Source organism: Blastomonas sp. RAC04 (genome assembly GCF_001713435.1).
Taxonomy (GTDB): domain Bacteria; phylum Pseudomonadota; class Alphaproteobacteria; order Sphingomonadales; family Sphingomonadaceae; genus Blastomonas; species Blastomonas fulva.
In genome coordinates this window covers 1-112,056 of sequence record NZ_CP016458.1, presented here as the reverse complement: position 1 = coordinate 112,056, position 112,056 = coordinate 1, and the positions used below count along the sequence as shown (strand labels likewise).

General features: G+C 59.3%; 115 protein-coding genes and 1 pseudogene. 70 read left to right on the top strand and 46 right to left on the bottom strand.

Features of this window, described 5'->3' with window-relative positions:
* Positions 1-84: 84 nt before the first annotated feature.
* Together BSY18_RS20505 and BSY18_RS00525 are read right to left on the bottom strand one after the other, a co-directional pair.
* Positions 85-1,078: pseudogene (locus tag BSY18_RS20505) on the bottom strand (type II toxin-antitoxin system HipA family toxin); the annotation flags it as partial.
* Positions 1,071-1,409: a helix-turn-helix domain-containing protein gene (locus BSY18_RS00525; RefSeq protein ID WP_069049270.1), complete on the bottom strand. Its 339-nt coding sequence runs from the start codon at positions 1,407-1,409 to the stop codon at positions 1,071-1,073. The pseudogene BSY18_RS20505 and the gene BSY18_RS00525, both read right to left, overlap by 8 nt.
* Positions 1,410-2,294: 885 nt before the next feature.
* On the opposite strand from BSY18_RS00525, the gene BSY18_RS21190 reads away from it, so the two are divergent.
* Positions 2,295-2,444 carry a hypothetical protein gene (locus BSY18_RS21190; RefSeq protein ID WP_171900143.1) on the top strand — a complete coding sequence of 50 codons (150 nt, stop codon included), beginning with the start codon at positions 2,295-2,297 and terminating at the stop codon, positions 2,442-2,444.
* A gap of 255 nt (positions 2,445-2,699) precedes the next feature.
* Here BSY18_RS21190 and BSY18_RS00520 read toward each other — a convergent pair whose 3' ends face one another.
* The 8 genes from BSY18_RS00520 to BSY18_RS00485 all read right to left on the bottom strand — a co-directional run bounded on the left by BSY18_RS00520 (position 2,700) and on the right by BSY18_RS00485 (position 10,862).
* Entirely contained in the window at positions 2,700-3,419 is a 720-nt protein-coding gene (locus BSY18_RS00520; RefSeq protein WP_069049269.1) for a superoxide dismutase, read from the bottom strand.
* Between the two features lie 16 nt (positions 3,420-3,435).
* Positions 3,436-3,783 carry a DUF3147 family protein gene (locus BSY18_RS00515; RefSeq protein WP_069049268.1) on the bottom strand — a complete coding sequence of 116 codons (348 nt, stop codon included), beginning with the start codon at positions 3,781-3,783 and terminating at the stop codon, positions 3,436-3,438.
* Between the two features lies 1 nt (position 3,784).
* Entirely contained in the window at positions 3,785-6,937 is a 3,153-nt protein-coding gene (locus BSY18_RS00510; protein WP_069049267.1) for an efflux RND transporter permease subunit, read from the bottom strand.
* An 11-nt stretch (positions 6,938-6,948) separates the two neighbouring features.
* Positions 6,949-8,154, bottom strand: coding sequence for an efflux RND transporter periplasmic adaptor subunit (locus BSY18_RS00505; RefSeq protein ID WP_236823328.1), 1,206 nt, complete (start codon positions 8,152-8,154; stop codon positions 6,949-6,951).
* 35 nt (positions 8,155-8,189) lie between these two features.
* The gene (locus BSY18_RS00500; RefSeq protein WP_069049265.1) at positions 8,190-9,422 is read right to left on the bottom strand and encodes a TolC family protein; all 1,233 of its coding nucleotides are present in this window, start codon (positions 9,420-9,422) and stop codon (positions 8,190-8,192) included.
* 65 nt (positions 9,423-9,487) lie between these two features.
* Complete coding sequence (locus BSY18_RS00495; protein WP_150126167.1) at positions 9,488-9,811, bottom strand: hypothetical protein; 324 nt, start codon at positions 9,809-9,811, stop codon at positions 9,488-9,490.
* Between the two features lie 209 nt (positions 9,812-10,020).
* Positions 10,021-10,542 carry a DUF411 domain-containing protein gene (locus BSY18_RS00490; protein ID WP_335617658.1) on the bottom strand — a complete coding sequence of 174 codons (522 nt, stop codon included), beginning with the start codon at positions 10,540-10,542 and terminating at the stop codon, positions 10,021-10,023.
* 47 nt (positions 10,543-10,589) lie between these two features.
* Positions 10,590-10,862, bottom strand: a complete 273-nt coding sequence (locus BSY18_RS00485) for a metal-sensitive transcriptional regulator (RefSeq protein WP_069049263.1) — start codon at positions 10,860-10,862, stop codon at positions 10,590-10,592.
* A gap of 74 nt (positions 10,863-10,936) precedes the next feature.
* Here BSY18_RS00485 and BSY18_RS00480 point away from each other — a divergent pair, with 74 nt between their 5' ends.
* From BSY18_RS00480 to BSY18_RS00460, 5 genes are all read left to right on the top strand, one after another.
* Entirely contained in the window at positions 10,937-12,790 is a 1,854-nt protein-coding gene (locus tag BSY18_RS00480) for a copper resistance system multicopper oxidase (RefSeq protein WP_083231227.1), read from the top strand.
* Positions 12,787-13,794 carry a copper resistance protein B gene (locus tag BSY18_RS00475; protein ID WP_069049261.1) on the top strand — a complete coding sequence of 336 codons (1,008 nt, stop codon included), beginning with the start codon at positions 12,787-12,789 and terminating at the stop codon, positions 13,792-13,794. Before BSY18_RS00480 ends, BSY18_RS00475 begins: the two co-directional genes overlap by 4 nt.
* Positions 13,795-13,811: 17 nt before the next feature.
* Entirely contained in the window at positions 13,812-14,201 is a 390-nt protein-coding gene (gene copC, locus BSY18_RS00470; protein ID WP_069049316.1) for a copper homeostasis periplasmic binding protein CopC, read from the top strand.
* 3 nt (positions 14,202-14,204) lie between these two features.
* Complete coding sequence (gene copD / locus BSY18_RS00465; RefSeq protein WP_069049260.1) at positions 14,205-15,128, top strand: copper homeostasis membrane protein CopD; 924 nt, start codon at positions 14,205-14,207, stop codon at positions 15,126-15,128.
* A gap of 92 nt (positions 15,129-15,220) precedes the next feature.
* The gene (locus tag BSY18_RS00460) at positions 15,221-15,940 is read left to right on the top strand and encodes a PepSY domain-containing protein (RefSeq protein ID WP_083231226.1); all 720 of its coding nucleotides are present in this window, start codon (positions 15,221-15,223) and stop codon (positions 15,938-15,940) included.
* Positions 15,941-16,057: 117 nt separating this feature from the next.
* On the opposite strand, the gene BSY18_RS00455 is transcribed toward BSY18_RS00460, so the two are convergent.
* The gene (locus BSY18_RS00455; protein ID WP_069049259.1) at positions 16,058-16,855 is read right to left on the bottom strand and encodes a glutaredoxin family protein; all 798 of its coding nucleotides are present in this window, start codon (positions 16,853-16,855) and stop codon (positions 16,058-16,060) included.
* A 79-nt stretch (positions 16,856-16,934) separates the two neighbouring features.
* On the opposite strand from BSY18_RS00455, the gene BSY18_RS20500 reads away from it, so the two are divergent.
* Positions 16,935-17,369, top strand: coding sequence for a MerR family transcriptional regulator (locus BSY18_RS20500; RefSeq protein ID WP_083231225.1), 435 nt, complete (start codon positions 16,935-16,937; stop codon positions 17,367-17,369).
* A 754-nt stretch (positions 17,370-18,123) separates the two neighbouring features.
* Here the strand turns inward: BSY18_RS20500 and BSY18_RS00450 are convergent.
* Positions 18,124-18,381, bottom strand: a complete 258-nt coding sequence (locus tag BSY18_RS00450; RefSeq protein WP_150126166.1) for a hypothetical protein — start codon at positions 18,379-18,381, stop codon at positions 18,124-18,126.
* Here BSY18_RS00450 and BSY18_RS00445 point away from each other — a divergent pair.
* From BSY18_RS00445 to BSY18_RS00375, 17 genes are all read left to right on the top strand, one after another.
* Complete coding sequence (locus tag BSY18_RS00445) at positions 18,365-18,946, top strand: ANTAR domain-containing response regulator (protein WP_069049257.1); 582 nt, start codon at positions 18,365-18,367, stop codon at positions 18,944-18,946. The genes BSY18_RS00450 and BSY18_RS00445 overlap by 17 nt on opposite strands.
* Entirely contained in the window at positions 18,943-20,169 is a 1,227-nt protein-coding gene (locus tag BSY18_RS00440) for a CmpA/NrtA family ABC transporter substrate-binding protein (protein WP_069049256.1), read from the top strand. The genes BSY18_RS00445 and BSY18_RS00440 overlap by 4 nt, the downstream gene beginning before the upstream one ends.
* A 461-nt stretch (positions 20,170-20,630) precedes the next feature.
* Complete coding sequence (locus BSY18_RS00435) at positions 20,631-21,839, top strand: nitrate/nitrite transporter (protein ID WP_069049255.1); 1,209 nt, start codon at positions 20,631-20,633, stop codon at positions 21,837-21,839.
* Positions 21,836-23,041, top strand: coding sequence for a porin (locus BSY18_RS00430; RefSeq protein WP_069049254.1), 1,206 nt, complete (start codon positions 21,836-21,838; stop codon positions 23,039-23,041). The genes BSY18_RS00435 and BSY18_RS00430 overlap by 4 nt, the downstream gene beginning before the upstream one ends.
* A 14-nt stretch (positions 23,042-23,055) precedes the next feature.
* Positions 23,056-25,521, top strand: a complete 2,466-nt coding sequence (nirB, locus tag BSY18_RS00425) for a nitrite reductase large subunit NirB (protein ID WP_150126165.1) — start codon at positions 23,056-23,058, stop codon at positions 25,519-25,521.
* Positions 25,518-25,856 carry a nitrite reductase small subunit NirD gene (gene nirD, locus BSY18_RS00420; protein WP_171900142.1) on the top strand — a complete coding sequence of 113 codons (339 nt, stop codon included), beginning with the start codon at positions 25,518-25,520 and terminating at the stop codon, positions 25,854-25,856. Before nirB ends, nirD begins: the two co-directional genes overlap by 4 nt.
* On the top strand, positions 25,853-28,456 hold the full coding sequence (locus BSY18_RS00415; RefSeq protein WP_069049252.1) for a nitrate reductase: 2,604 nt from the start codon (positions 25,853-25,855) through the stop codon (positions 28,454-28,456). The genes nirD and BSY18_RS00415 overlap by 4 nt, the downstream gene beginning before the upstream one ends.
* Positions 28,449-29,267, top strand: coding sequence for a uroporphyrinogen-III C-methyltransferase (gene cobA / locus BSY18_RS00410; protein ID WP_069049251.1), 819 nt, complete (start codon positions 28,449-28,451; stop codon positions 29,265-29,267). Before BSY18_RS00415 ends, cobA begins: the two co-directional genes overlap by 8 nt.
* A 481-nt stretch (positions 29,268-29,748) precedes the next feature.
* Positions 29,749-29,913 (top strand): hypothetical protein, encoded by a 165-nt coding sequence (locus BSY18_RS21185; RefSeq protein ID WP_162892398.1) that lies wholly within the window; start codon positions 29,749-29,751, stop codon positions 29,911-29,913.
* 854 nt (positions 29,914-30,767) lie between these two features.
* Positions 30,768-31,085 carry a DUF736 domain-containing protein gene (locus BSY18_RS00405; protein ID WP_069049250.1) on the top strand — a complete coding sequence of 106 codons (318 nt, stop codon included), beginning with the start codon at positions 30,768-30,770 and terminating at the stop codon, positions 31,083-31,085.
* 146 nt (positions 31,086-31,231) lie between these two features.
* Positions 31,232-31,408, top strand: a complete 177-nt coding sequence (locus BSY18_RS21180; RefSeq protein ID WP_171900141.1) for a transcriptional regulator domain-containing protein — start codon at positions 31,232-31,234, stop codon at positions 31,406-31,408.
* Between the two features lie 181 nt (positions 31,409-31,589).
* Positions 31,590-32,051, top strand: a complete 462-nt coding sequence (locus tag BSY18_RS20495) for a DNA -binding domain-containing protein (RefSeq protein WP_335617657.1) — start codon at positions 31,590-31,592, stop codon at positions 32,049-32,051.
* A 57-nt stretch (positions 32,052-32,108) separates the two neighbouring features.
* Positions 32,109-32,351: a helix-turn-helix transcriptional regulator gene (locus BSY18_RS00395; RefSeq protein ID WP_069049248.1), complete on the top strand. Its 243-nt coding sequence runs from the start codon at positions 32,109-32,111 to the stop codon at positions 32,349-32,351.
* A gap of 121 nt (positions 32,352-32,472) precedes the next feature.
* Positions 32,473-32,976 (top strand): DUF2840 domain-containing protein, encoded by a 504-nt coding sequence (locus BSY18_RS00390; protein ID WP_335617656.1) that lies wholly within the window; start codon positions 32,473-32,475, stop codon positions 32,974-32,976.
* Positions 32,973-33,560 (top strand): S26 family signal peptidase, encoded by a 588-nt coding sequence (locus BSY18_RS00385; RefSeq protein ID WP_069049247.1) that lies wholly within the window; start codon positions 32,973-32,975, stop codon positions 33,558-33,560. The genes BSY18_RS00390 and BSY18_RS00385 overlap by 4 nt, the downstream gene beginning before the upstream one ends.
* On the top strand, positions 33,560-33,892 hold the full coding sequence (locus tag BSY18_RS00380; protein WP_069049246.1) for a DUF736 domain-containing protein: 333 nt from the start codon (positions 33,560-33,562) through the stop codon (positions 33,890-33,892). Before BSY18_RS00385 ends, BSY18_RS00380 begins: the two co-directional genes overlap by 1 nt.
* Before the next feature lie 117 nt (positions 33,893-34,009).
* Positions 34,010-34,666 (top strand): lytic transglycosylase domain-containing protein, encoded by a 657-nt coding sequence (locus BSY18_RS00375; protein ID WP_236823337.1) that lies wholly within the window; start codon positions 34,010-34,012, stop codon positions 34,664-34,666.
* 65 nt (positions 34,667-34,731) lie between these two features.
* Here BSY18_RS00375 and BSY18_RS21175 read toward each other — a convergent pair whose 3' ends face one another.
* Positions 34,732-34,893 carry a hypothetical protein gene (locus BSY18_RS21175; RefSeq protein WP_171900139.1) on the bottom strand — a complete coding sequence of 54 codons (162 nt, stop codon included), beginning with the start codon at positions 34,891-34,893 and terminating at the stop codon, positions 34,732-34,734.
* 269 nt (positions 34,894-35,162) lie between these two features.
* Here BSY18_RS21175 and BSY18_RS00370 point away from each other — a divergent pair, with 269 nt between their 5' ends.
* Genes BSY18_RS00370 through mobF form a run of 3 tightly spaced genes read left to right on the top strand, consistent with a single transcriptional unit; the run spans position 35,163 to position 40,203 of the window.
* Positions 35,163-35,531, top strand: coding sequence for a hypothetical protein (locus tag BSY18_RS00370; RefSeq protein ID WP_069049244.1), 369 nt, complete (start codon positions 35,163-35,165; stop codon positions 35,529-35,531).
* The gene (locus BSY18_RS00365) at positions 35,528-37,420 is read left to right on the top strand and encodes a type IV secretion system DNA-binding domain-containing protein (protein ID WP_069049243.1); all 1,893 of its coding nucleotides are present in this window, start codon (positions 35,528-35,530) and stop codon (positions 37,418-37,420) included. The genes BSY18_RS00370 and BSY18_RS00365 overlap by 4 nt, the downstream gene beginning before the upstream one ends.
* Positions 37,420-40,203, top strand: a complete 2,784-nt coding sequence (gene mobF / locus BSY18_RS00360) for a MobF family relaxase (protein WP_069049242.1) — start codon at positions 37,420-37,422, stop codon at positions 40,201-40,203. Before BSY18_RS00365 ends, mobF begins: the two co-directional genes overlap by 1 nt.
* A gap of 190 nt (positions 40,204-40,393) precedes the next feature.
* Here the strand turns inward: mobF and BSY18_RS20490 are convergent, their stop codons facing one another.
* From BSY18_RS20490 to BSY18_RS00335, 4 genes are read right to left on the bottom strand one after another with little or no spacing between them, the layout of a single operon-like run.
* Positions 40,394-41,239, bottom strand: coding sequence for a JAB domain-containing protein (locus BSY18_RS20490; protein ID WP_083231224.1), 846 nt, complete (start codon positions 41,237-41,239; stop codon positions 40,394-40,396).
* Between the two features lie 58 nt (positions 41,240-41,297).
* Positions 41,298-41,744: a hypothetical protein gene (locus BSY18_RS00345; RefSeq protein ID WP_069049239.1), complete on the bottom strand. Its 447-nt coding sequence runs from the start codon at positions 41,742-41,744 to the stop codon at positions 41,298-41,300.
* Between the two features lie 41 nt (positions 41,745-41,785).
* Positions 41,786-42,163, bottom strand: coding sequence for a hypothetical protein (locus BSY18_RS00340; protein WP_236823336.1), 378 nt, complete (start codon positions 42,161-42,163; stop codon positions 41,786-41,788).
* A 15-nt stretch (positions 42,164-42,178) separates the two neighbouring features.
* Positions 42,179-42,682: a helix-turn-helix domain-containing protein gene (locus BSY18_RS00335; protein ID WP_069049237.1), complete on the bottom strand. Its 504-nt coding sequence runs from the start codon at positions 42,680-42,682 to the stop codon at positions 42,179-42,181.
* Positions 42,683-42,900: 218 nt separating this feature from the next.
* On the opposite strand from BSY18_RS00335, the gene trbB reads away from it, so the two are divergent.
* From trbB to BSY18_RS00285, 11 genes are read left to right on the top strand one after another with little or no spacing between them, the layout of a single operon-like run.
* Complete coding sequence (gene trbB / locus BSY18_RS00330) at positions 42,901-43,887, top strand: P-type conjugative transfer ATPase TrbB (RefSeq protein ID WP_069049236.1); 987 nt, start codon at positions 42,901-42,903, stop codon at positions 43,885-43,887.
* Positions 43,884-44,231: a TrbC/VirB2 family protein gene (locus BSY18_RS00325; protein ID WP_150126164.1), complete on the top strand. Its 348-nt coding sequence runs from the start codon at positions 43,884-43,886 to the stop codon at positions 44,229-44,231. The genes trbB and BSY18_RS00325 overlap by 4 nt, the downstream gene beginning before the upstream one ends.
* Positions 44,231-44,515 (top strand): VirB3 family type IV secretion system protein, encoded by a 285-nt coding sequence (locus BSY18_RS00320; protein ID WP_069049235.1) that lies wholly within the window; start codon positions 44,231-44,233, stop codon positions 44,513-44,515. The genes BSY18_RS00325 and BSY18_RS00320 overlap by 1 nt, the downstream gene beginning before the upstream one ends.
* A complete protein-coding gene (trbE, locus tag BSY18_RS00315) occupies positions 44,512-46,968 on the top strand; it encodes a conjugal transfer protein TrbE (RefSeq protein WP_069049234.1) in 2,457 nt (818 codons plus the stop codon). Before BSY18_RS00320 ends, trbE begins: the two co-directional genes overlap by 4 nt.
* Positions 46,965-47,681: a P-type conjugative transfer protein TrbJ gene (gene trbJ, locus BSY18_RS00310; protein WP_069049233.1), complete on the top strand. Its 717-nt coding sequence runs from the start codon at positions 46,965-46,967 to the stop codon at positions 47,679-47,681. The genes trbE and trbJ overlap by 4 nt, the downstream gene beginning before the upstream one ends.
* Complete coding sequence (trbK-alt, locus tag BSY18_RS20485) at positions 47,623-47,937, top strand: putative entry exclusion protein TrbK-alt (RefSeq protein WP_335617662.1); 315 nt, start codon at positions 47,623-47,625, stop codon at positions 47,935-47,937. Before trbJ ends, trbK-alt begins: the two co-directional genes overlap by 59 nt.
* A complete protein-coding gene (gene trbL, locus BSY18_RS00305) occupies positions 47,934-49,214 on the top strand; it encodes a P-type conjugative transfer protein TrbL (protein ID WP_069049232.1) in 1,281 nt (426 codons plus the stop codon). Before trbK-alt ends, trbL begins: the two co-directional genes overlap by 4 nt.
* A 22-nt stretch (positions 49,215-49,236) precedes the next feature.
* Positions 49,237-49,920, top strand: a complete 684-nt coding sequence (trbF, locus tag BSY18_RS00300) for a conjugal transfer protein TrbF (protein WP_069049231.1) — start codon at positions 49,237-49,239, stop codon at positions 49,918-49,920.
* Positions 49,917-50,828, top strand: a complete 912-nt coding sequence (gene trbG, locus BSY18_RS00295) for a P-type conjugative transfer protein TrbG (protein WP_069049230.1) — start codon at positions 49,917-49,919, stop codon at positions 50,826-50,828. The genes trbF and trbG overlap by 4 nt, the downstream gene beginning before the upstream one ends.
* Positions 50,825-52,105, top strand: coding sequence for a TrbI/VirB10 family protein (locus tag BSY18_RS00290; RefSeq protein ID WP_069049229.1), 1,281 nt, complete (start codon positions 50,825-50,827; stop codon positions 52,103-52,105). The genes trbG and BSY18_RS00290 overlap by 4 nt, the downstream gene beginning before the upstream one ends.
* Positions 52,102-52,329, top strand: coding sequence for a DUF2274 domain-containing protein (locus BSY18_RS00285; protein WP_069049228.1), 228 nt, complete (start codon positions 52,102-52,104; stop codon positions 52,327-52,329). Before BSY18_RS00290 ends, BSY18_RS00285 begins: the two co-directional genes overlap by 4 nt.
* Positions 52,330-52,705: 376 nt before the next feature.
* On the opposite strand, the gene BSY18_RS00280 is transcribed toward BSY18_RS00285, so the two are convergent.
* Entirely contained in the window at positions 52,706-53,638 is a 933-nt protein-coding gene (locus BSY18_RS00280; RefSeq protein ID WP_069049311.1) for a LysR family transcriptional regulator, read from the bottom strand.
* 104 nt (positions 53,639-53,742) lie between these two features.
* On the opposite strand from BSY18_RS00280, the gene BSY18_RS00275 reads away from it, so the two are divergent.
* From BSY18_RS00275 to BSY18_RS00220, 12 genes are all read left to right on the top strand, one after another.
* Positions 53,743-54,891 carry a muconate/chloromuconate family cycloisomerase gene (locus BSY18_RS00275; protein ID WP_069049227.1) on the top strand — a complete coding sequence of 383 codons (1,149 nt, stop codon included), beginning with the start codon at positions 53,743-53,745 and terminating at the stop codon, positions 54,889-54,891.
* Between the two features lie 12 nt (positions 54,892-54,903).
* On the top strand, positions 54,904-55,194 hold the full coding sequence (gene catC / locus BSY18_RS00270) for a muconolactone Delta-isomerase (RefSeq protein WP_069049226.1): 291 nt from the start codon (positions 54,904-54,906) through the stop codon (positions 55,192-55,194).
* Between the two features lie 44 nt (positions 55,195-55,238).
* Positions 55,239-56,132, top strand: a complete 894-nt coding sequence (locus tag BSY18_RS00265) for a dioxygenase family protein (RefSeq protein ID WP_069049225.1) — start codon at positions 55,239-55,241, stop codon at positions 56,130-56,132.
* A gap of 27 nt (positions 56,133-56,159) precedes the next feature.
* On the top strand, positions 56,160-57,506 hold the full coding sequence (locus BSY18_RS00260) for a Rieske 2Fe-2S domain-containing protein (protein ID WP_069049224.1): 1,347 nt from the start codon (positions 56,160-56,162) through the stop codon (positions 57,504-57,506).
* On the top strand, positions 57,503-57,988 hold the full coding sequence (benB, locus tag BSY18_RS00255; protein ID WP_069049223.1) for a benzoate 1,2-dioxygenase small subunit: 486 nt from the start codon (positions 57,503-57,505) through the stop codon (positions 57,986-57,988). Before BSY18_RS00260 ends, benB begins: the two co-directional genes overlap by 4 nt.
* Positions 57,981-58,772, top strand: coding sequence for a benzoate diol dehydrogenase BenD (gene benD, locus BSY18_RS00250; RefSeq protein WP_069049222.1), 792 nt, complete (start codon positions 57,981-57,983; stop codon positions 58,770-58,772). Before benB ends, benD begins: the two co-directional genes overlap by 8 nt.
* A gap of 17 nt (positions 58,773-58,789) precedes the next feature.
* A complete protein-coding gene (locus BSY18_RS00245) occupies positions 58,790-59,497 on the top strand; it encodes a CoA transferase subunit A (protein WP_069049221.1) in 708 nt (235 codons plus the stop codon).
* Positions 59,497-60,159 carry a 3-oxoacid CoA-transferase subunit B gene (locus BSY18_RS00240; protein WP_069049310.1) on the top strand — a complete coding sequence of 221 codons (663 nt, stop codon included), beginning with the start codon at positions 59,497-59,499 and terminating at the stop codon, positions 60,157-60,159. The genes BSY18_RS00245 and BSY18_RS00240 overlap by 1 nt, the downstream gene beginning before the upstream one ends.
* Entirely contained in the window at positions 60,159-60,950 is a 792-nt protein-coding gene (locus BSY18_RS00235) for an alpha/beta fold hydrolase (RefSeq protein ID WP_069049220.1), read from the top strand. Before BSY18_RS00240 ends, BSY18_RS00235 begins: the two co-directional genes overlap by 1 nt.
* The gene (gene pcaF, locus BSY18_RS00230; protein ID WP_069049219.1) at positions 60,947-62,152 is read left to right on the top strand and encodes a 3-oxoadipyl-CoA thiolase; all 1,206 of its coding nucleotides are present in this window, start codon (positions 60,947-60,949) and stop codon (positions 62,150-62,152) included. The genes BSY18_RS00235 and pcaF overlap by 4 nt, the downstream gene beginning before the upstream one ends.
* A 370-nt stretch (positions 62,153-62,522) precedes the next feature.
* Positions 62,523-64,853, top strand: coding sequence for a TonB-dependent receptor (locus BSY18_RS00225; protein ID WP_069049218.1), 2,331 nt, complete (start codon positions 62,523-62,525; stop codon positions 64,851-64,853).
* An 85-nt stretch (positions 64,854-64,938) separates the two neighbouring features.
* Positions 64,939-65,967 carry an aromatic ring-hydroxylating dioxygenase subunit alpha gene (locus tag BSY18_RS00220; RefSeq protein WP_083231222.1) on the top strand — a complete coding sequence of 343 codons (1,029 nt, stop codon included), beginning with the start codon at positions 64,939-64,941 and terminating at the stop codon, positions 65,965-65,967.
* Positions 65,968-65,985: 18 nt separating this feature from the next.
* Here BSY18_RS00220 and BSY18_RS00215 read toward each other — a convergent pair whose 3' ends face one another.
* The 3 genes from BSY18_RS00215 to BSY18_RS00205 form a co-directional block, all read right to left on the bottom strand.
* A complete protein-coding gene (locus BSY18_RS00215) occupies positions 65,986-67,074 on the bottom strand; it encodes a VOC family protein (protein ID WP_083231221.1) in 1,089 nt (362 codons plus the stop codon).
* 125 nt (positions 67,075-67,199) lie between these two features.
* Positions 67,200-68,207, bottom strand: coding sequence for a LysR family transcriptional regulator (locus BSY18_RS00210; protein WP_236823335.1), 1,008 nt, complete (start codon positions 68,205-68,207; stop codon positions 67,200-67,202).
* 12 nt (positions 68,208-68,219) lie between these two features.
* A complete protein-coding gene (locus BSY18_RS00205; RefSeq protein ID WP_069049215.1) occupies positions 68,220-69,137 on the bottom strand; it encodes an NAD-dependent epimerase/dehydratase family protein in 918 nt (305 codons plus the stop codon).
* A gap of 124 nt (positions 69,138-69,261) precedes the next feature.
* Here BSY18_RS00205 and BSY18_RS00200 point away from each other — a divergent pair, with 124 nt between their 5' ends.
* Complete coding sequence (locus tag BSY18_RS00200) at positions 69,262-70,401, top strand: FAD-dependent monooxygenase (RefSeq protein ID WP_069049214.1); 1,140 nt, start codon at positions 69,262-69,264, stop codon at positions 70,399-70,401.
* A gap of 141 nt (positions 70,402-70,542) precedes the next feature.
* On the opposite strand, the gene BSY18_RS00195 is transcribed toward BSY18_RS00200, so the two are convergent.
* The 6 genes from BSY18_RS00195 to hisD are packed head-to-tail and all read right to left on the bottom strand — an operon-like array spanning position 70,543 to position 75,434.
* Positions 70,543-70,833, bottom strand: coding sequence for an antibiotic biosynthesis monooxygenase family protein (locus BSY18_RS00195; protein WP_069049213.1), 291 nt, complete (start codon positions 70,831-70,833; stop codon positions 70,543-70,545).
* Positions 70,830-71,237, bottom strand: coding sequence for a VOC family protein (locus BSY18_RS00190; protein ID WP_069049212.1), 408 nt, complete (start codon positions 71,235-71,237; stop codon positions 70,830-70,832). Before BSY18_RS00190 ends, BSY18_RS00195 begins: the two co-directional genes overlap by 4 nt.
* 11 nt (positions 71,238-71,248) lie before the next feature.
* Positions 71,249-72,400: an alpha/beta hydrolase family protein gene (locus tag BSY18_RS00185; protein WP_069049211.1), complete on the bottom strand. Its 1,152-nt coding sequence runs from the start codon at positions 72,398-72,400 to the stop codon at positions 71,249-71,251.
* Between the two features lie 9 nt (positions 72,401-72,409).
* On the bottom strand, positions 72,410-73,177 hold the full coding sequence (locus BSY18_RS00180) for an SDR family NAD(P)-dependent oxidoreductase (protein ID WP_069049210.1): 768 nt from the start codon (positions 73,175-73,177) through the stop codon (positions 72,410-72,412).
* On the bottom strand, positions 73,174-74,106 hold the full coding sequence (locus tag BSY18_RS20480) for an alpha/beta hydrolase (protein WP_083231220.1): 933 nt from the start codon (positions 74,104-74,106) through the stop codon (positions 73,174-73,176). Before BSY18_RS20480 ends, BSY18_RS00180 begins: the two co-directional genes overlap by 4 nt.
* Entirely contained in the window at positions 74,103-75,434 is a 1,332-nt protein-coding gene (gene hisD / locus BSY18_RS00175; protein ID WP_069049209.1) for a histidinol dehydrogenase, read from the bottom strand. The genes BSY18_RS20480 and hisD overlap by 4 nt, the downstream gene beginning before the upstream one ends.
* A gap of 164 nt (positions 75,435-75,598) precedes the next feature.
* Between hisD and BSY18_RS00170 the strand changes: the two genes are divergently transcribed.
* From BSY18_RS00170 to BSY18_RS00135, 8 genes are all read left to right on the top strand, one after another.
* The gene (locus BSY18_RS00170) at positions 75,599-76,543 is read left to right on the top strand and encodes a fumarylacetoacetate hydrolase family protein (protein WP_069049208.1); all 945 of its coding nucleotides are present in this window, start codon (positions 75,599-75,601) and stop codon (positions 76,541-76,543) included.
* Positions 76,536-77,207 carry an EthD domain-containing protein gene (locus tag BSY18_RS00165; RefSeq protein WP_069049207.1) on the top strand — a complete coding sequence of 224 codons (672 nt, stop codon included), beginning with the start codon at positions 76,536-76,538 and terminating at the stop codon, positions 77,205-77,207. The genes BSY18_RS00170 and BSY18_RS00165 overlap by 8 nt, the downstream gene beginning before the upstream one ends.
* A gap of 13 nt (positions 77,208-77,220) precedes the next feature.
* Positions 77,221-77,742, top strand: a complete 522-nt coding sequence (locus BSY18_RS00160; protein ID WP_069049206.1) for a cupin domain-containing protein — start codon at positions 77,221-77,223, stop codon at positions 77,740-77,742.
* Between the two features lie 5 nt (positions 77,743-77,747).
* Positions 77,748-78,509 (top strand): SDR family NAD(P)-dependent oxidoreductase, encoded by a 762-nt coding sequence (locus tag BSY18_RS00155; RefSeq protein ID WP_069049308.1) that lies wholly within the window; start codon positions 77,748-77,750, stop codon positions 78,507-78,509.
* Positions 78,510-79,103: 594 nt separating this feature from the next.
* Positions 79,104-81,953, top strand: a complete 2,850-nt coding sequence (locus BSY18_RS00150) for a TonB-dependent receptor plug domain-containing protein (RefSeq protein WP_069049205.1) — start codon at positions 79,104-79,106, stop codon at positions 81,951-81,953.
* A 104-nt stretch (positions 81,954-82,057) separates the two neighbouring features.
* A complete protein-coding gene (locus BSY18_RS00145) occupies positions 82,058-82,984 on the top strand; it encodes an alpha/beta hydrolase (protein ID WP_069049307.1) in 927 nt (308 codons plus the stop codon).
* 26 nt (positions 82,985-83,010) lie between these two features.
* Complete coding sequence (bglX, locus tag BSY18_RS00140; RefSeq protein ID WP_335617661.1) at positions 83,011-85,221, top strand: beta-glucosidase BglX; 2,211 nt, start codon at positions 83,011-83,013, stop codon at positions 85,219-85,221.
* Positions 85,222-85,281: 60 nt separating this feature from the next.
* A complete protein-coding gene (locus tag BSY18_RS00135; RefSeq protein ID WP_171900138.1) occupies positions 85,282-86,481 on the top strand; it encodes an MFS transporter in 1,200 nt (399 codons plus the stop codon).
* A gap of 107 nt (positions 86,482-86,588) precedes the next feature.
* On the opposite strand, the gene BSY18_RS00130 is transcribed toward BSY18_RS00135, so the two are convergent.
* The 3 genes from BSY18_RS00130 to BSY18_RS00120 are packed head-to-tail and all read right to left on the bottom strand — an operon-like array spanning position 86,589 to position 89,470.
* Complete coding sequence (locus tag BSY18_RS00130) at positions 86,589-87,065, bottom strand: aromatic-ring-hydroxylating dioxygenase subunit beta (RefSeq protein WP_069049202.1); 477 nt, start codon at positions 87,063-87,065, stop codon at positions 86,589-86,591.
* Positions 87,062-88,315, bottom strand: a complete 1,254-nt coding sequence (locus BSY18_RS00125; protein WP_069049201.1) for an aromatic ring-hydroxylating dioxygenase subunit alpha — start codon at positions 88,313-88,315, stop codon at positions 87,062-87,064. The genes BSY18_RS00130 and BSY18_RS00125 overlap by 4 nt, the downstream gene beginning before the upstream one ends.
* A gap of 27 nt (positions 88,316-88,342) precedes the next feature.
* Positions 88,343-89,470 carry an NAD(P)-dependent alcohol dehydrogenase gene (locus tag BSY18_RS00120; protein ID WP_069049200.1) on the bottom strand — a complete coding sequence of 376 codons (1,128 nt, stop codon included), beginning with the start codon at positions 89,468-89,470 and terminating at the stop codon, positions 88,343-88,345.
* A gap of 219 nt (positions 89,471-89,689) precedes the next feature.
* On the opposite strand from BSY18_RS00120, the gene BSY18_RS00115 reads away from it, so the two are divergent.
* Positions 89,690-91,141, top strand: coding sequence for an aldehyde dehydrogenase (locus BSY18_RS00115; protein WP_069049199.1), 1,452 nt, complete (start codon positions 89,690-89,692; stop codon positions 91,139-91,141).
* 45 nt (positions 91,142-91,186) lie between these two features.
* Here the strand turns inward: BSY18_RS00115 and maiA are convergent, their stop codons facing one another.
* The 7 genes from maiA to BSY18_RS00085 all read right to left on the bottom strand — a co-directional run bounded on the left by maiA (position 91,187) and on the right by BSY18_RS00085 (position 96,662).
* Positions 91,187-91,807 carry a maleylacetoacetate isomerase gene (gene maiA, locus BSY18_RS20475; RefSeq protein WP_083231218.1) on the bottom strand — a complete coding sequence of 207 codons (621 nt, stop codon included), beginning with the start codon at positions 91,805-91,807 and terminating at the stop codon, positions 91,187-91,189.
* Positions 91,800-92,498 carry a fumarylacetoacetate hydrolase family protein gene (locus tag BSY18_RS00110; protein WP_069049198.1) on the bottom strand — a complete coding sequence of 233 codons (699 nt, stop codon included), beginning with the start codon at positions 92,496-92,498 and terminating at the stop codon, positions 91,800-91,802. Before BSY18_RS00110 ends, maiA begins: the two co-directional genes overlap by 8 nt.
* Positions 92,495-93,547, bottom strand: a complete 1,053-nt coding sequence (gene gtdA, locus BSY18_RS00105; protein ID WP_069049197.1) for a gentisate 1,2-dioxygenase — start codon at positions 93,545-93,547, stop codon at positions 92,495-92,497. Before gtdA ends, BSY18_RS00110 begins: the two co-directional genes overlap by 4 nt.
* 113 nt (positions 93,548-93,660) lie before the next feature.
* Complete coding sequence (locus tag BSY18_RS00100; protein ID WP_069049306.1) at positions 93,661-94,434, bottom strand: IclR family transcriptional regulator; 774 nt, start codon at positions 94,432-94,434, stop codon at positions 93,661-93,663.
* A 151-nt stretch (positions 94,435-94,585) separates the two neighbouring features.
* Positions 94,586-95,278, bottom strand: coding sequence for an alpha/beta fold hydrolase (locus tag BSY18_RS00095; protein ID WP_069049196.1), 693 nt, complete (start codon positions 95,276-95,278; stop codon positions 94,586-94,588).
* Between the two features lie 70 nt (positions 95,279-95,348).
* Positions 95,349-96,137, bottom strand: coding sequence for an IclR family transcriptional regulator (locus BSY18_RS00090; RefSeq protein ID WP_069049195.1), 789 nt, complete (start codon positions 96,135-96,137; stop codon positions 95,349-95,351).
* Between the two features lie 99 nt (positions 96,138-96,236).
* Positions 96,237-96,662, bottom strand: a complete 426-nt coding sequence (locus tag BSY18_RS00085; protein WP_069049194.1) for a VOC family protein — start codon at positions 96,660-96,662, stop codon at positions 96,237-96,239.
* Positions 96,663-96,791: 129 nt separating this feature from the next.
* Here BSY18_RS00085 and BSY18_RS00080 point away from each other — a divergent pair, with 129 nt between their 5' ends.
* The 3 genes from BSY18_RS00080 to BSY18_RS00070 are packed head-to-tail and all read left to right on the top strand — an operon-like array spanning position 96,792 to position 99,617.
* Positions 96,792-97,643, top strand: a complete 852-nt coding sequence (locus BSY18_RS00080) for a hypothetical protein (RefSeq protein ID WP_150126163.1) — start codon at positions 96,792-96,794, stop codon at positions 97,641-97,643.
* Positions 97,633-98,850, top strand: a complete 1,218-nt coding sequence (locus BSY18_RS00075; protein WP_069049192.1) for a CaiB/BaiF CoA transferase family protein — start codon at positions 97,633-97,635, stop codon at positions 98,848-98,850. Before BSY18_RS00080 ends, BSY18_RS00075 begins: the two co-directional genes overlap by 11 nt.
* Positions 98,847-99,617, top strand: a complete 771-nt coding sequence (locus tag BSY18_RS00070; protein ID WP_069049191.1) for an SDR family NAD(P)-dependent oxidoreductase — start codon at positions 98,847-98,849, stop codon at positions 99,615-99,617. Before BSY18_RS00075 ends, BSY18_RS00070 begins: the two co-directional genes overlap by 4 nt.
* A 35-nt stretch (positions 99,618-99,652) precedes the next feature.
* On the opposite strand, the gene BSY18_RS20470 is transcribed toward BSY18_RS00070, so the two are convergent.
* A complete protein-coding gene (locus BSY18_RS20470; protein ID WP_083231216.1) occupies positions 99,653-100,561 on the bottom strand; it encodes a LysR family transcriptional regulator in 909 nt (302 codons plus the stop codon).
* 112 nt (positions 100,562-100,673) lie between these two features.
* Here BSY18_RS20470 and BSY18_RS00060 point away from each other — a divergent pair, with 112 nt between their 5' ends.
* Both BSY18_RS00060 and BSY18_RS21170 read left to right on the top strand, forming a co-directional pair.
* Positions 100,674-101,027 carry a putative quinol monooxygenase gene (locus BSY18_RS00060; protein WP_069049189.1) on the top strand — a complete coding sequence of 118 codons (354 nt, stop codon included), beginning with the start codon at positions 100,674-100,676 and terminating at the stop codon, positions 101,025-101,027.
* 13 nt (positions 101,028-101,040) lie between these two features.
* Positions 101,041-101,205: a hypothetical protein gene (locus tag BSY18_RS21170; RefSeq protein ID WP_442856553.1), complete on the top strand. Its 165-nt coding sequence runs from the start codon at positions 101,041-101,043 to the stop codon at positions 101,203-101,205.
* Here the strand turns inward: BSY18_RS21170 and BSY18_RS21635 are convergent.
* The 7 genes from BSY18_RS21635 to BSY18_RS00030 all read right to left on the bottom strand — a co-directional run bounded on the left by BSY18_RS21635 (position 101,187) and on the right by BSY18_RS00030 (position 106,422).
* Positions 101,187-101,297 carry an NAD(P)H-dependent oxidoreductase gene (locus tag BSY18_RS21635; RefSeq protein ID WP_442856552.1) on the bottom strand — a complete coding sequence of 37 codons (111 nt, stop codon included), beginning with the start codon at positions 101,295-101,297 and terminating at the stop codon, positions 101,187-101,189. The genes BSY18_RS21170 and BSY18_RS21635 overlap by 19 nt on opposite strands.
* Before the next feature lie 40 nt (positions 101,298-101,337).
* Positions 101,338-101,520, bottom strand: coding sequence for a hypothetical protein (locus BSY18_RS00055; protein ID WP_069049188.1), 183 nt, complete (start codon positions 101,518-101,520; stop codon positions 101,338-101,340).
* Entirely contained in the window at positions 101,517-102,464 is a 948-nt protein-coding gene (locus BSY18_RS00050; RefSeq protein WP_069049187.1) for a LysR family transcriptional regulator, read from the bottom strand. Before BSY18_RS00050 ends, BSY18_RS00055 begins: the two co-directional genes overlap by 4 nt.
* The gene (locus BSY18_RS00045) at positions 102,464-102,865 is read right to left on the bottom strand and encodes a DoxX family protein (RefSeq protein ID WP_069049186.1); all 402 of its coding nucleotides are present in this window, start codon (positions 102,863-102,865) and stop codon (positions 102,464-102,466) included. Before BSY18_RS00045 ends, BSY18_RS00050 begins: the two co-directional genes overlap by 1 nt.
* Complete coding sequence (locus BSY18_RS00040) at positions 102,858-103,487, bottom strand: alpha/beta hydrolase (protein WP_171900136.1); 630 nt, start codon at positions 103,485-103,487, stop codon at positions 102,858-102,860. The genes BSY18_RS00045 and BSY18_RS00040 overlap by 8 nt, the downstream gene beginning before the upstream one ends.
* A complete protein-coding gene (locus BSY18_RS00035) occupies positions 103,484-104,233 on the bottom strand; it encodes a DODA-type extradiol aromatic ring-opening family dioxygenase (RefSeq protein WP_335617660.1) in 750 nt (249 codons plus the stop codon). The genes BSY18_RS00040 and BSY18_RS00035 overlap by 4 nt, the downstream gene beginning before the upstream one ends.
* 239 nt (positions 104,234-104,472) lie before the next feature.
* The gene (locus BSY18_RS00030) at positions 104,473-106,422 is read right to left on the bottom strand and encodes an FUSC family protein (protein WP_236823332.1); all 1,950 of its coding nucleotides are present in this window, start codon (positions 106,420-106,422) and stop codon (positions 104,473-104,475) included.
* 171 nt (positions 106,423-106,593) lie between these two features.
* Here BSY18_RS00030 and BSY18_RS20460 point away from each other — a divergent pair, with 171 nt between their 5' ends.
* From BSY18_RS20460 to BSY18_RS00015, 4 genes are all read left to right on the top strand, one after another.
* On the top strand, positions 106,594-107,061 hold the full coding sequence (locus BSY18_RS20460) for an enoyl-CoA hydratase/isomerase family protein (RefSeq protein ID WP_083231213.1): 468 nt from the start codon (positions 106,594-106,596) through the stop codon (positions 107,059-107,061).
* Positions 107,062-107,384: 323 nt separating this feature from the next.
* Positions 107,385-107,741: a helix-turn-helix domain-containing protein gene (locus tag BSY18_RS20455; RefSeq protein ID WP_335617663.1), complete on the top strand. Its 357-nt coding sequence runs from the start codon at positions 107,385-107,387 to the stop codon at positions 107,739-107,741.
* Positions 107,742-107,961: 220 nt separating this feature from the next.
* Entirely contained in the window at positions 107,962-108,351 is a 390-nt protein-coding gene (locus tag BSY18_RS00020; RefSeq protein ID WP_069049182.1) for a response regulator, read from the top strand.
* Positions 108,318-108,713 carry a response regulator gene (locus BSY18_RS00015; RefSeq protein WP_069049181.1) on the top strand — a complete coding sequence of 132 codons (396 nt, stop codon included), beginning with the start codon at positions 108,318-108,320 and terminating at the stop codon, positions 108,711-108,713. Before BSY18_RS00020 ends, BSY18_RS00015 begins: the two co-directional genes overlap by 34 nt.
* A gap of 85 nt (positions 108,714-108,798) precedes the next feature.
* On the opposite strand, the gene BSY18_RS00010 is transcribed toward BSY18_RS00015, so the two are convergent.
* Positions 108,799-109,944, bottom strand: a complete 1,146-nt coding sequence (locus BSY18_RS00010; RefSeq protein WP_069049180.1) for a sensor histidine kinase — start codon at positions 109,942-109,944, stop codon at positions 108,799-108,801.
* A gap of 649 nt (positions 109,945-110,593) precedes the next feature.
* On the opposite strand from BSY18_RS00010, the gene BSY18_RS00005 reads away from it, so the two are divergent.
* Positions 110,594-111,745: a tyrosine-type recombinase/integrase gene (locus BSY18_RS00005; RefSeq protein ID WP_069049305.1), complete on the top strand. Its 1,152-nt coding sequence runs from the start codon at positions 110,594-110,596 to the stop codon at positions 111,743-111,745.
* Positions 111,746-112,056: the final 311 nt, after the last annotated feature.

Below are 112,056 nucleotides of genomic sequence, written 5' to 3'. Positions count from 1 at the left end.
TCTCCGGAGAGGGATCCCCATCTTTAAAACTCGGGACAGCAATTCAGGCTTCAATCCGCAGTTTAAACATTGGCTTTGAATTCCGAGCGCCAGCGCTTTGGCCAGATCATCATGCTCGAATGCACTGGCCATGCGCTTGATCTCCGGTGGCCGCGCGCCATTCTGCTCCGCGACTCTTGGCCCAGTTGCGCACTACCAGTGCGACCTGGCCGACAATTTCTTTCGCCTGAGCGGCTTTCAGCTCGAAATATTCCGCGACCGAGAGGGCAAGCCCCAGATCGCAAGTTGCCTCATCGAGCGAGATGTTGGTCGACAAAACCCGCGCCTTCAGGTCGGTCGGCACAGGATTGAGATCATAGGCTGGCGACAGGACCCAGCCAGCGCGGTCGTGCCATAGAAATCCATGATTGCGGCCATGATCGTCGACATTGGAAACCAGGATATTGAAGATCATTCGCCGATAGAGCTCGGCAGCGTTTGCTGCTGCATTGGCACCATACAGGGTCAGCACATCGACGAGTTCGGGATAGCTGGCGCGTTAGCCATCCCTGATGCCCAACATCGACAACGCCGACAGAAACGGAATGCGCCGGTTCCCGTCGCGATCGAACCGCCGAGAGATGAGAACAGGCTTTCCGGCGACCTCCAGAAATTCGTGGTCTGCCACCGTGATGCCCGCTTGCCGGGCAAGGTAGACAATCGCTTCCCACAGATCGATGCAACAACCATCGGTTTTCTTGGCGAACTTGGCGATTAACAACGCGCCGAGTTCACTCGAAATCTGCGGATTTCGTCCGTCATGCTCGGCCCGCTCGCGCTCAGCACGCTGCATGAGCCGCCGTCCTCAGGTGTCTGGCGCAGAACCGCCGATCGAGCCATAAAGGCCGGCGGACGGGGCATAGGCACCGCGGCCAAGCTGACGTGCCGGTTCGAGTGAGAACGCCTCTTCAACGCCGAGCCAGTCGGGGTGGTATTCAAACACGACGGGTGCGCGGTCGCCGCCGTGCCCGGGTGCGTAAAGCGTACCGACGCGACGGATGGATTGGACAAGTGCGATATGGACTTCAACATCAGCCATTGTCCGGGGCGCGCGCCTTGCGACGCTTGATCCGCGCACGCTCGGACAGGGCCTCTGCCGACAGCCGCTGGCCAGTCTTGTCGCTGGCCGGGTCGGCGAGTGCGCCGAGACCGTCGAGCATGCCCATAGCCTGCAGGACGGCAGCGTAAATGCCCATGCCGACACCGGGATCGCCAGCTTCAATGCGCCGAAGCGTCGGACGCGTGGTAAACGCACGGCTTGCAACCACATCAGCGGGAAAGCTGCGGCGCAGCCTGGCATCACGCAGGTCAGACCCCAGTTTGGCGAGCGCGCGGCGTACCGCAATCGAGGGGATGTGGGGGCTTGGCATTGGAAACATCGCTTTCCGTTACACGTGGATTATGTAATACGACGTTGCCATTAATGTGAGAATAAGGTTGTATTTCAAATTCTGGTGGATTCTTTGCAGAACCTGTGAGTGCCCGCAGCAAATACATCCTTGCGCTGTTTAAAGATGGAATTCCATTGCTTGGCTGAAGCGCCTTACTACAGGCAGCGTTCAAGTAGCAACCAGCAGTAAGCTCGGGATCTGCCGACAGATCGATGGATAGCCCTGAATGTCAGATTTGCCACTTCCGGCGCGATAAACGAAACAGGCGAACGAGCATTTGGTTGTGGAGCCACAGCTGCAGAAAATGCACCCCTTGATGAATCGCCCCGATCCCGGTCCTACAATGTAACCAGAATCTGCCGTCTGCCGAGTCAGCGCCCCGTCTTCATGAAGGTGCGAGTCTGATGGGAACCTCAAGAAAGAGCATTTAGATCCAGCGCATCTCGACGCGTTGCCAGTAACTATCACTTGGGAATGCCCGAATAGGCAGCTAATCAGATGAGCATGCCGCACCGCCTTTTTCGCCTTCTCGCCTTTGCGTTGATCGCGCTGCTGCCGTCGCAGGCGAGCTATGCTACGGTCAGTTGTGCTCCAATGCAGATGGAGATGGAGGCGGCGCCAGCGACCGACGAGTGTGGCGGCTGCCCCGAGAACTTTGCCGACTCCTGCCGCTTGTTTTGCGGGATGATGTGCCAATCACTTCTGGTTTCGCGGCTAGCAGCTTTGGGCGAATCCCGTTCGCCGGACCAAGAGCATATCGCGCCCACGGCATCTTTCTTGGTCATCGGAATACGAGGGCCTGATCCACCTCCACCCCGATTGGACGATTGATGACGACTTTCAATCATTCCACGGAGATATCAGATGAAGAAGTACCTCATTATCGCAGCAGGGCTGCTCGGCTTCAGTTCGGCTGCTTATGCTGCCGAACCGGAACAGGTGGCAAATCTTGCCATGGCCTGTTGTGACCTTGTGCTCACATGCTGCGAGGAAGCTATGGACTGTTGCCCGTAACGGCTAACAGTTGGTCTATGGAGGGTGTCCGGTCGACCGACCGGGCACCCTTTCTTTTGCGCGGTGACTGAACGGTACTTGGCAAGGTCAGTTCCTACGGCGCGCCGATCCGTGCGTTTCCTGACCGACTCTGGATGAGGCGAGGCCGGGCCAACTCTGCACTGAGTAGCCCATTCCATTTGTTCAGGAATAGCGATGAATGCCAAAGTGCTCATGACCGTTGCGCAGTGCTTTCAACCACTCGGCATTCATCGATCAGCTCGCCCTTGCATCAGCGACACGCCGAAACCGCCGGTCGATCTCCTCCCAGTTGAGGTTGGCCATGAACGCATCGACATATTTGGCCGCCGCCGAGCCGTAGTCCATATGATATGCGTGCTCATACATGTCGAGCGCGATCAGCGGCACGCTGGCGACGGGCTGGTGCATGTGATCCCATGCCCAATAATTGTGCAGGCTGCTGGTGTGGAAATTCCAGGCCAGCACGCACCAGCCTGACCCACCGGCCAGCGACATGGCGGTACGTCTGAACTCCGCATCCCAGTTCGCGAATGAGCCGAAGCTGGCCGCGATCGCTTTCTGGACCTCGCCGGCCGCCGCGCCATCGCCGCCGAGCGCACCAAAATACAGCTCGTGCAGGATAACCGAACCGGTGCGGTGCAGCTCCTCACGCTTCAGCCCGCCATAGACCACAGGTGGGAAATCCTTGTCCGCCAGCGATGTTGCGAGCCGGGTCTCGATCATGTTCAGTGTGCGCACCGACCCGATGTAGTTGTTGTCGTAGTGCGAGCGGATCAGCTTTTCGGACAGGCCGGTGAGCTTGGCGGGATCGAAGGCCAGCGGCACAGGCTTGTGATTGCCCGCAAAGGCTGGCGATAATGGCGGCGTTTGCGCAGACGCGGGTGCTCCCGCAGCCGCTGCGGCGAGGCCCAGCCCGACGATCCCAATGGCGCCTCGACGATCGATTTCGGTCATCTATCGAACTCCCGTTTCACACGATCTGAAAATGCATCAAAACCCGGTTCATGACCACATAAAGCAGGACGGTTACCACACTGCCTGCCGCAAGGGCGGGCCAGAAACCTAGCCCCTTGTTGATCAGCAACGGGACCAGCAGGAACATCGGTAGGCTTGGGAGCACATACCAGAATGTCGCGGTGGCATGCTGCGCGATCGCGACCGGATCGCCGGTATCGCGATAGAGCCAGATCATCGCGAGGATGGAAACCAGAGGCAGCGATGCGATCATCCCGCCGAACCCTGGATAACGCCGCGCGACCTCGGACGCGAGGGCTACGAGGATACCGGAGATCCCGGCCTTTATCGCCAGATACAGCATATCACTCTCCCTTGGTCGCCAGCATGGGCGGGGTGCGATCGTCTGATGGCCGCCCTCCGTGCACAAGCCGGTAAAGCACAGGCAGCACGAGAAGCGTCAGCAGCGTCGATGAGATGATCCCACCGATGACTACGGTGGCCAATGGCCGCTGCACTTCCGATCCTAGGCCCACGTTGAGCGCCATCGGGACGAAGCCAAGGCTCGCGACCAACGCTGTCATCAGTACCGGACGCAGCCGGGTCAGTGCGCCGGTGCGGATTGCTTCATCCAGTGGTGTCCCTGTTGCACGCAGCTGGTTGATGAAGGTCAGCATCACCACCCCATTGAGCACCGCAACGCCCGACAGGGCGATGAACCCAACCCCGGCGGAGATCGAGAATGGAATGCCGCGCAGCAGCAGCGCCGCGATCCCCCCTGTCAACGCCAGCGGAACGCCCGAGAAAACGATCGCTGCGTCCTTGGCCGACCGGAACAGCGCGACGAGCAGGCCGAAGATCAGCGCCAGTACCATCGGAACGACGATCTGCAACCGCGTGCTGGCCGACTGCAACTGCTCGAATGTGCCGCCATAGTCGATCCAGTAGCCTGCAGGCAGATCGACCTCGGCACCGACCCGCTGTTGCAGTTCGGCGATGAACGACCCGAGGTCGCGTCCGCGCACATTGGTGGTTACGACCGCGCGTCGCTTGCCGTCCTCACGGCTAATCTGATTGGGGCCGGTGGTGCGTTCGATCACCGCGACCTCGGACAAGGGCACCGATCCTGCGCCGCCCGGCAACTTGATCGGCAGGCGGGCGAGCACATCAGGGTTCTGCCGCAAGGTCTCAGGCAGACGGACGACGATGTTGAACCGCCGGTCGCCATCGAAGATTTGCCCTGCCGGGGTTCCCCCGGTGGCCGCCGAGACCACCGCCTGCACGTCCGCGACGTTCAGGCCAAGCCGGGCCAGTGCGGCGCGGTCGGGCAGCACCTGCAGGAAGGGCAGCCCGGTGACCTGCTCGGCCTGCGCGTCCTCACACCCTTCGATCGTCCCCACCACGCCCAGCACGGCATCGGCGGCGGACGCGAGTTCCTCCAGATCATCGCCGTAAATGCGGATTGCGACATCCGACCGCACGCCTGCGATCAGCTCGTTGAAGCGCATCTGGATCGGCTGGATGAACTCGTAGCGCGATCCGGGTATCTGTTCGACCGCAGCGTTCATCTCTGCGACCAGCTGCATCTTGGGCTTGCGCGGATCGGGCCATTGGTCGCGCGGCTTCATGATGATGAAGGTGTCGGCGACCGAAGGCGGCACGGCATCGGTGGCGACATCGGCAGTGCCGATCTTGGCGAACACCTGCTGCACCTCAGGAAACTGCTTGATCCGCTTTTCGAGCGCCGATTGCATCGCCACCGCCTGGGTCAGGCTGGTGCCTGGAATGCGCAATGCGTGCATCGCGATGTCCCCCTCGTCGAGATTGGGGATGAACTCGGAGCCAAGCCGCGTTGCCGCCAGACCGCTGACGACGACCAGCGCGATCGCGCCTGCAATCACCACGCCCCGCATCCGCAGCGCCCAATCGAGCAGCGGCGCATAGGCATTGGCCGCCGCGCGCATCACCCGGTTCTCCTTCTCCTCGATCCGCCCGCGCACGAACAGCGCAACGGCGGCAGGAACGAAGGTGAGCGACAGGATGGCCGCAGCCGTCAGGGCCAGCACCACGGTGAGCGCCATCGGGTGGAACGTCTTGCCCTCCACCCCTTCGAGCGCGAAGATGGGCACGTAGACGATGGTGATGATCGCGATGCCGAACAGGCTGGGCCGAATGACTTCTGCACTGGCCGAGGCCGCAATGTCGAAGCGCTCTTCGCGTTCGAGCAAGCGCCCCAACCGATGCTGCGCCTCGCCGAACCGGCGCAGGCAGTTCTCGACGATGATCACAGCGCCATCGACGATGAGGCCGAAATCGAGCGCGCCAAGGCTCATCAGGTTACCCGATGTCCGCGTGCCGACCATGCCGGTGATCGTCATCAGGAATGCCAGCGGGATCACCGCAGCGGTTATCAGCGCCGCACGGATATTGCCGAGCAGCAGGAACAGCACCACGATGACCAACAGCGCGCCTTCGGCAAGGTTCTTCTCGACCGTGCCCACCGTCGCGTCGACCAGCTTCGAGCGGTCATACACGGTGTTGACCACCACCCCGCCGGGCAGCGACTGGTTCACTTCAGCCAGCCTTTCGGCCACGGCATTCGACACGTCGCGCGCGTTCTCGCCGACCAGCATGAAGATGGTGCCCAGCACCACCTCCTGCCCGTCCTTGGTGGCCGCCCCGTTGCGCAGTTCGGAACCGATCTCGACATCGGCGACATCGGCAACCCGGATCGCCAGCCCCTGGCGGTAGGCGACCGTGATGCCCGAAAGATCGCGTTCATTCTGAGCCTGCCCAGGCACGCGGATCAGATATTGCGAGCCGGACTGTTCGATATACCCAGCGCCGACATTGGCGTTGTTCTTCTCCAGCGCCGCGACGAGGTCACCAACCGTCAGGCCAAAGCCGGACAGGCGTTCAGGTGATGGCGCAACGACATATTCCCGCCGGTATCCCCCAACCGAATTGACCTCGGTTACGCCGGGGACAGTGCGCAGCTGCGGCCTCACGACCCAGTCATGCAATGTCCGCAGATCCTGCGCGGTATAGAGCTTGCCGTCTTCATTGACCGCCCCGCGCCGGGCCTCGACCGTATACATGAAAATCTCGCCCAGCCCGGTGGCGATTGGTCCCAATGCGGGCTCAACGCCATCGGGCAGTGATCCGGCGACCGTTTGCAGCCGCTCGTTGACCAGCTGACGGGCAAAGTAGATGTCGGTGCCGTCCTCGAACACGACCGTGACCTGCGAGAGGCCATAGCGCGATACCGACCGTGTATAGGATAGGCCCGGTAGCCCCGCGATGGCGGTCTCGACCGGGAAGGTCACGCGCTGCTCGGCTTCGAGCGGCGAGAAACCGGGGGCGGCGGTGTTGATCTGCACCTGCACATTGGTGATGTCGGGCACCGCGTCGATCTTGAGGCGGCCGAAAGCCCATAGCCCGATCCCGGCGAGGATCAGGGCGAGGCCCATGATGATATAGCGCTGCCGGATCGACAGCCGAATGATGCGTTCAAGCATGGCGTTGATCCTTAGTGGTCGTGGCTGGCGCCGGATTTTTCGATGTCGGCCTTGATCACGAAGCTGTTCTTCGTGGCATAGGTCGAGCCCGGCTTCAGGCCGCCCAGCACCTCAGTCCATTCCGGCCCTTCACGGCCAAGCTCCAGCATCCGCACCTCATAGGTCTCGCCGATCTTGGCAAACACCACGCGGAAGTCACGGAACTGGTGGATCGCCTCAGTGCGAACGGCCAGAGGCACGCTGCGGCGTTCGACCGTGACGATACCGCGCACCGCCATGCCGGGACGCCATAACCCACCGGGGTTGGGCAGCGCCGCGCGCGCCGTGACCGTCTGGGTCTGCACTTCAGCGAGCGGCAGAAAGTCACGGATCGTCGATCCCTGGCTTCGCTCGCCTTCGATCGCCTTGATCTCGACCGCCTGGCCTGCCCGCACCTTCTCGATGTCACGCGGGAAGACCGGGAAGGTCGCAACGGTTCTGGCAGGGTCAGCGATCACGAAAATCGGGTCATCGCCGGTCACGTCGCCGACATTGGTGTTGCGCTGCGTGATGACGCCGCCCGAAGGCGCGTAAACCGCATAGGTCTGGAGCGAATAGCTGCTCTCCACCCTTGCCAGCAAAGCACCGCGTGCGACCCGGTCGCCGACATTCTTGTGAACCGACACCACCCGTCCGGGGAATTTGGCCCCGACATCGGATGTTGCGGATGGATCAAGCTCGACCCTGCCGATGATCTCAAGCGTGTCGCCTACCTCGGCAGGTCCTGCAATGGCGGTTTCGATGCCCGCAGCCTTGCCCGCAGCATTGCTGATCTTCGTCCGCCCCTCATAGGATGCGAATGTCCATGTGTGTGTCTCGCCGCTTTCGGTCGCTCGAACGCTGACATCGAAGCTGTGTGGCTCGACCAGCACGGATGATCCGCGCAGATAGTCTTCCGCTGAGCGGAAGGTGAATGTCGTCACATCGCCATCAAGCCGCTTGATCGTGACCTGAGCCTTCACCGAGCCGGGCGGCAAAGGCTTGTCATCGCGATAGGCATAGAGCCGGTATTCGGGGGGGACGCCGTCCTCGAACACGGTCATCTCCAGAGCGAAATCTCCCTCACGCAGCATCCGTCCATTGTGCGGCCCGCGTTCGTACTCTCCCGCCGCAAGCTCGGTGCCCTCAGTCCTCTCGGTTTTGGTGCTGTCGCCACAGGCCGCAAGAGGCAACAGCATGGCCGTGCAGATCAATGTCAGTGTCGCTGAGCGCATCATTCGGCTCCCTGAAGTAGCGGCGCAAAGCGCCCGGTCAGCCGGTCGAGTTCGACCCGCGCCTGGTGATGAAGGATGGCGACGCGCACCATGCGGGCGCGCGCGTCGTGCAGCGCGACCTGCGCCATCGACACATCGAGGAAGGTAAAACCGCCACGGTTGTAACCTGCGCGCACCTCGGCCAGCGTTTTCAGCGCGCCGGGCACCACTTGGTCCCGGATCGCCTCGACCTCGTGCGCGGTCTCCTCGACCTTTTCAGCGGCGAGCATGATCGCCTGTCTGCGTTGATAGCGCTCGACGGCAAGGTCCGCTTGCGCCTGCCTGGTTGCTGCCTCCGCGCGTGCAATGTTCGCCTGGTTGAGCGCACGGTTCGCGAGCGGGAGAGAGACGCCAGCGACCAATGCGACATCTCCCGTCCCGATATAGCGTGGTCCTGCCGAAACGGTGGGGTCAGTTCGCGCGCCTGCCTGTTGCAGCGTAATGTCGGCAGAGGCCCGGCGCTGGCGCGCCTCATACACGGCAAGGTCGGCCGCAGACTGGGGGACACCCGCATCGACGGGTGCGAAGCGGAGGAAGTCCTCCCGCGACACCGACAGCCCCGTCATGTCGCCGTCCCAGAGCGCCACGAGGCGTTTCATCGCAGCATCGCGGGCATGCTCGGCCAGTTCCAGATCGACGCGCGCTTCGGCAAGCTGAGTCCTCGCGCGCGTTCCAGCAAACAGCGGGTCGCGTGCCTCGCTGACCCGGCGCCCCACCTCGCGCGAGAGTTGCTCTGCAATCTCGACACGCGCTTTGGCGATGTCGATCGTCGCCTCGGTGGCCTGCACCTCGACATACAAACGCTGTACGGTCGAAGCGATGTCGAGCCGCCGGACGAACGCCTCGGCGGCTGCGACCTCAAGTTCGGCATCGGCCAAAGCCACCCGCGCAGCCCGCTTGTCGCCCCGCTCGATCCGCTGGCTATACATCGCTCCGATCTGGAACTGACGATACAGATCGCTGTCCCCGATGCCGAAGTTCTCAGCCAGGACATCAATGGAGGCTGCGGGCCGGGTATCAGCGGCAGCACGGCTGGCGATCAGCGCATCGGCGCGGGCGGCGGCTGCCTCACCCATAGGCGAAGCCGAAATCGCGCGCGCAATGGCGTCATCAAGGGTCAGCGTCTGCGCGTGCGCAGGTGCGCTCGAAACAAGCACCGTCGCGCACATCGCAGCGCGCAGGAAATAGGGCATCGGGGATCACTCCTGATCGAAACGTCAATGCGCCGCCCACAGGGACGGCGCGGTTGCGCGCAGGATCAGGCTGAGGGTGGTTCCAGCAAAGGCGGCGTTCGCAGCGAGCCGGGCGGCGCATCGGAGGTGATCTGCATGATCAGCGTGTGCCTCATGAGGCGTGTGACTGCCGCGGTACTGGCAGAGGAAACGTCGCCGATGAGGTGGATATGATGCCCAGTAGCTTCGGGGGCAGAGGTGCGCTCGTCATCGGCACTGTCGCCATCATCGGCGGTGTCATGATGGTGACCGGAATCATGGGGTGCATGGGCAGACTGGTCGTTATGCGCATGCGGCACGGCTACACCCATGCTGCCATGGGAGAGCATCAGGCAAAGGAGCAGAATCATGTACGACAACCGAAGCATTCTCTGGGCGTAGCAGAGGGAGAGCAGCGGAACAACGTCGCAGCAGTAAGTGCCCGGCGCGGCCGAGTGCCGTACCAATGCTCTGGCTTTGCCGGAGGCGCCGTCTATCCGCGTCGAACCACCTATGCTCAGTCACGCAAGACCGCGCGTAATATTTGCAACCGGATTATTCCGGTTTAGAAAATTTTGGCTCAGGGATAGCGCGCGAACACCTTTTGCCCTGCTGGGCCGAAGGCGACAACGGAATACGGCTGAACGCGCCCTCCAGCTTCCATTCCGGGCGACCCCATCGGCATACCGGCAACGGCCAGGCCAGTGACACCCTTTGGTTTGTCGCGTAACAATCTTGCAATTGCGTCAGAAGGGACGTGGCCTTCAATCACATACCCATCAACGATCATGGTATGACATGCCTGCAGCTCAGGCGGGACACCGTTTTGCGCTTTGACCTTGGTCATATCCACGCTGTCGACCGTGGTCACAGTCGTCTTCAAATTGCCTTCGATGTGACCAGCCCAACTCATGCAGCAACCACAATTGGGGTCGCGAAACATTGTGTAGGTCGTAGCCTGAGCGACATTCGAGCACGCAGCGAGCAAGGCAAGCGCTAGGACCGCAGAGGCCCTGTTTGACCCTGCTTTGGCGATTTTTGCTTTCATCCGACACTCCCGAGGGTTGATCAATTGCTTTGCGGCATTGTGCTGGAACGCCATTCTCAAGTCCATTAACCGTTCAGGCAGTGGCGGCCAGCCTACCTTACTCATCGTTTCACCTTTTCGAACAGGTCGATGAGTTCGTTGAACTTGGTCCGCTGTTCGGCGACATCACCCGAGGCGATCGCCTCTGATACGCAGCAGGCGGCATGATCCTTGAGGATTGCACTTTCAGCCTTGGCCAACGCTGCCTTTATCGCCTGAACCTGATGCAGGATATCGATGCAATATCGGTCGTCGCTTACCATTTGCGAAACACCGCGTACCTGCCCCTCTATCCGGCGCAGCCGATTGAGGATGGCGGTTTTGTCCTTGGCCATGATTACGCGGTCCTTTGGGCTTGCAATACCGTAGGGGGGTATACTATCTGCTGATAGAAGGATATGCAACGGCTATGCACGACAAGTTTTCCAGACGATCGGTTTTGAGTGGCCTTGGCCTTGGCGCATCCATGCTGGCGGTGCCGGCCTGGGCGCAGGGACACAATATGCACGGCGGCGGGCACAGCCGTGGCGGCCCGCTGATTCCCGCCGGCTTTGACGAAGTGCGCGGGCCGGTGATCAACTTGTCGATCGGCAGCGGCCATCGCATTGTGCAGGGCAAGCGCGGCCCGGGCATTGCGGTCAACGGCAGCGTGCCCGGTCCGCTGATCCGGCTGACCGAGGGGCAGGACGTCCGTCTCAACGTCACCAACACCCTTTCCGTCGACAGTTCGGTGCACTGGCATGGGCTGCTGCTGCCTTTCCAGTATGACGGCGTTCCCGGGATCAGCTTTCCCGGAATCAAGCCCGGCGAGACCTTTGTCTACGAGTTCCCGATCCGTCAGGCGGGCACCTATTGGTATCACAGCCATTCGGGGTTGCAGGAGCAATCGGGCCATTACGGGCCAATGATCATCGAACCGCGCGGCGGCGAACCGATTCCGGTCGACCGCGACTATATCCTGCTGGTCAGCGATTTCACCACGCTCGACCCGCATTTCATCATGAACCGGCTGCGCACCGGCGAGGGTTTTTTCAACCGCCAGCAGAACACCTGGACCGACGACTATCCGATGTCCGCCGAAGAACGCCGGATGTGGGCGCAAATGCGGATGATGCCGACCGACATCGCCGATATCGGCGGCAAGACTTATACGTTCCTCGCCAACGGACGCGGGCCAAACGAGGGGATGGAATATCTGTTCAAGCCCGGTGAGAGGATCCGTCTGAGGATCATCAACGGCGCTGCGCAGAGCTTCTTCAATGTGCGCATTCCCGGGCTCGCAATGAGCGTGATTGCCACCGATGGCCAGCCGGTGCGCCCGGTTGAGGTGGACGAGCTGCAGATCGGCGCTGCAGAAACCTATGACGTGATCATCGAGCCGGGGTCTGCTGCGGCTTACAGCATTGTGGCGGAATCGATGGACCGGTCCGGCATGGCGCTGGCAACGCTGGCGAGCGCACCGGGCCTGCGCGCCGCTGTTCCCGCGCTACGCGATCCGCCGCTTCTGACGATGGGCGACATGGGCATGAATCATGGCGACGGGAGCATGAAACATGGCGGGATGGACCATGCGGGAATGGATCACGGGAGCATGGGCCATGGAACCATGGACCAAGGGAGCATGGATCACGGATCGATGAACCACGGTGCTGCGTCCGAAGCTGGCAGCGATGCCTCTACCAGCATGAGCATGGACGGAATGAAGATGCGCGACACCTCGCTGCTGCCGCCCGATGTCGCGATCGGCCCGGGGATCGACATGGTCTCGATGGCGCCGGTCGACAAGATGGGCGACCCCGGGCTCGGCCTGCGCAATGTCGATCACCGCGTGCTCAACTACCGGATGCTGGTCGCGCGTGATGCCAACACGGATGCCCGTGAGCCCACCAGGTTGCTTGAACTGCACCTCACCGGCAATATGGAACGCTATATGTGGTCGTTCGACGGGCGCATGTATTCGGCGGTCAGCGATGTCCCGATCCGCTTTGCCTGGAACGAGCGGGTGCGGGTGAAGCTGATCAACAACACGATGATGGCGCATCCGATCCACTTGCACGGCATGTTCTTCGAGATGGTCAACGGCCAGTCGGCGGCGCTGCAGCCGCGCAAGAACACGATGATCGTGCAGCCGGGCGCCAGCGCGCAGTTCGACCTTACCGCCAACGAGCCGGGCGACTGGGCCTTCCATTGCCATCTGCTGTATCACATGCACGGCGGCATGATGCAGACCGTCACCGTCGTCGGGCCGGAGGCGGCGTCTTGATCCGCGTCGGTCTAACCACGCTGGCATTGATCGCGCTGACCACACCTGCATTGGCGCAGGATCATAGCGCGCATCAGGCCGAGCCGGATCCTCACGCCGGGCATGACATGTCCGCGCCGCAAACTGCCGATCCGCACGCCGGCCATATTATGCCAGACGAGGAGCAGCCAACCGCTGAGCCGGAAGCGATGGACGGCATGGACCACAGCATGATGGATCATGACGCCGATGCGAATGCGCCGTCGTCCCCCGGCCCGGAGATGGAAACACCACCACCGTCCGAAGCCGGCAGCGGCCCGCCACGCGCTGCCGATGCCATCTGGGGTGCGGACGCGATGCGTGCCTCGCGGCTTGATCTCCAGCAGACCCATGGCGACTACAACCTGCTGTGGTTTCAGGCGGATCGCGCCGAACTGCAGATGCGCGATGGTGCCGACGGGTATCTGTGGGATCTGCAGGGCTATTACGGCGGCACGACCAGTCGCTTCTGGTTCAAGAGCGAGGGTGAAGGCAGCTTTGGTCAGCGAATCGAGGATCTGGAAATCCAGGGACTGTATTCGCGCGCGATTGCCCCGTTCTTCGATCTGCAGGCGGGCATCCGTCAGGATTTTGGTGGCGCTGATACTACCTATGCGGTCGTGGGCATTCAGGGTCTGGTGCCTTATATGTTCGAAGTCGATGGCGCAGTGTTCCTGTCGCATCGGGGCGACATTACCGCGCGGCTGGAGGCCGAGCTGGACCAGCGCATCACCCAACGCCTGATCGTGCAGCCACGTGCCGAACTGAATCTCGCCGCGCAGGACATACCGCAGTTGGGCATCGGCTCGGGCATCGACAGTTTCGAGATCGGGGTGCGGCTGCGTTACGAAATCATCCGCGAGATTGCGCCTTACATCGGTATCGAGCAGAACTGGCGTGTGGGTGGCAGTGCTGATTTCGCGCGGGCAGCAGGCGAAGACGCCAGCGTCACCAACTATGTCGTCGGCATCCGTTTCTGGTTTTGAACATGAAGGAAAACAAAATGCGAATCCGCTCGATCCTGGCTTTCGCAGCCGCCAGCATTGCAACCCTTGCCATGCCTTCGATGGTTATGGCGCACACGAAGGTGGTCGCCTCCACGCCCGCGCAAGGCACGAAGGTAGCCAAACCGAAACAGGTCACACTGACCTTCAGCGAAGCCCTGCTGCCACCTACCGTCGCTACCAGCATCGTCATGACCGCCATGCCCGGGATGAAGAATCATGGCGAAATGGTGATCCGCAACTTCACCACCAGTTGGTCCAATGGCAACAAGACGCTCACCCTTGCCCTGAAGCAGCCGCTGCGCGCTGGCGACTATGACGTGCGCTGGCAGGCAGCCGGCGCAGACGGACACCGCATGACGGGCAAGGTCAGCTTTACCGTCAGCTGATCGATGAACGTCGACTGGCTGCACCCGGCGCTGCGTTTCGCACAATATGTAGTGTTGCTGGGCCTTTTCGGGATGGTTGCGATTCGCGTGGTTCGTCTGCGTCAGGTGGTTCCTGAAACCAGCATGACCAGCTTTCGAGCAATTGCCGTTGCTGCGATGGCGGCACCAGTCCTGTCGCTGGCCGTCATGCTGGTGGGCGTTGCCGCAATGATGGGGCAACCCATTCAGGATCTCGAACTGGCGACCGTCCAGGCCATGGTGCTGATGACAGACACGGGCAGGGCCTTTTTGGCTCGCATGGTGCTGCTGACGCTCGGCCTTGCAGCGATGCTGTTTATCAGGCCGATTACGCCACGGCACATCCTTGCGGCGATTTTCTATGGACTGGCTTTGTCGACCCTCGCCTGGAGCGGCCATGCAGCGGCGACAGATGGGGCATTTGGGCTGGTCCATCGCCTGAATGATGGGCTGCACCTTATGGCGGCAGGGCTCTGGATTGGTGCCATCAGCTGGTTCACGATCCTGGTATTGGCTGCCCATAAAAACCCTGATCAAATCAAACTTGCGGATTTGCGAGATGCGATGGAGAGCTTCGCGCCACTCGGAATCACCCTGGTCATCGTGGTTGCCGTTACCGGGGTTCTCAATTCGCAGCTCGTTTTCGGGCTGGAAAACAGCATGGATGTGCTGGGAACGACTTATGGCTGGCTGTTGGCGGCAAAGGTTCTCGCGGTGGCGCTGATGGTGATGTGCGCTGCACGGAACGCGCGCCTTGTCAGGCGTCGCTTTATTGTCCAATCGGGAAGTCGGGCTGACACCGACGTAGCACTTGTTGCGCTCAGATCGAGCCTTGCTTTTGAGCTGCTGCTGGCGATCTTCGTTGTGATGCTGGTTGCGTTCACGGGGCTCGCATCGCCCGTGGGATGAAGGCGACGTTGAATGGCGCCGCGCTTTGCCGGAACAGTACAAGAGGATCCCGGTGTGATCAGGATAAACGCAAGAAATCGGTTCCTACGCTGATGGGCAACCGTACGCGCGTGCATCTGCTCGCCAGCCGAGTGCACAAATGGCTGGCGCTGATCATCGGCGCGCAACTGCTGATATGGTTTGCAAGCGGCGTGATCATGAGCTTCCTGCCAATCGAAAAGGTGCGCGGTGAACATCTGGTCGATCGGGATAGGATCGTCGCGATTCCTGCCGACGTGGAACTTCTTTCCGCCAGCGCGCTGGCAGGGCGGGTGGCGGCACCGGTAACGTCCATGACGGTGCACATGCTGGACAACCGCCCGGTGGCCGAACTGGTCACAAACAAGGGCATCAAACTGTTCGATGCTGCGACGGGAGCGGCGCTGCCGCCGGTCGACGCAGCGCTTGCGACCAAGATTGCGCGGGCCGCGTGGACATCGCCGCAACCGCCGCGTGCGACTGCAACCATGGTCAGGGTCGCAAGCACGGAATACCGCGCTGCATTGCCAGCCTGGCGCATCGCCTTTGCCGATGCCGACAACACCAGCATCTTCGTCGCGGTCGACACTGGCAAGATCACTGCCGTGCGCAACGGCACGTGGCGGCTTTATGATTTTTTCTGGGGTCTCCACATCATGGACTGGAAGAGCCACGAGGATTTCAACAGTTGGTGGCTGCTAGGGTTTGCAATCGGCGGTCTTGTGCTCGGCATAGCAGGCACAGTCCTGCTGATCATGCGCTGGCCGTTCCGTCGCAAGCGACGGCTAGCCTAGGGGACTTTGATGCCGCTTGCTGCATCATCCCGCTCCCTAGACGAGCTGGCTCGGCGGGCACCACGATCAATTAGACTGTGCTAGCTGGGTGTGGCGCCCCCCTTTCTAGCACGTGGATCACATCGCAGCGCCCATTGCGCCCAAACCGGACAGCATCCAAAGCGCCATCGCGACCATCATCACATTTTCGGTCAGCGAAACAAAGCCGAGAGGAACGTTGCTGTCGCCGCCGACGCAAGCGCACTTGATTTCGCGTTTGTCGATATAGACCGCCTTGAGCACCGACGCCGCGCCAATGCCGCCGATGAACAGCGCAACCGGGATAGACAACCAATTGAGTGCGCCTGCCACCATCAGCACTCCAGCCAGCCCCTCTGCAAACGGATAGATGCGGCTGTAGGGAACCCACCTCTGCGCCAGCAGATCGTAATTCAAGAACATCGTTGCGAACTTGTCGACATTCTGGAGCTTCAGCATTGCCAAGATGCACATACTGAAAGCAATGAACCATTCGCCTGCCCGTACGGTAAACGGTGAACCATAGACAGAAAAACTTGCAGCAAGTGCCATCAGTGCTGTCATAGCAAAGAGTGCAATCACCGGCTGGTAGGTGGTCGCCTTAGGATCGGCGACTGCAAGACCCAAATAGCGTCGAAGGTCGTCATGCCCACCGATGCGCTCACCACCAATGAAGATTTGCGGTGTTGTCTGAACGTGATGCTGCGCCTTAAACGCATCTGTGTCCTCGCGCGTCGTCAGCAAATGGTCGTCGACGGCAAAGCCCTTGCGCTTGAGCAGGTCGAGCGCCTTTAGCCCATAGGGACATGTGTGTTTTGGCATGACCATGCGATAGATGGTGGCGGTTTTCGCGGCCGCCGCCTGGCGACCGGATGCTGAAAATGCGGCTTGCGTCATGGGTGTTCCTTCTTGGTGGATTACGTCACCCGGCCTATATACGTTCCGTAGTGTGGTACGGAGTCAAGCCTTGAATGCAATGACCATCGGAAAGCTGGCGACAGCAGGCGGAGTGGGCGTGGAGACCGTACGCTATTATCAGCGACGCGGTCTGTTGGCAGAGCCAGACCGAGCTGGCCGTGTACGGCGATATGACGGCGATCATCTCAGCCGTTTGCGCTTCATCCGTTCAGCGCAGACGGCAGGGTTTACACTTGAAGAGATCCGTGAACTGCTAGCGCTCGATGCGGCCAAAGACAGGGAACGGGCACTTGATCTGGCCAATGAGCGGATTGCAGCACTAGACCGCAAGCTGGCTGCGCTGCAGGCCGCTCGCGCAGCGCTGGCTCGTCTTGCCAGCGCCTGCGCAAACACATCCTCAGAGCCATGCCCGATCATTACTGCATTCGAGCCACAGACGTGCGCGTCAGTCCGACCTGATCAGGACCAGGACCGTGGCCAAAACGTGGATTGATATTTCTGCCATATCTCAAGGATCGGGGCGAACGCTCTATCTGGTCGGGCTACGTCGGTACCGGACAGGTGATGGCATTTCCATGGCATGCCCACGAATGCAATGTTCAGCGCACTCAGTCCGATAACACCCTGTGCAGAAAACCAGTACCATTCCACCCTGCACCAGCGGCTGAGGGCGCTAAGCGACTTACAGGATGCGCATTGGGATAGTGGCCGATTTCGGCAGAAGCAGCCATCGGAGCCGTTACCGCTGAACGTTGCATTCTGGGTTGGGTGCGGCCTCAAATCACGAATGCCGGATCATGGGACATGGCCGCCGATGGCCAGCGCTAATGTCAATGTCTAGTATTACCGAAACCGGCCATATGCGAAGCGGACTGGTTTATACTGCCATTGATCATATTCTAACTGGCACCAGCCTGATGACATTGCAGTGCAAGCATTGCAGCGAACGCTTGGCATCGTCTGCTGGCCATGAGCCTCCAATCGGTGCCAGAGAAGAGGGCCGGTTTTGGCAACCCTGCTGTTCCGGCCCTCCTTTTTGTTCACCATTTCAAATTGGGATGACCATCAGCCGTAAATATCGCCGCTGTGCGCTGCATCACATCTCTGCGCGAGCCCTGAAAGCATCCTTGAAAGGCACACAAAGTGCCAGCTCGCATTTTGCGACCCGGTGCGGGCTGCGGCCGAGGGGCTTGGAACTTATAGCGCTGAGCCTCTCGGTTGCCCAACATCTGTCGGCAGTCACTTGCCTAAAGTTCTTCGCGCAGTCCATGGGCGAGATCGTCGAGCCGGCTCGTTGAAAAGCCATTTATCAAATTTAATGAACGACTGTCATTACGCCAGTCTGCCAATAGCGCCTCGCCCTGGTGGGTGCCTTCGAAGCACTCTGCCGCCACCTCAATCGGTATTGGTTTGATAATCTGGCGAAAAACCTCACAGCGCATAGGGAGAGCTTGCTGCAAGAGGATTTGGAACGCTAATAGCCGGATCATGCGGATCGCGATCATCGACACCAGCACCACGCGTGCAGCGATCATCTCTGACGGCCTGCGCGAGGCTGGCCTCACCGATCTGGTGATCATCGACCATGCTGCAGGGCTGGCCGCTCAGATCGAACGCGCCGCCCCCGAAGTGGTCCTAATCAACCTTGAGAACCCGAGCCGCGACATGCTCGAGGACTTTTTCGCGATGTCGCGCGTCCTGGCACGTCCGATCGCGATGTTCGTCGATCAGAGCGATGCCGAGTCGACCAGCGCGGCGGTGGATGCGGGCGTATCGGCCTATGTTGTCGATGGCCTGGCCAAGCAGCGCATCAAGCCTGTGCTAGACCTTGCCATCCGCCGGTTCCAGGCGTTTTCGCGGCTCCAGGCCGAGCTCGCGGAAGCCCGAACCGCACTTGCCGACCGGCAGGCAATCGATCGCGCCAAGGCGATCCTGATGAAGCGCAAGGGGCTGGACGAGCCTGCTGCCTATGCCCTGCTGCGCAATCATGCGATGCGATCGAACCGCCGCATTGCCGAGGTCGCCGAGGCCATCGTGACCAGCGAAGCCCTGATGGGAGATATGCCATGAGCAACACCCTCATGCGGATCGGATTTCTGCCGCTGGTCGATGCGGCGCTACCGATCCTGGCGCATGAACTTGGCTTTGCCGAGGATGAAGGGTTGGACCTGCAACTGGTCCGCGACATCACCTGGGCGGCAGTGCGCGACCGTTTGATGTATGGGCAGACGGATGCTGCACACATGGTCGCACCGCTCGCGATCGCCACCGCATTGGGATGCGACCGGCCGGCTGTGCCGCTTGCGGTGCCGTTCGTGCTCGGTCTCAACGGCAACGCACTCACCGTCTCTACGGCGCTGGCAGAAGCCTTGATGCTGGACAACACGCTGGGTGATCCATTCGAGGTCGGCGCAAGGCTGAAGCTGGAGGCGAAACGCCGGGTCGCCATCGGCAAGCCGCTCCGGTTCGGGGTGGTCCATCGCTATTCCAGCCACAACTATATGCTGCGCTACTGGCTAGCTGGCGTAGGGATTCAGCCTGACCGCGATGTCGAGATCACTGTCACCAGCCCGCCCTTTGCCGCCGATGCACTGGCCTGCGGCGATGTTGACGGCATTTGCGTAGGTGAGCCATGGAACAGCATCGCGGTGGATCGCGGCGTCGGCCGGATCATGCTGGCAACTGCGCAGATCTGGCGGCGCGGTGTTGAAAAGGTGCTTGCAGTGCGGCTTGATGGTCTCAGCGCCGACGCCGATGCACTCGAGCGACTGGTGCGTGCGCTGCACAGGGCGGCGGCGCATTTTGTCAAGCCAGGCAACGCCGAGGCGAATGCGCGCATCCTGTCGCGACCCGAATATCTGGACGCGCCCAGCGATACGATCTTGCGGGCAACCACGGACCGGATCCGGCTGACGCAGGGGGCAGATGCCATTCATTACCCCGATTTCATGTTTCAGCATCGCGAGGCCGCCAATTTCCCGTGGCGCAGCCAGGCCATGTGGCTGTATTCGCAAATGGCGCGCTGGGGTCATGCCGAAGCGAGCGAAGCGGGCTTCGCCAAGGCAGCAAAGGTGTTCCGGCCTGATATCTACAGGTCCGCGCTGGCCGGAACCGATGCGATCCTGCCCGGCGCCAGTGCGAAGGTGGAAGGCGCCAATAGCGTGCCGCGCGGCGCCTCCAGCCAGACCGGCAGACTGATTCTCGGTGAAGACCAGTTTTTCGACCACGTGCAGTTCGACCCCGACCGGGCGATGGACTATCTGGAGCATCAGCGCACAAAGCCTCTGATTTGAGGGCTTTAGGCTATACAGTTGCAAATGCTGCAATGCACAAAAATTTGCTTGCGCAAAAGCTCATTCACTGACAACTTAAGAACAGATCAGGCAATGATGCTTGGTCGATCATAACCAGCTTAGTCCAACGAAGGGCTAAACTGGCCGCTCCGGTCCGCCGGAGCATGGCAATGACGCCGCCCGAACCGGTCCTGATGACCGCGCTTCGAGGCGGCTTTTTTCGTGTCTGAAAGGAGCATGGCTTTGACGGTTCATTCCGGCAGATTGACAGACGGAATTGTCCAGCTCTCGGGCGCGGCCATCGTCAGCTGCCCTGTCGCTGCCTTCGCGAGGGTTGTCTCGCTGCTTCTCCTTCATCACCGCGTGCTCCCCCCTGCGCCTCGGCCAAATAGCCCCGGCGTATGCGCTCGGTTCCACCAGCCGCACGGATCTTCCGCGCGGCACCATCCACGGGGTTTATCATGAACAAAGGTTTCTGGTCGGCGGGACACCGCCCGACGCTGTTTGCGGCATTTTTATATTTCGATCTGGCGTTCATGGTATGGGTGCTGCTCGGGCCGCTCGCGCCGATGATCGCCACCGATCTGGGATTGAACGACGCCCAGAAGGGCCTGATGGTCGCCATCCCGACGCTGGCAGGCGCGGTGCTGCGGTTGGTCAACGGCGTGCTGGTCGACAAGATCGGCCCCAAGTCCACCGGCGCCATCGGCCAGCTGATCGTCATCGGCGGACTCGCGACGGCCTGGATGCTGGGGGTCAACAGCTTCGGCGGCACCGTGGCGCTGGGCGTGATCCTGGGTTTTGCGGGCGCGAGCTTTGCCGTTGCGCTGCCGCTGGCGAGCCGCTGGTACCCTGCCGAGCATCAGGGGACTGCGCTGGGCATTGCAGGCATGGGCAATTCGGGCACGGTGCTCGCCGCATTGTTTGCACCGCTTCTGGCGAAGGCCTTCGGCTGGAACGCGGTGCTGGGCCTTGCCTGCATCCCGCTGGCGATCACCTTCGTCTTCTACATGGTGCTGGCCAAGGATGCGCCCAACCCACCCGCGCCCAAGTCGATCTTCGCCTATCTTGCGCCGCTGAAAAAGGCCGATGCATGGTGGTTCATGCTGTTCTACGGCGTGACCTTCGGCGGTTTCGTGGGCTTGGCCGCATCGCTTTCTATCTACTTCGTCGATGAGTTCGCACTGACCCCGGTGGTGGCAGGCTATTGCACGGCAGCGTGCGTGTTTGCCGGATCGCTCGTCCGTCCGATGGGTGGCGCGCTGGCGGATCGCATCGGCGGCACCAAGACCCTGATGGCGGTGTATCTGATCGCTGCTGCGGTGCTGACGGCGATCAGCTTCGGCCCATCGACCGTCGGATTGGCACTTGCCCTGTTCGTCTGCGCGATGCTGGCGCTGGGTGCGGGCAATGGCGCGGTGTTCCAGCTGGTGCCGCAGCGGTTCAAGGACGAAATCGGCGTGATGACCGGTTTGGTCGGCTTTGCAGGGGGCGTCGGCGGCTTCTACCTCGCCTCGTCGCTGGGGCTGGCAAAGCAGCTCACCGGCAGTCCGCAATGGGGCTTCCTGATCTTTGCAGGGCTTGCACTGGTTGCCTTTGCCAGCCTGGTCAGCGTCAAGACCCGCTGGCGTGCGACCTGGTCCACCGACCTTGAAGGCGCGCGGATATGAAAGCGCGCGCCTGCATGATCCTGGCCGGGGCGGTTATCGCCGCCTCGGCTGCCAGTCCCGCGCTGGCTGACCCGCTCAAGCTCACGCCGCTGATCGATGCCCGGCTGCGCTATGAGGGTGTCGAGCAGCAGGGCAAGGCCGAACAGGCCGATACGCTGACGTTCCGGATGCGCAACGGCCTTGAGGCGAAGAGCGGGCCATGGTCGCTATTGGCCGAGGCCGAAGCGACGCTGGCGATCAACGGCGACTATAACAGCACGGTCAATGGCCGCACCGCGTTTCCGGTGGTGGCCGATCCTGAGACGATCGAGCTGAACCGTTTGCAGCTCCAGTATCGCGGTCTGCCCAAGACGGTGGTCACCTTGGGCCGCCAGCGCATCAACCTCGACGATCAAAGGTTTGTCGGCACGGTGCTGTGGCGACAGAACGAGCAGACCTATGATGCGGTGCGACTGGAAAGTTCGGCAATCGGCCCGCTCACCGCCGACATCACCTATAGCTGGTCGGTGCGCAGCATCTTTGGCATCGACAGCCCGTTGCAATCCATCGGCGGTGACAACCTGCTGGCCCAGTTGGGCGGCAAGGCGGGGCCGGTCGCGATCAAGGGCTTTGCCTATCTGGTCGATCAGGATCAGGCGGGACGACGGCAGTTCTCCAGTCAGACCTATGGGGCACGCGCCAACGGATCGTTTGCGCTCTCGCCCAAGCTGAAGCTCGGCATCATCGCCAGCTACGCCCGGCAAAGCGACTACAAGGGCAACGCCAACACCTACTCGGCTGACTATTGGCTGGGCGAAGCGCAATTGGCCGCGCATGGCTTTACGCTGACAGGCGGATACGAGGTGCTCGGCGCATCGACGGGCCAGCCCTTCACCAGCTTCCAGACGCCATTGGCCACCGCGCACAAGTTCAACGGCTGGGCCGATCTGTTCCTCACGACGCCCGCCAACGGCTTGCGCGATGCCTATGCCGGGCTCGGCTACGCGCTGCCGACAGCACGTGGACCGGTGAACCTCTCGGTTATCTACCACCGTTTCGACAGTGACCGGCTGGATCAGAATTATGGCGATGAATGGAACGCGCAAGCGACCTTCAAGCTGAGCAAGAACATCGGCCTGCTCGTGAAATACGCCGATTATCGCGCCCAGCAGTTTGGCACCGACACCCGCAGGCTGTGGCTGCAAATGGATTATCTGCTGTGACAGGAGAGACACGCATGGACCGCGAACATCTGGTCGTTATCGGCAACGGCATGGCCGGTTGCCGCGCGGTGGAAGAGGTGCTGGCGCGCGATCCGCACCGCTTCCGCATCACCATTTTCGGTGCCGAGCCGCATGTGAACTACAACCGCATCATGCTCTCGCCGCTGCTGGCAGGCGAGAAAACTTTCGACGAGATCGTGATCAACGACCGCAGCTGGTATGCCGACCATGGCATCGATCTGGTGGTGAGCGATCCTGTCATCGCCATCGACCGCGCCGCCAAGACGGTCACCGCGCAATCGGGCCGGGTCGCGCAATATGACCGGCTGCTGATCGCCACCGGATCGGACCCGTTCATCATCCCGGTGCCCGGCAAGGATCTGCCCGGCGTCGTCTCGTTCCGCGACATGGCGGATGTCGGCATGATGGTTCACACGGCCGCCCTGGGGGGGGATGCCGTGGTGATCGGCGGTGGCCTGCTTGGCCTGGAGGCAGCTCATGGGCTCGCCTTGCGGGGTATGCAGGTCACCGTCATTCACCTGATGGATACGCTGATGGAGCGTCAGCTGGACGAAGCGGCGGGCTGGCTGCTGAAAGCCGCGCTGGAGGGTCGTGGTCAGACCATATTGACAGGCGCGAACACAGCGGAAATCTTTGGAGAGGGCAAGGTCGAGGGCGTACGTCTGACCGACGGGCGCACCATTCCGGCCAGCCTGGTGGTGATGGCGGCGGGCATCCGTCCGAACGTGAAGCTTGCAAAAGAGGCAGGGCTCGCCGTCCATCGCGCGATATTGGTCGATGACCAGATGGTGACGAGCGACCCGGCGATCCTTGCGGTCGGCGAATGCGTCGAGCATCGCGGACAGGTTTACGGCCTGGTCGCGCCGATATGGGAGATGTGCCGCGCGCTTGCCGATGGACTGACCGGAAAGGCGAACAGCTACGAAGGATCGGTCACCGCGACCAAGCTCAAGGTCTCCGGCATCGACGTGTTTTCTGCCGGCGATTTTGCCGGCGGCGATGGCGCGGAAGACATCGTGCTGCGTGACGCCTCGCGCGGAGTGTACAAGCGTGTCGTGGTGAAAGACGACCGCGTGGTAGGCGCGGTGCTCTATGGCGATACCGCCGACGGCAACTGGTATTTCGATCTGCTCAAGCGATCCGAAGATGTGACCGAGATCCGCGATGCGCTGATCTTCGGTCAGGCGTTCGCCTCTGGAGGGGGGCAAGCGGACCCTAAGGCCGCCGTTGCGGCGCTTCCCGATGATGCGGAGGTGTGCGGCTGCAACGGCGTCAGCAAGGGTCAGGTCGCAGCATGCATAGAAAACGGTGCAGGCACGCTTGATGCGGTGCGCGCCACCTGCAAGGCATCGGCCAGTTGCGGTTCTTGCACCGGGCTGGTCGAGACGCTGCTCGCAATCAGGCTGGGTGACGAATACGCAGGCGAACGTACCGCCAAGCCGATGTGCAAATGCACCAGCTTCACCCATGACGAGATGCGCCCGCTGATCGTCGAGCGCGGCTTTCGCCACATCCCGCAGGTGATGCAGGAACTGCATTGGTCCACGCCCGATGGCTGTGCGTCCTGCCGCCCCGCGCTCAATTACTACCTGCTGTGCGCCTGGCCCGGCGAATATGTCGATGACCAGCAAAGCCGCTTCGTCAACGAACGGATGCACGCCAATATCCAGAAAGACGGTACCTATTCGGTGGTGCCGCGGATGTGGGGCGGGCTCACCAACCCGAAAGAATTGCGTGCCATCGCCGATGTCGTCGAGAAATATGATGCGCCGATGGTCAAGGTCACCGGCGGACAGCGGCTGGATATTTTCGGCATCAAGAAGGAGGATTTGCCTGCAGTCTGGGCCGATCTGGGCGCCGCCGGGATGGTTTCGGGCCATGCTTACGGCAAGGCGCTGCGCACCGTGAAAACCTGCGTCGGCAGCGAGTGGTGCAGGTTCGGCACGCAGGATTCGACCGGGCTGGGCGTGAAGCTGGAACGCAAGTTCTGGGGCAGCTGGATGCCGCACAAGTTCAAGATGGCGGTCAGCGGCTGCCCGCGCAATTGCGCTGAGGCGACGATCAAGGACTTCGGCGTGATCTGCGTCGACAGCGGTTACGAACTGCATGTCGGCGGCAATGGCGGCATCCACCTGCGCGGCACCGACCTGCTGTGCAAGGTAACGACCGAGGAAGAGGCGATCCATATGGCTGCCGCTTTCGTCCAGCTGTACCGCGAACATGCCCGCTATCTGGAACGCACCGCGCCATGGATCGAGCGGATGGGCATGGACTGGCTGCGCGCACTGTTGATCGACGATGGTGATGGGCGTGATGCGCTGGCCGCGCGCTTCTGGATCGCGCAATCGTTCAGCCAGGATGACCCTTGGGCAGAGCGCGCCGCCGGGCAGGACCGCAATTTGCACCGCCCGATGGCTGAGTTCCGACCGATCAAGCAGATGGAAGGGGTTGCACCATGATGCCGCAATGGATTGATGTTGGCGCCGTAGAAGAGGTGCCATTGCGCGGTTCGCGCGCCGTCAAGGTGGCGGGCGGCGAGGAAATTGCAGTCTTCCGCACCGGATTGGGGCACATCTATGCACTGGTCAACCGCTGTCCGCACAAGCACGGCCCGCTGAGCCAGGGCATCGTGCATGGCGACAGCGTAACATGCCCGCTGCACAGCTGGGTGATCAGTCTGGCGACGGGTGAGGCTCAAGGGACGGACAAAGGCTGCACGCCGACCATTCCGGTTGAAGTTCACAGCGGGCGCATCATGATCGAGCGGGCCGCTGCGCTGCGGTTGGCGGCGTGAACGCAACGCGCACCACCTGTGCCTATTGCGGCGTCGGTTGCGGCGTCCTCGCGACGCCTGCTGCCGATTGCCAAAGCGCAGCGATTGTTGGTGATCCAGAGCACCCCGCAAACGCCGGACGGCTATGCTCCAAAGGCACGCATCTGGGCGAGACGCTCAGCCATGAAGGCCGTCTGCTGCACCCGGAAATCGGCGGCAAACGCGCGAGTTGGGACAAGGCCATAGCGCATGTGGCGCGCCAGTTTCGCCGTACGATCGAGCAATATGGCCCGGATAGCGTCGCATTCTACGTATCGGGCCAGCTGCTGACCGAGGACTATTACGTCGCCAACAAGCTGATGAAGGGCTTCATCGGATCAGCCAATATCGACACCAATTCGCGGCTGTGCATGTCGAGCGCGGTCGCCGGGCACATGCGCGCCTTTGGCGAAGATGTCGTGCCTGCCAGTTATGACGATCTTGATACTGCGGACCTGATCGTGCTGGTTGGATCGAACACCGCCTGGTGTCATCCGGTCATCTATCAGCGGATCATGGCAGCGCGGGCGGTGCGCGGCACAAAGCTGGTGGTGATCGATCCGCGCCGCACCGAAACCTGCGCCGATGCTGACCTGCACCTGGCATTGAGGCCCGGAAGTGATGTGGCGCTGTTCAACGGACTGCTGGCCTTTGCAATGCGCGAAGGACGTATCGACTGCGATTACGTCGAACGCAGCGTCGCCGTGCCCGATGGCTTCTGGGAAAGCCTTGAGCACGACCACGACCTCTGGTCGGTCGCCCGCGCCTGCGACCTGCCGCCTGCTGATGTACAGGCGTTCTTCGATCTGTTCGCGGCGCACCCGCGCACGGTTACGATGTTCAGCCAGGGCACCAACCAGTCGATCCGGGGCACCGATCAGGTGAATGCTATCCTCAACCTGCATCTGGCCACGGGCCGCATCGGCAAGCCCGGCGCAGCCCCGTTCTCGATCACAGGCCAGCCCAATGCGATGGGCGGCCGCGAAGTCGGCGGCCTGGCCACGACACTGGCTGCGCATATGGATTTTGCGCCCGAAAACCGCGATCTCGTCCGCCGCTTCTGGGCCTCGCCAACGATCGCGGCCAAACCGGGCCTCAAAGCAGTCGACCTGTTTCGCTCGATCGGTGAGGGGCGGGTCAAGGCGGTCTGGATCATGGCCACCAACCCGGCGGTGTCGCTCCCCGATGCAGGCACGGTGCGCGAAGCATTGGCCGCATGCCCGTTCGTGGTCGTCTCCGACTGCATCGCCAATACCGACACCAGCGCCTTTGCACATGTGAAGCTACCCGCCACCGGTTGGGGCGAAAAGGATGGCACGGTCACCAACTCCGAACGGATGATCAGTCGCCAGCGCGCATTCCTACCGCCTGCGGGTGGGGCAAGGCCAGACTGGTGGATCATCAAGGAGGTCGCGCGCGCGATGGGCTGGCGCGAGGCGTTCAGCTATGACAGTCCGGCCGACATCTACCGCGAGCATGCCCGGCTCTCCACCTATCGCAACACCGGCAAGCGGGTATTCGACATCGGCTGTCATGCCGCGATTTCGAACCGCGCCTATAACGCGATGCAACCCTGGCGCTGGGGCGGCGATGCCTTTGCCAATGGCCAGTTCTCAACGCCGAATGGCAAGGCGCGGTTGGTGCCTGTCACTCAGATGGAGCTTGGCAAGCCGCTCAAGGCCTGGCCATTGACGCTCAACACCGGGCGGTACCGCGACCAGTGGCACACCATGACCCGCACAGGCTTGAGTGCCCGGCTTGGCCAGCACCGGCAGGAACCGCTGGTTGAAATCCATGCCGAAGATGCTCTGGCGCAAGGGCTGTCCGATGGCGGATTGGCGCTCGTGGCGACACCGCAGGGCAACAGCGTCTATCGGGTGAGCATCAGCGATGGGCAACGGCGCGGCGAGCTGTTCGTGCCGATCCACTGGACCGACCAGCAATCAACCGGTGGCCGCACCGGCGTGCTCGCCCGCGCACTGACCGATCCGCATTCGGGGCAGCCTGGCTTCAAGAACGCACCGGCGCGGATTTCTCCATTCGCCGCCGAATGGCACGGATTTCTCATCGCGTCGGTGCTGCCTGATCCTTTGCCATCCAGCTATGCCACCAAGGTGCGTACCAAGGCCGGATGGCTGGTCGAGCTGGCAGGCGATGGCGATCCGCTGACGTTCGCCAAGCGGGTTCTGCCGCCCGGCGAGCGCATCGAAAGCCATGACAGCGCGCACGGTCAGCACCGGTTTGCCATCCTGCGCGACGGCGTGGTCGTGGCGGCTCTGTATATAGGACCGCCCAGCCGGCTTCCCAGGCGCGAATGGTTGATCGCCCAGCTCGAGGTCACTGAAGCCAGTGCGACCGAACTGCTGGCCGGACGCTCTGCCACGCCCGCGCCCGACCGCGGCGCGATTGTCTGCAGCTGCTTCGACATCGGCACCATCACGCTGACCAATGCAATTGCGAACCAGCGGCTGATGACCACCGAGGCCGTCGGAGCCGCGCTGTCCGCCGGCACAAACTGCGGCTCATGCAAACCCGCAATCCAGCGGCTGATCATGCAACACAAGGAGGCAGCCCATGGCTGACATCAGTTTTGGCTCCGGCGATGTCTGGCTGGTGGGTGCTGGCCCAGGCGATCCCGATTTGCTGACCCGCAAGGCGGAACGGTTGCTGGCCATGGCCTCAATCGTGTTCCACGATGCACTGGTAAGTCAGGAGATACTCGATCTTATTCCCAAACAGGTGATGCAAGTGCCTGTGGGCAAGCGGGCGGGGCGGCATTCGATGGCCCAGCCTGCAATCAACGGCCTGCTGGTGAAATCCGCGAAAAACGGTCACCGCGTCGTTCGGCTGAAGGGCGGCGATCCTGCGGTGTTCGGACGGATGACCGAAGAGGTCGACGCACTGCAAGCCAAAGGCATTCGCGTGCAAGTGTGCCCAGGAATCACGGCCGCCAGTGCAGCGGCAGCTTCCGGCGTGTTCTCGCTGACCAGACGTGGCAGCACGAGGGCGCTCACGTTCGTCACGGCTCAGGGCTGCGGGAATGGACAAAATGACATAGACTGGTCAGCGATCGCCGGTGCGCAGACGACACTTGCAATCTATATGGGCAGAGCCGCTGCACCGCATATCGCAGAGCAGCTGATCACCAACGGGTTGCGGCCGAGCACACCGATCCTGATCGCGGTCAACGTCTCATCGCCCCACGAGCGCCTGATCCGTGGTCGTCTTGATAGCCTGGCTGTGCTAATGGCAGCGGTCGGTGACAGGGACCCCGCATTGCTGCTGGTGGGCGACGTGACCCATGCCAATGCTGAAACGGCTGGTTTGAGTTCAGAATGGCTCGATCTGCAGACGGATATTGCGCCGACCCCCAAAGTGCGCATCCGCGCATAAATTTGGAACAACGCGTCTGCCACACCCTCACTGGACAATCGGTGAACTAGATAGATGGCGAGGGTGTCGACCAAATCTAATCACCAGGCAGCTGTCACATGTTCAAGTGACGAGTTAGGACGTCAGCCGACATTCCTGCGGCCACATCGGAACGACCGGGTGTGGGGCGCCAACTGACACTGCCCTGATTGGCTTATCAATGGCAGCGTTCCAAGAACCGTACTTAAATCAGGCTACTCAGCCTCCGGCGCATTTTCGGCAGAATGCGGAAAAAAATCGCCTCTGCCGGATCGAACCAATGCCTGCTCTAAAGGCCGCCAATCCCTGGGCACGAGGTCTGGCCTCCTTCAATCAACCCGTAAAGGGTCCACTACGCATTGCGTGTGGCCGCAGCTTTGCCGCGGTGATTGCAGCCTGACCCCGACCGGCGGGGCGACTGTCGAGCGGGAATTGCCCCGCTCCGAAGACAGGAGCTTTACCGATGCCGCTTTCTACCGCCCAATCGCTTGCCTGGAACCTGGCCCGCACGATGATGACCGTCATCGTCCTCATCGAAACCAGCGCGGGATATTCGGTTATGCCGCTTGCAGAATTCGACGGTGATCCCAGCATGATCATCTGCGAATATGATCCATTCAATCGGTGATTCCGTTAGTCTCATCAGGGCCGGTGTCCTCTTGGATAGCGGCCCTGAATATTGTGCTTGCTCGATCAAACGCGCGCAATTTTCGGCATGGAGCAATTCGTTGGGGTCGAAAATGGTTTGCAGGGTGAAGGCTGGACGGTCAGATGGGGGCAGGGTGGTTTTCCTGGACGACATGCTCCCATGTGCGGGCACTTTGCTGTCTGTCAGATCGAAGACTCGGCCTAGCTGTTGCGTACGATTTTTCCATCAAGAGCGCCGCCTGTACTGTGTCCCGAGAAGCAGAGTGATCATCCTGCGTGTGGGGCCGTTCACCGGGCAATGCGCGCCATCAGCATGGACCGGGCCTGCTCGCTACAAAATGGTCGTCAGAAAAGCAATCTGCGCTGAAAGGCAGAAGGTGCGTCACGACTAGTAGCGATCCCTGCATTGCGTCAATTCTGCCAGGGCAATTGTCGGTATTCCCCAGCGTCGTGCTGCAGCGATCCGGGGTGTTGCGAAAGCGCAAATCCGATTTTCCCAAAGGGAACGTGGGAGATAGCTCGCCTTAGCCAGCTTGTGTTTTCGACGAGCTTGCCTGATCCCGCCTGTCCATCATCGTAGCCGCACCTGCACGGTCTCGTTAGATGCGCGATCTGCCAGCAAGACGCTTGCGCTGGCTGAGCTTGCCGCAACGGCGCTCCTGACAACTTTCTTCCCCCGGCGTGCCGCCGTTCCTCGCGAACCAAGAAAGTCGCAGTCCCGGCGTCCTGCGCATCCGCTCCGGGCCGTTTGGCTGCAGCGCTCATCCCTTGCTGGCGGACGATGCGCATCGAGACCGCGCTGGTGCGGCTCGACCATCAGGAAAGGAAATCATCATGGCAAGAATTGGTTCGTTCAAAAAGGTCGCTGGCGAATATCGCGGCCAGATCATCACGCTTTCGGTCCAGGCCAAGTCGGTTCGTATCACTCCGGAAGAAAACCCTGGCAGCAACGCTCCCAGCCACCGCGTGTTCATTGGTGAGGCCGAAGTTGGCGCAGCCTGGGAAAAGACCTCGCAAGACAAGCGCCCCTATCTGTCGGTCAAGCTCGATGACCCCAGCCTTGCGGCACCGATCTTTGCCCAGCTCTTTGAGGGCGAAGGCGGCGCGCATGACCTGGTCTGGACCCGCCAGACCCGCCGGGCAGGCGACTGACTGGCCGGGGCCCGCCCGGCCTCGCGCCGGGCGGGATACCAGATTGTAGGGACCACCATCCTGCAAGCTCGGAATGGCCGAACCTCGCCCGATCGTGATGCTGGTCGACTCTTTCGGAGTCAGCCAAAGCAGGCGGGGCCAGGACAATGCAGAATGTGCAGATCGCGATGGACTTCCCCGGGTTCGCCCAGGAATTCTTGCGCCGCAATCCTGTCTATCGCAAGGAATACCGCGAGGTGATGACCGGCAAGCGCACAGTCCACCGTGATGAGCAGGAGGAAATGGCCCGGCGCTGGGGTCTGAGCTTTCCCGTGTTCGCCTGATCTCCGGGCAAATGAAGCACCTGCTTTGTGGGCAGCGCGTGCCTGCGGCTTCGTCGTCATTCTTGACGCAGCGCCCCCGGGCTTCTCGGACTGCTTACCGCTGAACCTCGCATCACGGCCACATGTCCTGACCCAGCAAAAGCTCGCCTCTGGACATCATTTGGTCCTGAGCGATGTCCGAATGATGCACCGGATCTGCCTGCTGGCCGGCGATCCCGGATTGCCGCTGGCCTGTGTCGTTCCACGGGATCGTCTGGCTGCGCTTCGTTGTCGGGCATCTGCGTGCTACGATGGACTGAACGTCGACGGCACGGACGCAAACACGACTTGCGTGCCGCGTCCGACCGAGTTTCAACGTCACCGGCTCCAGCTCCTTTTGGACATCCTTGATCTTGCGGTGACCCCGGGAGTCAAATCCCTGACCACGCATGAGCTTGCCTTGCGGCGTATCTATCCCGGCATGACCGTAGGCCGGGGGGCAGAATGGAAATCCTCCTCGCACAGACGCAGGACACAGCGCCTTATCGCCGAGGCCAGGGCGATGATGAACGGCGGATACCGGATGCTTCTGGCAGGAGCGGAGGGGCGACAAAAGCAGCCTCTGCTTTCAGCCGCTCCTGCCCCCTCCAGCTTCCCGCCATAACGCTCCAGGCAGCGCGGCAAAGACATTGCCCGCTGACATGACTGGAAGGAGCCGCAAGTGAACGCCTATTCTGGCCCCCATTTTCTTAAGACCCCCGACGCCGCCCTGCGTCTGGGGCTTTCTGCACGCACTCTAGAAAAGCATCGCTGTTACGGCACCGGTCCGATGTATCGGAAGCTGGGTGGACGGATCGTCTATGCGATCGAGGATCTGGATGCATGGGCCGAGGTTGGCCGGCGACGCTCGACGTCGGATCCCGGCAACGGCACTGTTCATCCAGCGCGCCCGGTGCGCCGCTGATGCGCCGCAATCTCTTCATCGGCTCCAGCGCCAGGATTTGGGGCTTTCGCAGTCCTTCCGCGGTTTGCAGTCCACCAGCAGGCTCGCTGCCGCGCGGACACTCAGATGCTGGAGTCCGATCGTGAGCGTGCTTTCGTCGGGCAATCGCCTCAGGCGGGACTGCACTGCGCTCACTGAGGTCGAAATGACCTGGATCGAGGGGCGCTATGAACAGTCACTACGCTTTGGGCGTGCTGCAGTCCGAAAGGTTCTGACCCGGCACAAATCCATAGCGGGGTTTCGTCCCGGCACAGTCTTCGCGCTTGCTTGCAGGATATCCAGCGACTTTGGAGCGACCCATGCGAGCATCCAGATCGTCAAAACCGTTGCTTCCAGCGCGTCATCCGTGGCGCTGCCATCCGTGCATCCTGGAGGCGACGTTCTGCTCCATGCAGAGACATTGCCCAATGTGGCACGGGTTCTTGAATCAATCGCCATGGTGGAGGCGGCTGGCATCGATCCGTGCGATGCGTCACCCGATCACTGGCGCCATGTCGGCAGCCGGCTGGATGCGGGACTGTCAATTCGGCCGTATACGGCTGCGCGTCATGCGCAATGGCTGCGACGCAAGGCGCTCGAGGCATGAACCGCAAGTATTTCAGCGCAACGTGGCTCTGGGCAGGCCTGTTCAGTTGTGCGTTTGCCGGCGTCGAGCTCCTGGGTCCCCATCCGCGCGTTTTGTGGAATGCGAGCGCCAGCGCACCCATTGGGCTCTACCGTGTCGAGGCCGACGCCGTCCCCGCGCTCGGTGACCTTGTTGTGCTAATGCCGCCACCGGACATCGCTCGCTTCATTGCAGAGCGCCGCTATCTGCCCGGCGGTGTCCCGCTTTTGAAGCGGGTTGCAGCATTGCCGGGGCAGCGCGTCTGCCGCACCGGCGCAATCGTGTCGATTGACGCAGTGGCTGTGGCAACGGCCAGAGCGCACGACCGCGTCGGCCGCAAAATGCCTGACTGGCAAGGATGCCAGCGCATCTTGCACGGCCAACTGTTCCTGCTCAACCCGGCTGCCGACAGTCTCGACGGTCGTTATTTCGGTCCCGTACCCGCCTCCGGCGTCGTCGGCATCGCGCGTCCGGTGCTGACCCGCAATGGACCTGGCGAGCCGCTCCGCTGGCAGCGCGATACCAAGCCAATGCCCTCGAAACCTATAGCTAAGGAGCATTACTGATGATCATCGGCAGCTTGGAATTTACACAGGATCGCTATTCGGGGCGTCTGCGCACGCTTGCGCTCGATACACAGATCACGCTCGTACCCGCAGAGCTGAACGAGAGCGAAAATGCTCCGGAATGGCGCGTGCTTCGTGGCGATGCAGACACTGGCGTTGAGATCGGTGCCGGATGGAACCGTACTGGAAAGCGTGTCGGCAACTACGTCGCGCTGCAGGTGGATGACCCGGGCTTTGTGCAACCATTGCGTGCCATCCTGGTCCGGGCAGGTACAGGCGACGATGTCTGGAACCTGCTCTGGTCGCGTTCCAAGACTCGCGATCCGAGATGAATCATGATGCCACAACGACGTAACGTTTACAGGCGCATGCAGCAGCCTTCGCTATGCCTGCGAGGTCTATCACTTTTTTGCAGCATTGCTTTTTCAGCTGAAGTGTCTGCGGTGGCCATGCCGGCCGCAATGTCACCGCCTGTGGCGGGCTCGATGAAGTCACATCCATACGCGCAGCCTGTTGCTGAAGCCTCACAGCGCTTTGGCATCCCGGAGCATTGGATATGGGCGGTCATGCGCGCAGAAAGCGGAGGCAGATCGCATGCGGTTTCAAGTGCAGGTGCGATGGGGCTGATGCAGATCATGCCCCGTACCTGGACCACGCTCAGTGCGCGCTTTGGTCTCGGTCCTGACCCGTTCGATGTTCGCGCCAACATCCTTGGTGGTGCAGCATATCTGCGCTTGATGTGGGACCGCTATGGCGACATCGCGCTCATGCTCGCCGCCTATAATGCGGGGCCGGGGCGGGTGGATGAGTATCGCATGGGCCGCCGCCGGTTGCCCGTTGAGACCCGCAAGTACGTGGCCAGGATCGCACCTTCGCTTGTCATGCCAGCAGCGGCTAGGATCGCCAGTGGTCCACCCGTGAGGGTGCAATCCTGGCGTCAGGCTCCGGTCTTCGCTTCGCGACACCAAAGCGCCAATGTGACCTATGAAGCTGCTGTAGAGGCGCAATCAACGCCGGCAGACGCTGGGCTTCCTGATGCACTCCCATTGCAACTGAAGGCGAACACCGATCGGCTGTTCGTGCCGCTTGCGCCGCGAAAGCCATGACAGATGACCTGCGCCCAACAGGTGCAACGGGCTCTGACTGGCAGCGGTTTCCATCAGACCTTTTGTCAGGAGGACACCACATGACCGTTCTTCAATATCGTCGCGCCGGTTCCTTTCGTTCGAGCGGAATCGCCATCATTCAGCACGTTGCGGATGTTCCGTCCCAGGGCGCGCGATGTCAGACAATCGGAAAGTCGTTCTCTGCCGTAAACCTTGAAGACACCCATCGAGCATCGATTGGTTCGAACGCAATCTCAAGCAATCGTTGTAGAGAGTGGGCCAAGTTCGAACCGGCACTTTGTCGGGGTAGGTTGCAGGGCCGCGATGCTTCGCATCGGACCCGTAATTTGGATACACACCTCACGCACATGTGCATGCAGCTTTTCCGCCACTTTTCGAGGCAGCGATCAGGCAGCGCTCTGTCGGGTTACCCCAAGAACGGCGCGTTTCTGACAATTTCTGAGGCAGCGGATCGGCAGCGCGTTGGGGGAAAGCCATGACTCTGGCCCGTCACAATGTCCGGCTTCCAGCTGCGCTTGAAAAAGCCCTTCGTAAGCTCGCGCACGAGCAAGGTGTCACGCCTTACGCCATGCTTCAGCGTAGTGTTCAGGCGGGCATCGCCGCACAGACCATGTCCAACACAGGTGACAGTTTGAGCCGGGAACTCGTTGCCGAGGTTGCATCCATGAGCGCGCGACTTGCCGATCTTGAGCGCATCGTGGACCGGACATTGTTCACGGCCTGTGCCGCGTACTGTTACGCCCGCAATGCAGCGGCAGGCGGCGGCAAAACCGATGACATCATCCTTGGAGAAATCAACCGGGCCTATGACCGGCAAAGGGCACTGGCGGAAGGCCGGTCATGATCGAAAGCCATGACCGCCGCCTTCACGCCGAGACGATGCGCCGCCACTACCGCCATAGCCAGGCCCGGCGCGTCAAACGGCACCTGCTGATCCTGCTTTCGTCAGTCGCGCTAGGCGGTGTTGCAGCGCCCTACCTGTTGCTCGATCCTGCCATCCTGCGAGCGACCGGCACCTATGTTCATGCGCAAGTCCTCAGCTGGTTCGCAGGTGATGGTGCCAACGCTCCTGTGGTCACAGTCCACTATCAGGGGGCTGATTATCTGGTTCCCGCATTTACGGTTGCGACAGATCCTTACTTTGAGCGGCGTGCGAGCATGACTTGGTCCTATCTCGTGAGTGGGAGCGTGCTGGGATTTGTCGCCTGGCTGATAGGTGCGATGCTCTTCCGCCGGACTGCGGCAATGCGCCGCGAGCGGGCCCTCCAGGACCGGTACATGAGCGGCACCTTGGTGGCCGACGAAACAACGCTTGTGAAGCTGGCACAGGCTGAGTCCGGTGCGACCCCGCTTGCGATCGGGCCGGTTCCGTTTCCCACCCGGCTCGAGACCCGCCATCTCGCAATGGTCGGTACGACCGGCAGCGGCAAGACCACGGTGTTGCGCCAGTTGCTCGACGGCATTGAAACGCGTGGTGAGGCGGCTCTGGTCTACGATACCAGCGGTGAGTTCATCGCCCACTACTACAATCCCACGCGCGGCGACATCATCCTCAATCCCTTCGACAGCCGCTGCGCCTTCTGGTCTCCCTTTGCCGAAATAGGACACCCCGCAGATGCCGATCGCATTGCGCAGCAGCTGATTACCGAAACCGGACAGCATGATCGCGATGTGTGGCTGGAAACCAGCCGCATCCTCGTGGCCAACATGCTTCGTGCACTCTGGCGCGAGGGCAAGGGGAATTTGCCCGACCTGCTCCACGCGCTTCAGGTGCGGAGCAAGGACGATCTGAAAGCCTGGCTGGGCGAAACCTCCTCTGCACGCACATTCGCCGACGATGCCGACCGGGCAACGGGCAGCGTCCTGTTCATGCTCGCCAAGGCTGCCAATCTTATCCAGTTCCTGCGCGTCCAGAATGGTGACGAGCAGGCATTTTCCTTCCGGCAGTTCATCACCGGTCTTGACGGAAGAGGCGCAAACAAACCCTGGATCTTCGTGCCGCGAAAAGAGGACTATTTCGAAGCCTCGAAGCCGCTGCTTGCCTGTTGGCTGGAATGTGCGGCCAGCGCGATGCTGGGGTTGTCACCATCACCCGACCGGCGTGTCTGGTTCCTGCTCGACGAGCTCGCCGATCTTCCCCGCGTCGACAATCTTTCTCGGCTGCTGCCCGAGGGACGCAAGTTCGGGGCAGCCGTCGTGCTGACGTTCCAGGCGATCGGTCAGATGCGCAACCGCTACGGCAACGATCTGTCCCAATCGATGCTCGGCTGCTGCAATACCAAGCTGTTCCTTCAGCTCACGGACAGCGAGTCCCGTCGCTGGGCGAGTGACACCATCGGGACCTGCGAAGTCGAGGTGCACACGATGACAGGTGCTCTTGGTGAAGGTGACGACCAGCCACGCATAACGCTCGGACGGCAGCGCAAGATCAGGCCGGCCGTGTTCGAAAGCGAACTTCGTCTCCCCCGCTATGAAGCGTATCTGTTGTTCCCGGACGGGCTTCCCGTTGCCCGTATATCGCTGACTGCCGATCACATCGCGCGAAGGGGCGCGCCCCGGCACCGCGCCTTCATCGAGGCGGATCCCGAGACCACCCTGTGGCATCGGTCAGGGGATAGGCCGTCTTCAGAGCAATCCCAAACTCAAACGACAGCAGACGTGCAGCCGATGGAACCCAAGCCCAGATCAACTCCGCAACCGCCCCGCTCCACAGTGGATGATGGTCCGGTCTGATGGTCGCTTCGGTATCCGTCCTGACCAGTTCGGCCCAAGCCAGCAGCTATTATGAGGCTGACGATTATTATGCGGATGATGGCCTGTCGCCTTCCCGATGGCTTGGAAAAGGGGCCGAGCATCTTGGCCTTTCCGGCGATGTTGACCGAGACGTTTTTCGCGAACTGCTCGAAGGTAAAGTCGGCGGCCAGCAGCTTGGCACTATGAAAGATGGCCAGCTTGAGCATCGGCCCGGCTGGGATGTCACCTTGAGTGCGCCAAAGTCGGTGTCGATCATGGCGGAAGTGGCCGGCGACAGGCGGCTGATCGACGCCCATGGGCAAGCCGTGCAGACCGCGCTCGCCCATGTGGAAGCTCATATGGCCGCGACTCGTGTCCGGCACGGCGGCACAACCCACCGCGAGGCGACCGGTAACCTCATTGTTGCGAGCTTTCAGCATGGCACAAGCCGCAACCAGGACCCGCAACTTCACACCCACAATGTGATCATGAATGCGACCCAGAGCGAGGACGGATCGTGGCGCAGCCTTGAACCGCGGGCAATCTATCAGCTCCAGAAGCAGATCGGCGCGATCTACCGGCAGGAACTGGCATTGAAGGTCAGCGGGCTCGGCTATGAAATCGAGGTCGGCAAGGACTCGATGTTCGAGATCAGGGGAGTCTCTGCAGACGTCATCGCGGCATTCAGTACCCGTAGTGCGCAGATCGAAGCAGCGCTCGCGCAGCGCGGTACTTCGCGCGAGGATGCCAGCGCAGCCGAAAAACAGGTGGCAGCGCTCGATACCCGGCAGGCGAAGATTGCTATAAATCAGGCTTCGCTGGTCGCCGACTGGCGCGAGACCGCTGACAAGGCAGGCTTTGATGAAGCTGCACGAACTGCGCTGGTACGCGACGCCAAGGCCAATGCAGGCATTGCAGAAGGGACGTCCGACCGATCAAGCTTCGCCGATCGCGCGGTCGCTCATGCCGCAGACAAGCTTGGCGAGCGGCAATCGGTCTTTTCGGTTGCAGCGCTGCACGAGGAAGCCGGACGTGTCGGATTGGGGAAGGTTGGCTACGCCCAGATCGCAGAAGCGATCGATGCGGCGACCGGAAAGGGCGAATTGATCGACCGCACCTTCATCGACCGTCGAGGTGCCGAGTTCACTGGGTTTACCACCCGCCAGAACGTCGAGGCTGAAACCAGATTGCTCCGCATCGAGGCCGAAGGCAGGGGTGCATTAGCCCCGATTGCATCGCCCTTGGCGGCAGCAAAGGCGGTTGCCGTGGCCGCAAGGCGGGCGGAGTGTTCAGGCTTTGCCTGGAATGCGGACCAGCGTGTGGCAACCGAGCAGCTTTTGACCAGCCGCAACCGGATTACTGCCGTGCAGGGCTATGCGGGGACCGCCAAGACCACCACGGTGCTCGCGACGTTTGCGCAAGAGGCCGAGGCACGCGGCGTATCGGTTGTCGCGCTCGCTCCGACGGCATCGGCAGCGATGGTGCTCGGTGAGGCACTCGGTGCGCGCGGCGATACAGTTGCAAGGCACATGCTCACTCCCGCACAATCGGTAACAACAAAGCCGGCAGTCTGGATCGTGGATGAAGCATCCCTGATTTCCGCTCGCGATACGGCGCGCCTCTTTGACCTTGCAGAAAAACACAATGCGCGCGTTGTCCTGGTCGGCGACACAAAGCAGCTTGGATCGGTTGAGGCTGGCGCGGCATTCGCGCAGTTGCAGAATGCCGGCATGGAAACGGCCAGCCTGAATGTGATCGTCCGGCAGACAAATGCCGCGACCAGGGCAGCCGTGCAGGCTTCCATCGAAGGAGACGCGCGAAAGGCACTGGAAGCGCTGGATCGCGGTGGGGGCATGATCATCGAACAGATCGACCGAGCGCAGCGCTTCTCTGCAATCGCTGGACGCTATGCCGGACTTGATGAACCCACGCGTGCCCGCACGATGGTAATCGAACCCTCGCGTGAGGGCCGGGATGCTTTGACGGCAGACATTCGTTCGGCGCTTGTTCGATCGGGGGCACTGACAGGTCCTGCGGTAACTGTGGAAAGTCTGGTCAACAAGGGCCTCACCCGGGCCGAGGCCCGAGATCCGCTGAGCTATGACAAAGGCGACGTCGTGCGCTTCTCCCGCGACTATTCAGACAAGGGCGTTGGGCGGGGCGAGGCTTTCCGTGTTGAAAATGTCGATCCGGCCAGGGCAGCGATCACGCTTCGATCCGAAGAGGGGCGCGAGGTCGACTGGCGGCTGAGGCAATGGGGCGCTGGCAAGGCGCAGGTGTACGAACAACAACGGCTCGAACTCAGAGCGGGCGACAGTATCCGGTTCACGCGCAACGATCGGGACGCCGGGCGCGTCAATGGTGCCCGTGTTCAGGTTGTGGCGATCGACGCAGAAGCCCGAACGGCCAGTGTCCGGGCATCGCGAGGCCAGGTCCAGACACTGCAACTCGATGTCGCCCGCGACCGGCACATATCCCATGGATATGTCGACACAGCCTTTGCAGCTCAGGGTCGGACCGCCGATCACGTCATTGTCCATGCCGACAGCCGCGCAACCAACCTGGTCGATCAGAAAAGCTTCTACGTTGGCATCTCGCGCGCCAAACAGTCGGCGACGATCTATACCAATGATCGCGCCGGGCTGGTTTCTGCGATCAACGAACGGGCAGGCACAGTCCAGACGGCTCTGGTGCAGACTGCCATCGCGCAACCAGCCGCCTCCAAGACGAGCGCGCCAGCGTTGAGCAAGGCCTTGGCTTCAGGTTCTGGTGCCGGACTATGATCTTGGTGATGGTTTTCCTGGACAAGGCGATCATTGTTGGCACCCAGGTATAAGTCAGCTGCACATCAAGCTCGCATGGAAGCATTCCCTCTGGTCCTTAGACAGGCTTGATAGCAGCGCTCCGGGATCGGGCCGGAACCTTCAGACGACACTTCTCACGGTGAGCTTTCAGACTGATCCGGGCTTGCAGTCAGTCTGGCCCAACACAGAAATGCCGGTTCAACCCCTCCCATGTTCGCGGCGTGAGCCGGATGAATTTGCGGCGCCCATCGGCGGGGTCGGGCTCACGCAGGACCAAATTTGCATCGCACAGCTTCCGGACGAGGCGCAGAGCACTGCTCATCGGCAAACCTGAGCCGATGCACAGCGCGCTGGTCGATACGGGTTTGTCCGCATGGGTATGGAGGAACAGATCGATCAGCATGTCCCATGCCGGATTTGCCAGCAACGATGGGTTTCCCAGTAGCTCACGGCGCTGCAAGCGGCGCATTGCGGTCGTTTGCGCATTGGCCGCAGCCCCCGCGCATGTACTGGTTGCGTGGCCTAGGCGACCTACCCCGCTGTCCCTGAGATCGAAGAATGCAGCTAGGCGTGCGGGTTTGCACAGTCTTGGGCCTTGCAGGATTGCATGGCAGCTGTCGCGAGCCACAATGATATGCTCGATGATCTCGACGCCCAGTGTTTGCCCCAGGCTAACGAGGGCATCTGTTGCGCGGATATCTTCAACGCTGGGGCTGGCATCGCCGCTGGGATGGTTGTGTGCAAGGATCATGGCGCTGGCATCGAGCGCGAATGCGCGCCGGAAGATGGCCTTGGGGCTCAAGAGCAGATGGACTGCCGAACCCTGCTGCGCGTACTCTTGAGCAATCAGTATCCGGCTGTTGTCCAGATACAGGACCTGAAGAGCCTCGTGTGGCAAGCTACCCATGCATGCCTGCAGATAGCTGAGCAGGACAGGACTGTTTGGGTCGACCTTCGAACCGACCAAACTTGGGAAGGCTGACGCAGGCTGCGGATCTGTGCCGCTTACCGACATGGCATGATCTGCCAGCCACGCATGGGCAAGGTAGACGGAATGCCGTGCCTCTGCCTGATCACACTGGTGACGAATGCCACGACGGGTCTGTGCCGGAAGCTTTCAGCCTTCTGCGGTGATGCCATGTGGCACCGATCAGGACCGGCGCGACTAGCCAGGACGGTGCGACCTGCATTACGAGATAGGCAGCCGGATGCATGGCCAGATCGAGTGCGCGGCTGGAGTGCGCCAGCAGTGGCAGGATATGCAGGACCGCCATTCCCATGGGCCAGAAGCGGTGCGCGGCCAAGGCAAGCGCAATGGTCGTCATTGCCCCGAACAGGTCGATGATGAGATGGCCGGTATCGAGCGATGCGAATTGAGCGGGAACGATGCGATGGAGAAGTGGGTCGAGAACGACCATAAGGGCAGCAATGACTGCCATCACGCGTTCCGGACCGCCGCCACGCCAGGCGGCATAACCGAGAGCAACGACGAGCAAGGCCAGAAACACCGCTATGCGCATGCAGACAGCTTTTCACTGAGGTTGCTCCCGGTCAATCTATGTCAGGCAACTGCCTGCAACGGGGCGACATGTCCTGCGACACGGGGGCACTCGTGCAGGTCATAGCCTGCAACTTCCCGCCATATGGACAGCAGATCGCCATGCACCCGCAGGACATCGCCGCTTGCATCGATCAGCGCAGCCTGGGCTTTTGCCAGTCTGCGGATTGTTGCCTGACCCCTTGCCGCCGGGACATCAGGCGTGTCGCGTTTTGCAGTGACGACGCTCGTCATCAGGATGGATATGGCGACGAGAGCATCATCGATCTTGAATTCTGCGGTTGGGACCTCCCGGCTCAGGCGGGTGGTTGTGTCTTCAATGGAATTGGGCATGACTTTTCCTTTCCCCGAACGCGAGGGGTTTCGGGATTGGGTTTTCAAAAACGGGCCTAAGGACTAACCGGAGACCAGCCGCGTGAGCGCCTGTGCGATGCCGAGACCTGCAAGGATAAGGATAACTGCGACAACCAGCATGGCCGTCATGATCCAGATTCTTGCTTTGAGATCGTGGTCATGTCTCCAGAAATTCCTGGACGGTGATCCGACCGATGCTGCTCCACTATCTTGCAGAACCATTGCTTCGGCTGGCTTTGCGTCCGAAATGATGGATGGCTTGTCACCGGGGTCGGAGGGAACCTGCACCGGATCATATGTGATCCGGTCATATGTCTGCTTGAGTTGCCCATATAGGATAGCGGCTTCGTCCCGGTTGGCCGCGCCCAGTATTTGCCGTGCAGCGGTCAGCCGCTGATCCACCGTGGGTTTGGATATGTCGAGGCGGCGTGCGATCTGCTTTGACGTCTGCCGGTCGAGCAGCAGATCGAGGCAGGCACGTTGTTTTTCCGTCAGCCGGGTCCAGCGGACATCGTCTGTGGAGGGTTGCGACACCGAATCACCCATGGTCACAGTCTTGTCATAAACCGGTGCGGGGCAAGATTATTTGCGAACTATTTGCATTCGGTGGCCTTGCCTTCCAACCCGCCGCTTACGCCAACGCCTGTCTTTCTTCGCCACAGTTTCCGTTACTCAAAAGCCTGTTGAAACCACGCGGCGCATGCGTCTCTTAATCCGTCCGGCGCTCCGGACACTGTTGTCCGAAGCATTCACGGGGACGACACATGAGCGCAGAACCGATCCGGCAGGAAGCACACAGGCGCAGCGCAAACATGCTGCGTACCGCCTTTGGCAGCGCGATCGGCCAGTGGCTTGATGATCCCGAAATCATCGAGATCATGCTCAATCCTGATGGGCGGCTCTGGGTTGATCGGCTCGGCCAAGGTATCGCTGCCAGCCCTCATTTTCTCAGTCCCGCCGATAGCGAACGCATTATCCGGCTGGTCGCCCATCATGTCGGTGCAGAGGTGCATGCAAGGATGCCGCGCGTTTCCGCCGAGCTTCCGGGCGGCGGTGAACGGTTCGAAGGACTGCTTCCTCCTGTCGTTGCAGCTCCCGCCTTTGCGATCCGCAAGCCTGCTACTGCCGTCTTCACGCTTGCCGACTATGTCGCCGCCGGGATCATGTCGCGTGCCCAGGCAGCCAGCTTGCATCTCGCCGTTGCCGATCGCCGCAACATCCTGATCGCAGGCGGTACGGGGACCGGCAAGACGACATTGGCCAATGCCCTGCTCGCCGAGATGGCAGACACCGGCGACCGTATTGTCCTTATCGAGGACACACGCGAACTGCAGTGTACCGCGCCCAATTTTGTCGCCATGCGGACCTTCGACGGAGTCATGTCGCTGGCCGACTTAGTGCGCTCATCGCTCCGCCTCAGACCGGACCGCATCCCTATCGGGGAGGTGCGCGGGCGCGAGGCTCTCGATCTGCTCAAGGCCTGGGGCACCGGTCATCCCGGCGGCATCGGCACCATCCATGCCAGCAGCGCCGTCGGTGCCATGCTCCGGATGGAGCAGCTGATCCAGGAAGCCGTCGTCACGGTGCCGCGCGCTCTGCTTGCCCAGACCATCAACGTCGTGGCGGTACTCGTTCGTGACGGGGCGGGGCGGCGGCTCGCGGAGATTGCCGAGGTCGAAGGCCTCGATCCTGTCAGCGGAGACTATCGGATGACAACCGAGTTTTACCCCCAAATCGGAGACAACACATGATCAGCCAGGTTCCTGTTCTTCCCGCTCGTCGCAATCTGCCCAGGACGCTCGCATGCGGCTGCGCACTTGCAGCCGCTCTGCTCTTCGCGGTCCCGGTAGAGGCAGGCGGCTCTTCCATGCCCTGGGAAGCGCCGCTGCAGTCGATCCTCGAGAGCATCGAAGGACCGGTCGCCAAGGTCATTGCGGTCATCGTCATCATCGTCACCGGCCTCAGCCTGGCGTTCGGCGATACCTCGGGTGGTTTTCGACGGCTGATCCAGATTGTGTTCGGCCTTTCGATCGCCTTTGCAGCATCGAGCTTCTTTCTCAGCTTCTTCAGCTTCGGTGGCGGAGCGCTAATCTGATGGGGCAGGGTATTCCCTTCGGCTCGGATGACCTCCCGGGCTTTTATGCGCCGGTGCACCGTGCGCTGGCAGAGCCCATATTGCTGGGCGGCGCGCCGCGGGCTCTTGCCATCGTCAACGGCACATTGGCAGGTGCCGTAGGGCTCGGACTGAGACTGTGGCTCGTGGGCCTTGCGATCTGGGCGATCGGCCATGCCCTTTCAGTCTGGGCCGCCCGGCGCGACCCGCAATTCGTCGACGTTGCACGCCGCCACCTCAGATATCCGACCTGGATCCGGCCATGATGTCGCTCAGGGAATATCGGAGCAGATCCGCAAGGCTGGCAGACTTCCTCCCCTGGGTCGCACTGGTGGGGCCGGGCGTGGTGCTCAACAAGGACGGATCGTTCCAGCGCACTGCGCGCTTTCGCGGCCCCGATCTCGACAGCGCGACCTCCGCCGAACTGGTGGCCATCACCTCGCGCCTCAATAACGCCCTGCGCCGTCTGGGGTCGGGCTGGGCCGTATTCGTCGAAGCGCAGCGCGTTCCCGCACAGGCCTATCCTTTAAGCAGCTTTCCCGATCCTGTCTCGGCGCTCGTCGACATGGAGCGGCGCGAGCAGTTCCGGGAAAAGGGCACACATTTCGAGAGCTGCTACTATCTGACCCTGCTCTGGTTGCCGCCGCCGGAGGATGCCGCGCGCGCCGAAGGCTGGCTCTATGAGGGCAAGGCAGCAAAGGGTGTCGATCCCAAAGAGCTGGTCAAATCCTTTGTCGATAGAACGGATCGCGTGCTGCACCTCCTCGAGGGTTTCATGCCCGAGACGGGCTGGCTCGATGACGGTGCGACGCTGACCTATCTGCACAGCACGGTTTCCACCAAGGCCCAGCGCGTCCGGGTACCCGAGACGCCGGTCTATCTCGACGCCCTGCTGACCGATGAGCCGCTGACCGGCGGCCTCGAGCCCAGGCTGGGGCAGGCACATCTGCGCACACTCACGATCACGGGTTTGCCCACAGCAACCTTCCCAGGCCTGCTTGACGAGCTGAATGCCCAGGCCTTCCCCTACCGCTGGTCGACCCGCGCGATCATGCTCGACAAGACCGATGCGACCAGGCTTTTGACAAAGATTCGCCGTCAATGGTTCGCCAAGAGAAAATCGGTCGCAGCCATCCTCAAGGAAGTGATGACCAACGAGCAGTCGGTGCTCATGGACTCGGACGCATCGAACAAGGCCGCCGACGCCGACATGGCCCTGCAGGAACTGGGCGCCGACCACGCCGGTATTGCCTATGTCACTGCGACTGTGACCGTCTGGGACCATGATCCTGCACTCGCTGCGGAGAAGCTGCGCCTGGTCGAAAAAGTCATCCAGGGCCGCGACTTCACCTGCACCATCGAGGGCATGAATGCGATCGAAGCCTGGCTCGGATCGCTCCCCGGCCATGTCTACGGCAATGTCCGCCAACCCCCAATCTCTACCCTCAATCTCGCCCACCTGATCCCCCTGTCAGCGGTATGGGCGGGAGCGGAACGGGACGAGCATTTCGGTGACGCCCCCTTGCTTTACGGCAAGACCGAAGGCTCGACCCCGTTCCGCCTTTCCCTTCATATGGGCGATGTCGGCCACACGCTCATCGTCGGGCCGACAGGGGCGGGCAAGTCGGTGTTGCTGGCGCTGATGGCGCTGCAGTTCCGTCGTTATGCCGACGCGCAAATCTTCGCCTTCGATTTCGGCGGGTCGATCCGGGCAGCAGCGCTCGGGATGGGAGGCGACTGGCAGGATCTTGGGCACGCGCTCAGCGCCGATGGCGAGGACGAAAAGGTGGTTGCCCTGCAACCACTTGCCCGCATTGACAATCCGGGCGAACGCGCTTGGGCTGCCGAATGGCTGGCCGCCTTGCTCGCCAGCGAAGGCGTGGCCGTCGATCCTGCGGCCAAGGAGCACCTCTGGTCGGCGCTGACCTCGCTGGCGTCTGCCCCTCCGCCCGAACGCACCCTGACTGGGCTTGCCGTATTGCTGCAGTCGCAGGAACTGAAGCAGGCGCTCGCGCCCTATCTTGTAGGCGGCCCATGGGGCCGTTTGCTCGACGCCGAAGATGAGCAGCTTGGCGATGCGTCAGTTCAGGCGTTCGAGACCGAAGGGCTGATCGGCGCGTCATCAGCGGCCGCCGTGCTCGCCTATCTCTTTCACCGGATCGAGGGGCGGCTTGATGGCTCCCCCGCTATGATCATCATCGATGAGGGATGGCTGGTGCTCGACAGCCCGGCCTTTGCCGCGCAGCTGCGCGAATGGCTGAAAACGCTGCGCAAGAAGAACGCCAGTGTCATCTTCGCAACGCAGAGCCTCGCTGACATCGAAACCTCGTCAATCGCGCCCGCCATTATCGAGAGCTGTCCGACACGCATATTCTTGCCCAACGAGCGCGCAGCCGAACTCCAGATCGCGCGCGTGTATGAACGGTTCGGTCTCAATGCCCGGCAGATCGAGATCTTGAGCCGGGCAACGCCAAAGCGTGATTACTACTGCCAGTCACGACGCGGCAACCGGCTGTTCGAGCTTGGTCTTGGCGAGGTCGCACTCGCCTTCACCGCCGCATCTTCCACATCCGACCAGACCTGCATCGACGAACTTTTTGCTGCCCATGGCCGCGATTGCTTTGCTCCAGCTTGGCTCCGGCACCGCGGCCTCGACTGGGCGGCCGAGTTGCTGCCTCCCATTCCACCCGCTTTGCAAGAGAAGGAACCCGACCAATGAAAATGCCCATCTTTCGCCGTGCCTTCGCTGCAGCGAGCCTCGCCACGCTGGCTGCCGGCACATTGCTGGCAAGCCCGGTCCACGCACAGTTCGGCGGGATCGTCTATGATCCGTCCAATTACGCGCAGAATGTCATGACCGCAGCCCGGTCGCTTGAGCAGATCAACAACCAGATCCAGCAGCTTCAGAACCAGGCAACCAGCCTGATCAACGAAGCGCGCAACCTTGCCAGTCTGCCCGTCTCGACGATCGAGACGCTGCAGAGTCAAGTCGACCAGACCCGGCAATTGCTGAATGAGGCCCAGCGGATCGCTTATGATGTGACTGACGTCCAGCAGGTGTTCAACGGCCGCTACCGGGGCGCGGCACTGTCTGCGGGTCAGGCCCAGATGGTCGCCAACGCCAATGCGCGCTGGCAGGACAGCGTCGGCGCGTTCGAAGATGCGATGAAGTTGCAGGCCGGTATTGTCGGAAACCTTGGTGCGACCCGCAGCTCGGTCACGACCCTGGTCTCAGCCAGCCAGTCGGCAACCGGGGCGCTCCAGGCTGCACAAGCCGGCAATCAGTTGCTCGCAGTCCAGACCCAGCAACTTGCTGACCTGACGGCCGCACTCGCTGCCCAGGGGCGCGCGCAATCGATCGAAGCTGCACGCAATGCGGCTACAGAAGCGGAAGGCCGCGAGCGCTTCCGTCGTTTTCGGACCCGCAACTGACATGAGCCGGCTGGTCAGACTGGCAGCGGCGGCAGCCCTTGGTGGACTTTTGACGGTGATCGCGGTCGTCTCTTCGATGCGGCCGCCTTCACCACCGAGGACCACACAGATTATCGCTGGCGACACACCAGCGGCTAATCCCAACGCTGTCGATCTCAGGCGCTGCCGGGCAATCACCACAACGGACCCAGATTGTGACGCTGCGTGGGAGTCAGAGCGCCAGCGGTTCTTCCATGGACGGGAGCGTCAGCCATGAATGATACCGGCGTGATCGACGAGTTCCTGGCTGTCTTTACCCAATACATCGACAGTGGCTTCGGTTTGCTCGGTGGTGAAGTGGGCTTCCTGTCGTCCACCCTGATCGTGATCGACGTGACCATCGCTGCTTTGTTCTGGGCCTGGGGCACGGACGAAGATGTCCTGCAGCGGCTGATCAAGAAGACGCTCTATATTGGCACGTTCGCGTTCATCATCGGCAATTTTTCGAACCTTGCAGAAATCCTGTTCCAGAGCTTTGCCGGGCTCGGCCTTCAGGCCAGCGGCAGCGGCATGGCCATCGCAGAATTCATGCGCCCCGGCGTTGTCGCAGCCACTGGCCTCGACGCCGGACAGCCGTTGCTCGATGCAACGGCGGATCTGGTGGGGCCAGTAGGCCTTTTCACCAACTTCGTGCAGATCATGATCCTGCTGATTGCCTGGCTGATCGTTGTGATCGCGTTCTTCGTCCTCGCAATCCAGATCTTCGTCACAATCGTCGAGTTCAAGCTGGTCACAATGGCAGGCTTTGTCTTGCTGCCATTCGCCTTCTTCGGACGCACCGCCTTCATGGCTGAGCGCGTGCTCGGCCACATCATTTCGTCTGGAATCAAGGTGCTGGTGCTGGCCGTCATCACCGGCATCGGTACGACGCTATTTGCGCAGTTCATTGACGCAGGGTTGGGTGCCGAACCCGACATCCAGCAGGTCATGGCCATTGCCCTTGCAGCTTTGACACTTCTTGGCCTTGGCATCTTCGGTCCCGGTATCGCCAATGGAATTGTTGCAGGCGGTCCGCAGCTCGGCGCGGGCGGGGCTGCCGGAACTGCGATCGCTGCTGGTGCCACGCTCGCCGGAGGAGCCGCAGGCGGAAAACTTGCCGCCGGTGCCGCAGGATCGGCTTTTGCCGGAATGGCGGGCGGTGGTGCTCGCGCAGCCGGTGCGGTTTCGGGAGCCTATTCTGCAGGCGCCGCTGGAAGTTCCGGCAAAGCGGCAGTCGCATCAGGCCTGGCCAATGTTGCAAAGTCGGCTGCGGGAACCGCAACATCCCCGCTCCGACGCGCAGCCGACAGCCTCAAGGCCAGCTACGCTGCCGGGAAGGGCGGTGCGCCGAAAGACGCTGACGCAAGCGGGCACTCCGATGGTCCGCCAGCCTGGGCCACCGCACTGCGGCGACGGCAGACCATCGGTCAGGGCGCCTCGATCACTGCGCACACGCTGAAGGGCGGCGATAGCCATGGCAGCGGCTCAGGCCCCGACATCACCGACAAGAGCTGAACCCAAGAAAGAGGTCCTTCCCATGTTTCGACGCTCCTCCATCCGCTACGGCACCAGTCACGAACCCGTCACGCCCTACCAGCGCGCAGCCCAGGTGTGGGATGACCGAATTGGTTCGGCCCGTGTGCAGGCAAAGAACTGGCGCCTCGCCTTCTTTGGCTGTCTCGTTATCTCAGGTGGCCTGGCAGCAGGCCTGGTCTGGCAGTCTGCGCGTGGCACGATCACACCCTGGGTCGTCGAAGTCGACAAGCTTGGACAAGCCCAGGCCATCGCTCCGGCAGACGCCGATTTTCGTCCCACCGACCCGCAAATGGCATTTCACCTGGCCCGGTTCATCGAGCAGGTCCGTTCGGTTCCGGCTGATCCCATCGTCCTGCGGCGGGAATGGCTCAGAGCCTATGACTTCACTACCGATCGCGGCGCGCAGACGCTCAATGATTATGCGCGCAACAACGATCCTTTCGCGCAAGTCGGCAAGGTCCAGATTGCGGTCGATGTCTCGAGTGTCATCCGTGCGTCGAAGGACAGCTTCCGGGTCGCCTGGACCGAGCGGCGCTATCAGGACGGCATGCTTATCGAGACGTCGCGCTGGTCCGCCATTCTGACCACAGTCGTGCAGCCGCCGCGCACCCCCGATGCCCTGCGCAAGAATCCGCTCGGCCTGTTCATCAACGCCATCAACTGGTCAAAGGAGCTAAGCCAATGATTTCCCATTCGTATGCACGGCGGCTGACGCTAATGCTGTCGGCAGTTGCGGTCGCCAGCCTTCCGGTGTCGGCAATGGCACGGGCACCCCGCAATCCAGCCCTCGTGCAGCCCATACCGCCGACGCCCGAACCTGCAGACCCGCGTACGCGCATCAGGGGAGCAAATGCTGCTGCACGCGTCGAGCCTGAACGGACCAGTTATTTCAACGCGATCCAGCAATATGCCTATGCCGAAGGCGCGCTGTTCCAGATCTACACCTCGCCGGGGCATGTCACCAACATCATGCTCCAGCAAGGCGAAGAGCTGGTGGGTCCGGGGCCGGTCGCATCGGGCGATACAGTCCGCTGGATCATCGGAGATACGGTGAGCGGTAGCGGCCTTGCGCGCCGTGTCCATATTCTGATCAAGCCGACCCGGGCCGACATCAGTACCAATCTGGTCATCAACACCAACAGGCGCACCTATCATCTGGAACTCAGCGCCACGACGTCCACCTACATGGCAGCGGTATCGTGGACATATCCGCAAGATGCGCTGATTGCTCTGCGCAGCACTGAGGTTGAGGCCGAACGCACCGCGCCTGTGGCAGCAGGGATCGACTTTTCCACCCTGAACTTTGACTACCGCCTGGCTGGCGATCGGCCGACATGGCGGCCGGTACGGGTGTTTGATGACGGACGGCAGGTCTTCGTCGAATTTCCCCCAACTGTCGCAACCGGGGACATGCCGCCTCTCTTTGTAATCGGCGCGGACAGATCAGCAGAGCTCGTGAATTATCGGGTCCAAGGGCGCTTCATGGTCGTCGACAGGCTGTTCGATATGGCTGAGCTGCGGCTCGGTTCTGGCCGCAGCGCTCGCCATGTTCGCATTTTACGCGAATCGCAGCGGGGCGGAGGGCGCTCATGACTAAGCAGGCCCAGACGCAAGAAACTGCGTGTGACGACAAACTCACGGGTCATCCCGATGAACTGGTCGAGGAAACATCTGTGGCACCATCCGGCGCCGAAGATTTACGCATCATTGCAGAGCCGCCGCGGGTCATGCGCCTGTCGCGCAAGACCCTCGCCGCACTGGGATTTGTGGCCAGCCTTGGAATTGGTGGTTCACTGATCTACGCACTTCAACCCAAAGATGACGCGCCGCCAGAGAACCTCATCGACACCAACAGCCGCAATCGCGCGGATCAGGTAACGGGCGCACCTGCCAGCTACAGCGACGTCCCGAAGCTGGGACCACCGCTTGCGGATGGCGGCGGGGACCTCATAGGCCTTGGGCAGCAGGACGGCCAGAATGTTCCGATCTCGCCGATCGAACCGCCTGCCAACGATACGCCACCACCCGACCCAGGGATTGCAGCTGCCGAGCAAGCGCGCGAACGAGCTGCGGAAGAACGCGACAGCGCCAGAACCAGCCAGCTGTTTCTGGCAGGAAGCAGCAAAGGCGGGGAAGTCCCACCTTTGGCCTCGTCCAATCCAGCACCTGCAGCTGTCAACGCTGCCGGTGACACAACGCAGGCCCCTGCGGCCACCGCAACGTCAAGCCGCCAGGCGTTTCTCGGGCAAAGCAGCAATCGGGGCATGGAAAGTTCCGAGCGCATCATGCGTCTTGGTTCGCCCAATGTCGTGCAGGCCGGAAGCGTGATCCCAGCCGCGCTGATCACCGGTATCCGCTCGGATCTGCCTGGGCAAATCACGGCGCAGGTCACTCAGAATGTCTATGACAGTCCAACCGGGCGCATCCTGCTGATCCCGCAGGGTGCGCGACTGATAGGCGAGTATGACAGCGATGTCGCAGGCGGGCAGAACCGCGTGCTACTTGCCTGGGACCGTCTGATCTTTCCCGGAGGTCATTCTATTCTGCTCGACCGGCTGCCGGGTGGCGATGCCAGCGGTATGGCAGGCCTTGAAGACCGCACGGATTATCACTGGGGGAGCATGCTTAAGGCTGCCCTGATTTCAGCGCTTCTGGGTGTAGGAACTGACCTTGTCGCCAGTGACGACAGCGATCTTGTGCGCGCGCTGCGCTTCGGAACCCAGGATACCGTCAGCCAGACCGGGCGGCAGGTGGTGCAGCGACAATTGAATGTGCCGCCAACCCTGACCGTCCGCCCGGGCTTTGCTCTCAGGATCATCGTCACGCGCGATTTGATCCTTGAGCCATTCAAGACAGGAGCAACGCGATGACCCGCCTCAAGTTGGCAGACCTTACCGATGAAAAGCCCGTGCGCATGACGCTGGAAATCCCTGCGCGGTTGCATCGGACTTTGGCCGCTTATGCCGTTGCGGTAAATGGGGGTGACCCCAAAGGTGCCCCGACCGTCGAACTGCTTGTTCCGCCTATGCTGGAGAGGTTCATTGCCGCCGACCGGGCCTTTGCAAAGTCCCGCAAAACACGCAGCGGTGTCTGAAACCCACTGGAAACCGGCCGCCCTCTTTCGACTGCGTTGTGAAATGCAAGGCAGTCACACCAGCCTGCGTGCGAAAATGTGTCTAATTCTAATAACTTCCAGTTTCTGAAAGTTTCAATAAATTTGGATATGAGTGACCCGCTCCGGGATGCTGCAGGACGTTGTTCAACTGGCCAGCAGAATCAAAATCGCCAGAAAGGCGCGGTTCGGTTAGAAAGGTTATGTGTCGAGGCCGGTCAGTTGCGAAACAATTAGGCGGTCAGAACGACTGATTTGGCCGATTTCGAGTGCTGATTGCCCGCACGCATACCGGCTTATGTCTGCGTAAACCTCTCACCGCGAGCTGGACGTCGGAAACGATGTCCAGGCGGCCGGGTCACGGTTCTGCAGCAGCCTGGATTAAAGCAGGCGGAACAGGATACCCCCAGCCTTCATATTCGCCGGCTATGACAGCTGACATCGTCGCCAGTTCTATGGAGCTGTCGTTTATTCGGTGGCTCATGATAATTGGCGATGTGGCCGGTTCCAGCAGGTCGCGATAGACCACATCATGACTGCGGGATCGACTTACCGACTCAGGAATTATTGCCAGCCCTTCTTCAGCTGCAACAAGGCCAATGGCGATCTGCAATTCACGTACTTCGTGAGCAATCACAGGCTCAAGACCATGATCCCGAAACAGGGAGATCACCTGGTCGGCGTAGCTTGGACGCGGAGCACGCGGGTAGATGATCTGGGGTTCGCCCGCCACCTGCTTTATCGACAAGGGGCTGATTTGCGCGGCGAGCGGATGATCGCGAGGTAGCGCTACAGCAAGCCGTTCGTTGCGCAAAACTGTCCGCCTGATCGCCGGATCTTCAAATCGTACCCGCCCGAACCCGACATCTATTCGGCCTTCCTTGAGCGCAGTGATTTGATCCAAGGTTGTACTTTCGACAAGCACCAGGTCAACCTCGGGAGAAGACCTGCGAAATGCCCTGATCAGTTCGGGCAGCCGAGCATAAATTGTCGAGGCCACAAACCCGATGGTGAACCGCCGACGTTCTGCGAAGGCGGCGGCCTTCATCATCACGTGCATGTCGTCCATCCGGTCGATAACCTGCCGAGCCTGTTCGTGCAGCAGCAGTCCAAGCGGTGTCATTGCCAGCGGCTTTGCGCTGCGATCGAACAATGGACCTCCCACCTCGTCTTCCAATGCGCGGATAGTCCGGCTCAGCGGAGGCTGCGCCATGTTCAGTTGATCGGCCGCGCGCGAAAAGCTGCGCGCATTGGCTACGGCGAGGAACTGGCGAAGCTGTCGGAAATCCATGTCCATACCTTTAAGGTATAACGTAGGAACCGCAATGATCTTTGAACTGCTCCAGACAGATCGATACTCCGAACAAAACAAGCATGTCCTGGAGAGTCGACATTATGGCAGCATTTGGAACGATCGAGACGTTCATCGTCGATGTTCCGACCATCCGGCCCCATGTGCTGGCAATGGCGACCATGCATGCGCAATCGATGGTCATTGTGCGGATCATCGACGCAGATGGCGTGGAGGGTATCGGCGAAGGCACGACGATCGGCGGGTTGAGCTATGGCGAGGAAAGCCCCGAAAGCATCAAGTCAGCCATCGACACCTATATCGAACCGTTGCTGAGCGTGTGTGACCTGTCTCGGGTCAGGGAAACTATGGCTCGGATATCGCGCAGCGTGCGTGGTAACCATTTTGCGAAATGTGCGATTGAGACGGCCCTTCTCGATATGGCCGGCAAACGGCTTGGTCTGCCGGTTTCCGAGCTGATCGGCGGTGGGCGCGTCCGGTCTTCCCTTCCAGTCGCTTGGACACTCGCCAGCGGCGATACCTTGACTGACATAGAGGAAGGCGAGGCGATGCTGGACCAGCGCCGCCATCGGATTTTCAAACTCAAGATAGGCAAGCGCGATGTGGCTGCCGACGTCGCACACGTCGCTGCGATCTGCAAGGCGTTTGCCGGTCGCGCAAGCATTCGGGTCGACGTCAACCAGAACTGGACCGAAGTGCAGGCGGTGCGAGGAATGGCGATGCTGCATGATGCCGGGGTCGACTTGGTTGAACAGCCCGTAGCGCGAGACTCCCTCGATGCGATGGCACGCCTTTCGCAGCACCAAACGGTACCGCTCATGGCGGATGAGGCTCTCAACGGACCCCGATCGGCCTTCCGGATTGCTGCGGCGGCAGGAGCGGGGGTCTTTGCAGTCAAGATCGCGCAGTCTGGCGGTCTGCATGCAGCAAGCGAGGTTGCAGCAATTGCCGTGTCGGCCGGGATTGGCCTTTACGGGGGTACGATGTTGGAAGGCGGTGTTGGTACGGCTGCATCGGCACAGCTGTTTGCGACATTTCCGGAGCTTGAGTGGGGCACGGAACTGTTTGGACCGCTTTTGCTGACCGAGGAAATTCTGGCGACGCCGCTGGTCTATTCTGACTTCGAGCTTGCTGTGCCCGAAGGGCCGGGGCTCGGCATCGTCCTGGACGAGGACAAGGTCGCCCGATTTCGGCGCGATGCCAAAGCCCCTGCCATTTACGCCGTTGCTTGAAGGGATTTTCTGATGCTGTTCATGGTGGAAATGCAAGTCAACATTCCGCTCGGCTTCGACGCCGAAGAAGGGGCACGCCTCAAACTGGCGGAGAAAATGCGCTTTCAGGAACTGCAGGCGGCAGGCACTTGGCGTCACATCTGGCGGGTCGTTGGGCAATACGCAAACGTCAGCGTCTTTGATGTCGAGAGCACCGGCCAGTTGCACGACATTTTGATGGGTCTTCCCCTCTATCCTTTCATGACGATCAAGGTGACCCCGCTGTGTCGCCACCCATCCTCGATGCACGAGGACGACCGCTGAATATTCCACCAATGCAAAAAGACGATATTTGGGAGAGCTACATCATGGAAGAAGCCTTTGTTGATTCCGCACCAATTCGCAGTCTGCTGGACAGGGCTGCCGGGCTCGACGGCGAGGCTGGCGATCCGCGTCTTAAGGCAATTATGCGTGACCTGCTCGACGCAGCAGCGCGGGTGATTGTCCGTCATGACGTATCGGAAAGCGAGTTCTGGGGCGCGATCAAGTATCTCCAGAACAGCGCAGGCGAGATCGGCCTGATCGTTCCTGGCATCGGGCTCGAACATTTCATGGATCTATATTTGGATGCCAAGGACGCTGCCGCCGGGCTGACCGGCGGAACCCCGCGGACGATCGAGGGCCCTCTCTATGTAGCAGGGGCGCCTCTGGTCGAAGGGTTTGACGTCAACCTGACCGATGATCCCGATGACACCACCAGCCTTTACATGACCGGCCAGGTAAAGGGTCCCGATGGAGAACCTGTTGCCGGTGCAATCATGCACGTCTGGCACGCAAACTCGAAAGGCTGGTACTCACACTTTGACCCTACGACCGAGCAGACGCCGTTCAACAACCGGCGCCGCATAAAGCTCGGGGCGGATGGGCGCTATGCTTTCCGGTCGAAGATGCCCAAGGGCTACAGCGTGCCACCAGGCGGGGCAACGGACATACTCATGCAGGCCGTGGGGCGTCACGGCAATCGCCCCGCACATGTGCACTTTTTCATCGAAGCTCCTGGCTATCGCCAGCTGACGACGCAGATCAATTTCGGCGACGATCCGTTCGCGCATGACGACTTTGCATTCGGTACCCGCGCAGGGTTGTTGCCGGTCCCGATGCGGCAAGGCGATAGCGCTTCGATCACCTTTGATTTTGAGTTGCAGCGCGCTCGCCACGCTGAGGACGAGCAATTGTCGACGCGCGCCCGCGCTGAGGCTTGAACAAGCGATACAGAGGAGACTGGTAGCATGTCAGCATCACTCAGGGCTCGGATCGAAACGGCGGTTGTCGATGATGCGGATACCGGGCAGTTCCGGTGTCGGCGGGACATTTTCACCGATCCTGATCTTTTTGAACTCGAAATGGCGCACATCTTCGAAGGCAACTGGGTCTACCTGGCACACGAAAGCCAGATTGCAACGACCAACGACTGGCTGGCAGTGACGGTGGGTAGGACACCAGTCGTCATTACCCGCACCAAGGATGGCGCGCTCAATGCCTTCATCAATGCCTGCTCCCATCGAGGTGCGATGCTGTGCCGGCGCAAGCGCGGCAGCGGACGGGTGTTGGTGTGCCCCTTCCATGGCTGGAGTTTTACGAACGACGGAAAATTGCTCAAGGCCAAGGACGAAGCAACCGGCGCCTACCCAGCCTCGTTCAACGTCGATGGTTCTCATGACCTGACCCGTCTGGCACGCTTCGAAAGCTACCGGGGCTTCCTGTTTGGCAGCGTCAATGCCGATGTTGCATCGCTGGATGAATATCTGGGCGAGACCAAGGTAATCATCGACCAGATAGTCGACCAGGCGCCGGACGGCATCGAGGTATTGGCTGGCAGCTCGTCATACATTTTTGACGGAAACTGGAAGTTGCAGATGGAAAATGGCTGCGACGGCTACCACGTCAGTTCGGTTCATTACAATTATGCCAAGACCATGGGTCGGCGTGCCGAAGGGGGCACAAAAGCGGTTGATGCGAACGGTTGGTCCAAGGCTGTCAGCGGTGTGTACGGGTTCGACAATGGCCATATTTTGCTCTGGACCAAGGTGCTCAATCCTGAGGTTCGGCCTGTATGGTCACACAAGGAGCAACTGGAAGACCGACTAGGCAAGGACCGCACGCGTTTCATCGTCGAGCAGAGCCGCAATCTTGCCTTGTACCCCAACGTGTTTCTGATGGACCAGTTTTCGACGCAAATCCGCGTCGTCCGTCCAATCGACGTGAACCATACAGAAGTGACAATCTACTGCTTTGCACCCAAGGGCGAGAGCGCAAAACTGCGGGAAACACGGATCCGGCAGTATGAGGATTTCTTCAACGTCTCGGGCATGGGAACGCCGGATGATCTTGAAGAATTTCGCACGTGCCAGACGTCCTATGCCGGCGCTGGCGGTCTTTGGAACGACCTCAGTCGCGGAGCAAAGCGCTGGATCGAGGGACCCGATGAGAATGCCCTTGCCATGGGGATGAACCCGCTACTCAGCAGCGAGCGTAGCGAGGACGAAGGTCTGTTCGTCCGCCAGCACGAATACTGGGCCAAGGCGCTGCTAGGCGGCCTTGATCGCGGCGATCGTATCTCGGGGGAGATGGCATGAGCGCTTTAATCGAAGTGCAAGCGTTCCTCTATCGCGAGGCACGGCTGCTCGATGACAGGCAATGGCAGAAATGGCTCGAATGCTACACGCCGGATTGCACATACTGGATGCCGGCATGGACTGATGACGATGAACTGGTCACTGATCCTCAAAGCCAGATTTCGCTGATCTACTACGCCAACCGTCAGGGTTTGGAAGACCGGGTCTACCGCATCGAAACGGAACGTTCGAGTGCAAGCACCCCGGAGCCGCGCACGGTACACATGCTGGCCAACATCGAGCTGCTGGAAGACCGCGGCGGCGAAATCGATCTGCGCTACAACTGGCACACGCTGAGCCACCGCTTCAAGGCGACCAACCAGTTCTTTGGCACTACCTTCTGCACGCTGCGGCGCGCCAGCAACGACTTCAGGATCTGCGCCAAGAAAATAGTGCTGAAGAACGATTACATTCACCAGGTCATTGACGTTTACCATGTCTGAGCCAGCACAGCCCTTCCGCGGTCGTTTCGCAGGCAAATTCATGGTCGTGACAGGCGCTGCGCAAGGCATCGGACGCGGCGTGGCGGTGCGGGCCGCAGCGGAAGGAGCGCAAGTCCTCCTTGTCGACCGGGCCGATTTGGTAAGCGAAGTTGCGTCTCAAATAGGGTCTTCAGCTCACGGGTTTCTCGCGGACCTGGAGGACCATGCAGGCGCGCTCGCAACGATGGCCAAGGCAATCGAGCTGTTTGGCAGGATCGATATTCTGATCAACAATGTTGGCGGAGCAATCCGGATGCGACCGTTTGCCGAATTTACGGCCGATCAGATCGATGCCGAGATCCGCCGCTCTTTGATGCCAACTTTATACTGCTGCCATGCGGTTCTCCCGTCCATGCTGGCGCAGCAGTCCGGGACGATCGTAAACGTCTCCTCCAATGCAACCCGCGGCATCCGTCGTGGGCCATACTCGGCTTCGAAGGGCGGTATTAATGCACTCACACAATGCCTGGCGATGGAATATGCTCAGCAGGGGATAAGGGTTGTTGCTACCGCTCCAGGTGGTACCGCAGCGCCAGCCCGCATAGTGCCGCGCAATGCTGAGGGCGACACGGCACAAGAGCAGGCTTGGATGGCCGAGGCAGTCGAGCAGGTGACCAGTTCGACGTTCTTCAAGCGGTATGCAACGCTTGACGAGCAGATTGCACCTATCCTGTTCCTCGCATCGGACGAGGCAAGCTACATCACCGGAACCGTCCTGCCTGTCGCCGGCGGCGACCTTGGCTGATTGCAAAAGGCAAACCTATGTCAAAAATCTATTCAAGCCCTGCAGCTGCCGTGTCCGGAGTTCTCTTTGACGGCATGACCATCATGTCCGGCGGGTTTGGCCTTTCCGGAAACCCCGAAAGCTTGATTCCCGAAATTCGCAAGGCAGGGGTGCGCAATCTGACGGTGATCTCGAACAATGCCGGCGCTGACGGGTTCGGCCTGTGGATGCTGCTCGAAAGTCGCCAGATTCGAAAGATGATTTCGTCCTATGTCGGTGAGAACAAGCTCTTTGAAGACCTCTACCTTTCAGGAGATCTCGATCTGGAGCTCAATCCGCAAGGGACTCTGGCCGAGCGGATCAGGGCAGGGGGCGCAGGTATCCCCGCATTTTACACCCGTACTGGCGTTGGAACACTGGTCGCCGAAGGAAAGCCTCTCGAGGTATTTGAGGGAGAAGAATACGTGCGCGAAACCTGGCTGCGGGCAGACCTTGCAATCATCAAGGCTTGGCGCGCTGACCCGGAAGGCAATCTGATGTTCCGTCGTACTGCGCGCAACTTCAATCCCAACATGGCGACCGCAGCGAAAGTCACCGTTGTCGAGGTGGAGGAAATCGTGCCTGCGGGCACATTCGACCCCGACTGCATCCACACTCCGGGCATATACGTCGACCGCATCGTGCTTTCCACAATCAACGAAAAGCGCATCGAGAAGCTGACGGTCCGTCCACGGGAGATCGCATGATGCCATGGAACCGCAATCAGATGGCGGCGCGTGCTGCAATGGAACTCCACGATGGCGATTACGTCAATCTGGGTATTGGCATTCCCACGCTCGTGGCGAATTACGTTCCGGCAGGAATGAAAGTTACCTTGCAGAGCGAAAATGGCATGCTTGGCATCGGACCATTTCCTTATGAAGGAGAAGCGGATCCTGACCTGATCAATGCCGGCAAGCAGACTATCACGGCTCTGCCTACATCCAGCTTCTTTTCCTCGGCAGACAGCTTCGCGATGATCCGCGGCGGTCATATCGACATGGCCGTTCTGGGAGCAATGGAAGTCGGCATGAATGGCGATCTCGCCAACTGGACCATTCCCGGCAAGATGGTGAAGGGCATGGGAGGCGCGATGGACCTCGTCGCCGGGGTCAAACGGATCGTCGTTGTGATGGATCACATAGCCAAGTCGGGTGCGCCCAAGATCCTTGAAAAGTGTACGCTTCCGTTGACCGGACGCCGCGTGGTGGACCTGATTGTCTCGGACCTGGCCGTGATTTCCGTCGATCGCAAGGAAGGTGGGCTTACGCTAGTCGAGCTGGCGCCGGATGTTACGGTAGACGAGGTGCTGAGCAAAACCGGAGCACCTATCGATGTTTCAACCTTTGCGGCAGCAAGGCAGAACTGATGCCGTTCAGCACGCAAACTGGGCCCAGGATTTACTGGAAGCTTGAAGGGTGTGACGAAGCTCCAGCACTCGTCCTGCTGAATTCGATCGGTACGGATATGGGACTGTGGGCTGCCTGCCTGCCGCATCTGCGCAAATCGTTCCGGGTGCTGACCATCGACACCCGGGGTCACGGTGCCTCCGACATCGTCAGCGGTGATTACACGCTTGGCGCACTGGCAAGCGACGTGCTTGGATCGATGGATGCTGCCGGTTTGTCTTCGGCTGCCATTGCCGGGGTGTCTCTCGGCGGCATGATCGCCATGGAAATGGCGCTTTCACAGCCTGAGCGGTGTGATGCGCTGGCGTTGATCTGTACGTCTGCAACCATGGACAAAGCGGCATGGGCAGATCGTGTGTCCAAGGTTCGCACAAGCGGTATGCTAGGCCTGGTCGATCTGTTGATGGGACGCTTCCTGTCCGAACAATTTACCGCGCGGGAGCCTGCAGTCGCAGCGAGCATCCGGCGCGGCCTTATAAAAATGGATCCTGCTGGCTATTCAGGCTGCGCTGCTGCCATTCGCGACATGGATATCGCCCATCGGATAACCGCTATCGCGCAACCCACTGCGGTAATGACAGGCGATCTTGATAGCTCGACGCCGCTTCCAGGTCATGGCGACTATCTTTTGGCCAGCATTGCAGGCTCCAGACATGTGAGGTTGCCGACGGCGCACCTTGCGCCGCTCGAAGCACCAGAATCTCTGGCGGCGCATCTAACCGCCTTTTTTGCAGGGGCGATGAATTCATGAACGAAGCCTTCATCTGCGATGCCATTCGTACACCTATCGGCAAGCTGAACGGTTCGCTCTCCGCTATTCGTGCAGACGATCTGGCGGCGCTGCCCATCCGCGCATTGCTGCGGCGCAACCCCACTCTCGCGGACGCTGATATTGACGACGTCATTCTTGGTTGTGCCAACCAGGCCGGTGAGGACAATCGCAATGTCGCAAGGATGGCAGCGCTTCTGGCTGGCCTTCCTGAAACAGTGCCAGGCGTTACGGTCAACAGGCTTTGCGCCTCAGGCCTGAATGCCATCGGCATCGCGGCTCAGGCAATCCGATCGGGCGATGCCAGCCTCATCATTGCAGGCGGGGCCGAAAGCATGACGCGGGCGCCTTACGTATTGGGCAAGGCCGGCAACGCATTCGACCGCACTCAGATGATTGAGGACACGACATTAGGGTGGCGCTTTGTGAACCCGGCGATGAAAGCCGCCTATGGTGTCGATACGATGCCGCAGACCGCCGAGATTGTGGCCGAGCAATGGAATGTCAGCCGCGAGGACCAGGACCGCTTCGCCTGCGCCAGCCAGGAGAAGGCTGACCGCGCGATCAGGTCAGGGCGGTTTGCAGCTGAAATCGACCCTGTGGACATCGCGCGGTCAAAGCAGCCGCCTTCAATTTTCGACTGCGACGAGCACCCGCGCATCAGCACCCTCGACGCTCTGGCACGACTCAAGCCTATCGTGCGTACCGATGGGACTGTCACCGCGGGCAATGCATCTGGTCTGAATGACGGCGCAGCGGCTATGATCATTTCCACTGCCGAAGCCGCAAGCAGGTGCGGGTTGACCCCGCGCGCCCGGATACTGGGCATGGCCAGTGTAGGTGTCGCCCCACGCATCATGGGGATTGGCCCGGTGGAGGCCGCACGCAGGGTATTATCGCGATGCGGCCTTGTAGTAAGCGATCTCGACGTGATCGAATTGAATGAGGCATTTGCAAGTCAGGCCGTCGCTAGTCTGAGAGAACTTGATATCGATCCGTTCGCCGACGGCCGGGTAAATCCGAACGGTGGGGCCATAGCATTGGGTCATCCGCTGGGCATGTCGGGTGCCCGGATAATCATGACGGCGGTCGAAGAACTTCGCAGGATCAAAGGACGTTTTGCTCTTGCGTTCATGTGCGTTGGTGTCGGTCAAGGGGCAGCTCTCCTGATCGAGAGGGCTTAGGCATCCTCATGTCGGTTCAAAAGGTCGCTTCAAATATAGTGGACGAATGGATGCCGTAACGAGCGACAGCTATACTGCGCGGTCCGAGCGCGTACGCTCGATGTTGGCTACATGCCCTCGGAAGCGATTGCGAAAGCAGATTGTCTTGCTTTGACACTCATCCACCCATGGCAGTCATCAAGGATCGCTGTCAGCGACACAGGTGAATGACTAAATTGCCAAACAGGGGCCTCGGAACGGTCCCACGATAGGCTGACGGTGAGCGTATCGACGCAATGAATAGCTTCAATCCCAGACAAGCAATTTGTCGCCTTGGCAGCTGAGCGTTACCCCAAATCGATCAATTCAAAAAAAGATCTAGGGGAGGCATATGACCAACAGATTCGTGCTGCGTTGCAGCGTCGCGCTTGCTGCAATATCCGTATCGGCGCCCACGCTTGCTCAAGAGGCGACGCAAGGCCAACCAGAAACAGGTGGGCTTGAAGAGATCGTTGTTACAGCTCAGCGTCGTGAAGAAAGTCTCCAGAAGGTGGCAGTAGCCGTGTCCGCCGTTTCAGGGGATGCCATCATCAACGCAGGGGCATCAGATGCTGTCGGCCTGTCACGTCTCGTCCCCTCGCTTGTCATCCAACCTGCAGCAGGCACCTCCCTGAGCCTCTACCTGCGTGGCGTAGGTTCGCAACAAGGCAACTCGTTCGCGGAAAATGCGATTGCCCTGAATGTCGGTGGCGTCTTTATCGCTCGGCCTTCATCGCTCGGCGGAATCTTCTACGATCTGGAGCGAGTTGAAGTTGTCAAAGGTCCGCAAGGTACTCTGTACGGACGCAATGCCACCGGCGGTGCAATCAACGTTATTCCCCGCAGGCCCATTCTTGGCGAATTTGGCGGAAATGCCACGTTCGAATACGGGAACTACGACAGCCTGAAGCTGGCGGGGGCTCTGAACCTGCCGATTGGCGAGAACGTGGCGGTGCGTCTGGCGACGCAGATCGTCGATCGTGATGGCTATCTTTCGGATGGGTATCAGGACGATAGCGGCCAGGCAGTGCGCGCCTCCATCCTCGCAAAGCCGACTGATGGCTGGTCAATCCTCGTGTCTGCAGACTATTTCCATCAAGGTGGCCAGGGCATTGGCAGCGTGTTGTCGCCAGGGTCAGCATTTCCTGTTGGAGTGAGTGCAGGCTATGCTGCTCCTGCACTTTCACGCAGGATTGGTGGATCCGACCCTCGCAGCGTGGCAGCTCTCGCTGCATTCGCAGGCACGCTGTTCGCTCCGCCCTTCTGTGGCGGCTTTGGCGGCTTTGTGAGAAGTGGATGTGTCGCTCCACCACGCGCAGACGGTTTTGTAGACTCAGATTATTACGGAATCAGCGCTGAAATCGAGGGCGACCTCGGTTTTGCAACACTGACGATCGTCCCTGCATATCGACGCAGCGATAACAAATATGATGGTTATGCGCCGGGTTTTCTGACCCGGACGGATGAGGTGAGCAAGCAGACGTCGCTGGAAGTCCGACTGTCCTCGAATGGCAGTTCGCCCTTCCAATACGTGCTGGGCGGCTACTATTTCGACGAAGACCAGTCTGCCCTCAACTTCTTTGATCAGGGCACGATCTCGACGACACGATTCACCCCCAATTTGGGCACAAAGAGCTATGCTGCCTTTGGCCAGGGGACCTATTCAGTTACCGACACCTTCCGAATTGTCGCAGGCGGGCGCTACACCAAGGAGGACCGCACACAGCTGACAGCCCTTGCATCTGGCGGTCTGCCTGGCGTGGTGCTTCCTCCGCTTGGTGCACCGTTTGCTGGCGATCAGCAATTCAAGCGGTTCACCTGGAAACTTGGTGTGGAAGCTGACATCGCAGATGCTTCACTCCTGTATGCCAACGTCGCAACCGGGTTCAAGGCAGGAGGGTTCTTCGTAGCTTCCCCGCCGAACAATACGTTCAGGCCGGAAAAGCTCACTGCATACACTGTGGGTTCCAAAAACCGGTTCTTAAACGGCCGCATTCAACTCAACCTCGAAGGGTTCTACTGGGATTATACCGACCAGCAGATCTCGTTCGTGGGACCTGTCCAGTCAGGGCCTATTTCGGTTCCTGGCGGCGTTACCATCAATGCCGGTCGCGCCAGAATGTTTGGGGTGGATACAGAACTGCGCGTCAAAGTCGGCGATCACGGCCTGTTCTCGGTCGACTTCCAGTATCTCAATGCCAAGTACAAGGCGCTGGCATATACCGCGATTTCCGCCTCTGGTGGGCCAATCCGCAATGGATGCGCGATCACGAACGGCCGTCAGGCTAACCCGGGAACACCAATTCCTTCACGGCTGTTTGACATCAATTGCTCGGGGTTCCCGACGATCAACTCTCCAAAGTTCTCTTTGAATCTGGGCTATGACCACGAGATACCGGTAGGCGATCTGACATTTGTTCTCGGTGCCCGCACACGAATTGAATCCAGCCGCTTCACCAATATCGAATATCTGCCCGAGCAGCGGCAGGGTGGCTACATGACGTCGGATGCCTATGTCACATTGGAAGGTCCGGACAAGCGTTGGTCGCTGACCGCGTTCATGAACAACATCGAAGATGAAACGATACTTGGCGGTACCGTCGTGCGCCCCGTCCTCCAGACGGTTTACTCGGTATTGCGCCCGCCACGTACCTATGGCCTGCGGGCGTCGTTCAACTTTTGACCGCGATCTCGGTTGAGCATCAATCACCTGTGGTTGTGAAGTGCAACCGCAGGTGATTTCATAGTTACACGTTAGGGGCTGGCAGATGGTCTGGTTGAGGGATGCTTGGTATATGGGCGGTTGGGCCGACGAGGTCGGCCCTGCCGGGCTTGCCCGTCGCATTGCGGACAAACCGATTTTCTTTTTTCGTCTGGCCGATGGTTCTGTCGCCGCCCTCCTGGATCGCTGCCCACATCGTTTTGCGCCACTGTCCAGAGGTGTCCGCGATGGCGACCGAGTGGTATGCGGATATCACGGCCTGGCATTTTCTGCCGAAGGCAAGTGTGTCTACAATCCGTTTTCTGATCGCGCGCCGGCGGGTTCTGATATCCCAAGCTACAAGGTCGTCGTGCAGGATGACATTGTCTGGCTCTGGGGCGGCGCACCAGAACGAGCGGACCTCACCTGCATCCCTGATTTCAGCTTCATTCCAGATGCGTCGCATAGCCGCACGATCCGCGGCTACACGCTGATGCGCGCAAACTATGAATATGGAACTGACAACCTTCTGGACCTGTCGCATATCGAGTTTGTGCATAAAGGTACCTTCGCGGGCCAGGGTGTCATTTTTGCCGGCCAGCATTCGGTGAAGGTCGACGGCAAGACCCTTTACTCCAACTGGTGGATGCCCAACATTTCTCCACCGTCGATGGCGCAGGATGTTTTTCCGGCAGATACTCGTGTCGACCACTGGCTGGACATGCGCTGGAATGCCCCAGCTACCATGCGGTTGAATGTAGGCGTGACGCCCCATGGCGCGGATCGTGGTGCAGGCTTGGAAATCCCGCAGGCCCATATTCTTACGCCAGCAGACGAAGATACTACACACTATTTCTGGTCATCTACGCGTTTCCATGATCTCGATAGCCCCGACACAGATGAAATGCTTCGTACCATGTTCGCCAGCGCGTTTGATATGGAAGACAAACCCATCATCGAAGCTGCATACGCGAATGTTCGAGGTCGGGATTTCTGGAAGGAGAAGCCCGTTTCCCTCGGCATCGACCAAGGCGGAACACGAGCACGACGCATGCTGGAGCGCATGATATTGCAGGAAAATGCCGTCGACCCATGATCCGCCTTGGGCAGCGCGTCAAATTGCATGCTCATCATCTGCCGTCAGCTTTGCGAGGTCGCCGTCTATCGGTTGCTTGCCCGGCTTTTCGCGACGATAAGGTTCAAAGCTTCGACGATCAGCATCGAAAACCATGTCCCACGGAATATCATCGCCGCGGAATATCGCGGGTGCATTGTGAGACCATAGCAACGAACCAAACTTGAAATCCCAAGCACGCGGAACCCAGTTATCATCCAGATAATCAGTATCAGCATGATACTCAGCTTCGCCAGCGCGTCCAGGAATCTCGCAATAATAATAGATGGCACTCGAAATGCGGTGGCGCGATATGCCTCCGCTCGTATTCATCGTCGTGTTCTTCCAACCCTTGTTGTCCATGATATTCGCCCCGAGCATGACTTCGTCGATGTCGTCGCAGCCAAACGCGATATGCATGAACTTGAAATGATCGGGTGCTATGGGAAGGTCGCAGTTTACCCAAAAGATTGAGTGGTGCTCGTAGGTGCCACTGGCTCGAGCGAAAATGCCGGTGCCCTTGGAGTGATCGACATAGCGAAAGCCAAGGTGTCGTTCGTAAAATTCGAAGCTGCCGACGTAATCGGGTGAGAAGAACACCACGTGGTTGATAGTTTTAGGGATGGCGCGTTTGCGCCATATGCGATGCTGGTTGAAGCGCGGCCAGCTCGAAGGGGTATTGACCGGGCTGGCCTCTGACACCACGGCGCGCTTGGTCCAGACGCGCAGCGCGATGGGTTGACCATCAGGGCATACGCAATGGACAGTACCATCGGCGTCGTAGCGAAGCTCCACCTCTCTAGCCAGGCTCGTGGCGATATTTTCCAGCGACTCAGCCGTATCGATGCCCCACACGGTTTCCTTGATGCCGTCGCCATCGAACGGATCCGGGCTTGGCAGCCGAGGGTCGCCGTGTTGCAACACGATCACCCGGCTCCCCGACTGGAGGCGGAAAATGCTTTCAATGTCACTTGCAAATTCCAGCGGGAGTCCAAAATCTGCCCAGAAACGGGTGTGCTCGGCAACATCGGCCACGCCGAACAACACGCTTTCAACGCCAAGTACTTGCTGCAACGATTCAATAGACATACAAACTCCGGGACTGTGTCAAGCCATCGTTGTGGCCCAACCGATCGAAGTCCAGAAGCGGATGTTTTCGGACGCTTTCTATCGACGCGCTGGATGCCGACCATGCTGCAGCGCCGAAAAGCGGCTCAGCGTTGCGGATGGTTCATTCGGTACTCTACTTCGATTTCGGAGCGGTCTATGCCGCCGTCTGCGTGCAAGGCCACAACATTGGGAACAATTGGGACCTGCGCGCCTGCGGCAGCCTGGAGCCGCTCGACCATCCACCTCAATGCCCGGTCGTTATTATGCGCGATGTTCCATTGAACGGTCTCGCGGATCGGCGGAATCGCAAAAGGAATTTCGCGCATGACCAAAGGCATCGACTGGCTGAAAATGCGGGCCATTCGGCGATGCATGGTAGCGACGCGCTTGGTACCCACGATGAGGCGGGGAATTGACAGGAATGTCGGAGCTACGACTTCGATGCGCCGCTGCTGTTTCTGACGACGTACGAACCAGTCATCAAATGCAGGAACTCTGGTTTTTCCGAAACGTGCTGTCACATGACCCAGTTCAAAATACAGGTCCTTGGACATTGGCAAAGCCATGGCAGGATTGTTCTGGTCGCCTACCACCACATAATCATCTTCAAAAATGAGCAAGCTGGGGTGATCGGCCGATATGGCGTAGTCTATCGTCAGCAACAGGTCGATATATCCCCTCTCGATTGCCTCTATTGGGGAGTCGTGCATGGGGTGAATTTCGATCCGTATATTCGGAGCCTCCGTCTCAAGGTCGGCGATCACGGTTGCCAGCAATACCTCCGTGGAATAATCCGATGCCATGATGCGGATGACCCGGTCAGCCGTCGCAGGGTCAAATGGTGGTGCGACAGCAACCGTCGTCCGAATCTGTTCAAGAACGGCCCGAACCGGGTCAATCAACTCTTCAGCACGCGCCGTCAGGATCATGCTGCGTCCCTTCAGAACCAGCAAGTCATCTTCGAAATACTCGCGGAGCCTTCCAAGAGCACTGGAAGTTGCCGACTGCGAAAGGCAGAGCCGGTCTGCTGCAAGGCTTACACTCCGTTCGGTCAGCAGGGCATCCAGTGCGACAAGCAGATTTAGATCGAGCCTTCCGAACCGCATCGCCATCTCCTTCGCCCCTTATATTGCAGATAGGGCGTTGCCGACGAGCGTAGCAGGATTTCCGTCGTGCGCAAAACCTGCACGCTCGGCAGCAGGGGTCTCCAGTAATGGCTGGCGAGCAAATGCAGCTTCCAGTGCCAAATCTGGGTTGTAGCTTACAAGACTGGGCGGGAATGAGCATTGTTCGCCAATTTCGGCTGCGAGGTGCTCCATTGAAATTCTGATTGCGGGTAGCGTCACAGCGCGCGTCGGTGGTAGAAGCGCGCTATCCAAGGCGATGGCATGTATGAAATTCTCAGCACACTTTTTCACTGATTGCGCCCATATGGTGCCATCAGGCGAAACCGGACACTCAAAGGCCTCGCCCTTTTTTAGTGCGTGAAAGAGGTCAGACATGAACGCCGACTTCATTCCTGAAGGGCCTTTCGGTCTTGCCAGAATTCCTGGCAGCCGCACTGTTACGCCATCGATCGCGCTGCGGTTGGACATCATTGCAACGACATCTTCCATCATTGCCTTGTGACCGGCGTAGATCATTTTGGGTGAAAGCGGAGTTTGGTCGTCCACTTTGGCAGGCAGCGTGTCACCCAGCACTGCGATCGAGCTAGCATAAACGACGCGCACTCCAGGCTTTCTCCCTGCGGCTTCTAGCAGGAGGTCGTACATGGCATCGACATTTACGCGCCTAGATGCCGACGGGTCTGCTTCTGCTGCCCCCCCTGGAACAGTAGCAAGATGTATCAGCGCATCGAAATCGGCATCCAGGAAATCTGCCCTTGCCGCCGCGTCTGAAAGAGCCCCCTCCACCTTTATGACGCCTGGGAGCATACCGTCTGTGTTGATATCGAGGCCAGTCACCTGGTCTCCTCGCCGCAACAACTGCGAGCAGATCTCCCGGCCGACGAACCCTCCGGCGCCTGTTATAATTATCCTCATGTTATCTCCAATCTTGGGCCGGGAAATATCAGGGGACGGAAGCGCAGTCGCAACGATTGTGTCGATTGAAGCCTATTGACAGGACCAATTTGTCTGTCGGCCGCCATTCTGTAGATGATACGCTATGACAGTGGATCGGATCGGGAGCATCACCAAGGCGCTTGTCGTCGGTGGAGGAATTGGCGGCATGGCCGCAGCCATTAGCCTTGCAGAAAGGGGAGTGGCGGTAGAGCTGATCGACATTGACCCTGAATGGCGGGTGTATGGTGCTGGCATCACTATCACCGGACCAACCCTAAGGGCCTACAAGCAGCTTGGTCTGCTTGAGGCTATCAAGGCTGAGGGTGCTATCACAAGCAAGATACGTTTGTTCGAGTATGATGGTACTCACCTGCTTGATCTTGACGAGCCAGCTATCGAAGAAGGCCTCCCGGCTACCGGCGGAATCATGCGGCCAGTCTTGCACCGCATCATGCAGATGCGAGTTCGCGAACTTGATATTGAAGTGCGTCTCGGTTTGAGCGTTACGGCTATCAAGACGTCAGAAGATTTTTCAGACGTCACCTTCACCGATGGACAAAGCAGAACATACGATCTTGTGATTGGTGCAGATAGCGTATTTTCCAGTGTCCGGAACCTTGTGTTTCCGCATATGGGGCCGGCACGTCCGACTGGACAGGGTTGCTGGCGTATTTCGATCCGCAAGCCTCCTGAACTCGAAACGGGCGAGTTTTTCCTCGGTCACGCAAGCCCGTGCGGCATAACGGCCTGCGCGCCAGACAAGGTCTACATGTGGATGCTGACGCCACATATCGATCGGGATGAACATATGAGCGACGAGGAGCTCTTCGTCACCCTGAAGAGCCTGCTAGCCGACTTTGGAGGCAATGCCGGCTGGATCAGGGACAATATGACACCTGGCGACTGGATCAATTACCGTCCGCTTTCTGCTGCTCTGCAACCGAAAGATTGGTACCACGGGCGTGTCGTCTTGCTGGGCGATGCGGTGCACGCCACAACGCCTCACCTTGCATCAGGTGCTGGAATGGCTGTCGAGAGTGGAATTGTTTTGGCCGAGGAGCTTGCTCGGACAAACAATGTAACTTCAGCGCTGCGCGCATATCAGGAACGCCGATATGAACGGTGCAGGGACGTTATCGAAACCAGCGTTGCGGTCGGCAAGCTGCAACTGCAGCATGGTGATCCTAAGGTCCATGCTGAGCTTTTGGGAGCCGCGCTGCACCGTCTGAATGCTCCGTTCTGATGCAATGGGCGCATAATGGATCATCGCATATCGGATCGCCTTTGCCACTCTGTCACCGGTGTTCCAGTGCTCGGCAAGCCGGTGAGTAACCCCAAAAGGCAAGGAGCGCCAAGATGTGAAGCGAACAATCAATGCCGTATTTCAGATTACGATTTGCGTGTGTTCCACCGAAGGCGGCGAGCCAAAGTACTTTCCGACGAGAGTCCTCCAGGTCTGAAACCCTTCCGAATTTCTGAAGTCGATCATGTGGGCGTCAACGCTTTCCCAACCGACAATCAGCAGATAGCGTCCGGGGTTCTCGATTGATTTCTGTAATGAGAACGAAATGAAACCTCTCGCCGCTTCGAAATGAGGCTGGGCTTTTCCAACTGCAGATTCAAACTCTGCTGCCTGTGCAGGATCGATAGTGATCGTCGCAATTTCGTGGATCATGTTGCATCCTCTTCGACAAATTCAATCAAATTTCCTGCACAGTCGCGAATAAAGCAACCTGTGCCGAACGGTTCGCGAACGACCATGGCAACATCGGCCCGCCTTTCGGTCATTTCCAACAGGAAGGCGTCGAGGTCTTCTACGCAGAATGCGATATGCTTGTTGCCATGCGTCGCAAGATCGCGAGCCGGATGGCTGCGGTCAGCTGGCAACGGATCAGCATTTTCAACTTCGAAGATTTCGAATCTCAGTGGCCCCTTACGAAGCATCGCTGTGCGTGATTTTGCAGCAGCAATCCGAAACTCTCTCTCCACCTTGAAACCAAGCACACGGTCGTACCACTCGATCGCCTCAGCAAGTGAGGGCACGGAGACGCCACCATGATGAAATTTGAAATCGGTCATGTCTGTCGCGACTATTGCATTTCGGCGAACGTCTGGGCGCACCAGTCTGCGATATAATCTCGCATTCCAGTCCCGTTGTCCGCGCCACAGTGCTCCACCTCGAAATCAGCCTTGGTGAACATGCGTAAGGTTCTTTTGGGGCTGTTGATGGCCTGATCATACGACATCTGGGCGTTGAATGCGGGAATTTGCCGGTCATTCTCACCATGCGTAATCAGGAACGGCACCCGGATCTTTTCCACCTGTCCATCGAGTGTGATCTGATCTGCGTAAGCGAGAAATTCATCCCGGTCTGCAAATCCGAACACCCACATCACATGGTCCCAGTAATGCGGTACGGGATTTTCCCCCTCATTCGACAGGCGCTCGCGCTGTCGCTTGCCCCAGACGTGGTTCGCTCCCATGACGGCGCACAAGGCATAGCGTGGATCATTCGCGGCAATGCGAGGGGCGTGATAACCTCCAAAAGATAGGCCGAAGATTCCAATCTGGCCGTGGATCACGTCGTTGCGTGTCAAAAGATAATCGAAGGCCGGGCTACCCCAGCGTTCGGAATCGAAAACGGCCGGAAGGTTACGCTTTCGAATCGCCTCGCCAGTGCCTGGCTGGTCAAGGAACAACGTGTTGATGCCGCGTTCAAGATTGACTGCGCCATGGCCGGCCATGTCCACTTGTTCCTTCATGGAATCCAGGCCGTTGACTGCAACGAGTGTGGGGCGGGCAACCCCTGAACCATCATGGACAAAAATTGCGTTGTAGGCGCTGTCTCCATAAGGGATCTCGACCTTGTCGACATGCAGGCCGCGTAGCTTGGCACCTTTGTAATAGAGCTCAAGGCCCCGGTCGTAGGCTTCCCAGCGGGGCGCATAGTCCCGGCTTTGCAAGCGTTCGGCACCGAGGTAATATCCCGCAGCGCGCAAGTATTTAGCCCCGGCGGACAGGAGAAAGCCGTCCTCTTCATCCCGGGCCGCATTGCGCGCAACCTGGTGGGCAACAGCGATCCAGCTGTCGAACAACTGCGTAGAACCGGCATCTGCACCGGCCTTGGCGGCCTCGCGCACGGGACGGCACACTTCATCCAATTCACCGTGGTTTCCGCCACAAATCAGCGCGAGATTAATACCAAGGTTCCAGACGTAATTTCCAGGAAACGGTTCAAACATTTTTTGGTCCTATTCAGCAGTCCAGCCGCCGTCGACAACGAGACTGGTTCCGGTCATCAAGGCAGCCGCATCGGATGCAAGAAACAATACTGCACCCATCAGGTCTTCGGGCGTGCCTATGCGACCAAGCTTGATCTTTGAGAGCACACTAGCCCGGAACTCGTGATCTTCGAACATTGGCTTTGTCATCGGTGTTTCGATAAAGGTAGGAGCGATCGTGTTTGATCGGATACCATGCGGAGCAAGATCAAGCGCGAAGCTCTTGCTCATGCCTTCCATTGCCCATTTGCTGGCACAATACAGGCTACGGTTTGGCCCACCAACATGGCCCATCTGGCTGCTCATATGGATTAGCGCCCCCTGCGTATTAGTTGCGATCATTCGTTTGGCACAAGCCTGTGCCACGAAGAATGCCGCTTTCAGGTTCAGGCCCAGCACAGCCTCGTAATCGGCTGGCGTGACATCCCACATGGGTTTTGGACGATTCGTCCCAGCATTGTTTACGAGAATGTGGAATGGATCTTGGGCTGCGAAAAAGGACTCGACGGCTTCAAGGTCCGACACGTCCAGCGTGGATGCCATCGCTCCCCCGCCGATGCTCGTTGCCACGTTTCGAACCTCTTCTGCGGATCGGGCAACAATGGTCACGATTGCGCCTGCCTGAGCCAGTGCAGCAGCCGCAGCTGCGCCTATGCCGCGACCCGCACCCGTCACAACTGCGCGCTTTCCATCCAGGCGAAAAGATGGGGTCTGAGGAACAGGGGTGCTGGAAGTCATAGTGCTAGGCACCGACCAAGATGCTCTCTGCGCAGCTTGCGGAGTTGGACTGTCACCTGTGCATCTTCAGCCCGGTCAAACCCGTGAGGCGCGCCTGCAAAGACGTGAAGATTGGTGGAAACACCGTCTCTGATCAGGCGTTGAGCAAATTCAAGGTTTTCGTCAATGACCGGGTCAATAGCACCTGTTGCAAGGAAAACCGGGGGCAGGCCCCGCAAGCCGACGGCCCTTCCTGGCGATGCATAGGATGATACGTTGTCAGACGGCAAGTTGCCGAGATAGCTTGCCCAGGCGAATCTTATGTGCTCGGCACCCAGTCCGATAGACCCTGCAAAGGGATGGACTGGCCGGGAGGTGGTTCGATCGTCCAGCGGCGAATAGACCATTGACAGTCCAACAATGCCGTCGTCAATTTCTTCGTCCCTGCACCTAAGGGCTATGCCGGCGACAATGTTTGCTCCTGCACTTTCCCCAACCAGCATGATGCGTCTGTCATCAAAATCGTGCGCCTTTGCATGTAGACGGATCCATTGGAGCGCTGCCATTACATCGTCATGGGCCGCCGGATAGGGATGCTCCGGAGCGAGCCGATAATCGACGGATATCAAGACGCAGGGCAGATTACGGGCAATATCGACCAGCGTTGAGGTGCTGGTTTCTGGTGTGCCGAGAATCCAGCCACCGGGGTGGCAATGCAAAACTACTGGCGCGGGTCCAGTGATGGATCGCTGCCGGATGACGACAATACGCAATGCTGTTCCGTCTTCACGATCGAGATAATGCTCGGCGACGTGCAAATCTTCGCGCGCAATTGGCGTGCCTGCCATTGCCTTGCGCAACATCGGCAGGGCTGCAAGTGTGAAGGCAGGGTTGGGCGCACCTTCGAACAGCGAGGATAGTTGAGGATCAAGCAGCGAGTTCGTTCTCATGCCCTTGTCAACTCACTGGGCTCCGCTTGACCGGCGTAAGGAACATTCCGCCCGCCATAACGGCGAACGCGAATGTTGGCTTGCTCGCCATGACCGGCAAAGCCTTCCAGAGCACAAAGCCGGCTGCAGTATTCGCCGACGAGCGTCGATGCCTCATCAGTCAGAACCCGCTGATAAGTGCAGGTCTTGAGAAACTTGCCGACCCATAGCCCTCCGGTATAGCGCGCAGCCTTTTTCGTAGGCAAAGTGTGGTTGGTGCCGATAACCTTGTCGCCGAAAGAAACATTGGTACGAGCACCGAGGAACAGAGCGCCGTAGTTGGTCATGTTGTTCAAGAAGAAATCAGGATCTGCTGTCATCACCTGTACATGCTCGCTGGCGATATCATCAGCGATGCTGACCATTTCGGCATAATCATCAGCTACGATGACCTCGCCAAATGCTTCCCATGCCTTGCGGGCATAATCGGCGGTAGGAAGAATCTGGAGCAGGCGCTCAATCTCCGCAATGGTAGCAAGTGCGAACTTCTCGCTGTTGGTGAGCAAGACTCCCGGACTGTCCGGGCCATGTTCAACCTGACCGAGAATATCTGTCGCGGCCATCTCGGGATCACATCCGATCTCGTCAGCAATGATGAGAGTTTCAGTTGGTCCGGCAAACAAATCAATCCCGACCCGGCCAAACAGCTGGCGCTTGGCCTCGGCCACAAAGGCGTTGCCGGGGCCAACGAGAATGTCGACGGGATCGATGCTCTCGGTTCCGATAGCCATTGCGCCGATCGCCTGAATGCCGCCGAGAGCATAGATGGCGTCAGCTCCTGCCATAGCCTGTGCAGCAACGATTGCACGAGATGGCTTGCCTTGGAACGGAGGCGCACAGGTCACAACGCGCTGCACTCCTGCCACCTTGGCGGTGATGACACTCATATGGGCGCTGGCCAGAAGCGGATATTTGCCGCCGGGAACATAGCAGCCAGCAGCGTTGATCGGCACATGCCTGTGCCCCAGAACCACCCCAGGCATCGTTTCCGTTTCGACATCGAGCATCGATGCCCGCTGGATCTGCGCAAAATTGCGAACCTGCGTCTGGGCAAATTCGATGTCCTTGCGTTCTTGGGGCGAAAGGCTTTCTACCGCCATGTCGATCTCGGACTGCGACAACCTGTAATCTTCCCGATCCCAGCCATCGAACTTTATGCTCATATCGCGGATCGCAGTGTCACCGCGCTGTTCGATGTCGAGCAATGCTGCTTCCACAATGTCACGCACTTTGCGATCCGATTGCGCCTTAACATCTGCGGATTCACCGCGCTTTAGCCATCGGGCCATCAATTTCTCCCGCAATGTGGACTGGTGTTGAAGGTTCCTTTGCATGAGGACTGGGATGCGGACCATCAGATAGTATCGATGCAAGCGTATCGACCGAATGCCTTTGTTCCGGCACGGAGCGCGCCCTATCGGCAAAGCTTGAGCATCATCAGGAGAATTCAAAGATGCGTTTAGCCACTCTGCGTGATGGATCCAAAGATGGTCGACTGGTCGTGGTTTCTCCCGATGGGCTGAGGTTTGCTCCGGCGCCTGTCAACGCTCTTCAAGCAGCGTTGGAGCAATGGGTAGAGGTAGAGCCAGTGCTGCTGGCGTTGAAGGTTTTTCCCGAACAACTTGAATTACACAGCCTTGCATCTCCGCTGCCGCGCGCATGGCAATGGCTCGACGGATCAGCGTTCCAGAGCCATGGCGATCTGATGTGCCAAGTGCTGGGCATTGATCCCATCGAGACGACAACCCCGCTTATGTATCAGGGCGTCTCCGACAAGTTTTATGGCCCGCATGATGATGTGAAGTTTCCGGACGAAGCGCTGGGCATCGATTTCGAGGGCGAGTTTGGCGTCATTGTGGATGCTGTGCCTATGGGAACGACAGCCAAGGATGCCATGCAGCACATCAAACTCGTCGTGCAGATCAACGATTGGTCCCTGAGAGCGCTGGCCGGGCCCGAAATGAAGACAGGCTTCGGTTGGGTGCAGGCCAAACCACCATGTGCCATGGCACCTTTTGCGGTTACACCGGACGAGTTCGGCGCAAGCTGGCGAAATGGCCGGGTCTGTCTCGATCTCGCTGTTGAATGGAATGGAGCGCCGTTTGGAAGAGCCAATGGCGAACCGATGGGCCACGGCTTCCATGAACTGGTCGCCCACGCTGCACGGACGCGCGATCTGGTCGCCGGAACAGTCGTCGGCTCGGGAACGGTATCCAACGAAAACTTTCGCGAGGTTGGGTCCTCCTGCATCGCTGAAAGGCGGGGTATTGAGGTCATTGATCTGGGAGAAGCGAAAACGAACTTCATGGCGTTTGGTGACAAGGTCCGGATGGAAGCCCTTGATGCCGACGGACGGGCGGTTTTCGGCGTAATAGACCAACAGGTGGTTCGTGGCTGAGAGCTCAATTGGTTTGGATCCGGTAAAGCTCGTGATATTGCCGCGGACCCGTGCCGGCTTAACGAAAGCAGGACTTCGGCAGCACCTGGAGAAGGTGCATGGGCCGATGGTCGTAGCCGAACCGGATGTCTCCGGCAGGTTCTCGGGCTATGTGCATCACTATGTACAGGATGCTCCAAGCTCACTGGCCTTGGCTCCCCTGCAGGATCGCGATGCAGTAACTGTCATCCGGCTGCCATCGATGACTGACCTTGCCTCATCAAAGGCAAACGCCGCCTATCGTGAGAACATCGGTCCGGATGAAGACAATTTTCGGGAGATTATCGGATCGGTCGCTCTTCTAGCGGATGAGGTGGCGATTGTACCGGGCGCCGATGACGCTCCGTTAAAGCTGTTCGTTTTTCGAACCGCCACGTCGAAGCAGTGTGCCGGATGGGACGAGAAAATTGCCCATCTACATGTCGAATTTGATTTGCATGGTGCCGCCATGAACATCTCAAGACCAATTGAAGGCACGTTTCCGTATTCACAGTTCGATGAAATCGGGTTGACTGCCACGTCCGATCTTTCTGGCTTGGCGGCATCCATTGTCCTCCAGGCGCATGCGCATTTTGGTGCGGTAGACACGAAAATGCTCCTGACGGAACCCGTGCGGTTCGTCTGATTTTGGAGATTTTATGAAACTTTCAGATTCCGGATTGCCGCCTGTCCAGCGGGTTGTCACTGGTCATGACGAAAAGGGGCGCGCCGTATTCAAGTCAGAGGATCTGACGCCCACAAGACTCATCCCGTCCGGTGACGCTTCATTTCTTCTGATCTGGACTACCGGAACTGTACCCGCCAATAACAACGACGAGACTGACGGGCGGGAGCGCGAAGCGGGGCTGACCTTGGAAGGGGGGTCGGTGATCCGGATCGTGGACATGCTGCCCGGAAAAGAGAGCCCAATGCATCGCACGAATTCGATCGATTATGGCATCGTGCTCGAGGGCGAGATTGAACTGGAACTCGACGATGGGGCAAAGAAAACCGTTCGTCGGGGCGGCGTCATTGTGCAACGCGGTACCAATCACCTTTGGCGTAACACAACCGAACAGGTTTGCCGCATCGCATTCATTCTGATCGAGGCGCCGGCATATTTGCATGATGGTCGTTCACTTTCGGAGCATAAGCCGGCAGCAACTGAAGACTATCGGTGACCTTGATGATGCATGGACTGTTTTCGCTGGCGGGCAGGTCGGCCATTATCACGGGCTCAACGCGTGGTATTGGGCGTGCAATTGCAGAAGCAATGATTGCAGCAGGCGCCCGTGTCGTGGTTTCTAGCGAAGATCGCGCAGATACTGAGCGGACGTCACGCGAGCTAGCTGTCCCGGGTCTGCCATGTGATGTCAGTGATGATGCAAACCTGCTGCGGCTTGTCGATTTTGCACTATCGGAACACGGCCATCTCGATGTGTTGGTGTGCAATGCGGGTATTCCTGGAACGGCTGGTCCATTTTCGGGGATAGACATGACCGATTACGCACACGTCATGGCAATAAATCTGAGGAGCCAGGTCATGCTTTGCAACCTTACGCTCCCCCATATAACTGCAGCGGGAGGCGGCTCGGTGATCCTGATGTCCAGCCTTGCTGGGTTGCGCGGCAACGGTCATTTGAACAGTTATGCACTGGCAAAGGCTGGTGTAGCTCAACTCGCGAGAAACCTCGCTGTCGAGTGTGGACCCAGCGCAATTCGCGTCAATGCTATCTCCCCGGGGTTCATCAAAACAGACTTGTCGCGACCCCTGATGGCCAAAACCCAGTTCATGGAACGCCGCTTGGCCATGACGCCGCTTAGGCGGGCGGGGACAGTTACCGAAGTCGCCGGTGCTGCTGTTTTCCTCGCTTCTCCTGCGGCCGGTTTCATTACCGGTCACAATCTTGTTGTGGATGGTGGCACGCTGATCAGCGATGGGTCCTGACCGGGCGGTAGCCATCGTTTTTGCGCACATTTTCTCGGCTCGACCATTGGTGTGCATGTGGCAGTGCTCTAATCTGAGTTGCCAAAAATAGCCTATCGGCACATTTTGATGGGTGCGCTTTGCGTTGCCAGTCGTGGCTGGACGTTCGGACATTGCAGCTGCCGGCGGTTCCTAATTGCCGCGTGAGCAGTCTATCCTGCCGTCGAGAGCCCGTGGGGCGCTACGCTGTTGAGAAAACCATCGCCAAGCCATGCTTGTTCCTGATACGTTCGGTTTTGTAGTTTTCAGCCAACAAGCTAAAGTGAAGCTAATCGACGCACCAACGTTTCGCATCCGGCGTCCGCAAATGCAGCCCTTGTTGCGCAGCAGGCCGAGCAAACGCGTTGCGCACTCGCATGCCCCTATCAAATCGGTTTCTAACCCAGCGACAGGCCAGCCTGCCGCTCAGCGCCCCACTCTCATATTCAAATATAAATCATCCGCGGCGCTTGTGAATATAGCTTGATATAAAATTGGTTGCATATTATGGAATCGGGCAAGCGGAGTTCAACCGCATACGAATCCACAAAAATCAAAATTTTTCAGGGAGAGGGTATGTACAGCACCAAGTTGCTTCTGCTTGCGGGCATCAGCCTCGCAACGCTTTGCCAGCCGGTCAATGCGCAGGAAGCTCAATCGAATGATGCGGAAACGCAATCGGCAGAGCCACAAAACGACATCGTAGTCACCGGGTCGCGTATCACCTCCAACGGTGACAATCTTCCGACACCCGTGACGGTCGCATCGACCGAGCAGCTGTTGAAGACCAGTCCTTCAAACATTCCAGACGGCTTGAACAAGCTGCCGATCTTTGCCCTTTCGCGGGGCACGGCCAATCTCAACAATCCCAGCGACAATTTTACCGGCAATTACCTCAATCTGCGTGGGTTCGGCATTCAGCGGAACCTCATTCTGCTGGACGGAAACCGGATGGCACCGACAAGCTATACCGGTGCGGTCGATACCAATGTCATCCCGCAGATGCTGGTTCAGCGGGTTGAGGTGGTCACTGGGGGTGCGTCTGCGGTTTATGGGTCCGACGCTGTATCCGGCGTAATCAATTTTATCCTGAACAAGGAATTCGAGGGCATCAAGGTTGAGGCGCAATCGGGCGTTTCCAGCCGAGGTGACGCAGCATCCTGGCGTGCAGGGGCGGCCTTTGGCGCCAATTTCGGCGGTGGCCGCGGCCATTTCATGGCCAGCTACGAGCATTTCCAGCAGGACGGTCTGGATGACAAGGAGGCAAGAAGGAATGGCCGGGCGATCTTCGCAGTCGCCGGTTCAGGTTCCGCTGCCGACCCATTCCGCCTCATCACCAACGCCCGCAACTCGGCAATTCCGTTCCAGGGTGGCAATCTCTTTACCGGTCGACTGTTCTCGGCGCCCGGAGTACTGGGCAACCCCGCGCGAGGCGTCTCACAAGGCGGTGCCTTGGCAAGCGGTGGAGATGGCTTTTACGGTATCGGGTCGTCAGCAACCGCAGATCTCAGGACCGATCAGGCCTTCGCGCGTGCCGATTATGAGTTGTCGGATAATGTCAGCATCTATGTTCAGGGTTTTTATGCCAAGGCACGAACCGAAAACACTTTCTATCCGAATCTGATATTTCCAACACTCGTGGCTTCAGACAACGCCTTTCTGAGTCCTGCTGCCCAGGCAGAATTACTCGCTGGCGGCCCAGTGTTTCTCTATTCGCGCGTCTTCGATGATCCAGCGCATGAGCTCGGTGTGCGTGCGCAATCTGAGAACTGGATGGGTAGCGCCGGCCTGACCGGAGATTTCGGTGATTTCAACTGGAACGTGCACTATCAACACAGTGTCAGCGAAACCAAGAACACTCAGGTCAACAACGTCCTCCTCGGCAATCTATATGCATCGCTTGATGCGGTCGATCAGGGCCGGTTTGCTGGCGGTCCGGCCAACGGCAACATTGTGTGTCGCGTCACGCTGACAAATCCGACGGCCTATCCTGGCTGTGTTCCATTGAACGGCTTCGGGGCAACGCCAGCCAGCCAGGCTGCCGCACTTGATTATATTACGGGCGACAACTTCAACACACCCGAGTTCACTATGGATGTCGTTTCCGCCAGCATCAGCGGTACCGCGTTCGACAACTGGGCTGGCCCTGTCCGCTTCGCAGTGAGCGGTGAATACCGCAATGTGCAACTCGACGTATCCACCAATGCTCCGTCGAATGTCTTTGCAAACTGTACAGGCCTGCGTTTCAATTGTGTTCCTGGCACACCAGTTTATCGTGATACTTTGATCACGCCGATCAGCGTCACTGAAAACGTCAAAGAGGCAGCACTCGAAGTCGACTTCCCTTTGCTTCGTGACAGTGGCGTTGGTTCTCTTAGCCTGAGTGGTGCAGCTCGCTATACGGACTACTCGACCAGCGGTTCGGTAACAACTTGGAAAGTCGGCGGAGATTGGCAAATTGCCGATGGGCTGCGTTTCCGGGCTACCCGCTCACGCGACATCCGGGCGCCCAGCCTTTATGAGCTGTTTCAGCCGCAGACTGGCGGTGCCAGCGGGTATTTCGATCTTCTCACCAACAGTTCTGGTCCTAGCGGGATCGTGACAACGTCGCAGGGTGGCAACTCCGCACTCGTTCCGGAGAAGGCAGATACCCTTACGTTCGGAGGCGTCTTCCGTCCCAGCGGCATACCTGGCCTCAGTATTGCGGTTGATTATTACAAGATCAAGCTGAACAATGCGATTTCCCAGATCGATGGCCGGCTTGCATCAATCCAATCGGCTTGCAACTCCAGCGGTGGTACAAGCGCTTTCTGTTCGCTCTATGATCGGCCGCTTCCATTCAGCAATACGACACCGGCCAACTTTCCGAGCCTTGTTCGCCTGACGACGCTCAATGCGTCGTCGATCAAGACCTGGGGCATTGATGGTGAGATCAACTACAACTTCAGTGTCGGGTCAGAAGGCCGTATTTCGCTTCGCGGGCTGGTCGGGTATCAGCCACAGCTAACTACGATCCTGGCCCCCGGCATCGAGCCGCAGCTTGGGGCAGGCGCTGCTGCTTCCCAATCGACAGGTGGAGTTCCCAAGCTGCGTTTGACCGGTTTTGTCAGCTACAGCAATTCAGATTTCTCGATTGATTTGCAGCAGCGGTGGCGATCATCGCTGAAGTGGGATGCAACCCGTTCTCTGGTATTCAATATCCCGGACGTTCCATCAGTCGCGTATACCGACATCACGTTCACATTCTTCCCCGGCAAGGACAAGGACAAGCAGATATTCTTCTCGGTCCAGAATCTACTCGACAAAAATCCTCCGCCTTACCTGACGGCTGGCACGTCTGGCACGCCTGCATTCTCGTTTCCTGCAGTCTCAGGCGACGACATTATAGGGCGCTACCTGACAGTCGGTGCCAAGTTCAAGTTCTAGTATCTTCCTGATTTTTGATGGTGGCGGATTTGCATCGAAGGTTCGCCACTTTCGAGTTTCAATTTTATACAATACGTGAAGCGCAGGGCCAGGAGATCAGAACAATGCGAACCATTACCAAGGCGATTGCAGCATTTCTGCTTGTGGCCGGCGGCAGCCTTTCGGCCCAGATGCCGACTCCCAAATTTGAGGTGATACCCGCTCCGGCCGAAGCTGAAGCTGTACCACTATATGGTGATAGAACTCCAGGTGCCGCCGCGACAGAAAACTGGTCGCTGTGGGACGATAAGCATTATGTCGTGCGCAATGTCACCAGACCGACCCTCACTGCCTTTCTCCCAGAACCGTCAAAAGCGACTGGCGCTTCAGTCCTTGTGGCTCCTGGCGGGGGCTTCATGCTGTTGGCGATGGGACCTGAAGGCTGGAACGTCGGTAAGGCGCTTGCTGAGCGCGGAATCACTGCTTTTGTCCTCAAATATCGGATCAAGCCAACGCCTACTGATGAAGGCGAGGCATTTACTTTCATGAACCAGAAGATCAAGGAAGGATTGCCGGACCCGGCAAAGCAACCGACCCTGCAACATTCGCCGTCTACTGACGACGCGGTCGCTGCACTGGCGCTCATCCGTCAAAATGCTGAGAAATACGGAATTGATCCCAGACGTGTGGGGATGATTGGTTTTTCGGCAGGGGCAATGACTGCGCTCAACACCGTCATGGCAGCGCCTGAGGGCGCTAGGCCCGATTTCTTCGGCTACATTTATGGCCCGCAGGCAGCCGTTGCGGTTCCCTCCAACGCTCCGCCGATGTTCGCAGCGATCGCGTTTGATGATCCCTTGTTTCCGACAATGGGTTTCCCGGTGGTAGAAGCCTGGCAGCAGGCCAAACGGCCTGTGGAATTGCACGCCTATGGTCGCGGCGGCCATGGTTTCAATCTGGGCCTTGAAGGTACCACCACGACCTTGATGCTGGATCAGTTCGTAGCCTGGATGGACATGCAGGGGTTTCTCAAACCCAAAGCCGATCAATAGTGGTACCCGTTTGCATGGCTGAACATATGATTGCTGACCGCGTCGAAACATTACTGTCGCAGCTCACATTGGAGGAAAAGGCCGGTCAGCTATGTCAGCTGTTCGCCTTTACTCCCAACAACGAGGAGCTCGATGCCGAAATAGCTGCGGGCCGTGTCGGATCGATTTTGGTGATGCGCGATCCATCAGAACTGGACAGGTTGCAGCGTATCGCAGTCGAAGAGTCGCGGCTGGGAATACCCTTGCTTTTCGGGTTCGACGTAATCCACGGAATGCGCACAATCTTTCCTGTGCCCATCGCGATGGCGGCAAGCTGGGATCTCGACGCAATCGAGGCAGGGCAGGCGGTTGCCGCTGCTGAGGCTCGCGCCCTCGGTCTGCACTGGACCTTTGCGCCGATGGTGGACATCGCACGCGATCCACGCTGGGGCCGAATGGTCGAAGGAGCAGGCGAGGACCCTTATCTGGGATCCGCCGTGGCGGCCGCTCAGGTCCGGGGATTTCAGGGTAACGCCATCGGTCAGCCCGGCCGCATCATTGCAGGGCCCAAGCATTTCGCCGGATATGGGGCAGCACTCGGCGGGCGCGACTATGATGAGGCCGAGATTTCGGACCATGAACTGAGGAATATTTATTTTCCACCGTTCAAGGCTGCGATCGATGCAGGCGCTGGCAACGTGATGTGTGCCTATATGACGCTCAACGGTGTGCCCGCCACTGGCAACCGGTGGCTGATCACCGACATTCTCAAGGGCGAATGGGGCTTTGCCGGCTTTACGGTATCAGACGCAAATTCTGCTTTCGATCTCACAACCCACAATTTTGCAAAAGACAGCGCCGATGCGGGCGCGCGCGCGCTGCACGCTGGTCTCGACATGGAAATGTCGCTGAGCACCCGCAGTTCCGCTTACCGCAACCTCCCAGGTCTGGTCGCCGATGGCACGGTCAGCGAGGCAGCCCTGGATGACGCTGTGCGCCGTATCCTCTCCATGAAGGTCAAAATGGGCCTTTTTGAAGAACCGTATGTCGATCAGACCCGGATTGACGGTGTTTTGAACGATCCTGCGCACAGGGCAGCAGCACGGACCGCTGCCGAGAAGAGCTTTGTTCTGCTTCGCAATGAAGCTGCCGCGTTGCCGCTCAATCCCGCAGCATTGGGATCGATCGCCGTGATCGGTCCGCTGGCGGACTCGGCACGCGATACCTTGGGCCCGTGGGTCTTTGACCAAAACCTGTCCGAGACGGTCACCGTGCTCCAGGGGATCAAGGACGCGGTGGGAGGCTTGGTCGACGTCGTATACTCGCCTGGCGTCTCAATGATTGCCCGGCTCAATCCCTCGTTCTTTGACGCTCTTCCAGGCTTCGACGTTGCCCCCCGTGTCGAGGTCGATGACAACCTGGAGATCGAGCGCGCCGTTGCGTTGGCCGAAGCGTCTGATTGTACTGTGCTGGTGCTTGGTGAAGCGCAGAACATGACAGGCGAGGCAGCCTCTCGCTCCACGTTCGACCTGCCTGGGCGTCAGCAGGATCTGCTTGAAGCCGTCATCGCCACGGGTAAGCCAGTCATCCTGCTGCTGATGGCAGCGCGGCCAATCGATCTCAAAGGCGCGCAGCCGTCTGCCATACTGAACATCTGGTATCCGGGCACTCAGGGTGGTGCTGCGGTCGCGAACACCATCTTCGGCAAATCTGTACCCGGTGGAAAACTCCCCTTCAACTGGGTGCGCAGCATCGGCCAGGTACCCTTGCCCTACGCCCGGATGAACACGCATCAGCCGAAAGACATCGATAACCGTTACTGGAATGAGCAGGGAGGCGCGCTTTACCCCTTCGGGTTTGGCCTAAGTTATACCGCTTTTGAATATTCCAACCTGCGCCTTTCGACTGCTTGGGTCGGGTTGGGTGAGGATATTCGCGTCCAGGTTGATATAACCAATACTGGACAATGTGCCGGCGATGAGGTCGCGCAGCTCTATATCCACCAACATCATGGGTCTGCTGCCCGCCCGGTCCGCATGCTCAAGGGGTTTTGGCGCGTGCGCCTTGAAGCCGGAGAGACGACCACGATCGACTTCGCCCTGACTGCTCATGACCTCACTTATTGGTCATCTGCCGATCGCAACTGGGTGCAGGACGAGACGGCAATTACAGTCATGGTCGGCACCGACTCTACCGCAACACTGAGCGCTGTATTCGAGGTTCGCCGAAACGCGGCCATTTTCAAGGATAGTGATTAAATGAGTCCCGCCACCAGTGCTGCAGTGCCATCGGCGGAGGCCCCCGTCACGGGCTGGTTCATGTTTGCCTACCTCCTGACGGTATTCGCTTTCTACACCGCGCTGTTTGCGCCTCTCATCGCCTCGATTTCGGTCAAGCTGAGCCAGATTTCGTCAGCCGGTGACAAGGCACTCGACTTGGGGGCCATTCTGGCGCCGGGTGCGTTCGCAGCCCTGATCGCAGCACCCATATTCGGTGCCTTGTCCGATCGTACTCGAAGCCGGGTCGGTCGGCGCAAGCTGTGGATCATTTTCGGGTGCGTGGTCATGGGCATGGGACTTGCGCTAATGGCGACCGGAACTGGGCTGGTTGCGCTCGGGGCTGGCTGGCTCCTGGTTCAGATAGGTGCAAACGCCGCGTTGGCGGCAACCAATGCGCTGTTGCCGGATCTTGTCCCGGAGCATCAGCGTGGCAAGGTTTCAGCATTGATGGGAATTGCACTTAGTCTGGCGCTGCTTGCGGGGCCGTATCTCACGCAGTTCACCGCGCACGACAATCTGCTGATGTTTCTCGCGCCCTGGGCGATCTGTCCTGTCGCCATTATCCTGCTGTTCGGTGCATTCAAGGACAAGCCCGCTGGACAGATGTCTCCATTCGGGCTTGCCGATCTGGGTCGGACCTTCTGGGTCAACCCGATGAGATACCCTGATTTCGGCTGGGCGTTTCTTAGCCGATTCCTGGTGTTCATGGGCGTCGCCTATTTCCTGACCTATCAGTTCTTCTTCCTCAGCGACCAGCTCAAGCTGAATGAAGCGGAGGCGCTCAAGGCGTTGGGGCTATCGCAGTTGATCACGACAGTCGTCACGGTCACCTTCACGTTGCTGAGCGGCTGGCTTTCGGACAGGATCGGGCGGCGCAAGCCCGTTGTCTTGGTGGCAGGTCTGCTGGTGGCGCTGGGGTTGCTGGTGATCGGGACTTCGACCACGATAACGCAGTTCCTGATCGGCGCCGCGATCTATGGGGTCGGCCAGGGCGTCTATTTTGCCGTCGACATGGCGCTTGTGGCTGCTGTGCTGCCCAATCCCGAAGATACCGCGAAGGACCTTGGCGTGTTCAATATCGCCAGCGCATTCCCTCAGACGGTGGCTCCGGTGATTGCCCCGGTCTTCCTGAGCATCGGAGCGGTTGCTGGCGGCAATCTGCCAGCGGTGTTCATTGCCGGGGCCATTTTTGCGATCGTTGGCGCTTTTGCCGTGATGCCCATTCGCAAGACAAGATAGGTGTTCGCGGGTCGTACAGAAGCAACAGCTATCTCCGCCCTCGCGATGCAAGGGTCCAGCTAAAAGCTGCGGTTTGCCCGAGCGCCTGCGACCACGGCAGCGCGCCCTTACACAGGATAGATAAGCGAGTTTGGGATCAGGTCGTTGTCATAAACGCAGAACTTCTTGCGAAACTTCAGCGCGTCACGATCGAGAACGATTTCATCGATATATCGGCCGACATTATAAACCTCGGCGGCCATGTCCCGCTTCGTCCGGACGACGACATAGTTGGTCGACGCCAGGATCACGCCTTCTTCATCGATGGCGAGGTTCGGCACGCTTACGATATGCCGCTGATAATAGGGCGCATGAAAGATTGTGCTGGTGATGCCATAGACGCGGTCCTTCATCATTCCGCGCCCTTTCAGGGACATCAGGCTCAGTGGAAGGTCGCGATCGAAATTCTCGCGCGCCACAATGCGATACCATGCGTTCATGGTGAAGAAATCCGCCCACTCATCGTAGCGGCTCTCATCAAGACAGGCTGTATAGGCTGCGTAAAGATCGGAAATGGCGTAGCGCAGTTCGGGGTCGATCTTCATGCTTCCATAACTCCGCGCCAATAGCGGTACATGCCGCGGATCAGCGTTTCGGTAACCATGTGATCGGTGCTGCCGACGCCCTGGCCATCGAGCTCGCACAAGGTGGAGAAATCCTTGTCCTGCTCGAAGCCCTCCTGGCTGAATTCGATCACCTCGCCATCGTCGGCTGACACGAAGCCTGCCGGACCGAAAAGATTGGCCTGCCGCAGGCGGCGCTCGGTCATCTCCTCGTCGTCGTCCTCGAACCCGAAATGGGTCCAGACGAAATCGAACCTGTCGGGCCCAAGCGGCGTGATCTGCCGAGTGGATACCGAATTGACCTGCTGCTGGAAGATGACGTTGGGAAAGACCGTCGTCATGCACACCGTGTCCTCGCCCCACCAGGGCTCATGGACGATATCGAGCAGCAGCGGCTCATGCAGCGTCATGTTGGCGCGAAAGCTTGTGACGCCTTGCTCGACATTGTCTTTCACGCTGGCGCTGCGACGCGAGATCATCGCGGCGTGACGCGCGTGCTTGTCGAGCAGAAGACGCGATTCGTTGTCTGCCCGCCACAGCCCGAATGTCACGAACCATGTATGCAGAAGGCCCGGATGATAGGGGTCCTTGATGTTTTCCATCATCAGCTTCCAGTTGCCTGGAATGCGCTGCCGCGAGTAGCCGAGCAGCGTCAGCTTCCTGCCATCGAAAGTCCGGTCGAAGCACGCCAGAACCTCATCGCCGATATAGTCTTCCAGCGGTTCGACGTCATGATCGAAACAGGCAAAGACAACCCCATTGCGCACCGCGACCTTCAGCTTGTTAAGCCCGTTGTCCTCGAGCTTGAACGTTTCGAGCATGCCTCCCTTGCCCTTGACTCCGTTCTTGAATGGAACACCGAGCAGCTTGCCATCGTGGTTGTAATTCCATTGGTGGTAGGGGCAGACTAGCGTCTTCACCTTGCCGGTCCGCTCCTGACAGAAACGCATGGCGCGGTGGGCGCACCGGTTTTCAAGAACGTTGATGTCGCCCTGGCGGTTGCGGATCATGATCACAGACCGCTCGCCAATGGCAGTGCGCTTGAAGCAACCGGCCTCTGGCACCTCGATTTCCAGGCCGACATAGCTCCAGTGCGGACCATAAAAGATCCGGTCGAGTTCACGCTCATATATCCCGCGATCGGTATAGACCGCCGAGGGTATCCTGCTGGAGCCGTCATCAAGCCACGATGCCTGCATCAGGTCGTCAACGGCGAAATCTTTCCCTGTCATGGTTGCTCTGTCCAAATGCTCGAGATTTCAGACCGTGCCGATGCGGAGGACGGGCTTGATCGTCTTGCCGCTTTCACTGTCGGCAATGGCCTGGTTGATGTCGGCGAAGTCATAATGCTTGATCAGGCGGTCGAACGGGAACCGGCCCTGGCGGTAGTATTCAATCAATGTCGGAATAAAGGTGCTGGCAATCACATCGCCCTGAACGATGCCCATGATCCGCTTGGCCGGGATCATTACGCCATTGATATCGAGCGAGACCTCTGATCCCAATGGCGATGCACCGACGATGCCGCAGGTGCCGAAGAAGCCCAGGCAGTCGACCGCCTGGCGCAGCACCGAGCCATGGCCGCTGGCCTCCAGCGAAAAGTCCGCGCCTTTGACTGAAATCTCTTGCACCTTGGTGACGGGATCTTCTTCTTTGGCATTGATCGTATGGGTTGCCCCAAGTTCCTTGGCGAGATTGAGGCGGTCTGCATTGATATCGACCGCAATGATCTGCGTAGCTCCCGCGATGCGTGCTGCCATGACAGCGGCAAGGCCGACGGCGCCGGTTCCGAACACCACGAATGACGATCCGGGCCGAACCTTTAGCGCGTTGAGCACGGCGCCCGCACCCGTCTGCAACCCGCATCCCAAGGGCGCTAGCAGATCGAGTGGGAGGTCTGTGGGCACCTTCACCACGTTGTTCATGTTCGCGAGAGAGTATTGCGCAAACGCGGACTGCGCGAAAAAATGGTCATGGACAGGCTTGCCGTCGGTATCGGTGATCCCGGTCGAGCCATCTGCCCGGCTGCCGCCAAAATTGGTGGGCAGGATATTCGCGCAATGGGCCGGATGGCCCGAGTCGCATAGGTAACAGTCGCCGCAAAAGGCAAAGCTCATCACAACGTGGTCGCCAGGAGCAACCTTGGTCACGTTGCTCCCAACAGCTTCGACAACCCCTGCGCCTTCATGCCCCAGAACAGCAGGCAGTGGCATTGGCAGCAACTGGTCGCGGACCACCATGTCAGTGTGGCAGACACCACAAGCCACCACGCGCACCAGAACCTCATCTGCGCGTGGCTCACCAATGGTCACGTCTTCAATAGCTGGAGCCTTGCCCTTTCCGCGGAAAACGGCAGCTTTGATCAAGCGATTATCGTGGATACCCATGTCAACTCTCCAAGGTTCGGGCGCCTGTTACCGGTGAGGCGGCGCTTCTTTTTGGTGTGCCAAGCCTGGCCGACACAACAGCAGTTCAGCCTTTGACGTCTCATAAAATTTTATTTGGCGCAATAAATTTCATAATATACAATCCAGATTCTGCGCTACGGCTCTTTCCGCAAGGCCATAGATGCGTCACTGAGTGCAAAAAATTCATGGGAGAGAAGCATGGAAGTCCAGTTACTTATCGATAACCGTCCGGCGGACGCCGCAAGCGGCAAGATCTTTGAACGCCGAAACCCAGTAAGCGGCCATATGGTCACCACGTCGGCTGCCGCCGGCGTCGCCGACGCGTGCCGCGCTGCTGAGGCCGCTGGCAGGGCGTTCAAGACATGGTCACAGACCGGCCCGACTGAACGCCGCAAGATTCTGCTTGCCGCTGCGGACAATCTGGAAGGAAAAATCGAGGAAATTTCGCAAGCCATGGCAGCCGAGGTTGGCGCTTCGGGGCTTTGGGGTGGATTCAACGTGATGGCTGCAGCGCAGCTCATCCGCGAGGCTGCCTCGATCACCACACAAATTCAGGGCGAGACCATCCCTACGGACAAGCCCGGTACATTGTCGATGACTTTACGGCAGCCTGTAGGAGCCATTCTTAGTATCGTGCCATGGAACGGCCCGATCATCTTGGCGGCGCGTGCGATTGCATACCCGATTGCGTGCGGAAATACGGTGGTGTTCCGTGGATCTGAGATGAGCCCCAAGACCCATGCATTGGTGGCAGATGCATTCATTGAGGCTGGCCTGCCTGATGGGGTTCTGAATTTTGTGGTCAATGCGCCTGATGATGCCGCCGACGTCATCGACGCCCTCATCGCGCACGCCGCTATCCGTCGCATCAATTTCACTGGCTCCACACGGGTTGGCCGGATCATCGCCGAAAAGGCTGGACGCAATCTCAAGCGCTGCCTGCTCGAACTTGGGGGCAAGGCGCCGTTCGTGGTGCTCGACGACGCCGATATTGATGGCGCGGTCAACGCAGCCGTCTTCGGAACGTTTCTGTACCAGGGCCAGATTTGCATGTCGACGGAGCGTTTCGTGGTCGATGTGGCTGTCGCTGAAGAATTCGTGGCCAAGTTCGCCGCGCGCGCCGCGCAGCTTCCCGCAGGTGATCCTTGCTCCGATCCCGGCTGCGTCATCGGGCCGCTGATCGATTCTCAGGCCGGCACACGCATCAATGCCCTGATCGACGATGCCGTGGCAAAGGGTGCGACCATTGTTGCCGGAGGACGTGCCGAGGGTGCGATGATGGCGGCCACGATCCTGGATCATGTGAAGCCTGGCATGGCGGTCTACGACGAGGAGACCTTCGGCCCGATCACCACCATCGTGCGCGTACAAGGGGTCGAAGAAGCCGTGCGCGTTGCCAACGACACGGATTATGGCCTGGCGGCGGCGGTCTTTGGACGGGATGCGGTCCGCGCTCTCAACGCTGCGCGCCAGATCGATGCCGGGCATGTCCATGTCAATGGTGCTACGGTGCAGAATGAGCCCCAGGCACCGTATGGCGGGATGAAAAGCAGTGGCTATGGCCGCTTCGATGGCCGCGCGGTGATTGATGAGTTCACCGAGCTGAAATGGGTCACGATTGAACCTTCGGATCAATACTATCCCATCTGAATCAGCGGGCGCTAGCGTCTTGCGCTGGCGCCTCTTGCCTTTTGGTCACGTTGGTGGCTTGAAAGCCTCTATCTCCAGGCAGGCCTGCTCAACCCGCAATATCCGATCGGATGTCAGCGATACGCCAAATCGCCTTGCATTTGCTAACTGAGGAACGAGACAAAGGTCGGCTAGGTTTGGACGATTGCCGAAGCAGAACTCTCCGTTATGTTGGGGTAGCAACGCCTCGAATGCCGCCAGGCCTTCGTGGATTGTGGCGCGGGCCCATTTCTCGACTCCGCCTTCCTCCACTCCAAGTGTTCGTAACCGATTCAGAATTTTGAGGTTTTGGACAGGATGAATGTCGCAGGCGACCACATAGGCTGCAGCACGCACCCTCGCCCGCTCCATCGGATCGACGGGCAGCAGTGCGGGGTCAGGATGAGCTTCGTCGAGATACTCACAAATAGCTAATGATTGCGTGAGTACGTGGCTATCTATAGCCAGGGCCGGAACTAAGCCCTGCGGGTTGAGCGCCAGATACTCGGGTGCCAATTGTTCCTTGTTCCGAAGGTTGTACTCGATACTGTCAAATTTAAGGCCCTTCAGGCCCAGTGCAATTCGTACGCGGTATGATGCGCTAGACCTGTAGAAGCCATGAAGAGTGAAACAGCCAAGATCAGTCATCTGCGATCGAGCCTACTTCGATTTCGGTTGGCGTTAGCCCCTCGATTGCGACGATCATCCTGTCGCCCGGAACAACCGCGCCCACACCTGCTGGTGTTCCGGTATAAATCAGGTCGCCCGGCTCCAGCCGATAAAGCGCTGAGAGGAATGCGATCACATCGGGTACCGGCCAGATCAGGTCGGCGATGTCGGATGACTGTTTGGTCTCACCGTTTACCGTAAGTGTGATTGCGCCATTTTGAATATGGCCAACATCACTCGCGGGATGGATAAGCCCCAGCGGGCAGGATTGTTCGACATTCTTTCCGGTATCCCAGGGGCGGCCCTTGTCGCGCGCGACCAATTGCAGATCGCGCCGGGTCATATCGAGACCGGTTGCATAGCCGTAGATGTGTTTCTCTGCATCTTCGCGGGCAATGTTGCGCCCGCCGCTGCCGATCGCCACGACAAGCTCGGCCTCATAGTGGAAGTTGGATGTGCCAGGCGGATAGCAGATCGCAGAACCCGAAGGTACGACGGTCTCGGCCCATTTGGTGAAGAAGAACGGTGGTTCACGATCAGGATCGAACCCCATTTCGCGCGTGTGCTCCGAGTAGTTTCGGCCAACACAGAAAATCCTGCGCACCGGGAAATCATCTCCTCGGGTGGTTTTGGCCAAGGTGGGCACTTGTGGTTCAAAAAGCAGGGTCACGCACAATGTTCCTTGTAAAGATTGAGTTTCTCTTGCGAAGCCTTGTCGGAAAACGCGAACAGGATGAGGTCTTGCGAAGCCGCAAACCTGACCTCGTTCCACGACGGGATGGTGATGACATCGCGCTCGCTCAGACGAAGTTCCTCGCCGTTGACCAGGGCCGTTCCTTCGCCCTCCACGACAACGAAGACCGAACCGTCGCTCGACCGGCGCGGAGCGGTTTCAAAGCCCGCAGGGATCAGGCGAACATGCGCGGAAATCGTCGGCATAACCGAGCCGCCGTCGGCTGGGTTGATGAACTCCAGCGCATGGCCCAGATGTGGGTCGATGTCCGCATTGGCCGCCATCTCGACCAGGTTATGGCGCCATTGCTGGAACGGGTAGTGAAACAACGGCTGACTAGCTGGGCGTCGGTCCGCCTTTGATCCCTTCAACGGGCGCAGATTGGCTCCATATCTGTTGAGCGTATCGCCAGCAGGAACCGTCTCGGGATGAACCTTCTCCGCGAGGCGCTCGGCAAAGGAAGCATCGAACAGGCGGACGGTCGGAATGTCCAACCCGTCCAGCCAGATCATTGGCTTTTGCGTCGGGTTGCCGTGGTCATGCCACTGCATGTTCGGCGTCAGCACCAGATCGAACGGGCGCATGATCGCCTTTTCGCCATCGACCGTCGTATAGGCGCCGTCGCCCTCCATCACAAAGCGCAATGCGCATTGTGTATGGCGGTGACACGGCGCGATCTCGCCAGGCAGAATGAGTTGCAGACCAGCATAGAGGCTTGGCACGACGGCCGACTGACCCACCAAACCCGGATTTTCAAGGATGAGCACGCGTCGTTCAGCCTGTTCGGCAGAAATCAGGTCGCCTGCGAGCATCAGATACTCGCGCATGCGGGCATAGGACCATTTGTGCACGACGGCGGGGCTGCTGGGTTCGTTCAGCACCAGCGCGTGGAGCACTTCCCAGAGCGGGGTGAGGCCCTCTGGAGCCATGCGGTCGTACAGGTCCTGCAGAAGTACCTGCTGTTCGTTGCTGCCTGCAGCTAGCACGGGATGTTCTCTCCTGGAGGTGGCGCACTAAAAAGGGCCGCTTAGACGGCAACCACTGCTAACAGTTTGGCCGTGGCATTCCACAATGTCAAATTGATTGTATAATTTGAAAGCTACTGGCAGGGCGCTCGCCCGCCTACGGATCGACTGATTTCCTCGCAAACCAGCCGCAACTTCTGCGCTATCGGACATTTGGTCTGCTCGCCTCTACCAGTCGTAGTGACCCATGTAGCCGCAAGGATAGCCTGGCTCTGCAGATCGAATATTGGATAGGCCTTGGCATTCAGTCCGGGGATCAAGGTGCCACCAACGCTGGCCTCGCCGTTTTTCCGGACCTTGTTCTTTATCCGCTGCAGATCGTCGATGTTCATAGAGGGCGACTGCCTGAGTTCGGTCGCGACCAGGGTTTCCAGCTCGCGTTCGGGGCGAAAAGCCAGGAAGATCTGTCCGGTGGCAGAGTGAAGCAAGGAGAGGTTCGATCCCAAACCCAGCGATGTTGCGATCGGCGGCCGCCCGACATGCCAGCGTACGATAATCGGACCTGTGGGGCCCAAAGCCGCCAGCAAAACAGTCGCCCCAGTTTCAATTGAAAATGCGGAAAGCCGGTCGTCGGCAATTTTGAAGACGTCGATTCTTGAAAGCGCACTGAGTCCGAGACGCAAGGCGGCCGACCCAAGGTCATAATCACCGTTAGCGTCCTGCTTGACCATTCCAGCTTCGATCAGGCTGGCGAGATAGCGATGGGTCTGAGACGGCGACAGGCCGCACCCCTTGACGATCGCGGCCAGTGGATGCGCGCCGCCCAGCGTTGCCAGCGTGTCCAGCACCCGCATTCCGATTTCGACCGATTGGATTCCGGCGCGCTTCTTTGTTTCAGTGCCAGCCATTATGCTCATCCTTAACGTGTCTGTTGATTAGCACGATTTATCCCAACCCAGCAGAATTTGGCTCTTCGACCTGTCCCAACAGCTCCTCGGCTTCCACTAGTTGAGCGCCAGGTAGCTCGCCACGTGCAAACCATGCCGCGCGCCAAGCGCTTCATTCTATTGCGGCCACTTCGAGCAGAAGCGCAAGTACGAGTTCGGGAGCTTCGCCGATGATATCATGGCCGCAGTTCAGAGTGTGCGTCATCCATTCGGCGTCCGACTTCAGGCGCTGATAGGTGGCGTGAAACGGACTGTAGGCGCTGTCATACGGACTGGTCGTCTGCCCGTTGCACCATGCGTAGATCTTGTGTTTCGCGGCATATGCCTGCGCCGACAGGCGTATCGGCTGAAGCCAGGTCGCCAGCGGGTGGGGCCGTGTCCGGGCATCCAAACCCTCGGGTGGGACCGATCGAAATCCATCTGTCGCAGCATCGATCAGCCGATGCCGGGTCTCAGGGTCCCACATAGACCAGACGGAGTCCCCATCTGCGGGGACCAGCGCGTCAACAAACACGAGTGTTCGGACGGTCTCTGGCAGCATACTTGCAGCGCCAGCAATGACCATTCCTGCATAGCTGTGCCCGCACAGTATAATATCGCTGAGCTTTTCAGATTCGATCAAGCCTGTCAGATCGGCGATGTGGGTGTCGAGATTGATCGATCCTGGGCATGACGACCCCGACAACCCAAGCCCGCTCAAGGTAACGGCATGGACGTCGTGGCCCGCCTCCCGCAGCCTATTTATGATGGGAGCAAAGTACCAGCCGCCATGATAGCCACCCGGCACCAGCACAATCGTCGCCATAAGCTTCCAGTCCTCTCGACTCTAGATCGCGCGCAAGACTGCACCGCGATTGTTTGGCTTCATTGAAAGATCACGCGCCGCTCAACCGGGCTGTCAGAAGCTGTGTCGCTTCGCGGAGCGCGTCCTCGACCCCCTGATGCCCTTTGCGGCCAGACTGGTCGATCCTGTCGGCATAAGGGACAGTCAGAGCAGCCAAGGCATTGCCGCGCAAATCGCGGATTGGAAAGCTGATGGCGAAGAGGCCGCGCACCTGTCCGCTGGGGGCGGCCTCGAACCCTCGCTCGGCGATGACGTCAAGCTTCGTCGCCAGAGCCTCCAGATCGTGGTTGGGCTCTATGATGCAGGCTTCATTGATCCTGATCTTCTGGGTCTCGGGGTCCTGAAATGCCAGCAAAACTCTGCCAGACGCAGATACCAGAACATCAAGCTCCGATCCCACCCGCACGCTGAAACCCATGCCGCTGGGTACATCGACTTTGGCAATCACGAGTTGCCGTCCTTGGCTATATACCGTCAGGTGGCAGGACTGGTCGATTTCCCCGGCAAGCTTGTGCATGAGCGGGGTTGCCTCGGTGAGCAACCGCTGGGTCGGGGGATAATAATGGGCAAGCTCGAACAGCTTTGTCGTCAGCACAAAGCTGTCTCCGACGATGGCAATATACTTCCGCTCCACGAGATGATGGAGCATCCTGTACAGTTCGCCAACGCTGCGACCCAGTTTTGCTGCGATATCGGACCGTGTCAGGGGTACTGCAGACCTGGCAAGCAGTTCAACAATATCAAGCCCTTTTTCAAGCGCGGGAGCTTGATATGGGCGTCCTTCCGATCTGCTGGTCTGGTCGATCTCGTCTCGCTTCATCTCTACACCTTTCGTCGAGCATCGGGTTGCCCGTTATCCGAACAACCCGCGATCGCAGGATTCAAGAGAATTCGACGTCGGCCCTCCTGAATGAACCTTTCAGGCAGCTGCCGCAGGGGCCATTGGCTGGTGGACCTCGATCATGTTGCCGTCCGGATCAAGCAGGAAGATCTGATACCAGTTCGCGATCGCCCACACGCCATAGTCGGCATATTGGATGCCAAGGTCATCCAGGCGCTTTTTGAATCCCTCGATGTCATCGGTGCGGAAACAGAAATGGCCGCGATCCAGCGGATTTAGGAACTGCTTCATTTTGAAGCCGAGACCGATATCGCGCGTTGCGAGATGAAATTCGATAGCGCCGTCGGTGACAAAATCAACAGGGGCTCCGTAGCCGTCCTGCTCGTTCACCCGCGTGTGCTCTTCGTCCTCGATCCGGTCCATCGCGAAAATGGTCTGATAGAACTCGGAAAGTCGCGCCACGTTTTCGGTGCAAAGGTTCATGTGGTGGTATTGGAATTTCACGGCTCAAAGCTCCCTCGGATTGATCTGGTGCAGTGTTCGGTTGTCGCCATAATCGCCCAGCAAGCGTAATGTCAATGTATATATACACAGATGGTTGCATATATGCATCATGCGCTGTACTGCCTGGCTATGGATGAACGCGCTCCAAAATTTCCGCTAGAGACCGCAGCAGGGTCATCACGACAGCACGCTCAATCGTTCTGCGGCGATATGGCGCGGCGGATTGCGACGATGCTGGACCTCGCTCCGCAGGCCTGGGATCCAGGAAATTCGGTACCTTTTGGTTGGCATTTCGCGTTGTTCGGCGGTGAAACCAGGCGAGCGGGTCTGCGATCGGACGGCTTCCCCGGACTTGGCATCGCGATGCCGCCTGAGCTTGGCAATCGACTGGTCGCACTGGGGCGGATTGTGAAGATGCCAGGGCGGATAATGGTCGAGCAGAAACTGCAGCGCAGCAGCCGCATCGCCAGGATCGTCACCAAGCGAAGCGAAGACGGACCTGTGCAAATCGTGACTGTCGAACATCTGGTTAGGGATGCCATCCAGGAAGTCCTCCTGCTCGAGGAGCAGCAGACATATCTGTGCACCAACCGTGGTTTTGCGCCACCGGTTGATGACGCCGCCGTGGAGGCATGCGATGTGGTTTCAGCCGTCATCCCGGATGAAACCATGCTTTTTCAGTTTTCGGCTCTCGCCTTCAATTCACACAAGATCCACCTCGATCGGCACTATGCGCAGAGCGAAGGATATCCCGATATCGTCGTGAATGGCGGTCTTATCACACTGCTGATGACCGAAATCGCTCGGCAGCGTTTGTCAGCCCCGATCAGGCAATTGCAGCTTCGCAATCGTTCGCCTGCGTTCTGCAACCGCATGATCCGGTTTGCGGTGGACGATTATCCGGCAGGATGTTCAATCACTGCGCTCGATGACAGCAATCGCGTTGTCGCGACCATGGAGATTAGCACTGATGAGCTTTAGCCCACTTGCCGGACTGCGGGTCCTCGACCTTACCAGCGTGGTTGTCGGTCCGGTCTGTACCGCGCGCCTTGCGCTCTACGGCGCGGAAGTGATCAAGCTGGAGAGCCCGGACGGCGATCTCATGCGCGGTTTGGGCGGACAGTCCCCGACCGGCCAGCATTCCGGCACATACCTGCATCTCAACCGCGGTAAGCGCAACATCTGCATCGATTTGAAGAAGCCCGGTGCTGCTGAGGTCGTAAGGCGATTGGTCGAAACGTCAGACATCATCATTGCCAACATGCGTCCGCAGGCTCTTGCCCGGCTGCAGCTTGATCATGAGGCAGTTCTTAGGGAATTTCCTGACAAGATCTACTGCCTGATCACCGGCTATGGTCTCGCAGGGCCGTATGCCGGTTTCCCGACCTATGACAGTGTCATTCAGGCAGCTTCAGGCATTGCAGGGCTCAGCGCGATGCGCGACGGTACGCCTGCCTATGTGCCGCTGGTGATGTGCGACCACGTGGTAGGCGAAATAGCTGCCGGCGCGGTGCTGGCTGCGGTGATCCGCCGAAAGGCAGATGGTGTGGGGGCTTTTGTCGAGGTACCGATGTTCGAAACCATGGCTTCTTTTGTGCTCCAGGAGCATCTGGCGCAGCAAAGTTTTGTTCCGCCTGTCGGACCACCGGGCGACCAGCGGTTGCTCAATCCCCACAATCGACCTGTCAAAACCCAGGATGGCTGGATTTCCTTCACCATCAACACAGACAAGCAGGTTCGCGCTTTTCTCGAGGCAACTGGCCGTGACGAACTGATCGGCGATCCGCGCTTTGGCACCGTGGCGGCACGCGCGAACAATGTGCATTTGTGGTTCGAAATTCGGGGCGCTGCTCTGACAAAGCATTCGACCCGGCAATGGCTTGAGATTTTTCGCAAGGCAGACATTGCTGCGATGCCTTGCCATGATATTGGATCGCTCTGCGACGACGAGCACCTCACAGCAGTGGGTCTGCTGCGTCGTGAACTGCATCCCGTGGAGGGCGAAACGGTCGCCATCCGATCATCGGTTGTCGCGGATGGCGATGCACTATCGGCGAAGGGTTTTTCTCAGCCAAAGGGATGGGAGTCTGCGCAGATCGCTACCGAACTCGGATTTTCGCTGGAGGCCGTCGCCGATCTAATCGCAACCAATACGGTGATGGCGAGCGCCGCTGGAGGGGGCTTGTGATTCTGCGCGGTGTGACATGCCTGATCGTCGGCGCGGCTGCAGCCAAGGGCATTGGCAGGGCAACCGCCCATTTGTTTGCCGAGCATGGTGCGAAGCTTATTGTTGCAGACGCCGCGCCCGTCGATGGGCTGATAGCCGATATTGAGAACGCGCTCGGCGCGCGTGGGCTGGCGGTGCCCGGCTTGGCTGGCATGACCTGTGATATTACCGACGCCGGCAGGTGCGAGGAACTGATCGAATATTCGTTGTCGCAGTTCGGCCGGATCGATGCCCTCGTCAACACGGCAGGTATCGTGCAGGGCAAGCCGCTGCTCGATATTTCATCCTTGGAGTTCGACCGCATGATCGATGTCAATCTCAAGGGCGCGTTCAACCTGTGTCAGGCAGCCTTGCGGCATTTTGTCGAGGAGCGCCGCGGCGCCATCGTCAACCTGGCGTCACTTGCGGCGCAAAGGGGCGGCGGGCTGGTCGGCGGTGCGCATTATGCCTCTGCCAAGGGGGGCGTAATCAGCCTGACCCGAACCATCGCCCGTGAATACGGTCCTATGGGAATTCGAGCGAATGTTATTTGCCCTGCAATGACACAGACGGGCATGCTCGATGGCCTTGCCGATGACGAACTGGCGGCCATTTGCCAGACCATCCCATTGCGCAGACTGGGAACGCCGGAAGAGGTGGCTCAGGCATGCCTCTTCCTGGCATCGGACCTCTCGAGTTTCGTGACGGGCGCGACCCTCGATGTGAATGGCGGAATACATATCCACTGAATGGGGCGCGCTGTAAGCGATCGAGTGGATTTCCCTCACCGAAGCCGTCCTTTCGCAGCCTCCACAACCAGTCGATCAACAACATGGCGCACCCGAGGTGTGAGCTGGGCGCGCCTGGGCCAGACTGCATGAACTTCGACCGGGACCGTCGACATATCCGTCATCACTGCCTCCAATCGGCCTTGGTCCAATCGCTGCCTGACCATTGATGCTGGGACCTGACACAATCCGAGCCCTGCCGTAACGGCCTCAACCATCGCCTCGCCATCGCTTATCTGATGCGTGGAAGATGGAATGAACTTTTTGACGTCACCATCCTCCCGGACAATCCAGGCCAGCGGCGGGCCTTTTGGAGAACCGACGACGCAGCGATGCTGCTTGAGGTTGGCAATCGTACGCGGACGACCGTGTTGATCCAGATAAGATGGCGCACCACAGATGACCCTGTCCTGATCAACAAGGTGGCGCGCGATCAGATGGCTGCTGGCGGCCAACGCACCGAAGCGAATGGCCAGGTCAACATCGTCCTGCAGCAGATCGCTTGTCGCATCGGTAAACGTCAAGGCAAGGTTCAAACCAGGATGGGCCAGCGCAATTTCGGTAAGGATTGGCAGCAGCACGCTTCGCCCAAATGCCACCGGCATATCAATCCGCAGGCGCCCGCTAAGCACATGTCCAGCTGAAGACAGAGCATTCTGAGCTGCGGCTATCTCGTCGATCGCAATGGCACAAGCGGCAAGATAAGCCTCTCCATCTGCGGTGAGCCGACTGAGGCGGGTGGTGCGATGAAAGAGCTTGGTTCCGAGCCTTGCCTCAAGCTTGGCAACAGATTTCCCCACGGCAGATTTTGTGATCCCAAGCCGATCAGCAGCCAGCGTGAAGCTGCCTGCTCTTGCCGCAGCGACGAAGACAGTGACGCCCTGCAACGGATCCTGGTCAGCCATAGTAGCGCATTGCTCCACTCAGAATAGCCTGGCGACGTCTTTATAGCTGAAAATTCCGCTTTAGATAGATAGGCAGTGGCGCGCGTATCGCGGCCTAATCGAAGGATTGAACATGCACGGCGAGATCTACTCCATCTATCACTTGGCGATCCAGCCGGCCGACTTCGAGGCGTTCGCGGCATTGGTTGATCGCATCGTTGCAGAGACTGCGAAGGAACCTGATACGACCACATACGAATATGTCGTCAATGCCAGCCATGACGTGGTCCATATCGTCGAGCGGTATCGCACCCAGGGGCTACTCCCCCATGTAGAGCAGACATTTACGCCATTCGCCGAGCGATTTCTCGAATTGGCTAAGATCGAAAAGCTTTATGTCTACGGTGACACGACCCCCGAGATCCGAGCCAAGCTCGATGGTTTCGGCGCTGAATATCTGACGCAGTTCGCTGGCTTTTCGCGCTGAGGATGGTCATGGTTTGCGCCAGTCCGGCTTCGCCATGTTGACGACGCTGCAACAGGTCATGCTGGTCGGCGTCGCCATTGCCGGTACGGGCTTCGATATCCGCCCGCGCGTCGGCGGCGGCCACGCCTCATCAACTGTACAACGCTTGCGCATGTGTCACTATCCGGCACGCAAATAACCTCCGCCTGCCTGTTGCGGCCGGGGCCGCGCCACTACATCGATAGCCTTCTTCAGCGCGGCGGGGACGGAGCGGTTATATTCGGGGGTCACGAAAAGGATACCATCCAGCGGTGCAACCGCCTTGCGGAAATCATCCCATTCGCACGCCCTGCTCGTCGCGCTCAGGATTGTAGAGAGGGAGCGCTCCGATCTTGATCACCGTAAAGTCGAGCTTGCCTTCGCCTAGCGTCTGAATTGCAGCGGCCATTTTCGAGGTCAGGCCATCGGCCTGCAGACTGCCGACGAGGATTCCAACGGTTGGCTTGTGGGTCATGGTGTTTTCCTGGGTGTTAGGGGGAGGTCGGGGGCACGAGGAGCAGGTGTATGGAATTCAGGCAAAAGCAGCGCCTTATTGGCGGCTATGGCAGATACGAGCATGGTCTGCACCGCCATGATCCGGGGGGCGTGGCGGGTGTCACGATGAACCCCCATCCATATTTCCCGCGTTAGTAGCGGACCGTTGTCAAGGCGGACCAGGCCCGGATGCCGATCGGAGAGGTAACAGGGCAGGTGGCCCAGCCCCAGGCCGGCGATCACCCCCTGCACCTGGACCTCTCGACTGTTGGCAAGCAGCGCAGGCTCGGCCTGCGCTGTGCGTTCAGAGAACCAGCGTCCATCCGGTGTATCGAGCAAATCGTCCTGGACCCGCACCGTTCGGTGACCAGTTGCGCCGGTCGACCAATCCGGCTGGCCATAAGCTGCGAGATAGTCAGGCGAGGCATAGACCGCAAAGGCCATCTCACCGATCTTTTGGACGAAGGTTTCATGGGCGAGAAACTGCCCCAACCGTACTGCGATGTCGGCCTCCCGCCGTGCAAGGCTGAGCGACCGATTGTCGGTGATCAACTCGATGACGATGCCAGGATGGACATCGTGCAGCGGCTTGATACCGGCAGTAAGGATGTGCGCGGCGAGCGCTTCGACGGTCGTGACGCGAACCAGCCCTCCGAGCCGCTGGTCCCCGCCGCTGATCGTGCGCTCGAGAGACAGCGCGGCGTCTTCCATTCGTTCGACCTCGCCAAGTACCGCAGCACCCGTCGGGGTCAGACGAAACCCAGCGGGTGTGCGTTCAAGCAACTTCGCTCCGGCCTCGACATGAAGGTGATCGAGCCTCCGGCCCATGGTCGTTTGGCTGACCTTGAGTGCGCGCGCCGCCGCAGACAGCGTGCCGTGGCGAGCAATCGCGAGAAAGGTCTTGAGGTCATCCCAATCGAGCATCACGCGCGGAGCCGTGCGTCGATACTCCACGGGCCAGCGCCAGCGGCAGAAAGGTACAGGAAAGCGAAGCAATAGATGATTGCGAGTTCGCCACCGTTCAGAACGGGATAGAACCCTTGCGGCGCATGAACCATAAAATAGGCGACTGCCATCTGGCCGGAAAGCAGGCACGCAACGGGCCGTGTGAAGACGCCAAGCAAAATTGCCGCACCGCCGAACAATTCGAGCAGACCGGCGATTCCGAACAGGCTGAACAGCGGAACCTGACCGGGCAATGCGCCTTCAGGAAACGCAAACAGCTTGACCATCCCATGTGCTATGAAAAGTATCGCAAGAACGATCCGCAAGACGGCGTGGAGACGCGGTGTCCATGAGGCAGCAGCGTGATCGAGACTAGTCATCGTGTGGTCCTTCGAGATCGAGCGTGCTGGTTTCTAGACAAGGCTCTGATGCGAGCCAGGCTGAAATTTCTGAAATGGTCTGCGGCCCAATACCGTGGCCAATGCCATCGGTCAGGATCGTGCTCGCGCGATGCCCGGCACCGGTGAGCTTTTCAGCGGCTTGCGCTGACAAACAGGAAGGCATGACCTGGTCCGCGGAGTCACCGATAACCAGAAGCGACGCAGGCTTGGCTCCGGCTTGGACGACGGACGATGCAAGGCGCCCGGAAATCGCAATTGCGCGCCCCGCGTGGTGGCCGTGTGCCACCATCGCCAGGGTCATGATCGCGCCTTGGCTGAATCCGAGCAGTACGAGTTCCCCTCGCGGAACGTGATGGTCCCGCGCTACGTCTTCGATGCGCTTGATCAAGCCTGGCAGCGCTTCTTCCACGCGGCGCGGTCGGTCGGCCTCTGTCACGCCATTGACGGAGAACCATTGCCGTCTGCGTCCGCCGCCATCGAACGGCTCGCAGCCATCCAGTGCAATCACCTGGGCAATAGATGTCAGGGGAGCGAGCGCAGCTGCCATATCGCTGCTGCACGATCCAACGCCGTGCAGCGCTAAGATCAGGGGCCGGCTCACATCGTGTCTCCGAACGCGAAGGCGTCCATCCGCAGTATCCCATGCGTGGTACTCGCATGAAGATGGTTCGATGGCCCACCGCCGCCCGCGCCCAATGCCACGAAAAGCGGCAGGAGGTGTTCCTCGCTTGGATGGTTGCGCACTGCCTGCGGCGCGTTTTTGCGATAGCTGAGCAGGTCGTGGATCCGCCCTTCATCGATAGCGGCTGTCATCCATTCTGCGAACTGGTCGACCCAAGGGGGGGCCGGGGCGTGCAGGGCATTATAATATTCTCTGAAGCTGCTCAGATCGTGGGTGAAGCTTCCCGAACCGACGATCAGGACGCCATCCTGGCGAAGCGGCGCCAGCAATTGACCGAGCCTATAATGGTAGTCCGGGCCTAACTCCGTCTGGACCGACAACTGGACGACGGGGATGTCGGCTTGCGGAAATATCAGGCGCAGCGGCACCCATGCTCCGTGATCGAGACCACGACCTGATATGCGTGATACCTTGCCGCCGCCCGCTTCCAGCAGACCGGCGACGCGCTCGACCAGCCACGCCGACCCTGGCGCTGCATAGCGGATTGCATACAGTTCGGCGGGGAAGCCCGTGAAATCGTGAATTGTCTCGTTGACATCGCTTGCGGTGACGCTGGGCACTTTTGGTTTCCCAATGAAGCCGAAATCATCAAGGACCGCGCGCGGCCGCTCAGGCCAGTCAGTAGCGAGGTCCTCAAGGAACCGGCGCGCGGGCGCATCGGTCAAGGGGAAAGGTCGGTGCGCCGTGCGAAACGAATAGGGCGGGGAACATAAGTTACCTCGTGTTGCTGTCCCACCGATATAGTCTCTGCAAAATACTTTAGCGATCCCTCAGTTTCGGTAATCAGCTATGCGTTTTCGCATAGCGCAGGGTCTCCGGCGTAGTGGCGGACGCTCACCAATCTTGACAGTGCCATGGCACTGGTCGAGCCCATGAGCTCAAAAAACCTCGAAAACGTCTGCTGTTACGCGAAGAGGGTAGGGTGCTGCTTCATATTGTCTGCCGCCATTTCCAGGAGCCAGCGGATCGTCGTGGATTGCGCCGCTGCGCCGGTGGCACCGGACGTGGCGGCGTTTCCAATCTTGGCCGCATGTTGCCGAAGCATGGCTTCTGCCCGGTGCGGATTTGCCATCGGTGATGCCATCAGATCCAGTGTCTGAAGGATGATGCGCCGATCCTCTTCCCCAAGTGCCGGAGCGTGCGCCATCTCGCCAAGCCGGAAGAAGGCGTGAGCGAGTGAGAGCGCCGCGAGCGCGTCTTCGACCTCACGCACATCTCCACCAGACCGGGCGGCGATCCTGAAGACGAGATATCGAACACGCGCCAGATGGCGTCCCGCCCATGGTGTCCCGGCTCTGATCGATATCGCGGAAATTTCTTTGCGCACGGAAGCCCTGAGATGCTTCCGGCGCCGCTGCGTATTCATCGGCAGGAACCAACGATAGAAGCCGTAGGCCACAGCAATGCCGCACAAAAGCATCGCCTCGATCGCCACAAGACCGAGCGCGGAAGTGGGCCCCACATCAACCGGACGCGCGAGCACCGCAAAAAGCATGTTAAAGGCAAGGCCAATGAAGACTGTGCCCTGCCGTGCCTGCAGAAGCGACGCGCCGAACACGAGGGGAAATGCCAAAGCAAGAGAGAGCCAGGCATTGCCAACGTCCGGGATCACCGCGACGCGCCACAGGACGGCGGCAGCGGAAGCGCCGATACCGGCAACCAGAACCTGGCGGACCACCCGGGCGGGTTCGTCCATGGCAGAGAACAAGACTGTGAATATGCCGGCGCCGAGCACCAGATAACGCAACGGGTCCCAACCGATCATGAGCCATGCCAACCCCACCATACTGGCGACGACACCGCCCCGGAGCACGGCCAGGCGCACCGCCGAGAAGTCGGGGTGAGGTATCGACCAGTGCTTCGCGTGTTCGCTTGCTTTGGCAACCACCTGGGAATAGCCGTCAGCAGCGCGGAGCAGCAGCGTTCTCATCTCGTCGAGGACAGGAGATAGCACCGGATCGCCCTTCTCGAGCCGTTGCGAGGCTGCAATGATGTCCTGAACATCGAGCTTGCCATGGGCATCCAGATCGGCAGCGGATTTATCAAACGCCGCTTTCAAGATTGCCATTTTTTCATGCCCGGGGGCGTTCAGGGAAGCCTCGCGCGAATGGATGGCGCGGGCGACGACAAGGAGGTCAAGCAGGTACGCGAGCAGGGCGTGCAATTCTCTCAGCTTGCGCCGGGCACTTAGAGATCCTGCGGCTGCGTCCTCCGCTGAAGCCTCGAGCGAGGCAAGCGACAACAAGTACCCTCTTGCTTGCGTTTGCAAATGGGTCGCGGTTTCGGACATAGCTTGCGTTATCAGGGCAAGTGCCTGCAAGGTCACCATCTTGGCGCGGACTGTGATAAACGAAGTCGCAGAGGATGGGCCGAGAAGGGTCGCAACGGCGAAGGCCGACGCGATACCAATCGCGGTATCAACGACGCGTGCAGTCGCAAAGCTGACTGGATCAATGACGGTACCCAGAGTAAGCGAGACGACAACTGCGGCCGTCAGGCCACCCACAGCAGCCCCATAAGCGCGCTGGTGCCGCATCAGATTGGCGACTCCGCAGCAGATGGCGAGCCATGCGGCCAGACCGAGCAGCGGGGTGGCCGGGGTGCCGGGCCACGGTTGGACCAGCGCGACACCTACTGAAGCGCCCAAAATGCAGCCAAGTAGCTGGGCAAGGCTGCGCTCGAGCAATAGCCCACGTGGCGGCTGGCCCACCATCCACACGGCCATGGCGGCCCACCAAGGATTTTGCAGAGACAGGGCTGTCGCTGCAGCCATGGCGGACATGGAAGCTAAAGTCAGCCGAAGGGCAACATTGAGGGTTGCTGCGTCGGAGAAGGTTGCAGTCAGAAGCTTCAAAATTTCGGTCCGCTATGGATAAGCATGTATTTCGCCGCTGAGCCCTCTAGGAAAGGTGAGATTGAGGCACTGATTCGATGCCCCCCATTCTTAATTTAGTAGCCAGCTCGTTCACTGCTCGAGCCTCGAAGTGACCTTTGCCAACCAGCTTCACGCCACCTCGGGGTCCCCGTGGTTCATTTTGACCTGCAGAACCACAAATCTGTAGAGCACCGGCCTCCATCGGCGCTGCTATATCAAAGGTCGAGGCAAGTCGCGGCAAAAGGGTTGACCGGCCTCGCTTTCAGCCGTCTCGCAACCTTGGGGATTGTGTCTGCCATTAGTTTCATGATCTGCAGCCGGGTGCTCTGCTCGGGAAGGTCACCCGCAAACCGGCGCGTGGGCGCCGACGAGGCCGCACAGATCGGCCTCATCTCGCATGTGGTATCCGCAGACGAATTGACGTCGGAAGGCATGAAGCAGGCCAGTATTCTGGCGTCCAGTGCAATTAAAGCCATGGGTGCGGCGCGGGCCTTGCTTCTCGAAAGCTATGGTAACAGTTTCGAAGGGCATCTGGACCGTGAGGCGCGCAGCATATCGGCAAAGGGCGCTTCTGCGGAAAGTCGTGAATGCATCTCGGCATTTCTCGAGAAACGATAACCCGAATTTGTCAAGTCTCTGACGCCTTCGCTTTTGTCATGACCAAATTGATTTGGAAAGTTCGACGATATCTAAAAATCTAGCCCGATACTTGCGTTATAACTTACACCGGTGTTTTCAATACCACGAATGGCGCGATTAAATATGAAATCTCCTGAGCATGACTTTTCAAACAAAACCTTGCTTCGTTTCTAGCTAGGCGACGTGATCGAAGTGAGCATGTAGCGGAGCATGCCACCAGATAGTATAACTCAATCCATCAGATCGTAATCGTAGTATCGGCTAGTCTAGGCTAGAAATGTCTTGTGGCATTGGTCGGCAAAATGCTGGATATTTGGGCGATCAGATCAGCCGACGTACTCATTTGCATTTCGGTCTCACGCGTCTTACTCAATGGTGTTTCTATGTCTTTTATACCCCAACCGCCATCCTCAGCACTGGTGACTGAACCAATCAGCATGCGAGTTCCAGACGCTTGCCGGTTCACCGGCATCAGCCGTAGCACCCTATACCTTCTCATTTCCCGTGGCGAGATTGAGATTGTCAAGGTGGGAGCGGCCACTCTCGTGCTGACTGAAAGTCTTAGAGAATTGATTGAACGGCATCGCGCTAGGGGGGCAAACCCGGCTCCGACACCTACCCACCCCATAAGCCAATTTAGCCATCGCGAGGTCGACTGAATGATGTGGAGAAGGGGATATAGGCGGTTGCCCTAATTCTTTATATTTCGCGATGACTGCAACGAGAGCCGCTTCGGGGCCTTTCGTTTGCACCCAATACGGATAGCCCAGTGCAACGGACCAAGAGTTTGGAACATCGACGCGCTGGCGACGTTTAGGTTCAAATTGGGGAAAGCCGGAGAGTAAACTTGCTCGAGGCGCCACGTGGGGAGAGCCGAGGGTGGGCGCCAAGACGATACTTTTGGTCGAAGACGAATTTATCATCCGATTCACACTAGCCGATTTTCTGCGAGATATTGGTTATCACGTCTTGGAGGCGGGTGACGGCCGTGAAGGGCTCGATATTCTCAATTCAGGCCAGAGCATCGATCTGATGGTAACTGATGTTCATATGCCCGGTGGGGTTGATGGCATCGAGCTTGCGGAACACTCAAAAATGCTGGTGCCAGGGCGACCTGTCGTCGTTTGTTCGGCCCATATGTCCATCTCCGAATGCTATCCAGCAGACGAATTTCATTCTAAGCCTTATATTTTGCCGGCACTTGCGGCGCTGATCGAAAGCCTGATCGGGGATCCATGGCAGAAGAGCTCGCAAACCCACCTTGCCTGATTGTCGCAGATCCTGACGTTTTGATCCGGAACGGGTTGGCCGAATATCTCCGACATTGCGGCTACAAGGTGTTCGAAGCTGCGACCTCCGACGAGGTCATCATCGCGCTCGAAGAAGGTGCGACAAGCTTTCGAGCAATGCTCGTCGACGCCGAGCTGTCAGGCGAACTCAATGCATTCGAATTGCGCATATGGGTCAGGGGGCATTACCCCGGCGTCGACGTCATTTTGGCTGGGAACGTCGATAGGGCCGCGAAGGCTGCAGGGCACTTGTGTGATGATGGCCCGCATCTCCAAAGACCTTATGATCCTGAAAGTGTGGTGGCGCACATCAAGCGTTTACTGGCCGCAACACGGCGCTAAGTTTGCCGCGGCATCGCGCAGGTTGAATGCGAGAATCTTAGCGCGGACACCTTTGCGATCCACTCTGTATCGGCACTACCGCGCGTCAATCGAGGCCAAAGGTGGTATCGATGATGCGCGCGGCAAGCTGACCGCCCGATTCATCGGTTTTGTGTAAGGCGACAGACGAGATAGGGGCCGCCAATCGGTAGATCATCTCACCCGAATGAAAGGTCCGCTCCGCGGTACCATTAAGCATCCTGGGCACAATCCGCATCAAAAGCTTGGAGCCGAAGCCCTCCGTTGAGCTTGAAGCCTCAAGCGCAGTCAAGTCGATCCCACTTTCCCGCCACTCGAATTCGAATTTTTCGCTGTCGGCGGTCCACCGGACTTCGACCTCTGCAGAATTTGATGCGCCCAAACCGTACTTTTGGGTATTTGTCGTGAGCTCATACAAGGCGAGGCTGAGCTGTTGAGCAGCCACCGGGTCAATCGTCAGTGCGGGGCCGCGTGAGGTAATCCTGTCTCCATAAGTTTCATGGAGTACTGCTAGCCCCGAAGCTACGACCTGTACGATTTCTGCCGACGAACTATCGCTTTTGGCGATTGCACGTGTCGTATCTGCCAGTGTTTGAACCCGCCCCAGGAATGACGCAAGAAACTGGTCCGTATAGCGCGATCCTCGCGCTGATTGCGTAGCAAGTGAATGGACCACAGTCAGAAGATTGCCGCTGCGATGGACCGCCTCCCGCGCCTGGACAGCGAGCGCCGCGGTCGCTTTTTCCAGTTCTGCGGTCCGTTCCCGTACTTGTCGATCCAGCGACGCTAATGTCTCCCGGTGTGCGGCTACCTCTGCATTTAGGCTCTCGTTCGCTGCTACCAGGGCTGCCGGTGAGGGCAGACGAACGATGTCCGGAATCATTCTGAACAGTACGAACGCCGTCGTCATCGACACTACGCCAGTCGCAAGTTTTATCCATCCAACCCAAGGATAGATTGGATACCAGAGTGTTACTATTCCCATCAGGTGGGTAAGGCCGCAGAGCAGGATGAATGATGCGAATAGGGCCACCACGCCCGCGTGAGGTACTTCAGTACGGCGCCGCAAAATAGTCAGCAGGGCAATCGGGATAGCCGTATAGGCTAGGAAAATCAGCAAATCTGAGCCCGCCCACAATGTGACGAGCCAAGGCTCCCAAAGGAGACACATGCCGTGCGGCATGTAGTCCCCATACGTCAGGCCGTGGTCCATCGTGTTTGCCTCCCCGAAGCTCTATCTTTGATCCCACTTGCAATCAGCTGCCTACACCAACTCGAGCTATATGGATAATACCATCCGCGCGCTCACGCCTAGGCCATGAATGGTAGTCAGATCGCCAGCTCACACTGAATAGTCCATCGTGGACCAGCTCGAGTTAGCTCGTCGGGATGTCAGAAAAGCCTAGGCTGCAGCGGCCATTTGCACACTCACGCGACCGCAAAATCTGCGTGGTCTGTCTGCGGCCGGTATGTCGCCTCAATTTGATGTGGTCTTGATGATAGTTTAGCCGATCACGACATTGGACATGTTGACGTGAACCATCGGAAACTCCAGAAAGTCATCGACAACAAAGGCGTATTCTGGCATAGACAAATCTCGGCTTAGACGGACGATTGTTCACTAAGGGAACTGTCTGTGGGACTGCTTGGTTCGGTGGTTTAATTAAAAAATGTTATCAAATACATAGACTTAACTTTATAAAACCACCCTCTCCGCCAGGTACTAATCCCACAAAATCCCTGACTGGCTCCAGACGTCCAGCTTTCCTGCGGGTTACGCTGGTGATTCGGATCCAAATGTGTCCCACGTCGTCCAGGCCGACATTTTTGCAAATGTGGGAACAAATTTTATGATCACCTCCATGAAAACGACTTCCAAGACGGGCTCTGCTACCAGGGGCCAGACCACCCGCCGAGTAGGGTTCGGTGACGGCCTTTATCGCTATGAGAGGCCGGGAGGGAGCAGCAGCTGGGTTTGCCGGGTGCAGCACAAGGGCGACCGGAGAGATTTCGGCCTGGGTAGCTGCAGCAAGGTTAGCCTGGTTGATGCTCGCGAACGGGCGCGCGAAGTGCGAAGCCAGGTCGAGATGGGTCTCGACCCGCAGTTCGAGCGGCGAAAGGTCGAGGCCGTGCCGACCTTCAAGGATGCAGCGCAGCGGGTCTATGAGGTTCACTCGAAGACCTGGCGCAATGGCAAGCACCACGGCCAGTGGATGCGAACCCTTGAAGCCTATGCGTTTCCCTTCATCGGCAAGATGAAGGTCGACAGGATCACTGGGCCCATGATCCGTGACCTCCTCGCCGAAATTTGGCTGACAAAGCCGGAAACGGCACGGAGGGTCCGGCAGCGGGTAGGGGTAGTTTTGGATTGGGCCTATGCGTCCGGCTATCGCGATACCGAAGCGCCGATGCGGGCTATCTCCAAAGGCCTGCCGCGCCAGCCGCGCCGCGATGGTCACTTTCCGGCAATGCCGTACGAGAAGGTGCCCAAATTCATCCAGAAGTTGCGGTCACGAGAATCATTCAGCCGTCTGGCGTTGGAGTTTGCCATCTTCACGGCTGCCCGGTCTGGCGAGGTGCGCGGCATGACCTGGGATGAGGTTGACCTCGAAGACGGCCTCTGGACCCTCCCCAAGGAACGGATGAAGGCATTTCGCGAACATGTGGTCCCTCTGGCCTCCCGCCCAATGCGTATCCTGCGCCGCTGCAAGCAACTGCGCCTTCGGGAGTCGCCCTATGTGTTTCCCGGCTTCAAGAATATGCAGCCCTTGTCTGACATGACGCTGTCCAAGCTGATGAAGGAGATGGGCCAGCCGTACACACCGCACGGCTTTCGCTCATCGTTTCGCGATTGGGTGAGCGAGGAGACGGAGCATCCCAGTGATGTTGCCGAGGCGGCGTTGGCGCACGTCGTGGCAAACAAGACTGAGGCAGCTTACCGGCGCGGCAACCTGCTGGAGAAGAGGCGCGTCATGATGGGGGGATGGGCCGCCTACTGTGACAAGGAAAGCTGAATGAACTCGCATCACGCTGATCTGTAGGTTCGTAATCGCGGTCAAGCTGCACGCTCGGCTTGACCGCGAAGCTTATTCGGACGCATCCGTCGATGATATCGCCTGTTATCATCGTGCCGGCAAAGCTGTAGGCGAATCCGTCGCACTGGTTGAGGCTGAATTTCCTCGCCTCTAGGATGAGCGATAATTCCATCCGATTATGGGAAAAAGTAATGTTTCCAGAAAGATGATTGTAGTGCGGTGATGCGCGCTCAGCAGTCGTTCGAGCGCCAGTGGGTGCTGCTAGTGAAAAGATTCAACCAACCAAAATT

Excerpts from the sequence above, each read along its gene's own strand:
- BSY18_RS00190 (WP_069049212.1), bottom strand. The coding sequence starts at position 71,237 with ATGACCGATTTCAAATTTCATCATGGTGGCGTCTCCGTGCCCTCACTT.
- BSY18_RS00215 (WP_083231221.1), bottom strand. The coding sequence starts at position 67,074 with ATGTCTATTGAATCGTTGCAGCAAGTACTTGGCGTTGAAAGCGTGTTG.
- BSY18_RS00455 (WP_069049259.1), bottom strand. The coding sequence starts at position 16,855 with ATGACGCAAGCCGCATTTTCAGCATCCGGTCGCCAGGCGGCGGCCGCG.
- BSY18_RS00135 (WP_171900138.1), top strand. The coding sequence starts at position 85,282 with ATGTTTGCCTACCTCCTGACGGTATTCGCTTTCTACACCGCGCTGTTT.
- BSY18_RS00505 (WP_236823328.1), bottom strand. The coding sequence starts at position 8,154 with ATGCTGTTGCCTCTTGCGGCCTGTGGCGACAGCACCAAAACCGAGAGG.
- BSY18_RS00130 (WP_069049202.1), bottom strand. The coding sequence starts at position 87,065 with ATGAAGATCGACCCCGAACTGCGCTACGCCATTTCCGATCTTTACGCA.
- BSY18_RS20500 (WP_083231225.1), top strand. The coding sequence starts at position 16,935 with ATGACCATCGGAAAGCTGGCGACAGCAGGCGGAGTGGGCGTGGAGACC.
- trbJ (WP_069049233.1), top strand. The coding sequence starts at position 46,965 with ATGAAAATGCCCATCTTTCGCCGTGCCTTCGCTGCAGCGAGCCTCGCC.
- BSY18_RS00500 (WP_069049265.1), bottom strand. The coding sequence starts at position 9,422 with ATGCCCTATTTCCTGCGCGCTGCGATGTGCGCGACGGTGCTTGTTTCG.
- BSY18_RS00005 (WP_069049305.1), top strand. The coding sequence starts at position 110,594 with ATGAAAACGACTTCCAAGACGGGCTCTGCTACCAGGGGCCAGACCACC.
- BSY18_RS00200 (WP_069049214.1), top strand. The coding sequence starts at position 69,262 with ATGACAGTGGATCGGATCGGGAGCATCACCAAGGCGCTTGTCGTCGGT.
- BSY18_RS00160 (WP_069049206.1), top strand. The coding sequence starts at position 77,221 with ATGAAACTTTCAGATTCCGGATTGCCGCCTGTCCAGCGGGTTGTCACT.
- BSY18_RS00290 (WP_069049229.1), top strand. The coding sequence starts at position 50,825 with ATGACTAAGCAGGCCCAGACGCAAGAAACTGCGTGTGACGACAAACTC.
- BSY18_RS00050 (WP_069049187.1), bottom strand. The coding sequence starts at position 102,464 with ATGCTCGATTGGGATGACCTCAAGACCTTTCTCGCGATTGCTCGCCAC.
- BSY18_RS00280 (WP_069049311.1), bottom strand. The coding sequence starts at position 53,638 with ATGGATTTCCGACAGCTTCGCCAGTTCCTCGCCGTAGCCAATGCGCGC.
- BSY18_RS00480 (WP_083231227.1), top strand. The coding sequence starts at position 10,937 with ATGCACGACAAGTTTTCCAGACGATCGGTTTTGAGTGGCCTTGGCCTT.
- BSY18_RS00260 (WP_069049224.1), top strand. The coding sequence starts at position 56,160 with ATGTCAGCATCACTCAGGGCTCGGATCGAAACGGCGGTTGTCGATGAT.
- trbB (WP_069049236.1), top strand. The coding sequence starts at position 42,901 with ATGAGCGCAGAACCGATCCGGCAGGAAGCACACAGGCGCAGCGCAAAC.
- BSY18_RS00380 (WP_069049246.1), top strand. The coding sequence starts at position 33,560 with ATGATCATCGGCAGCTTGGAATTTACACAGGATCGCTATTCGGGGCGT.
- BSY18_RS00180 (WP_069049210.1), bottom strand. The coding sequence starts at position 73,177 with ATGACTTCCAGCACCCCTGTTCCTCAGACCCCATCTTTTCGCCTGGAT.
- BSY18_RS00100 (WP_069049306.1), bottom strand. The coding sequence starts at position 94,434 with ATGGCTGGCACTGAAACAAAGAAGCGCGCCGGAATCCAATCGGTCGAA.
- BSY18_RS00235 (WP_069049220.1), top strand. The coding sequence starts at position 60,159 with ATGCCGTTCAGCACGCAAACTGGGCCCAGGATTTACTGGAAGCTTGAA.
- BSY18_RS00520 (WP_069049269.1), bottom strand. The coding sequence starts at position 3,419 with ATGACCGAAATCGATCGTCGAGGCGCCATTGGGATCGTCGGGCTGGGC.
- BSY18_RS00325 (WP_150126164.1), top strand. The coding sequence starts at position 43,884 with ATGATCAGCCAGGTTCCTGTTCTTCCCGCTCGTCGCAATCTGCCCAGG.
- BSY18_RS00075 (WP_069049192.1), top strand. The coding sequence starts at position 97,633 with ATGAGCTTTAGCCCACTTGCCGGACTGCGGGTCCTCGACCTTACCAGC.
- BSY18_RS00015 (WP_069049181.1), top strand. The coding sequence starts at position 108,318 with ATGGCAGAAGAGCTCGCAAACCCACCTTGCCTGATTGTCGCAGATCCT.
- BSY18_RS00460 (WP_083231226.1), top strand. The coding sequence starts at position 15,221 with ATGGGCAACCGTACGCGCGTGCATCTGCTCGCCAGCCGAGTGCACAAA.
- BSY18_RS00220 (WP_083231222.1), top strand. The coding sequence starts at position 64,939 with ATGGTCTGGTTGAGGGATGCTTGGTATATGGGCGGTTGGGCCGACGAG.
- trbF (WP_069049231.1), top strand. The coding sequence starts at position 49,237 with ATGTTTCGACGCTCCTCCATCCGCTACGGCACCAGTCACGAACCCGTC.
- BSY18_RS00345 (WP_069049239.1), bottom strand. The coding sequence starts at position 41,744 with ATGCGCATAGCGGTGTTTCTGGCCTTGCTCGTCGTTGCTCTCGGTTAT.
- BSY18_RS00515 (WP_069049268.1), bottom strand. The coding sequence starts at position 3,783 with ATGCTGTATCTGGCGATAAAGGCCGGGATCTCCGGTATCCTCGTAGCC.
- BSY18_RS00525 (WP_069049270.1), bottom strand. The coding sequence starts at position 1,409 with ATGCCAAGCCCCCACATCCCCTCGATTGCGGTACGCCGCGCGCTCGCC.
- BSY18_RS21175 (WP_171900139.1), bottom strand. The coding sequence starts at position 34,893 with ATGGGTGTCTTCAAGGTTTACGGCAGAGAACGACTTTCCGATTGTCTG.
- BSY18_RS00055 (WP_069049188.1), bottom strand. The coding sequence starts at position 101,520 with ATGACCCACAAGCCAACCGTTGGAATCCTCGTCGGCAGTCTGCAGGCC.
- BSY18_RS00080 (WP_150126163.1), top strand. The coding sequence starts at position 96,792 with ATGGATGAACGCGCTCCAAAATTTCCGCTAGAGACCGCAGCAGGGTCA.
- BSY18_RS00320 (WP_069049235.1), top strand. The coding sequence starts at position 44,231 with ATGGGGCAGGGTATTCCCTTCGGCTCGGATGACCTCCCGGGCTTTTAT.
- BSY18_RS00265 (WP_069049225.1), top strand. The coding sequence starts at position 55,239 with ATGGAAGAAGCCTTTGTTGATTCCGCACCAATTCGCAGTCTGCTGGAC.
- BSY18_RS00335 (WP_069049237.1), bottom strand. The coding sequence starts at position 42,682 with ATGGGTGATTCGGTGTCGCAACCCTCCACAGACGATGTCCGCTGGACC.
- BSY18_RS21180 (WP_171900141.1), top strand. The coding sequence starts at position 31,232 with ATGCAGAATGTGCAGATCGCGATGGACTTCCCCGGGTTCGCCCAGGAA.
- BSY18_RS00490 (WP_335617658.1), bottom strand. The coding sequence starts at position 10,542 with ATGGCGTTCCAGCACAATGCCGCAAAGCAATTGATCAACCCTCGGGAG.
- BSY18_RS00195 (WP_069049213.1), bottom strand. The coding sequence starts at position 70,833 with ATGATCCACGAAATTGCGACGATCACTATCGATCCTGCACAGGCAGCA.
- trbL (WP_069049232.1), top strand. The coding sequence starts at position 47,934 with ATGAATGATACCGGCGTGATCGACGAGTTCCTGGCTGTCTTTACCCAA.
- BSY18_RS00365 (WP_069049243.1), top strand. The coding sequence starts at position 35,528 with ATGATCGAAAGCCATGACCGCCGCCTTCACGCCGAGACGATGCGCCGC.
- pcaF (WP_069049219.1), top strand. The coding sequence starts at position 60,947 with ATGAACGAAGCCTTCATCTGCGATGCCATTCGTACACCTATCGGCAAG.
- BSY18_RS00495 (WP_150126167.1), bottom strand. The coding sequence starts at position 9,811 with ATGATTCTGCTCCTTTGCCTGATGCTCTCCCATGGCAGCATGGGTGTA.
- BSY18_RS20470 (WP_083231216.1), bottom strand. The coding sequence starts at position 100,561 with ATGGCTGACCAGGATCCGTTGCAGGGCGTCACTGTCTTCGTCGCTGCG.
- hisD (WP_069049209.1), bottom strand. The coding sequence starts at position 75,434 with ATGGCCCGATGGCTAAAGCGCGGTGAATCCGCAGATGTTAAGGCGCAA.
- mobF (WP_069049242.1), top strand. The coding sequence starts at position 37,420 with ATGGTCGCTTCGGTATCCGTCCTGACCAGTTCGGCCCAAGCCAGCAGC.
- nirB (WP_150126165.1), top strand. The coding sequence starts at position 23,056 with ATGGACCGCGAACATCTGGTCGTTATCGGCAACGGCATGGCCGGTTGC.
- BSY18_RS00060 (WP_069049189.1), top strand. The coding sequence starts at position 100,674 with ATGCACGGCGAGATCTACTCCATCTATCACTTGGCGATCCAGCCGGCC.
- BSY18_RS00435 (WP_069049255.1), top strand. The coding sequence starts at position 20,631 with ATGAACAAAGGTTTCTGGTCGGCGGGACACCGCCCGACGCTGTTTGCG.
- benD (WP_069049222.1), top strand. The coding sequence starts at position 57,981 with ATGTCTGAGCCAGCACAGCCCTTCCGCGGTCGTTTCGCAGGCAAATTC.
- BSY18_RS00430 (WP_069049254.1), top strand. The coding sequence starts at position 21,836 with ATGAAAGCGCGCGCCTGCATGATCCTGGCCGGGGCGGTTATCGCCGCC.
- BSY18_RS00245 (WP_069049221.1), top strand. The coding sequence starts at position 58,790 with ATGTCAAAAATCTATTCAAGCCCTGCAGCTGCCGTGTCCGGAGTTCTC.
- BSY18_RS00445 (WP_069049257.1), top strand. The coding sequence starts at position 18,365 with ATGCGGATCGCGATCATCGACACCAGCACCACGCGTGCAGCGATCATC.
- BSY18_RS20455 (WP_335617663.1), top strand. The coding sequence starts at position 107,385 with ATGCTGGATATTTGGGCGATCAGATCAGCCGACGTACTCATTTGCATT.
- BSY18_RS00045 (WP_069049186.1), bottom strand. The coding sequence starts at position 102,865 with ATGACTAGTCTCGATCACGCTGCTGCCTCATGGACACCGCGTCTCCAC.
- BSY18_RS21185 (WP_162892398.1), top strand. The coding sequence starts at position 29,749 with ATGCCGCTTTCTACCGCCCAATCGCTTGCCTGGAACCTGGCCCGCACG.
- BSY18_RS00010 (WP_069049180.1), bottom strand. The coding sequence starts at position 109,944 with ATGGACCACGGCCTGACGTATGGGGACTACATGCCGCACGGCATGTGT.
- BSY18_RS20495 (WP_335617657.1), top strand. The coding sequence starts at position 31,590 with ATGATGCACCGGATCTGCCTGCTGGCCGGCGATCCCGGATTGCCGCTG.
- BSY18_RS00275 (WP_069049227.1), top strand. The coding sequence starts at position 53,743 with ATGGCAGCATTTGGAACGATCGAGACGTTCATCGTCGATGTTCCGACC.
- BSY18_RS21190 (WP_171900143.1), top strand. The coding sequence starts at position 2,295 with ATGAAGAAGTACCTCATTATCGCAGCAGGGCTGCTCGGCTTCAGTTCG.
- BSY18_RS00375 (WP_236823337.1), top strand. The coding sequence starts at position 34,010 with ATGCCGGCCGCAATGTCACCGCCTGTGGCGGGCTCGATGAAGTCACAT.
- copC (WP_069049316.1), top strand. The coding sequence starts at position 13,812 with ATGCGAATCCGCTCGATCCTGGCTTTCGCAGCCGCCAGCATTGCAACC.
- maiA (WP_083231218.1), bottom strand. The coding sequence starts at position 91,807 with ATGACTGATCTTGGCTGTTTCACTCTTCATGGCTTCTACAGGTCTAGC.
- BSY18_RS00370 (WP_069049244.1), top strand. The coding sequence starts at position 35,163 with ATGACTCTGGCCCGTCACAATGTCCGGCTTCCAGCTGCGCTTGAAAAA.
- nirD (WP_171900142.1), top strand. The coding sequence starts at position 25,518 with ATGATGCCGCAATGGATTGATGTTGGCGCCGTAGAAGAGGTGCCATTG.
- BSY18_RS00115 (WP_069049199.1), top strand. The coding sequence starts at position 89,690 with ATGGAAGTCCAGTTACTTATCGATAACCGTCCGGCGGACGCCGCAAGC.
- trbG (WP_069049230.1), top strand. The coding sequence starts at position 49,917 with ATGATTTCCCATTCGTATGCACGGCGGCTGACGCTAATGCTGTCGGCA.
- cobA (WP_069049251.1), top strand. The coding sequence starts at position 28,449 with ATGGCTGACATCAGTTTTGGCTCCGGCGATGTCTGGCTGGTGGGTGCT.
- BSY18_RS00225 (WP_069049218.1), top strand. The coding sequence starts at position 62,523 with ATGACCAACAGATTCGTGCTGCGTTGCAGCGTCGCGCTTGCTGCAATA.
- copD (WP_069049260.1), top strand. The coding sequence starts at position 14,205 with ATGAACGTCGACTGGCTGCACCCGGCGCTGCGTTTCGCACAATATGTA.
- catC (WP_069049226.1), top strand. The coding sequence starts at position 54,904 with ATGCTGTTCATGGTGGAAATGCAAGTCAACATTCCGCTCGGCTTCGAC.
- BSY18_RS00150 (WP_069049205.1), top strand. The coding sequence starts at position 79,104 with ATGTACAGCACCAAGTTGCTTCTGCTTGCGGGCATCAGCCTCGCAACG.
- BSY18_RS20480 (WP_083231220.1), bottom strand. The coding sequence starts at position 74,106 with ATGAGAACGAACTCGCTGCTTGATCCTCAACTATCCTCGCTGTTCGAA.
- trbK-alt (WP_335617662.1), top strand. The coding sequence starts at position 47,623 with ATGCGGCTACAGAAGCGGAAGGCCGCGAGCGCTTCCGTCGTTTTCGGA.
- BSY18_RS00285 (WP_069049228.1), top strand. The coding sequence starts at position 52,102 with ATGACCCGCCTCAAGTTGGCAGACCTTACCGATGAAAAGCCCGTGCGC.
- BSY18_RS00090 (WP_069049195.1), bottom strand. The coding sequence starts at position 96,137 with ATGAAGCGAGACGAGATCGACCAGACCAGCAGATCGGAAGGACGCCCA.
- BSY18_RS00145 (WP_069049307.1), top strand. The coding sequence starts at position 82,058 with ATGCGAACCATTACCAAGGCGATTGCAGCATTTCTGCTTGTGGCCGGC.
- BSY18_RS00510 (WP_069049267.1), bottom strand. The coding sequence starts at position 6,937 with ATGCTTGAACGCATCATTCGGCTGTCGATCCGGCAGCGCTATATCATC.
- BSY18_RS00210 (WP_236823335.1), bottom strand. The coding sequence starts at position 68,207 with ATGGCGATGCGGTTCGGAAGGCTCGATCTAAATCTGCTTGTCGCACTG.
- BSY18_RS00095 (WP_069049196.1), bottom strand. The coding sequence starts at position 95,278 with ATGGCGACGATTGTGCTGGTGCCGGGTGGCTATCATGGCGGCTGGTAC.
- BSY18_RS20490 (WP_083231224.1), bottom strand. The coding sequence starts at position 41,239 with ATGTCGGTAAGCGGCACAGATCCGCAGCCTGCGTCAGCCTTCCCAAGT.
- BSY18_RS00125 (WP_069049201.1), bottom strand. The coding sequence starts at position 88,315 with ATGACAGGGAAAGATTTCGCCGTTGACGACCTGATGCAGGCATCGTGG.
- bglX (WP_335617661.1), top strand. The coding sequence starts at position 83,011 with ATGATTGCTGACCGCGTCGAAACATTACTGTCGCAGCTCACATTGGAG.
- BSY18_RS00405 (WP_069049250.1), top strand. The coding sequence starts at position 30,768 with ATGGCAAGAATTGGTTCGTTCAAAAAGGTCGCTGGCGAATATCGCGGC.
- BSY18_RS00205 (WP_069049215.1), bottom strand. The coding sequence starts at position 69,137 with ATGAGGATAATTATAACAGGCGCCGGAGGGTTCGTCGGCCGGGAGATC.
- BSY18_RS00120 (WP_069049200.1), bottom strand. The coding sequence starts at position 89,470 with ATGGGTATCCACGATAATCGCTTGATCAAAGCTGCCGTTTTCCGCGGA.
- BSY18_RS00185 (WP_069049211.1), bottom strand. The coding sequence starts at position 72,400 with ATGTTTGAACCGTTTCCTGGAAATTACGTCTGGAACCTTGGTATTAAT.
- BSY18_RS00385 (WP_069049247.1), top strand. The coding sequence starts at position 32,973 with ATGAACCGCAAGTATTTCAGCGCAACGTGGCTCTGGGCAGGCCTGTTC.
- BSY18_RS00485 (WP_069049263.1), bottom strand. The coding sequence starts at position 10,862 with ATGGCCAAGGACAAAACCGCCATCCTCAATCGGCTGCGCCGGATAGAG.
- benB (WP_069049223.1), top strand. The coding sequence starts at position 57,503 with ATGAGCGCTTTAATCGAAGTGCAAGCGTTCCTCTATCGCGAGGCACGG.
- BSY18_RS00450 (WP_150126166.1), bottom strand. The coding sequence starts at position 18,381 with ATGATCGCGATCCGCATGATCCGGCTATTAGCGTTCCAAATCCTCTTG.
- BSY18_RS00440 (WP_069049256.1), top strand. The coding sequence starts at position 18,943 with ATGAGCAACACCCTCATGCGGATCGGATTTCTGCCGCTGGTCGATGCG.
- BSY18_RS00240 (WP_069049310.1), top strand. The coding sequence starts at position 59,497 with ATGCCATGGAACCGCAATCAGATGGCGGCGCGTGCTGCAATGGAACTC.
- BSY18_RS00155 (WP_069049308.1), top strand. The coding sequence starts at position 77,748 with ATGATGCATGGACTGTTTTCGCTGGCGGGCAGGTCGGCCATTATCACG.
- trbE (WP_069049234.1), top strand. The coding sequence starts at position 44,512 with ATGATGTCGCTCAGGGAATATCGGAGCAGATCCGCAAGGCTGGCAGAC.
- BSY18_RS00170 (WP_069049208.1), top strand. The coding sequence starts at position 75,599 with ATGCGTTTAGCCACTCTGCGTGATGGATCCAAAGATGGTCGACTGGTC.